The following is a 115,343-nucleotide window of genomic DNA, read 5'->3' on the forward strand; positions in this document are numbered from 1 at the left end:
GTCCGGGCGAAGGGGGCGCCACACGAAGAAAGGGGGCCGGGTACGAGACCCGGCCCCCTTCGCCGGCCGAAGCCGACGTCGTGGATCCGCTCAGCTGGCGCTGCAGAGGATGAGGGTGGCGCTGACGCCACCGCTCTGCTTGGCGCCGCCGCCGGCGACGAAGCCGGCGGGCAGCGTGGTGGCGGCCGACAGGGTGAACGCGACGGAGATCGACAGCGTGGTGCGGAAGGCGATCGTGGCGCCCGCGGCGAGCGGCGCGGTCAGGGTGATCTGACGCGACGTGCCGGACAGGACGTTGACGTTCGCGGTGCCGCCGGTCACGGAGAAGACGCCGATGTTCGCGACTCCCGAGCCCGTGACGTTGATGATGGTGCCCACGGGGAGCGGGGCAGCGCCGGCGGTGAGGGTGAAGCCGGGGCCGAGGACGCCGAGCACGCCACAGGTGCCGTTGAGGGCGAAGTCGCCCACGTTGGTCGCGGTCGAGGCCGCGGCGAGCGGGGTGGCGGCGGCGACGGCGATCACGGGAACCGACCAGGCAGCGCCCTTCACGAGGGTGCGGCGGCTGAGGCTGCGGGACGAGGTCGAGGTGGTGTCTTCCATGCATATCTCCGGTGTCTTGATGCGGAACTTCTCCGGGGAGAGGGCCCCTCCCCAGGGAGCAGACCGAACGTGCTGGGGATGGCGCGTCGGGTCGGTCGTTGCTAGCGTCAGATTGGCCGCGTGCAGGTGTGCGGATGACGCCGGAGTCGCCAAATGATCTACGACGGTCGCGATCCGATCACTAGTCGGTCCTGGCTCGAGAATCAGAGGCGTCGCGGACCGTCGGCCGGGACGCCGATACGATGGAGCGCGTGAGCCCCGACACTCTCGCGCCGCTGTCGCCGTACCGTCGCATCGACCGTGCGGACTGGGCGCGCCTCGCCGCCGACCTCGACCAGCCGCTCAGCGAGACCGAGGTCGTCGAGATCCGCGGCATCGGCGACCGGCTGGATCCGACCGAGGTCAAGGAGGTCTACCTTCCGCTGAGCCGGCTGCTGAGCCTGTACGCGACCTCGACCAAGCGCCTCGGCGAGGCCACCAACCAGTTCCTCCGCGAAGCCGATGACACGACGCCTTTCGTGGTGGGCGTGGCCGGATCCGTCGCAGTCGGCAAGTCGACCATCGCCCGTCTGCTGCGTGAGCTCATGAGCCGGTGGCCGGGCACCCCGCGTGTCGAACTGGTCACCACCGACGGTTTCCTCCTTCCCAACGCCGAGCTCGAGCGACGCGGGATCATGGACCGCAAGGGCTTCCCCGAGTCCTACGACCGCCGCGCGCTGATCGAGTTCCTCACGAAGGTGAAGAGCGGCGCCGACGAGGTGCGCGCCCCGTTCTATTCGCACATCCGCTACGACATCGTTCCCGACGCGCACGTCGTGGTGCGCCGCCCGGACGTCGTGATCGTCGAGGGCCTGAACGTGCTGCAGCCGCCGCCCGCCCCGAACGACGTCGCCGTGAGCGACCTGTTCGACTTCTCGATCTTCGTCGACGCCGAACTCGACCACATCGCACAGTGGTACGTGGACCGCTTCCTCGCCCTGAGGCAGGGTGCGTTCACGAACCCTTCGTCCTACTTCAACGTCTTCGCGCACCTCACTGACGAGGAGGCGGTCACCACCGCGATGGGGTACTGGAACGAGATCAACCTGCCGAACCTCATCGAGAACGTGATGCCGACGAAGCACCGCGCGACGCTCGTGCTGAACAAGGGCGCCTCGCACGCCGTGGAGTCCGTGCTGCTCCGCAAGCTCTGACCGACCGCGCCCGACATCGCGGCCGGCTGGGATACTGACACCATGGGGACTGCTCCTTTCGCCTTTCTGCTTCCGGCTGCGGCCGAGACGTCGACCCTCATCCTGGTCGGCGTGCTCGTCGTCAGCGGTGCGGCCAAGCTCCGCACGCCCGATGACGCCGCCGGCTGGGAGGCGATGGGCGTTCCCGCCGCGCTGCGCCGGGGCTGGCTGATCCGTCTTCACCCGATCGGGGAGCTCGCGCTGGCTGCCGCGCTGCTGCTGCTCGGCGGAGCGCTCGGAATCGCGGCCGCCGTCGTGGCGGTGCTCCTCTTCGCCGCCTACTTCGCGATGGTGTGGCGCGCCCGGCGGCTGACCCCCGACGCCTCGTGCGCGTGCTTCGGGGAGCGACGCCCGATCACCGGCCGCACGCTGCTCCGCAACGCCTGGCTCGTGCTGCTGGCCGTGGTCTCGGCGGTCACGATCGGAGCCCAGCCGCTGTGGGGCGGCATCGCGGTGATCACCACCGTGCTGTGGCCGTGGACGCTCGCACTCGCCGCGGTAGCCCTGACCTTCGTGCTCGTCCAGGAGAAGGGTTCCGGATCCGGCGACGCGGAGGACGGTCCCGGTGTCTCGGTGCCGGCCATCGGATCCGACGGCGAACCCGAGGACTACGTCCGCTCGCGCACCCCCGCCGTCCCGGTGCAGCTCGGGGATGGCACGACCGTGACGCTCAGAGATCTCTCCGCGCGGGAGCCGGTCCTGCTCCTCGCCGTCTCGGAGGGCTGCGGATCCTGCACGCCCGTGATCGAGAGCGTCGAACGGTACCGCGCGCTGCTGCCGGAGGTGTCCGTGCGATTCCTGCTGCGCAGTGACCCCGAGGGCAGCACGCTGACCTCGACGGAGGAACCTCAGACGCTGCACGATGCGAGCAGATACGTGAGTGCGACCTTCGCCGATGCCTGGACCACGCCGAGCGCGATCCTGCTGGGCGCCGACGGTCTGCTGGCGGGCGGCCCCGTGGCGGGCGCACCGCAGGTCGCCGAGTTCGTGAACGACATCTACGAGAGCTTGCACGGGGAGCGCCCGCCCGCAGCGTGAGCGGGGACGAGGGCTGCGCGGGGGCTTGACGAAAATCTCTCCTCTGTTCGGAAGGTGACCTTCCCGCGCGGTGCCGCAGGCGTAGAGTGACGGACACGCGGGTTCCTGCGGCTGGGGAGCCGCACCCGCGGGACCTTGTGGGGAGGTCTCCGATGGGGATCGTGGTGGACACCCGCGCGACGATGCTGCCGCGGGGGATGAGGCAGGAGCAGCTGGACGTCGCTCGACGCTTCCACGGCGTGCTGGCGACAGGGCACACCCTGCAGGCGGGGGCCGAATGGTCGTGGCCGGCGCGGCCGGCCGGCGATGAGGAGAGCGCCGTGATGCTCATCGCCGAGATCCCGCTCGCGATCTCGTGCGATGACGGCGCGCTGCAGCAGGTCCCGCCCGGATCCTTCTGCTTCCTCCGCCCGCACCACGACACGAAGCTGATCGCGGTCGGCTCGGGCGTCGTGATGTGCCTGTGGGTGCCGTGGTCCGCGCTCTCCGAACTCGAGCCGGCGCTGCCGGGCACGGGTGAGGTGATCGCGCCGAGTCCGCTGGGGTTGGGCCTGCAGGCTTTCCTGTCGTCGCTGCTCACGCACCAGACCGAGCCGACGGCGATCACGGATCGCCTCGTGGAGCGTCTGCTCGCCGAGATGGTGTTCGGAGTGCTGGTCGAAGCGGCACCTCATGTGCTCCATGACGGCGAGGCGGCACGCATCGACCGCGCGCGCTCGATCGTGCGGGCGCGGCGGGCGGAGCGCGACTTCGGCGTCGCGGCGCTCGCGCGCGACATGCACATGTCGGTGCGGCAGCTGCAGCGGCTGTTCGCGGCCGAGGGCAGCGCGCCCGCAGAGGAGCTGCGCCGGATCCGCGTGGAGCTCGCCCGTGAGCTCATGAGCGACGCCGACTGCGCGCCGCTCGGCATCGCCGAGATCGCGGCGCACTCGGGCTTCCCGGATTCCGCAGGACTGCGCCGCGCCTTCGCCCGCTCCGGGCTGCCTTCGCCGCGCATCGTGCGCAGGGCCGGCCGCGCCTGATAGCGGGCGGAAGGATCCCGGATCCGACGCTGTGACGCCGGCGCCTCGATCGGGCCGATCGCCGGCGTTTTTCGATTCGTACGGAACCCGCGCAAAATCACGGCCTTACCCTGGAATCCATGTGTGGAATCGTCGGATACGTGGGGCCGCGCCCCAGCCAGGACATCCTGCTCGCGGGCCTCGCCCGCCTCGAGTACCGCGGATACGATTCCGCCGGCATCGCTGTCATCGATGAGACCGGATCCCTCGGCATGCGCAAGAAGGCCGGCAAGCTGCAGATGCTGCGCGACTCGCTCGCCGACGCCGCGCTCGCCGACGGAAGCACCGGCATCGGGCACACTCGCTGGGCGACGCACGGCGGCCCGACCGACGCGAACGCGCACCCGCATCTCGCCGACGACGACAAGCTGGCGCTCATCCACAACGGCATCATCGAGAACTTCGCCGCCCTGCGCGCCGAGCTCGAGGCCGAGGGCGTGACGTTCCGCAGCGAGACCGACACCGAGGTCGCCGCGGCCCTCGTCGGGCGCGAGTACCGCCGCACTGGCGACCTTCAGGAGGCGTTCCGTGCCGTCGTGAACCGCCTCGAGGGCGCCTTCACCCTGCTCGCGGTGCACCAGGACGAGCCGGGTCTCGTGGTCGCCGCCCGCCGCAACTCGCCGCTCGTGATCGGCCTCGGCGACGGGGAGAACTTCCTCGGATCCGACGTCGCCGCGTTCGTCGAGCACACCCGCCGTGCGCTCGCGATCGGCCAGGACGAGATCGTCGCGATCACGCCGTCCGAGGTCACCGTCACCGACTTCTCCGGCACGGCCGTCACCCCGGAGCCGTTCGAGGTCTCCTGGGACGCCTCGTCCGCCGAGAAGGGCGGATGGTCGAGCTTCATGGCGAAGGAGGTCGCCGAGGAGCCCGACGCCGTCGCGAACACCATCCGCGGCCGGGTGCGGGACGGCGCCGTCGTCATTCCCGAGCTGGAGGGATCCGACGAGCTTTTCCGCGGCGTGGATCGCATCATCATCACCGCCTGCGGCACCGCGTCGTACGCGGGCATGGTCGGCAAGTACGCGCTCGAGCAGTGGGCGCGCGTGCCGGTGGACGTCGAGCTCGCGCACGAGTTCCGCTACCGCGACCCGGTGATCGGCGAGAACACGCTTGTCGTATCGATCAGCCAGTCCGGCGAGACCATGGACACGCTGATGGCGGTCAAGTACGCCCGCGAGCGCGGTGCGCGCACCCTGTCGATCTGCAACACGCAGGGCGCGACGATCCCCCGCGAGTCCGACGCGGTGGTCTACACGCACGCCGGCCCCGAGGTCGCGGTCGCGTCGACCAAGGCCTTCGTCGCGCAGATCACGGCGCTGCTGCTGCTCGGCCTGCACGCGGGCCGGGTGCGCGAGACGCTCTCCGCCGCCGACGGCGCGTTCGCCGTGGCCGAGCTCGACGCGCTGCCTGCGAAGATCGCCGAGGTGCTCGCGGAGGAGCAGGCGCACGTCACGCAGCTCGCGGGCTGGATGGCCGACACCCGATCCGTGCTTTTCCTCGGACGCCACGTGGGCTACCCGATCGCGCTCGAGGGCGCGCTCAAGCTCAAGGAGATCTCCTACATCCACGCCGAGGGCTTCGCCGCAGGCGAGCTCAAGCACGGCCCGATCGCCCTGATCGAGCCCGGCCAGCCGGTGTTCGTGCTCGTGCCGTCGCCGCGGCACTCCGCCCTGCTGCACGCCAAGGTCGTCTCCAACATCCAGGAGATCCGTGCTCGCGGCGCCCGCGTGATCGTGATCGCCGAGGAGGGCGACGCGGCCGTCCTGCCGTTCGCCGACGAGGTCATCCGCATCCCGCTCGCCGGCGCCCTGTTCGAGCCGCTGCTCGCGGTCGTCCCGTTGCAGATCTTCGCTATGGCCCTCGCCACCGCGAAGGGCCTCGACGTGGACCAGCCCCGCAACCTGGCCAAGTCCGTCACGGTGGAGTAACGCCGGGCCTCCGGGTTTCGCTCGGCTGGCGTCCGTCCGCGCCGAGTGCACGGGTTGTTGCCGAGCGCACGGGTTGTTGGCGCGAAGAAGCCGTGCATTCGGCAGGATCCGGTGGGTTCGTGGTGAGTGTTTGGCGAGCGCACGGGGTGTTGGCGAGGGCACGGGGGCGTGCCGGGTGCACGGCGTGTTGGCGAGAGCACGGGTTGTTGGCGTGAATTAGCAGTGTGGTCGGCAGGATCCGGTGAGTTCGCGGGGTGCTGTCGCCGGGTACACGGACTGTTGGCGTGAAGAAGCCTTGCGTTCGGCAGGATCCGGTGGGCTCGCGTGCGTGTTGGCGAGTGCACGGCATGTTGGCGAGGGCACGGGGCGTTGCCGGGTGCACGGGTTGTTGGCGTGAGGGAGCGGTGCGTTCGGCAGGATCCGGTGGGTTCGCGGTGCGTGTTGGGGAGCGCACGGGGTGCGGCGCCGGGGCGAGGCAGGCCACGCGCGCGGGGGTGGACCGGTGGTGGATCCGGAGCGCGCGGATCCTGCCCGGTAGGCTGAATCGGTGATCATCGGCACCGGCATCGACCTCGTGGACATCCCGCGATTCGAGCGAACCGTCGCCCGCACGCCGCGGCTCATGCAGCGGCTGTTCGCGCCGTCGGAGCAGGCGCTGCGGCTGCCGTCGCTCGCCGCGCGGTACGCCGCGAAGGAGGCGCTGATCAAGGCGCTGGGCGGATCCGATGGAGTGCATTGGACCGAGATCGAGATCGCGTCCGAACCGTCGGGGCGGCCGTACTTCGTGCTGAGCGGCAGCACGGCCGTCGCTGTCGCCGCGCGGGGCATCACCACGCTGCACCTCTCCCTCACGCACGATGCGGGGCTCGCATCCGCGTACGTGGTGGCGGAGTCCCGCGGATCCGAGGCCGCGCCTGCGGGAGCGGCCGGATCCATCGGCGCCCCCTCTGAGCACCGGGACCCCCTCGCAAGTGCGGACACCAGCGGGGGCGCGGATGCTGCAGGGGGGCCTCGACAGGATCCGCCGGGCGCTCAAGCCCAGGATCCGCCGGGCGCTCAAGCCCAGGATCCGTCGGGCGTTGAAGCCCAGGAACGCGTCGCGGGGGAGGGGCGGGCATGAGCGCGCCGTTCCGGGAGGCGACGATCGACCTCGACGCGATCAGCGACAACACCCGGCACCTGCGCCGGCTGACCGGCGTCGACATCATCGGCGTCGTGAAGGCGAACGCGTACGGACACGGCGCCGCCGCGGCCGCCGTCGCCGCGCTCGCGGGCGGGGCGACCAGCCTCGGCGTCGCCACGGTCGAGGAGGGGCTCGAGCTGCGCCGCGAGGGCGTCAACGCGCGGATACTGGCTTGGCTGCACGCTCCCGGCCGGCGGTTCGACGACGCGGCCGAGGCCGGCATCGATCTCGGGATCTCGAGTTTCGATCAGCTGATCGCCGCGGCCGAGGCGAGCCGCGGGTCGGATCCGGTCCGGGTGCACCTCAAGTTCGAGACGGGCCTGAGCCGCAACGGCATCGCCCCGGGCGACCGTTCCCGGCTGCTGGCGGAGGCGGCGCGCCTCGAGCGGATCGGGCGCCTGCGGATCGTCGGCCTGTTCAGCCACGTGTCCAACACCTCGCCGGAGGACGACCTGGCGGCTCTCGCCGCCTTCGAGACCGCGTGCGCCGAAGCGGCCGCGCTCGGCATCAGGCCCGAGGTGCGTCACATCGCCGCGACGGCGGCAGCCATCGACCTGCCGCAGACCCGGCTCGACGCCGTTCGGATCGGGATCGGGCTGTACGGGCTCAGCCCGTTCGACGACCGCAGCTCGGCCGATCTCGGTCTGCGCCCCGCTATGACCCTGCGCGGCGCCGTCGCCGCGGTGCGCCGGGTGCCCGCCGGCACGGGCGTTTCCTACGGCTACGCGCACCGCACGGATGCCGAGACCACGCTCGCCCTCATCCCGCTCGGCTACGCCGACGGCGTGCCGCGCAGCGCGTCGAGCCGCGGTCCGGTGCAGATCGGCGGACGCCGCTACGCGGTCGCCGGACGCATCGCGATGGACCAGTTCCTCGTCGACGTCGGCGACGACCCGGTCGCCGTGGGCGACGAGGCCGTGCTGTTCGGCGATCCCACGCTCGGGCTGCCCTCGGCGGCGGACTGGGGCGACGCCGCCGGCACCATCAACTACGAGATCGTGACGCGGATCGGCCAGCGCGTGCCCCGCCGGACCGTGTCGTGACCGCGCTCGACGACCTGGCCGGGCGGCACGAGATCCGCACCTCCGAGGGCATGGAGGAGCTCGGCCGCCGGATCGGATCCGACCTGATCGCCGGGGATGTCCTGATCCTCACCGGCCCGCTCGGTGCGGGGAAGACCACGTTCACGCGCGGGCTCGCCGAGGGCCTCGGCGTGCGCGGACCCGTGCAGAGCCCGACGTTCGTGATCGCCCGCACGCACCCCTCGCTGGTCGGGGGAGCCCCGCTCGTGCACATGGACGCGTATCGGCTCGGATCCGCCGCGGAGCTGGACGACCTCGACGTCGACGTTCCGGGATCCGTCGTGGTGGTCGAGTGGGGCCGCGGCATGGCCGAGGAACTCGCCGACGCCTGGTGGGACATCGAGCTCGAGCGCCCGGTCGGCGCCGGCGCCGGCGACATCTCGCCCGAGGAGCTCGACGCCGACGCCCCGCGCATCGTCACGATCGCTCGCGCGACCGCGCGCTGATCGCCCCCAAGACTGTGAGCTGAGACGGGCCTCGGCCGTGGGGCGGCCCGCCGGCGGAGGGATCCGCGGGGCATCGCGCTACAGACATATCGGTATGATGCAGACGACCGAAGCGCAGGGAAGAGTATGAGCGAAGACGACACGAAGACCGCGGTCATCATCGAGGACGATCCGGACGTCCGCTCGCTGCTCGACGAGGTGTTCCGTGCCGCCGGCTTCCGCACGGTGCTCGCCGGAACGGGCCTCGAGGGCGTGGCCGCGGTCGCCGCGCACGAGCCGATCATCACGACCCTCGACATCAACCTGCCCGGAATCGACGGCTTCGAGGCCGCCCGGCGGATCCGCGCCGTGAGCGCGACGCTCATCATCATGCTGTCCGCCCTCGGCGAGGAGTCCGACGTCGTGCTGGGCCTCACCTCGGGTGCCGACGAGTACCTGGTCAAGCCGTTCCGTCCCCGAGAGCTCCGCGCCCGCATCGAGGCGTTGCTGCGCCGCCCGCGCAACGCCCACCCGGCCGGGACGCACCCGGCCGGGACGCACCCGGCCGGGACGAGGCCGGCCGGCATGGGGCAGGGCGCCACAGGCGTGGCCGGTGCGGGCGGGGCAGCGCTCCCGCGCGCCGCGACCGCCGCACCAGAGCCCGGCGCCCCCGTCGACCCACAGTCCGCGCCCGCCCGCAATCCCTCCGTCACGGCCGCGATCCCGGCGGTCGGTGCGGTGGCGCAGTGGCGTTCGCACCGCGACATCAGCCTGGATCCGGCCACGCACACCGTGCTCGTGGCGCAGCGGGAGGTCGAGCTGACCCCGACCGAGTTCGACCTGCTCGCAACCCTGCTCGAATCCAAGCGCCGCGTGCGCAGCAAGGCGGATCTGGCGCTGGTGCTGCGCGGGGAGGCGTTCGGATCCGCGTCCTACGTGGGCGAGCCGGACAAGCGCGCGATCGAGGCGCACATGGCGAACCTCCGTCGCAAGATCGGCGACAGCACCGCCGAGCCGCGGTACATCGAGACCGTGCGCGGCGTGGGCTACCGCCTCACCGCGCACACGGACGGCGCACCCGCCCGAAGCTGATCGCCCCTGCCGAGGAGCCGGGCAGACGGGCAGGGCGCCGAACCCCCGCTCGGCGCCCCGTCGGCGATCCGTTCATCGCCCCGTGCGGCGCGGGTCCGACCCGCACCTTCCGCGGAGTCCCGGGCGCCGATCCCGATCGGCACCCGGCCTCCTCGTTCGGGCACCGACTCCCCAATCGGTGTCCGGTCCCGCTCCCGGGCAGGGTCCCGGGAGCGGGGTGGCGCCTTGTCCCGAGGCGCCGCCCGCTCCGTCCCGGTTACGGGTCCCTAGTCGGAGCGGGGGTCGATGCCGGCGGCGGTGCCGGTGAGCCGGTGAAGCGCGCCGCGGCCTCGCCGGCGCCGGACGCAGCCGGGGAGGGAGCGGCGGCGAGTGTGGGCTGGACGGCGAACCCGCGGCCCAGCACGGCGGCGAAGGCGGCCTCGCTCTGCGCGATGCCACTGCAGGAGTCGGACGCGGTGCGCGGATCCGGGTGGTCCGCACCGCACGCGCGGTCGCGGTTGAGCGACCACATCGAGACGCGGGCGAGGCGCTGCTTCTGCGCGAAGGCGTTCAGCGTCGCCGCGTCGTCGAGGGCGAACACCTCGTCATGCACGTCGTTCTGCCCGATCATCGGCGTCGCGCCCATGATCGCCCACGCGCCGCCCGCGGGAAGCGCGAGGTGCAGGTCGTCGTAGAGCCGGCCGAGCTGATCGTGCACGGCGGTGAGCGCCGCGATCGCGGCTGCGGCCATCGAGCGGTCTGCGAGCGGTGCGCCGTAGTCCCTCGTCATCGCGTTGATCCCGGAGAGCTGCACCCCCGCCTGCAGCAGCTGCCGGATGGCCCGCAGCCCGTCGGTGCCTAGCCCGTCCTGGTCCGAGGGGAGCGTGAGCCAGACGGACAGCTCCGTGTCTTTCGCGCGCGCTCGCGCCTGGAGCCCTGCGATGGCCGCCGCCCGACGGTCCCCTGCGACGACGTCGCCGAGCGCCGCGTTCTCCAGATCGACGTCGACCGTCGTGATCGTATAGCGCTCGAGCACCTTCGCGTAGGCGCTGATCAGGTCGCCGACGGCTCCGCAGGCGCTGGCGAGCTCGGTGCCGCCGGCGCCGCCGAACGACACCGTCACGGCAGCGCCGGCCTCCCGCTTCTGRGCGATCCGCCGGTCCAGATCGAGAGCACGGCTCGCCTCGGTGAGCGAGTAGACACCGCCCCAGGTGGGGCTGCACGTCCCGCCGGGCCCGGCGGTGACGAACGCGAGCACGACCGCATCGGCGCCGGCGCCGGGCAGGGCGGCCGCGGCAGGGTGCGCCGCCGTGACGTCGTAGTAGCCGCCGAACCACCGCGGACCGGAGGCGGCGCCGGGCGCCGCCTCGTCGCGGAGCAGGAACCACGGGACCACGATGATGCCGGCCGCGACGGTGAGGGCGACGAGCAGGCCCACCAGCACACGCCAGACGGAGAGGTGCCCGCCGGACGGGGTTGCAGAGGGGCCGGTCATCGCAGCACTCTCGCTTTCTGCCCGTCGATGGCGTCGCGTGGATCCGCCGCAGGAGGCGGGATCCGGTCAAGGGGAGACCTTCTTTGCTGCGATGCTAAGCGGCGCGATATATCCGTTGAAGGGCCTTCGGCGGTTCTTTGGATAACCTTGCGGAAGCGTTGAGCGACCCGGCGCGGCCGGGTCGGAGCGACGCGTCCCGCATCCGGCTCCGCGCCGCGCAGGAGAGAGGATCGGCATGTCCCGCAGGGCGTCGATCTGGCGTTGGCAGCTCATCTTCGTCAGCACCACGGTCGCGATCGCGGTGCTCGTTGCGGCCCTCAAGCCGACCATCTTCGCCACCCCGCTGTTCACCGCCGGACTCGCGCTGTCGGTGCTGACCACGGCTGTGGTGCTGGTGCTGCCGTGGGACCGCATCCCGCCCGCGGGAATACTCGTGGTCCCGATGATCGACATCTGCGCGATCGGCCTCACGACCCAGGCCCCCGACATCCGCCTCGGGTTCCTCTGGGTGATCCCCATCACGTGGATCGCCACGTACTACTCGATGATCGCCGTGTTCGGCGGCATCGCCCTCATCACGGCCTTCCTGCTCACCGTCGCGAACCAGACCGGCCTGATCTCGGACGTGGTGCTGCGGGTGCTCATCACCGCGTTCGGACTCGGGTTCCTCGGCACCACGATCCGGATCGGGGTGCGCCGCTCGCGCGCCTCCCGACGTCTGCTGCGGCGCCGATCCGAGCAGATCGACCGCGTGGCGCGGAGGGCCGAGACGCACGAGCGCAGGGTCACCCAGATCATCGACGCGCTGGACACGGCGCTCGCCGCGGTCGGCGAGGACGGCGCGATCCTGAAGGCGAACGACGCGTACCGGCGCCTGTACGGCTTGGACGCCGACGGTCTCGCGCTGCCCGCGCTCGCCGTGGAGTACGACGACCGGGAGGGGGATCCGATCCCGGTCGAGCGGACCGTGCTGTCCAGAGCCGCGCGCGGCGAGCAGCTCTCCGCCGAGCGGGTGTGGCTCTACGGCGCGGACGGCGAGTGGCGGGCGCTCGAGGTCGACACGCAGCCGATCGCGAGCGACGCCGACCAGGGCGCCGTCGTCCTGGTGAAGATCGACGACGTCACGGCCCGGCTGGCGGCGGCCGAGGAGCGCCGGCTGATGTCCGCGATCCTCACGCACGAGCTGCGCAACCCGCTCACCGCGATTGTCGGGCATGTCGATCTGCTGCTCGAGCGCGACGATCTCCCCGCCCGCGCCGCCGACCAGCTGGGCGTGGTCGCGGGCGCCGCAGAACGCATGCAGGACCTGGTCACGACGGCGCTGGATGTGTCCAGGCCCCGCCCCCGCGTGCTGTCGGAGCCGGTCGACCTGCACGCCCTGGTGCAGGCCTCGGTGTCGTCGTTCCTGCCCACCGCGACCGCGAACCGGCTGCGGGTCGACGTGGCGGGGGAGACGACGCTGCTCATCTACGGAGACGCGTTCCGGCTGCGGCAGGTGATCGACAACCTGCTCAGCAACGCCGTCAAGTACACCGCGGCGGGCGGATCCATCGTCATCTCGCTCGGCGTCGCCGATGATGCGCGGGCGGAGGTGGTCGTGGAGGACACCGGATCCGGCATGGCGCCGGCCGACGTGGAACAGCTCTTCCAGCCGTACTTCCGCGGCGAGCGGGCCGAGCTCAGCGGCGTGCCGGGGACGGGGCTCGGACTCGTCGCCGTCCGGGACATCGTGACAGCCCATCACGGCGACATCGACGTCAGCAGCACCCTCGGCGAAGGCACGCGCATGCGCGTCCTCCTGCCGCGGCGCCCCGAGAGGAACGACGCATGACCCCGCTCACCGCCCCCGTGGGCATCACCGTGAACACCTCTGTGACGCTCGTCGCGCTGGTGACCCTGTCTGCCGCGCTGGTGTTCGGCCTCGCGCTCATGCCGCGCCCCAGCAGGGCCACCATCACGTGGTCGGTCGGGTTCGGCGTCGCGATGCTCGCGACCTACGTGTGGGTGGCCGCGAACCAGTTCGACAGCGCTCCGCTGCGCGCACTGTCCTCGGGACTGATCGTGAGCTTCGAACCGCTGCTGTGGCTCGGCATCCGCTACTACGCCGGGAAGCGTCCGCTCTGGCCGGCCGCGGTCGCGTTCGTCGCGATCGGCCCCGCACTGCTCACGGCGTCCAGCACCTCCGACGCGTATCCGACCGTGTTCCGCATCGTGTTCTCCGCCGCGGCCGTGTTCGCAGGGCTCTCGGCGTGGGAGCTGTTCCGGCTGCGGGTCAGCGCGCGAGACGTCGTGCTGCCGCTGGCGCTGATCTCGTCCGCGTTCGTCGTGGTCGCCGCGTTCGGCATCGTCGCCGGGATCACGGGCGTCGGATCCGCTCCCGGCGACGAGCTCCGCATGCTCCGTGACATCAATGGCGTCGGAATCCTGCTGACGAGCCAGTGCGCCGCCATCACGATCGTGCTGCTCGCCCGCGGCGAGGTGCTGCTGCGCGGCGGGGGCAGGGGCGGCCTTGCCGAGGGAGACGGCACGGCACTGCAGGCGCGCCTCGCTCGCGCGCAGCGGCTGCAGGATCCGTCGTGGTCGCTGCTCGACATCCGCCTGGACGACCCCGCCGACCTGCAGGAGGCCTCCGGCACTGCCGTGTTCGCCAGCATCGTGGATGCGTTCCACGCGCACGTGCTCGGCGCGCTGCCCGCGGCGGCGGACGTCGAGCGGGTCTCCGACGTGCAGGCCAGGGCGCTTCTGCCCGGCACCGAGGAAGCAGTGCGACGCGAGCTGCGGGTGCTGCTGCAGCAGGTCTCCACGATCGAGGACTCCGGACCCCGCGCATCGGTGCGGGTGTCGGCGAGCGTCGGCTGGGCCGGCGCCGCGGCCGCGGACTACGATCTCGACGCAATGTCGGCGGCCGCGGCCGACGCGGCGACCCTCGCGCAGGATCGCGGCGGCGACCGATGGGAGCGGGCAGGCGCGTTGGCGCGCTGACGAGCGAGATCCGCGGCGGGCCGCGCGCAGGGGCCGGTCGAGGACGGCGACGGCTAACCTGGAGGGGTGATTCTCGGCGTGGACACCTCACTCGGCTCGGCCGTCGGCTTGATCGGCCGGGACGGACGCACCCTCGCCGACGTGTCGCAGACGGGTCGCCTCGGACACGCGGAGGCGATCGGATCCCTGCTGGAGCAGGTGCTGGCCGCCGTGCCGGTCGCTGGATCGGCCGCCGGGCCGGCGGCGGCGTTCGACGCGCCGGATCCGGATCCGCTCACGCACGTCGCCGCAGGCATGGGGCCCGGCCCGTTCACGGGACTTCGGATCGGGATCGCCGCCGCTCGCGCGTTCGCCCTCGGTCGCGGGGTCCCCGTCATCGCAGTGCCCAGCCATCACGCCGCCGCCCTCGAGGTCATCGAGGCCGACGCCCCCGCCGAGCCGTTCGCGATCCTCACCGACGCCCGTCGCCGCGAGACCGCCGTGACCGTGTACGAGGGGATCGACGTCGACGGGATCCCGCATGCGGTCGTCGACACCGTGCTCGTGCCGCAGGCCGACGTCGACCGCAAGCTCGGTGCCCTGCGCCGCATCGAGGTCACCGCGATCTCGGGCGCCGCTGTCGCGCGCATCGCCCGGCGCGCCGTCGCCGCAGGCCGCACTCTCACCGGATCCGAGCCGCTGTACCTCCGCCCTCCGGACGCGCGCGTCCCGGCGGCCGTGAAGCCCCGGTTCCTGAGCCCGTCGAAGGACGGACAGTGATCCGCCCGGCGACGGCCGCCGACCTCGACGCGATCATGCTCATCGAACGGCGCTCGTTCCCGACCGACGCGTGGAGCGCGGAGCTGATGGCGGCCGAGCTCGCGAGTCCGCACGGACGCTACCTCGTCGACGTGGAGCCGGTCGCCGGCTCCCGCGCGCAGGATGCAGGCGGCGAGGTCGTCGTCGGGTACGGGGGCGTGCGGGCGCTGCGCGGATCCGCCGACAGCGACATCCAGACCATCGCGCTCGACGCCGCGCACCGCGGATCCGGCCGGGGCAGGGCGCTGCTGCGCGCACTGCTCGCGGAGGCGGCGGAGCGCGGCGCTCACGAGGTGTTCCTCGAGGTGCGCGCCGACAACCCGGTGGCCCAGGGGCTGTACCTCTCCGAGGGGTTCGCCGAGATCGGCCGCCGCGCCGGTTACTACCAGCCCGACGACGTGGACGCGGTGATCATGAGGCTCGACCTCAGCGCCCGCGCCGCGACCGTTCTCAGGACGGATTCGCGAAAACCGCACGAATCGGACGGATCCCCGGGGGATCCGCGAAATGATCCTGAGAACGGAGGCGCCGATGTCTGAACCCCTCGTGCTCGGGATCGAGACGAGCTGCGACGAGACCGGGATCGGGATCGTCCGCGGGCGCACCCTGCTGTCCAACACGATCGCGTCGAGCATGGATGAGCACGCGCGCTACGGCGGTGTCGTGCCGGAGGTCGCCGCCCGGGCGCACCTCGAGGAGATGCAGCCGGCCATCGAGCGGGCGCTCGCCGAGGCGCAGGTGCGGCTCGAGGATCTCGACGCCATCGCGGTGACGAGCGGACCGGGCCTCGCCGGAGCGCTCATGGTCGGAATCGGCGCCGCGAAGGGGCTTGCGGTGTCGCTCGGCAAGCCCTTGTACGCCGTGAACCACCTCGTCGGGCACATCGCTGCCGATATCCTCACGCCCGACTCCGTGCCTCTCGAGTACCCCACGATCGCACTGCTCGTCTCGGGCGGGCACACCTCGCTCCTGCATGTGCGCGACCTCACGACCGATGTCGAGCTGCTCGGCGAGACGGTCGACGACGCGGCCGGCGAGGCCTTCGACAAGGTCGCCCGGATCCTCGGCCTGCCCTATCCCGGCGGACCGGAGATCGACCGGGCCGCGGTGGGCGGAGATCCGGCGGCGATCCGGTTCCCGCGCGGCCTGTCGCGTGCGTCGGATCTGGAGAAGCACCGTTACGACTTCTCCTTCTCCGGGCTGAAGACCGCGGTCGCCCGCTGGATCGAGCGGGAGCAGGCCGCAGGTTCCGAGATCCCGGTCGCCGACGTCGCGGCGGGCTTCCGCGAGGCCGTGGTCGACGTGCTCGTGACCAAGGCGCTCGCCGCCTGCGCCGATCGGGGAGTGCCGCGCCTGCTGCTCGGCGGCGGGGTGATCGCGAACCGCCGGCTGCGCGAGGTCGCGCTCGCTCGCGCCGCCGAGGCGGGGGTCACGGTCCGGATCCCGCCGTTGTCGCTGTGCACCGACAACGGCGCGATGATCGCAGGGCTCGCGGCCGAACTCATCGCCTCCGGCCGGCGGCCCTCCACGCTCGCGTTCGGCGCCGACTCGACGTTGCCGGTGACCGAGATCCAGGTCGCCGAGGATTCCGTCGACTCCGCACCCGCGGACTCCGCCTCCGCGGGCTCCGAACCCGCGGAGGACGCCCCCGTCCACGGCATCGAGGTCGGATGATGTCGACCACGGACGGGAAGGACCCGAAGCGCTATACGCGGCTGCCCACGGCTCCCGTGCCCGTGGGCATGGAGATCGGCCCGCAGCTGGACGGCGGACTGGAGCCCGAGGAGCTGGAACTCGACCGCGACGGCGCGGCCGTGGCGCATGAGGATTGGCACCCGTCGGACGGCACCGAGGCGACGACGCGCTCCTCCGCCGAGCCGCGGCTCGCGCCGTGGGCGCTGCTGTCGGCGATCGTCGCCCTGTTCGCCTCGCTGTTCGTCGGCTGGGGGATCCCGGTCGCGATCGTGTCGGTGATCGCCGCGATCATGTCGCTCCGCCGATCAGGAGAGAGCCGCGCCGTCGGCGTCTGGGCGCTCGTGCTCGGGATCGTGGCGACGCTCTACAGCGCGGGATGGCTCGTCTGGGCCGGATACCGATTCGGCTGGTTCGGATAGCGGCATGATGGATCCGGTATTGGAGGAAGAGCGGCGCGAGCTGGAGCGTCGTGCCTTCGGAAAGGACGGATCCGGCCTGAGCGAGGCTGAGGCCGCGCGCCTGTCGGAGCTGCGCCGTGAAGACGCCGCGCGACGCGATCCGATCCCCGCGACGACCTCGGTCCCTGACGCGTCCACCCGCGTCCCGCCGTCGGCCGCCCCGGTCTCCGAGTCGCCCGGTGCTGTTCCCGACGCGGTGCTCGCTCCGGTCCCTGAGGGGTCCGGCCGTGTCCCCGAGGCGCTCCCCGCTCCGGTCCCTGAGGCTCTCGAAGGGTCCCCGCCCGCGGCGCCGCGGGCGGGGATCGGCCGCCTCCGTGCCGACATCTCGGCCTGGCTCGCGACCGGTCGCTGGAAGCGGCCGCGCTACCTCCTCGGCGGCTTGATCGCCCTGCTCCTGATCGGCGTCGTGATCGGCGTCGCGATCCCGCGACCGCCGGATGTCGGACTGGCGCTGAGGGCGGGCGAGGGGGAGCGGCGGGACAAGGTCGCCGAGCGCGCCGATTTCGACCCCGGATCCCTCTCGCTGCTGGCGCGCTCGGACCACGCGCTGCTCTGGTATGGGACGCGGTCCCGGGGCGACCTGCTGTGCGCGATCATCGACGTCAAGGGCTCCCCTCCGCAGCTGGACTGCCGGCCGCCGGAGGCGATCCGCGAGCAGCCGCTCGACGTGTCGAGCCAGAGCAAGCCCGGGGCGGACGACGTGGTGACGGGCGATCAGGGCACCATCTCCCTGAGCGGGACGGGGACGCCCATGGGGTATCTCCAGCACTGGTCCTCGTCGGTGAACATTGACCCCGGGCTGAACCCCGAAGAGACCGAGGCCTGGAAGCGCATCACATCCGAGAACGGATTCAGGGCGACGATGATCGCCGGGCGCGTGAGTGGGATCCCCGTCTGGATCGGATACCGGGACCAGGGCGATCTCTGTCTGATCGTGGAGGACGGTGAGACGTACAAGGTCTGCGGGCAGCAGCCGGGCGCACCGTTGCCGTCCCGCTTCGGCACGGACGAGGCTCCGCCCGCCCTCGCCCTGGATCTGCCGGCGACCGATGCGCACGTCCTCTACCGCATCGAGTACTGGACCGGTTTCTCGTCGTACCTCGTGGTCACCGCGAACCCGGATCCGCAGCCGACCCCGCCGTTCGGGCTCAAGCCCGCCACCTGACTGCTCTCAGACCCTGTCCGCGAGGATCGCGTGCCGCCGGTCTCCGACGCGCACGAGGAGCAGAGTCGCCTCCGCGGATCCGCGGAGCGTCAGCTTCTTGCGGAACGCCGCCGGATCCACATCCACGCCGCGCTTCTTGATCTCCAGACGGCCGATCCCGGCCCTCTTCAGGGCCGTCGAGATCGCCTTCGGGTTCATCGGCAGCACTTCGCGCACGCGGAACGACGCCGCGAAGGGGCTGTCGGCAGGGGCGTCAGAGGTCAGGTAGGCGATGTGCGGATCCAGCATGCCGGCGTCGAGCCGGCGGGCCAGGTCGCCGATCAGTCTGGCGCGGATCACGGCGCCGTCGGGCTCGTGCACATATGCGCCGAGCTCGCGCACCTCGGCGTCCTCGGTGTCGGCGGGGGCGGTCAGCTCATGCGCCCGGTCGCCGCGGATCACGAGGGCCGCGCGCCGCACGCCCGCCCGCGCCAGAACGCCCGACCACAGCACCAGCTCGACCACGTCGCCGTCGGCGCTCACCCACTGCGCCTCGACGTCGGCGGGGATCGCATCGCGATCGTGTGCGGGTCCGAGCTTGATGCCGGTGGGGATCCGCTCCGCGAGCGCGAACGCCCAGTCCAGCGAGGGGGAGTAGTCGTCGGCCGCGACGCGACGGGTCTCGGAATGCCCCGCCGTGCGGCGGGCCGGATCCAGCCACACGGCCGCAGGACCGGGTTCGGAGTCGGTGGAATCGGGGGGCGTGGGCTCCGCATTCGAGGGTGCGTGGTCCTCCGCGAACCCCTGCCGCACCTCGGCGTCGGATCCGAACGGGGCGAGGTTGTAGGCGGCCAGTGCCGCGGTCACCTCGTCGGCGTCGACCGCCGTCACCCTGAGGCCTGCGCCGGCGAAAGCGAGCGCATCGCCGCCGATCCCGCAGCCGAGGTCCGACACGTGTGCGATCCCGGCGGCGCGCATCCGGCCGGCATGCCGCGCGGCGACGCCGAGCCTCGTGGCCTGTTCCAGGCCGGCGCGGGTGAAGAGCATCCGGTCCGCGAACTCGCCGAACTTCGCCGTCGCCCTGGTGCGCAGCCGCGCCTGGCCGACCACGGCGGAGACGAACTCGGGCGATTGCCCCTCGGCGCGCAGCCGCATGACCGCGTGGGCGGCGGCATCCGTGGACGCGATGGGCCCGAGGGCGTCGAGCATCCGCAGCGCCTCGGGCGTCAGCAGGATCCGCAGTTCGCTCATATCCACGCGGTCCAGGCTATCGACGTCGTGGCACCCTCCGTCGCGGAGCCGCCGTGCCGAGCGCACGGGATCCTGCCGAGCACACGGGATCCTGCCGAGCACACGGGATACCCGCGACAACAACCCGTGCCCCCGGCAATAGGCCGTGCGTTCGGCGTCGGAACGTACGATCGGTGACGACCGGGCTGGCACTCGCATTGCATGAGTGCCAGCGATGTGCCTAGACTGTTGTTAGCACTCTCGGGCTGAGGGTGCTAATCAGTCTTGAACCGTCAAGAAAGAGGTAGACCGTGTCGGTTTCCATCAAGCCGCTCGAGGACCGCATCGTCATCAAACAGGTCGAGGCCGAGCAGACCACCGCGAGTGGCCTGGTCATCCCCGACACCGCCAAGGAGAAGCCCCAGGAGGGCGAGGTCGTGGCTGTGGGCCCCGGCCSCATCGACGACAACGGCAACCGCGTCCCGCTCGACGTCAACGTCGGCGACCGCGTGCTCTACAGCAAGTACGGCGGCACCGAGGTGAAGTTCGGCGCCGAGGAGTTCCTCGTGCTGTCGGCGCGCGACGTGCTCGCCGTCGTGGTGCGCTGAGCACTCTTCGAGTTCTCCAGGGAGCGCCCCGCCGCGTGCGGGTCTGCCCCTGACACAAGGCCCGGATGCAACGCATCCGGGCCTTCGTCGTCCCTTTCCATCCGAGTCGTCCCCGTGAGCGGAGGCCCAAGGCTCCCCTCACGGGGACGACTCGAAAGTGGAGACGGGGGACGACTCGAAAGTGGAAACGGGGTCGCCCCGGAAGCGGGGACGACGGGGACGCCCCGGGGCGCCGTGTCGCTGGGCGGCAATAGGGTTGACCGGTGACCACCACCCCGCGCAGCTCCCAGACCGTGGGCGTCGCCTCCGCGATCGGCGCGTACCTGCTGTGGGGTGTGCTGCCGCTGTACTTCCTGCTGCTGCGGCCCACCGAGGGGTGGGAGCTGGTGGCGTGGCGGGTCGCGCTCTCGTTCGTGTTCTGCCTCATCCTGCTGGCGATCACCCGCGGCTGGAAGCCGCTTTTCGCGATCATCCGGCAGCCGCGGCTGCTCGCTCTCACCGCGCTCGCCGGCGTGCTGATCTACATCAACTGGCAGGTCTTCGTCCTCGCGACGCTGAACGGCGAGATCGTCGAGACCAGCCTCGGCTACTTCATCAACCCGATCGGCACGATGCTGCTCGGGGTGTTCGTGCTGAAGGAGAAGCTGCGCCGGCTGCAGTGGGTCGCGATCGGGATCGCGACGATCGCGGTGCTGGTGATCGTCTTCGCCCATGGCACGTTCCCCTGGATCGCGCTGTCGCTGACGGCGTCCTTCGGGATCTACGGCCTCGTGAAGAAGAAGATCGGTCCCTCGGTCGACGCCCTGAGCGGCCTCACCCTGGAGTCGTTCTGGCTGCTGCCGGTCGCGGTCGTGCAGCTGATCGCCGTCGGGCTCACCACCGGCATCACGATGGGCGCGAACGGCCCGCTGCACGCGGGCCTGCTCGCCTTCGCCGGCGTGGCGACGGCCGTGCCGCTGCTGCTGTTCGCCGCCGGCACCCGCCGGATCGGGCTGACCGTGATCGGCATGATCCAGTTCATCACTCCGATCATGCAGTTCCTCGTGGGCGTGTTCGTGATGCACGAGCCGATGCCGCTCGAGCGCTGGATCGGCTTCGGGATCGTCTGGGTCGCGATCGCCGTGTTCCTGATCGACCTCGCGTTCGCCACCCGCCGGATGCGCGCGAACCGCGGCGCGATCCCGGAGCCCGGCTCCGGCACCGATACGATCCCCGTGCCCTGACGGATCCGCTCCACGGCCGTCCGCTCGGCGAGAGCCGGCCCACGAGGCCCGTTCCTGGGAATACCGCTGCTCCCGCGGCGCTTAGAATCGATACACGCGCGCGAGAAGAGGAGCCCCGCAACCCATGGAGCAGCACGACCCGTTCGGTTTTGTCGGATTGACCTACGATGACGTTCTGCTTCTGCCGGGGCACACGGATGTGATCCCGAGCGAGGCGGACACCTCGTCGCGCGTGACGCGCCGCATCTCCGTCGCGACGCCGCTGCTCTCCAGTGCGATGGACACCGTGACCGAGGCGCGCATGGCGATCGCCATGGCGCGCGAGGGCGGCCTGGGCATCCTGCACCGCAACCTGTCGATCGCCGATCAGGCCACGCAGGTCGACCGCGTCAAGCGCAGCGAGTCCGGGATGATCACGGATCCGATCACCACCACCCCCGACGCGACGATCGCCGAGGTCGACGCGATGTGCGCGAAGTACCGCATCTCCGGCCTTCCCGTGGTGGATCCCGATGGACGCCTGGTCGGCATCGTGACGAACCGCGACATGCGCTTCGTCTCAGGATCCGCCAAGCAGACCACGCTCGCCCGCGATGTGATGACGAGCGAGGATCTCGTGACCGCGCACGTCGGCGTCGCCGCTGAGCAGGTCATCGCGCTCTTCGCGAAGCACCGCGTGGAGAAGCTCCCGCTCATCGATGACGACGGCAAGCTCGCCGGCCTCATCACCATCAAGGACTTCGACAAGAGCGAGAAGTACCCGCTCGCCACGAAGGACGACCAGGGCCGCCTCAGGGTCGGCGCCGCGATCGGTTTCTTCGGCGACGCCTGGGAGCGCGCCGAAGCGCTGCGCGACAAGGGCGTGGACGTGCTCGTCGTCGACACCGCCAACGGCCAGTCCCAGGGCGTGATCGACCTCGTCAAGCGGCTGAAGGCGGATCCGTCCTTCGCGCACATCGATATCATCGGCGGCAACGTCGCGACCCGCGAGGGCGCGCAGGCGCTCGTCGACGCGGGCGTGGACGCGGTCAAGGTCGGCGTCGGTCCCGGCTCCATCTGCACCACGCGCATCGTCGCCGGTGTCGGAGTCCCGCAGGTGACGGCTGTGTACGAGGCGTCCCTCGCCGCGCGTCCGGCCGGCATCCCGGTCATCGCGGACGGCGGCCTGCAGTACTCCGGCGACATCGCCAAGGCGCTCGTCGCCGGCGCCGACGCCGTGATGCTCGGCTCCCTCCTCGCCGGCACCGAGGAGTCCCCGGGCGAGATCGTCTTCCAGGGCGGCAAGCAGTTCAAGCTGTACCGCGGGATGGGCTCGCTCGGCGCGATGCAGACCCGCGGCAAGCAGACCTCCTACTCGAAGGACCGCTACTTCCAGGCCGACGTGCCCAGCGACGACAAGCTCATCCCCGAGGGCATCGAGGGCCAGGTGCCCTACCGCGGTCCGCTGTCCGCCGTCGCCTACCAGCTCGTCGGCGGCCTGCGCCAGTCGATGTTCTACGTCGGTGCGCGCACGATCGAGGAGCTCAAGACCCGGGGCAAGTTCGTCCGCATCACCGCGGCAGGGCTCAAGGAGTCGCACCCGCACGACGTGCAGATCGTGGTCGAGGCGCCCAACTACAAGCGCTGAGCCGACCTTCGACACGCCGAAGGGCCGGGGATCCGCCGATCCTCGGCCCTTCGTCGTGTGTGGTCGACCGCCTCAGCCGGCCCGCCCTCGTGCGGTGCGACGGATGCACGATCCGGAGACGTTCGCAGGATCCGCCGCGCTGATCGGTCGTGCATCCGTATCCCGGTCGTGCATCCGTCGCATCACCGTCACGTCACCGTCACGGTCAGCGGATCGCGACGGGATCCGCGGCTGCGGCGCTCGCCGGTGCGGCCGACGCCGCGTCGATCTCGGGCTGTGCAGCAGCGTCGACGGCGGCCTCGCCGTCCGTGTGCCCGCCCTTCCCGGCCGGCAGCCAGAGCGCGATGACGGTGGCGACCAGCAGCACCGCGGCTCCCGTGAACACGGCGGGGCGGGCAGCGTCGACGTAGTGATCGGGCAGCAGCTGTCCGCCGGCGCCGACGAAGATCGCCGTCATCACGGCGGTGCCGAGGGCGACGCCCAGCTCGCGGAGCGTGGAGTTCACGCCCGAGGCCTTGGCGTGGTCCACGAGGCCGAGCGTGGCGAGCAGCGCCGTCGCGGAGGGGGCGAACACGAGGCCCATACCGATGCCGGCGAGGATGAAGGGGGCGACGAGGTCGGCGTAGGGCACGTCCGTGGCGAGTATCGCGGCCAGCCAGCCCAGGGCTGCGCCCTGCAGCAGCAGGCCCGTGACGAGCAACACTCGCGTGCCGATGCGCGGGGCGATCAGGCCTGCGAGCGGCGCGACGAACATCGGTGCCAGCGTCCAGGGCGTGGTCTGCACGGCGGCCTCGAGCGGGGTCGCCCCCTGCACCACTTGCAGGAACTGGATCAGGATGAAGACGGATCCGAACGTGCCGAAACTGAACGCGAAGCCGACGACGTTCGTGATCGAGAACGACTGGTCCCGGAACAGCCGCAGCGGCACCAGCGGCGCGGCAGAGCGCAGCTGCCAGACGATGAAGGCGACCGCGAGTGCGCCGCCCAGCGCGAGTTCGGCGATCACGCCGAACGTGTCCCAGCCGTCGTCGTTGCCGCGGACGATCGCATGCACCAGCGCGAGCACGCCACCGGCGGCGAGCACCGCGCCCGGCACATCGATGCGCACCCGTGCGCCGAAGTCGTTGCGGAGCACGATCAGGGCGAGCGGGATCGCGATCACGGCGATGGGCACGTTGATCCAGAAGATCGCCTGCCAGTTCCAGCCCTCCATGATCGCGCCGCCGATGAGCGGCCCGACCGCGACGCCGAGCCCGGAGACCCCGCCCCAGATGCCGATCGCGAGCGGGCGCCGTGCCGCAGGCACCGCTCCGGTGAGCAGGGCGAGGGACAGCGGCATGACGGCGGCCGCACCCAGCCCCTGCACGGCGCGGGCGGCGATGAGCTGGCCCGGATCCGAGCTGAGCGCGGCGAACAGCGAACCTGCGCCGAAGAGCGCGATGCCGAGCGCGAACACCGTGCGGCGGCCGAACCGGTCACCGAGTGCGGAGGCGACCAGGATCGCCCCGGCGAACGCCAGCGTGTAGGCGTTCACGAACCACTGCAGCTGCTCGATCGTGGCGCCCATCTCGCGGTGCAGCACGGGGAGGGCATTGGTCATGACGAGGTTGTCGAGGGTTGCCATGAACATCGGCAGAGAGGCCGCCGCAATCACGAGCGCAACCGGACGCGCAGGCCGGGATGTCAAGGCGGACCGGCTCCGGCGGTCGGTCGGGGCGGGCGAGGGAACGGTCATGGGAAACTCCAGTTGTAATTGGATGATTACTAGCGCTGACGTCAATGTAGTAATCGAATGATTACAAAGTCAAGTCATTCGCTGATAACCTTTCGCCATGACTTCCGCACCCCGCACGGATCCCGGCGTCGGCGAGGAGACCGGTCGCCGGCTCTCCTCCCAGGAGCGACGTGCGCAGATCATCCTGGCCGCGCTCACGATCTTCGGCTCGCGCGGCTACGAGGGTGCTACGACCGACCAGGTGGCCAAGGCCGCCGGCGTCAGTCAGCCGTACGTGGTGCGCCTGTTCGGATCCAAGGAGAACCTCTTCCTCGCGACGATCGAGTTCGCTCTCGACCGCCTGCTGTCGGTCTTCCGCGAGGCGCTCGCGGCCCCCGACGAGGAGGGCGAGCGACCCGTCGGCAAGCGCATCGGAGAGGCCTACGTCGACCTCATCGAGGTGCGGGGGCTCCATCAGACGCTCGCGCACGCCTACCTCCTCGGCAGCAACCCGGCCATCGGCGCCGCCGCGCGCCAGGGGTTCGCGCGGGTCTGGCGCTTCTTCCGCGACGACGTGGGCCTCGACGCCGACGAGGCGCGCACCTTCCTCGCCGAGGGCATGCTGATCAGCACCATGATCGGCCTGCGGATCGTCGACGACTACGGATCCGATCCGCAGATCACCGAGCTGTTCCGGGCGTGCTTCCCGAACAAGCTGCCGCACGTGCTCGAGGTGCTGCCGCGCAACGAGCACCGGTTGTAGACGCGGGCACCGTTCCTGATAGCCTGGTCGGCTCGCTATCGCGCAAAAGCGCGCGGGCGGAAGGACCACCACCGTGGGATACATCGACGTCGCCGGCGTCTCGCTCACCCTGCCCGACGGCCGCCCCCTCCTCGACGAGGCCTCGTTCCGCGTCGGCGCCGGATCCACGAGCGCCCTGATCGGGCCGAACGGCGCCGGAAAGTCCACGATCCTGCGGATCATCCGCGGCGAGCAGCCGCCCGATGCCGGTGTCGTGACGATCGATGGATCCCTCGGGGTGATGGATCAGTTCGTCGGCCACGGCCGCGAAGGCCAGACCGTGCACGAGCTGCTCATCGCGGTCTCGCCCACGCGCATCAGGGCGACGGCCGAGGCGCTCGAGGCCGCCGAGAACGCCCTCATCGAGGACGACACCGAGCCGACGCAGATGCGGTACGCGACGGCGATCGCCGAATACGCGGACGCCGGCGGATACGAGCACGAGACGGTCTGGGACCAGTGCACGGTCGCCGCACTCGGGGTCCCGTTCGAGCGGGCGCGGTTCCGCGATCTCGCGACGCTCTCGGGCGGCGAGCAGAAGCGGCTCGCGCTCGAGGCGCTGCTACGCGGACCCGATGAGGTGCTGCTGCTCGACGAGCCGGACAACTACCTCGACGTGCCGGGCAAGCGCTGGCTCGAGGAACGGCTGCGCGAGACGCCGAAGACGGTGCTGCTGGTGTCGCACGACCGCGAGCTGCTCGCCAGGGCGGCCGACCGCATCATCACGCTCGAACCGGGAGGCGCGGGGGCGACCGCGTGGGTGCACGGCGGGGGATTCGCCACCTACCACCAGGCGCGGATCGACCGGATGGACCGGCTCGATGAGCTGCGCCGGCGCTGGGACGAGCAGCACGAGAAGCTGAAGACCCTGGTCGCGAACCTCAAGGTCAAGGCGTCCGCGAACGACGGCTTCGCCTCGCGCTACCAGGCGGCGCAGACGAGGCTGCGGAAGTTCGAGGAGGCGGGGCCGCCCGAGGAGCGCCCGCCCGCGCAGGACTTCGACATGCGGCTGCGGGGCGCACGCACGGGCAAGCGCGCGATCGTCTGCACCGACCTCGAGCTGACCGGCCTCATGCGGCCGTTCGACGCCGAGCTCTGGTTCGGCGATCGTGTCGCGGTCCTGGGCTCGAACGGATCCGGCAAGTCGCACTTCCTGCGGCTGCTGGCCCGCGGCGGCAGCGACCCCGATCCGACTCTCGGGCATCTCACCGGCGCAGGGGAGCGGCTCGACGAGGTCACCCACACCGGCACGGCGGTGCTGGGCGCGCGCGTCGTGCCGGGACTGTTCGCGCAGACCCACGCGCATCCGGAGTTCGCCGGACGCACGCTGCTGGAGATCCTGCACCGCGGCGACGACCGCAGGGCGGGGATGCCCAGGGAAGCCGCCAGCTCGGCGCTGGACCGCTACGGGCTGGTGCGTCAGGCGCAGCAGGAGTTCTCGCAGCTCTCCGGCGGGCAGCAGGCGCGGTTCCAGGTGCTGCTTCTCGAGCTGTCCGGCGCGACGCTGCTCCTGCTCGACGAGCCGACCGACAACCTCGACCTCGAGTCGGCCGAGGCGCTCGAGGATGCGATCGCGAGGTTCGAGGGAACGGTCGTCGCGGTCACGCACGATCGATGGTTCGCGCGCTCGTTCGACCGCTTCCTGGTGTTCGGCGAGGACGGCGGGGTCTACGAGTCCGACGCCCCGGTGTGGGACGAGCGCCGCGTCGCCCGAGCCCGCTGAGCGCTCCGCGCGCGCTCGCGCGCCGGGCCCGCTCCCGAACGCTGCGACGGATGCGCGACGTTGCGACGGATGCACGACGGATCTGCCGATCCGGTCGTGCATCCGTCACGCGATCGTGCGTCCGTCGCACCGAACGGGGCATCCGTCGCGCCGGCGCAGGCGCGAGCCGGACCCGCACCGGCGGGAGCCCCGCCCCGCTGAGCCGCAGAGGCAACCCGGGTAGGCTGGGTCCGTGACCCAGGAGATCGAGCTCGGCCGAGGCAAGCGCGCGCGCCGCGCATACACGTTCGACGACATCGCGGTGGTGCCCTCGCGGCGCACCCGCAACCCGGAGGACGTGTCGACCGCGTGGACGATCGATGCGTTCCCGTTCGAGATCCCCGTGCTCGGCGCCCCGATGGACTCGGTGATCAGCCCCCGCACGGCGATCATGCTGGGTCAGCTCGGCGGCCTTGGCGTGCTCGACCTCGAGGGCCTGTGGACCCGTTACGAGGATCCGGAGCCGCTGCTCGCCGAGATCGCGGGCCTCGACGAGGCCACCGCCACGTCGCGCATGCAGGAGCTCTACGCCGAGCCGATCAAGCCCGAGCTGATCAAGGCGCGCCTGGCCGAGATCCGCGACGCCGGTGTCACGGTCGCCGGATCCCTCACGCCGCAGCGCACCCAGGAGCTGTACCAGACCGTCGTCGAGGCGGGTGTCGACCTGTTCGTCATCCGCGGCACGACCGTCTCGGCCGAGCACGTGTCGAGCGTCGCCGAGCCGCTCAACCTGAAGAAGTTCATCTACGACCTCGACGTCCCTGTGATCGTCGGCGGCGCCGCCACCTACACCGCAGCCCTGCACCTCATGCGCACGGGCGCAGCCGGCGTGCTCGTCGGCTTCGGCGGGGGAGCGGCATCCACCACACGCGCCACCCTGGGCATCCACGCCCCGATGGCCACCGCGGTCTCCGACGTCGCGGCCGCGCGTCGCGACTACCTCGACGAGTCGGGCGGCCGCTACGTGCACGTGATCGCCGACGGCGGCGTCGGCACCTCGGGCGACATCGTGAAGGCGCTCGCCGTCGGCGCCGACGCGGTCATGCTCGGCGTCGCCCTCGCACGAGCGACGGATGCGCCAGGCCACGGTTTCCACTGGGGCCCCGAGGCGCACCACCCGAAGCTGCCGCGCGGCCGGCGCGTGGTGGTCGACGGCGTCGCGACGCTCGAGGAGATCCTGTACGGCCCGGCCCCCGTGGCCGACGGCACCGCCAACCTCATCGGGGCGCTGCGCAAGTCGATGGCGACCACGGGCTACTCGGACCTCAAGGAGTTCCAGCGCGTCGAGGTCGTGCTGTCTCCGTACGAGTCCTGAACGCCCTCCTTCCTTGAACGGTCCCGTGTCGTCTCCCGAGCGCCCTGCCGCCCCCGCCGCCCTGTTCCCGCCGACCCTGCGCGAGGTGATGCTGCGAGGTCGCTGGATCGGCATGCTGCTGCTGTGCCTGGTGGTCGCCGGGGTGTTCGCCTGGCTCGGCCAATGGCAGCTGGGCCGTGCGATCGACACGAACCCGCCCGCGCCAGGGGCCACCGAGAAGGTGCTGCCGATCGACCAGGTCGTGAAGCCCGGCGCCTACCTCGACGGACCCCTGGTCGGGCAGCGCGCCGAGACCAGCGGATCCTGGATCCCCGGTGACTTCCTCATCGTCTCGTCGCGCTTCAACAACGGTGCCGAGGGATACTGGGTCACCGGTCAGCTGCGGATCGCCGGCACGGCGAAGCCCACCTCGCTCGCCGTCGCGATCGGATGGGCCCCCGACGAGAAGGCCGCCGAGGCCGCGGTGCAGCGGCTGGAGAAGACGGCAGACGGATCCGTCCTCACCGTCACCGGGCGCCTCATCTCGGACGAGGGCCCCGTCGCCCCTCCGCAGGACCAGCCCGCGCGCATGGACCGGATGTCACCCGCGGCGCTGCTCGGCTTCTGGCACGACACGGCCGAACTGAACGTCTACCGGCCGTACCTGGCCTCCGGCACCCCCCTCGGCGGTCTCGACACGATCTCCTCGCCGGCGCCGGAGGAGCACTCCTCTGTTAACTGGCTCAACATCTTCTACGCCGTGGAGTGGGCGATCTTCGCCGGCTTCGCGTTCTACCTCTGGTACCGCCTGGCGAAGGACGCCTGGGAGCGCGAGGTCGAGGAGTTCGAAGAGCGGGACAGCGCCGCGGACTGACCCCGGCATGCGCTCCTCTGCGCATCCCGGAGGTGCACTTCTGAGCGCCGGAACCAGTGCGGGTGCGCGTTCGCGCGGGCGCCTCGCCGCGACCCCAGTCCTCCGTTGGTGACGAGCCGGTGAACAGCTTTCAGCCAGTGCATATCTTCCTTGAAGATGGCCCATAGCCTCGCCTATCGTCGGTGAGGTGTGCGGCTGCCCGAATGCGCCGCATGCCGACGATCCCGACCGGGAGCCGTCGCATCCGTTCCATGGAGGCAGCGCTGATGAAGTCCGTCCCCGATGGAGGAGACCGAGTGGTTCCCTCGTCGTTCCGCAGAAGAGGGGCGCGACTCGGCGCCCTTGCCGCGACCACCGTCGCCGCGCTGAGCTTCGGCTGCCTCGCGGCCGTTCCGGCGTTCGCCGATACGACCGGCACCGGCGTCGTGATCAACGAGGTCTACCTCTCCGGCGGCAGCGCCGGGGCGGCCTACGCGAACAAGTTCGTGGAGCTCTACAACCCCACCGACGCGGCGATCGCTCTCGACAACGCGTCGATCCAGTACCGCTCCGCAGCGGGAACAGGCGCCTCGACCGGCGTCGTGCCGCTCGCCGGATCCATCCCCGCGCACGGCTACTACCTCGTGCAGGGCGGCAGCAACGGCTCCAACGGCGCCGCACTGCCCACGCCGGACGCGACCGGCGGCTTGAACCCCAGCGGCACCACGGGCACGATCGCCCTCGTCAAGGGCGCCGCGGCGATCACGCTGCCGACGGGATCCGTCACCGGCGACGCGAACGTGATCGACCTGCTCGGCTACGGCACCTCGAACACGTACGAGGGAGCGGCCGCGACGGCGCCCGCAGGTAACACCGATGTGAAGTCGCTGAACCGCGCGGGCGGCGCCGACAGCGATGCCAACAACGCGGACTTCGCGCTCTCGGCGGCCATCACCCCCACCAACTCCTCGGACAACGGCTCGGGCCCCGGCCCCGAGCCGACGCCGACTCCCACCCCGACGCCGACCGACACCCAGGCTCCCGGTGAGACGAAGACCATCGCCGAGGTCCAGGGCACCACCGATACGTCGCCGTACGTCGACCAGACCGTCACGGTGCAGGGCATCGTGACCGGCGACTACCGCACCGGCGGGTACAAGGGCATCAGCATCCAGACCGAGGGCACCGGCGGCGACACCAAGACCGACGGCGCCTCGGACGGCATCTTCGTCTACCTGAACGCGCTCGCCCCCTCCGCCGCGCGTGGCGACCTCGTGTCGGTGACCGGCAAGGTCTCGGAGTACTTCGGTCAGACCCAGATCAACCCGGCCGCGGTCGGGGACGTGTCGGTCGTGAAGGCCGGCGCCGGCGTGCCGCAGCCGGTCGCGCTGCCCGACACCGTGCGTGGCGCCGACCGCGAGGCGTACGAGAACATGCTCGTCGCGCCCTCCGGCACCTACAAGCTCGCCTCCAGCCACCAGCTCTACAACTACGGCGCGCTGTGGCTCAACGCGGGCGACAAGCTCAATGTGAAGGCCACCGAGCTTGCGCGCCCCGGTGCCGATGCCGACGCGATCACGGCTGCGAACCGCGCGAACCGGATCCTGCTCGACGACGGCTGGTCCTCGCAGATCGGCAAGGGCGGCCACACCGGCGGCCAGCCGTACTTCACGAAGGACACGGTCGTCCGCAACGGCGACACCGTGAACTTCCCCACGGAGGGCGAGGTCCTGCAGTACGGCTTCGACGACTGGCGGCTGCAGCCGGTGGTGCCGATCTCGGGCACCAGCGACGCGTCGCACAAGCCGACGTTCGCCAGCGAGAACCCGCGTCCGGCCACCCCGCCGACCGTCGGGGGAGACGTGAAGGTGGCGTCGTTCAACGTCTACAACTTCTTCACCACGCTCTCGAGCCAGGACGCGAACGCGCGCGGCGCCAAGACAGACGCGCAGTTCCAGATCCAGCGTTCGAAGATCGTCTCGGCGATCAGCGGCCTGGGCGCCGACGTCGTCGGTCTCATGGAGGTCGAGAACGGACCGAAGTTCGGCCTCGCCCTCGACGCCCCGCTGAAGAACCTCGTGCAGGGGCTCAACGACGCGGCCGGATCCGAGGTGTGGGACTACGTCCGCACGCCCGCGGCGCTGAACGACCCGTCGATCACCGACGCGATCACGACCGCGATCATCTACAAGAAGGCATCCGTCACCCTCAAGGGCGACGCGTCGACCATCATCGACGAGACCGTCTTCGGCAATGCCCGCGAGCCGATCGCCCAGACGTTCCAGACCGCCCAGGGGCGCGTCCTCTCGGTCGTCACGACGCACCTGAAGTCGAAGTCCCCGCCGCAGAACGCGGGACCGGAGCCGGCCGACGGCCAGGGCTTCTTCAACGCCGACCGCGTCGCGCAGGCCGAGGCCGAGCTCGCGTTCGCGCAGAAGGTGCAGAAGGACTCCGGCAGTGACGACGTCTTCCTCGTCGGAGACTTCAACGCCTACGGCAAGGAGGACCCGATCGACGTCTTCACCCAGGCCGGGTGGACCGACGTCGAGCCGACCCACGCCGCCGGGCAGTACACCTACTCCTTCGACGGCGAGCTCGGATCCCTCGACCACGTGATCGCGTCGCCGTCCGCGGCGAAGGCCATCACCGGCGCCGGAGTGTGGAACATCAACTCGCCCGAGTGGAGTGACCGCGGTTACGCGTTCGCGGCCACAGAGGCGGGCACCCCGTACCGCTCCAGCGACCACGACCCGATCCTGGTCGGAGTCAAGGGCGCGGCGGATCCGATCGACATCAACGTCGCGACGATCAACGACTTCCACGGACGCATCGAGGCCGACGGCGCCGCCGCCGGAGCCGCGGTGGTGGCCGGGGCGGTCGAGCAGTTCCGGGCGCAGAACCCGAACACGATCTTCGCGGCCGCGGGCGACCTCATCGGCGCCTCGACGTTCACGTCGTTCATCCAGCAGGACAACCCGACCATCGATGCGCTCAACGCGGCCGGGCTCGACGTGAGCGCCGCGGGCAACCACGAGTTCGACCAGGGGTACGCCGACCTCCGCGACCGGGTGATCCCGCGCGCGGACTGGACCTACCTCAGCTCGAACGTATTCCTCACGGCCGACGGCAAGCCGGCCCTCACCCCGTCGTGGGTGAAGGAGGTGCAGGGCATCAAGGTGGGCTTCATCGGAGCGGTGACCGAGGATCTTCCGACCCTCGTCTCGCCGGACGGCATGAAGGGCCTCGAGGTGCGCGACATCGCGACCTCGGTGAACCAGGTCGCGCACGCGCTCAAGGACGGCGATCCGTCCAACGGCGAGGCCGACGTGATCATCCTGCTCGTGCACGAAGGCGCGACCACGACCGACGTGGCCAGCATCACCCCGGAGTCGCGCCTCGGCGAGATCGTGAACGGCGTCGACAAGGACGTGAACGCGATCGTCTCGGCGCACACCCATCTCGCCTACAACCACGTGATCGACGGGCGCCCGGTGGTGTCCGCCGGACAGTACGGCGAGAACATGGGCCTCATGGACATCAAGGTCGACCCGGCCACGAAGAAGCTGCTCTCGATCACCAACGAGATCAAGCCCCTCACCGTGAACAAGGTCCCGCAGTACCCGGCCGACCCCGCGGTGCAGGCGATCGTGGATGCGGCGAAGAAGAAGGCCGACGAGCTCGGCTCGGTCAAGCTCGGTGACATCACCGCCGACTTCAACCGGGCTCGGCAGAGCGACGGCAAGACGGAGAACCGTGGTGGCGAGTCCACCCTGGGCAACTTCGTGGCCGACGTGCAGAAGTGGTCCACCGGTGCGGACTTCGCCATCATGAACCCGGGTGGTCTGCGCGCCAACCTCACCTACGCGTCGAACGGCGCAGGGGATGCGGACGGCAGCGTGAGCTACCGGGAGGCCGCGACCGTGCAGCCCTTCGCGAACACCCTCATGACGGTGAAGCTCACCGGCGCGCAGGTGAAGCAGGTGCTCGAGCAGCAGTGGCAGCCCGTGGGTTCGGCGCGTCCGTTCCTCAAGCTCGGCGTCTCCAAGGAGCTGACCTACACGTACGACCCGGCCGCTGCGGCGGGTTCGCACATCACGGGCGTCTTCGTGCACGGCGCTCCGATCGATGACGCCGCGACGTACACCGTGGGCGCGAACGCCTTCCTCGCGGCGGGCGGCGACGCGTTCACCGCGTTCCAGCAGGGCACCGACAAGAAGGACACCGGCAAGGTGGACCTGCAGTCGATGGTCGACTGGTTCGCGGCGAACAAGACGGCATCCCCGGACCTCGCCCAGCGCGCGGTCGGCACGGTGCTCTCCGCTCCCGCAGATGCGGCCGGCTACAAGGCAGGGGAGAGCGTCACGCTGACCCTCAGCTCGCTCGCGTTCACCGCGGGGGAGAAGGCCCCCGGTGACGTCACCGTCTCGCTCGACGGCAAGGATCTGGCCACGTCGCCGGTGAACCCGGCCATGACGGTGGACGCCTACGACGAGGCCGGCACGGCCACGCTGACGTTCACGATCCCCGAGGGCGTGACCGGCGCGCAGGCTCTGCACGTCGCGGTCGCCGGCACCGGAACCGCGGTCGACCTGCCGATCACGGTCGCCGGATCCGACACCGGATCCTTCAACGGGACCGTGTCGGTCGGAACCGCCAAGGTCCTCGCGGGCGAGAAGCTGACGCTGACCGGCCAGGCCTTCGAGCCCGGTGAGACGCTGACGCTGCAGCTGCGCGAGCAGGGCAAGAAGGGCACGGTCATCGACCTCGGCACCGTCAAGGTCGGCGAGGACGGCTCGTTCTCGGTCTCGCCCGTGGTGCCGCGCTCGACCAAGGGCGGGGACTACCTCGTCGCCGCGACCCAGGCCGACGGGGACGAGGCGACCGCCGCCGTCACCGTGGTCCGTGGCAAGGGACAGCTCAAGCTCGGCGCCTCCTCGGTCGCCGCGGGCGGCACGGTCACGATCGCGGGATCGGGTCTCGATGAGAACCAGGCCATCGCGCTCGAGCTGCACTCCACCCCGGTCTCGCTGGGCTCGGTGACGACCAACGGGGACGGCGCGTTCTCGGCGACCGTCACGATCCCGGCCGACACCACTCCCGGGGAGCACCACGTGGTGGCGATCCTGGCGGACGGCTCCCAGATCACGGCGGCGATCACCGTCGCCGCGGCGGGATCCGGGACCGGCAGCGGTCTTGCACTGACCGGTGCGGATTCGGGCTCCTTCATCCTCCTCGCCGTGGTGCTGCTCGCGCTCGGCCTGGGCTTGATCGTCGCCCGGCGTCGCCTGCGCACGGAGTGATTCTGCGCTGACCTGCGAAGGCCGTCGGATCCTCGGATCCGGCGGCCTTCGTCGTTCCCGCACGCAGCGTGTTCTTCACATCACCTCCCTATTCGATCAATGTTTCTTTATCTAAAAGCAGCTTAGATAAAGAGATAGTTAAGTAGAATGAAGACATGTCGATGACTCCCACTCCCGTCCGCCGGGCGCTCCGCGACATCGGGCGGAATCTCGCGACGCAGCGCAAGCTGCTGGGGCTGACGGCGAAGATGGTCGCCGAGCGCGCCGGGACCACTCCGCCGACGATCAGCCGACTCGAGAACGGCGGAGGGGCGAGCCTGGAGATCACGCTGCGGGTCCTGCGCGTCCTGGGGCTCATGGACGGAGTCGTCGTGGCGAGCGACCCGTATGAGACGGAGCGCGGTCGTCTGATGGTCGACGACAAGCTCCCCGAGCGTGTGCGTGTGCGTCGCGATGGCTGACACCTTCGAGGTGACGACGGTTGTCGGCAGGGATGAGGTGCTGGCGGGCACCATTCATCGTGCCCGGCGAAGCGGTTCGTTCGTCTACACAGCCAGCTATCTGAGCAATCGCAGGGCGTTCGCCCTCGCTCCCTCTCTTCCGCTCTTCCCCGGGCCGCAGGCGCTGGCGCCGACGAACCCCTTCAGCGATTCGGCGCCGGACACCTGGGGGAGGAAGGTGCTGAATCGTGCGGCCGGACGTTCCCTCGACGAGCTTTCTTTGATGTTTCGCGTGAACGACAGGAGTCGGCAAGGAGCTACGAGATTCTGGCTCGACGGCACAGCAGTGGCAGATGGCGATGGGACTCCCGTGGAGGAGGACCTTGCGGAGGTTCTGCGCGTGGCGGACCAGGTTCAGCGCGGTGACGAGAAGATCACCGATGTCGACGTTCGTCGGCTGTTCCAGGCGACGGGCTCACTGGGCGGGGCGCGCCCCAAGGCCAACGTCCTGATCGGAGATGAGCTGTGGCTGGCGAAGTTTCCAAAGCCGGACGGCGACGACTGGAACGTCATGGCATGGGAAGCGGCGATGCTCGATGCGATGGGAACCGTGGGTATCGACGTTCCGGCGCATTCGACCAGGACTCTCGTCGTCGACGGTGAGAAGCGCACGATTCTGCTTCTGCGCAGATTCGACCGCACCGCGGAGCAGATCCGGATCCCGTACATCTCGGGAATGACYGCACTCGAGTCCGCCGATGGCGAAGGCGGGGACTGGATGGATCTTGTCGACTTCGCGCGCACGAACGGGGCGGATGTCACGGAGCTCTGGCGTCGCGCCGTGTTTGGCGTCCTCGTCGGCAATCTCGACGATCATCTGCGCAACCATGGTTTCCTTCGTCGACACGGAGTGGACTGGGCGCTTTCGCCGGCCTTCGACGTCAATCCGCGACCGCTGGGTGACGGCCGGGGTCATGAGCTCGCACTTTTCGGCACTCGAGAGCTGACGCTCGACTCCTTCCTCGCCGATGATGCGCTCGAACTCTTCGACATGAGGATGTCTTCCGCGCGGCGCCAGCTCCGACGATTCGCAGAAGTCTTCCCGACGCTGTCTCGTCGGGCGGAGGTCCATGGCGCCGACGCGCGATCGATCGACATCATGCGTACGCGCATCGAGGACGCCGCGGCATCCCTCGGCGGCGATCGCTGACTTTCGGGAGGTCTCCACGATCGGTCACCGTCGGGCGGCCGCTCGCGCGGGAAGCGCGCACAGGTCCGGCGTTTAGACTGGAGGCATGCCCGAACCGAAAGCCGCGAGCTTCCCGGCCATCCGCGGGGCGCTGAAGTTCTACCAGATCGCTTCTGTGATCACCGGCGTCATGCTCCTGCTCCTGGTCACGGAGATGGTCCTCAAGTACACCCCGATCCACCTCGAGCTCTTCGCGGGCGGATCCGGCGGCTTCCTCTGGTTCGCTCCGGTCGTCGAGGGCGTGCACGGCGGCCTCGAGTCCACCGGCAACGGCCTGAACCTCTCGATGGGGATCCTGGTCGCGCACGGCTGGTTCTACGTCGTGTACCTCTTCGCCTGCTTCCGGGTGTGGAGCCTGATGCGCTGGCCGTTCCTGCGTTTCATCATGCTCGCCCTCGGCGGTGTCGTGCCGTTCCTCTCCTTCATCATGGAGACCCGCGTCGCCCGTGAGGTGAAGGCGTATCTCTCCTCGCGGGAAGCCTCGACAGGCTCAGGGACCGATCCCGACCAGACCTCCTCGACCACTCCCGCCACGGAAGGTGCCCGTTGACCGACAACACTCCCGACACCGAGCAGCGTCCCGCCCTCGTCGTCGACTTCGGTGCGCAGTACGCACAGCTGATCGCTCGCCGCGTCCGTGAGGCCGGCGTCTACAGCGAGATCGTGCCGCACACCGCGACCGCCGCCGACATCGCGGCGAAGAACCCGGTCGCCCTGATCCTCTCCGGCGGTCCGTCCTCGGTCTACGAGGAGGGCGCGCCGCAGCTCGACCCTGCCGTGTTCGAGCTCGGGGTCCCGACCCTGGGGATCTGCTACGGCTTCCAGTACATGGCTCGCACGCTCGGCGGCGAGGTCGCGAACACGGGCCTGCGCGAGTACGGCGCCACCGACGCGATGATCCCGGTCAACGACTCCACCCTGCTGGGCGGCCAGCCCGCCGAGCAGAACGTGTGGATGAGCCACGGCGACCAGGTCGCCCGCGCCCCCGAGGGCTTCGAGGTGCTCGCCTCGACCGGCTCCACGAAGGTCGCCGCGTTCGCGGACGAGGAGCGCAAGCTCTACGGCGTGCAGTGGCACCCCGAGGTGAAGCACTCCGACCACGGCCAGGAGATCATCGAGAACTTCCTGCACAAGGGCGCAGGGCTTCCGGCCGACTGGAACAGCGACAACGTCATCGCCGAGCAGGTCGAGCGCATCCGCGCCCAGGTCGGCGACGCCCGCGTGATCTCCGCGATGTCCGGCGGCGTCGACTCCGCCGTGTCCACGGCGCTCGTGCACAAGGCGATCGGCGACCAGCTCACCGCGGTCTTCGTCGACCACGGTCTGCTCCGCAAGGGCGAGCGCGAGCAGGTCGAGCGCGACTACGTCGCCTCGACCGGCGTGCGCCTGATCACCGTCGACGCGGCGGACACGTTCCTCGGACACCTCGCCGGTGTGACGGATCCGGAGACCAAGCGCAAGATCATCGGCCGCGAGTTCATCCGCGCGTTCGAGCAGGTGCAGCGCGACCTCGTCGAGGAGGCCAAGGCCTCGGGTGAGAAGGTCAAGTTCCTCGTGCAGGGCACGCTGTACCCCGATGTCGTCGAGTCCGGCGGCGGCGCGGGCACCGCGAACATCAAGTCGCACCACAACGTCGGCGGCCTTCCCGACGACCTCGACTTCGATCTCATCGAGCCGTTGCGCACCCTGTTCAAGGACGAGGTGCGCGCGATCGGCCGTGAGCTCGGGATCCCCGAGGCGATCGTCGGACGCCAGCCGTTCCCCGGACCCGGCCTCGGGATCCGCATCATCGGCGAGGTCACCGGCGAGCGTCTCGACATCCTTCGCGAGGCCGATGCGATCGCCCGCGAGGAGCTCACGCTCGCCGGTCTCGATCAGACGATCTGGCAGTGCCCGGTGGTGCTGCTCGCGGACGTGCGCTCGGTCGGCGTGCAGGGCGACGGCCGCACCTACGGTCACCCGGTCGTGCTGCGCCCCGTCTCGTCCGAGGACGCGATGACCGCCGACTGGACCCGCCTGCCGTACGACGTGCTCGCGAAGATCTCGAACCGCATCACGAACGAGGTGCGCGAGGTYAACCGCGTCGTCCTCGACGTGACCTCGAAGCCGCCGGCAACCATCGAGTGGGAGTGACGGTCTAGCTGGCCCTCGCTCTTCATCGAGGCCCCCTGTGGTTGTCGAAGCCCCCTCCCGCGTACGCGCGTGCGAGGGGGCCCCGACGGCCAGAGGGGGCCTCGGCGTTTCCGGGGGCGGCGCCTGACGTCCTGCGGATCCGGCAGGATGGGGGCATGGCGAACGGGCGCACCAAGCTGACGGTCATCGGAGCGGGCGGGGTCGGGGTGAGCGTCGCCTATGCGGCACTGATCCGGGGGAGCGCGGCGGAGGTCGCGCTGTACGACATCGCCACGGAGAAGGTGGATGCCGAGGTGCTCGACCTCGCACACGGCACCCAGTTCACCGCATCGTCGGTGAGCGGCGGATCCGACCTCTCCGTGGTCGAGGGCAGCGACGTGGTCGTCGTCACGGCCGGCGCCAAGCAGCAACCCGGCCAGACCCGCATGGAGCTGTCCGGCACGAACGTGCGGATCCTGCAGAGCCTCCTGCCCGCGCTGATCGAGCGCGCGCCGGATGCGGTGTACGTCATCGTGACGAACCCGGCGGACGTGATGACCGTCATCGCGCAGCGGATCACCGGTCTGCCCGCCGCGCGGGTTTTCGGATCCGGTACGGTGCTGGACACCTCCCGGCTGCGCTGGCGGCTCGCCGAGCGTGCCGGGGTGAGCACCGCGAGCGTGCACGCCGACATCGTGGGCGAACACGGCGACACCCAGTTCCCGCTCTGGTCCAACGCGACCATCGGGCCCGTGCCGATCCTGGACTGGCCGGCGGACGAGCCGTTCACGCCCGAGGAACTCGACCGCATCGCGATCGAGGTGCGCGACGCCGCCTACGCGGTCATCCGCGGCAAGGGCGCCACGAACCTGGCGATCGGGGTGAGCGCGGCGCGGATCGTGGAGGCGGTGCTGAACGACGAGCACGCGGTGCTTCCCGTCGCGCCCGTGCTCGACGGAGTGCACGGCATCGAAGGGGTCGCGCTGTCGATTCCCTGCGTGGTGAGCGCCGAGGGCGCCGTTCCCGTGTCGGGGACGCCGATGACGGCCTCGGAGGAGGCCAAGCTCGCCGCCTCGGCCGCGGCGATCCGGGCCGCGCTGGACGAGCTGGGCTGACCGGCGCCCTGGCCCGCGCTGCCGGCCTCAGCCGAGGTGCTTGAGCGCCTCGCGGCGGCTCAGCGGCGAGAGGGCGGGATGGGCGTCGACGAAACCGCGCACCCACTCGGGATCGGTGCGTGCGAGATCCCGCAGCGCCCATCCGATCGCCTTGCGGATGAAGAACTCCGGATCCGCGATGTTCGGCTCTATCGTGTCGGCGAGCAGCGCGCGGTCGGTGGCGCCTTTGCGCTGAAGCTGCGAGATGATCGCGACCCGGCGGATCCAGAAGTCCGCGTCATCGGCCCAGACCCGCAGCTCCACGGCCAGCTCGGCGGGATGCGCGTCGAGGAGGTCAGCGAGGCGGTGCGCGACCTCGTCGACGTGGTCCCACCACGCGCCGGTGCGGACCATCTCCTCGTGCACGTCCAGCATGTCGAGCCGCCCGCGCAGCGGTCGCAGCGCCATCAGGGCCTGCGCGGCATAGCGCTCCTCGCGATACTCCGCGCCCCGCCACAGCTCGAGCGCCGCGTCGCGCAGTTCGTCCGCATCCGTGAGGCCGCGCGCGGTCTCTCGGGTGAGGCGCCTGACTTCGGGCACCCTCACTCCGAGGAACGGCATGGCCGACTTCATGTACGCCTGCTGACCGGGGGCGAGGGTCGGATCCGCGGCGTCGCGCAGGACCGCTCGGACGGCGGCGGCGAGGGGCGAGGAGGAGGTCACCTCAGCAGTGTAGAAATCTTTTGAAGAATCTTCGACGGACTGTCGATCCGGCGTCTTCTCGTTCGACGTCTTCAATGAGAGGGTCGAGACACGACCTGAGACGAGGAGACAGAGACCATGAAGTTCATGCTGATCATGCGTGCGGACGACCAGGGCGTCGAGGCGTTCAAGAACATCCCCTTCGAGCAGGTCATCGAGGCGATGGGGAAGTACAACGAGTCGATGATCAAGGCGGGCGTGCTGCTCGCCGGTGAGGGACTCACCGACGCGGCCGAGGGCTTCGTCGTCGACTTCTCCGCCGAGGCGCCCCTGGTCACGGATGGCCCCTACGGCGAGACCAAGGAGCTGTTCAACGGCTTCTGGATCATCGAGGTGTCCACTCGCGAAGAGGCCGCGGAGTGGGCCAAGCGCGCCCCTCTCAGCGCGGGTTCGTACCTCGAGGTGCGCCGCGTCACCGAGATGGAGGACTTCCCGGCCGACAACGAGTGGATCCAGAAGGAGGCCGGCTGGCGCGAGGAGGCGGCCGCCCGCGCGGCCGAGTGAGGACCATGCCGGGATCCGATTCCACGGCGACGGCGGGCTCCCCGGTGGAGCGCGCCGTCGCCGCGGTGTGGCGCATCGAGTCGGCGCGCATCGTCGCGACCCTGACCCGCTACACCGGCGACTTCGGGCTGGCGGAGGACCTCGCCCAGGACGCGCTCCTGGAGGCGCTCGCGCAGTGGCCGCAAGATGGCATCCCCGCGAACCCCGCCGCGTGGCTGACGGCGGTCGCCAAGCGCCGCGCGATCGACGGCTGGCGGCGCAGGGAGCGCTACGACGACCGACTCGCGGTGATAGCCCACGATCTTGCGCGGGAGCAGGACGACGCCCTCGACGCGCCGCCGTGGGATCCCGACGCGATCGACGACGACGTGCTGAGGCTCGTCTTCATCGCCTGCCACCCTGTGCTGTCGCGTGAGGCCCGCGTGGCGCTTACGCTGCGCGTGGTCGGCGGCCTCACCACGGAGCAGATCGCTCGCGCGTTCCTCGTGCCGACCGCGACCGTGCAGCAGCGGGTCGTGCGCGCCAAGAAGACCCTCGCCGCGGCGAAGGCTCCGTTCGAGGTGCCGTCGAGGGAGGATCTCCCGGCGCGGCTCGGCGCCGTGCTCGGTGTGCTGTACCTGGTGTTCAACGAGGCGCACGCGGCGACCGCAGGGGAGGACCTGCTGCGTCCGGACCTGGGTCGTGAGGCGATCCGGCTCGCCAGGGTGCTCGCCGCGCTCCTGCCCGGCGAGCCCGACGTGCACGCGCTGCTGGCCCTCATGGAGCTCACCGCCGCCCGCTTCCCGGCACGGGTCGATGCGCACGGGGATCCGGTGCTCCTCGCCGATCAGGACCGCGGGCTGTGGGACCGCGGCAGGATCGCGCGCGGACGTGCCGCCCTGGCTCGTGCGGACGCGTTCGGCCGGGGGCGCGGCGCGTACGCGCTGCAGGCCGCCATCGCGGAGTRCCATGCCGTGGCGCCCTCCGTCGAGGAGACCGACTGGGCCATGATCGTGCTGATGTACGAGGCGCTCGGCCGGATCGCTCCGTCGCCGGTCGTCGAGCTCAACCGCGCCGCCGCCGTCGCGATGGCTACGGGACCCGCTTCGGCGCTGCGCATCATCGACGCCCTCGCCGAGGGCGGTGCACTGCGGGGATACCATCTGCTGCCGGCGACCCGTGGTGAGCTGCTACTGCGCCTCGGGCGGGCGGAGGAGGCGCGGTCGGAGTTCGCGGTCGCGGCCGGCCTCGCGGGCAACGACCGCGAACGCGCGCTGCTCGAACAGAAGGCGCGGGGCTGAGCGCGAGGACGCCTCGGCGACGTCGAATCCGCACCGCACCGACGACTCCGTGCCGACGACGAAGGCCGCCCTCCGAGGAGAGCGGCCTTCGTGCGATTCCGAACCGAGGCTAGTTGCTTCGGGCGATCGCGATCATGCGCAGGATCTCGACGTACAGCCAGACGACGGTGACCATGATGCCGAAGCCGCCGAGCCAGCCGTAGACGCGCGGGGCGCCGTTGCGGACACCCTGCTGGATCTGGTCGAAGTCCATCACGAGCGAGTACGCGGCGAGGAACACGACGAGCACGCCGATGATGAGGCCGAGGGGGAATGGGCCGATCTTGGCGCTGTACAGGCCGAACATCATGTTCTGCGGCAGCACGTTGAACAGCATGAGGCCGACGTTCAGCAGCGAGAAGACGAGGTAGCCGAGCATCGCGATCATCACGATCTTGGTCATCTTCGCGGAGGCGCGCACCTTGCCGCTGGCGAACAGGGCCAGGGTGACCGCGACGACGGCGACGGTCGCGAGGCTGGCCTGCAGCACGATGCCGGGCCACATCACCTCGAAGAAGGCCGAGATGCCGCCGACGAACAGACCCTCGAACGCCGCGTAGGCGAAGATCAGCCCGGGGCGCACCTTCTTGCGCGAGGTGAAGCTCACGATCATCGCGAGCACGAAGCCGCCGAGCGCGCCGACGAGCCACGGCCACAGCGCGATCTTGCTCATCGCAGCCGCGCGCACGTAGGGGTCGGTGGTGTCGGGCACTGCCGCGCCGCCGAGCGTGAAGAACCAGCCGATCACGGCGAAGACGAGCAGGATGCCGAACAGGCCCGCGGTCTTCCACACGGTGTCCTCGACCGTCATGCGGTCGGTCTCGATGGCACCTGCGGGCGGAGCCGCGTACATGCCCTCGAGGTTGGCGTTCACGGCGGCCTGCTGGGCCGCGGCGAACTGGCCGGCGGGCGGCGGCGGCGCGTACTGCCCGTTCTGGGCGCCCGCCTGCGGGCCTCCGGGATAGGTCGCGACAGCGCGCGGATCCTTCTCCTTGAACGCCGGGTTGTTGAACGCGAAGTTGCTCATGGTCGGCCTCACTCCTCAGAAGTGGTGGTCATCTTCCCTCTACGATAGCGGCGGATCCTCTGTACGGCACTGCCGTACGCTGAGAGCGTGACCCGACGGATCCCGCTCGACGTCCCCCTGATCATCGGCCATCGCGGCGCTCCCGGTTATCGTCCGGAGCACACCGCCTCCTCCTACCGCCTCGCGTTCGCGATGGGCGCGGACGCGGTCGAACCCGATGTGGTGGCGACGAGTGACGGCGTGCTGGTGATTCGGCACGAGAACGAGATCTCCGGGACGACCGATGTCGCCGACCATCCCGAGTTCGCCGATCGGCGCACCACGAAGCCCATCGACGGAGTGCCGCTCACGGGTTGGTTCACCGAGGACTTCACCTGGTCCGAGCTGGCCACGCTGCGCTGCCGGGAGCGCGTGCCCGCGCTGAGGCCCGGATCCGCGGGGTTCGACGACACCGAACCGATCCTGCGGCTGTCCGATCTGCTCGCGCTCGTCACGGAGGCCTCGGCCGAGCACGGCCGCGAACTCGGCGTCGTCCTGGAGATCAAGCACGCCACCTACTTCGCCGGGATCGGGCACGACCTCGCTGCGCTGGTCGAGCGCGCCCTGCGGGCCGCGGGCTGGGGCTCGGGGGAGCATCCGCTGTGGCTCGAGTCCTTCGAGCTGACCGTGCTCGGCGCCCTGCGCACGCGCGGTGTGCGGGGGACCTATGTCTATCTGCTCGAGGCGGAGGGGGCTCCGGCGGATCTCGTCGCGCGGGATGGAGCGGCGGCCGTGGCCTATGCGGAAACCCTCACTCCGGCGGGACTCGACGCCCTGAGCGGCATCGTCGACGGCATCAGCGTGGACAAGCAGATCCTGCTGCGCCCCACAGGGCACGGGCTGGTCGCGGAGGCGCACGCGCGCGGCCTCGTCGTGTTCACCTGGACCTGCCGCCCTGAGAACGCCTTCCTCGACCGCCGGTTCCGCCACGGCGCCCAGGCCGCGTTCGGGGACTACCGGGCGGAATGGGCGGCGATCGGGGACACCGGCGTGGACGGCGTCTTCGTGGATCATCCCGATCTCGGGCAGGTCGCGTTCCGGGGTTGAGCGGGTTCGCCGGGCATCATTCCTACGCGTCTCCTATGCTGACCGCATGGACGGAATCGTCGTGGAGGGGATCGGCCGGTCGTTCGGACGCGTGCGAGCGGTGCGCGATGCGACGTTCCGGGCGGAGACGGGTCGGGTCACCGGGCTCGTAGGGCCCAATGGTGCGGGGAAGACGACTTTGCTGCTCATGCTCGCGTCGCTGCTCGCGCCCGACCGCGGCAGCATCCGCGTCGGCGGCATCGACCCTGTCGCGGATCCCACAGGGGCTCGACGGGTGCTGGGGTGGATGCCCGATGCGCTGGGAGCCTGGCCCTCGCTCACCGTGCACGAGAGCATCCTGACCACGGCCAGGCTGCACGGTCTCGCGCGTGAGGACGCTCAGCGACGTTCGGCCGAGCTGCTGAACCTGGTGGGTCTCGAGAAACTAGCCTCGTCCCCGGCGAAGGTGCTCTCCCGGGGCCAGAAGCAGAAGCTCGGCCTCGCCAGGGCACTCGTGCACGACCCTCAGGTGCTGTTGCTGGATGAGCCGGCCTCGGGGCTCGACCCCGAAGCCCGCGTGCAACTGCGGGTGCTGCTGCGCCGGCTCGCCGCGGAGGGGCGTACCGTCCTCATCTCCAGCCACGTGCTGTCGGAGCTCGAAGAAGTGGTGGACGACACCGTCTTCCTCGTCGCGGGCACGGTCGTGGACGCACCTGCCGTACAGGCGCGCGCGTGGCGGATCCGGATCCTCCACGACCCGCGCTCCGATGACGCAGGGGCGGAGAGTCCCGCAGCGGCGGGATCCGATCCCCGCGCGGGCGTCGCGGCCGCGCTCGGCGTGGCGACGGATGCGCTCGGCATCGACCGGGGCGACGTGCTCGCGGTGTTCGGCGACGACCGCGATGCGGCGGCGGGGCTCGCCCGGCTCATCGGCAGCGGAGTCGCCGTGAGTGCGTTCGCGCCCGCGCAGAGCGAACTGGAGCAGGCCTTCCTCTCTCTCGGGGATTCGCCGCACGACGGAGGGGGCGTCCGATGAGCGTCGCGCGGATCTGGACCATCGCCCGTCTCGAACTCACGCAGCGGCTGCGCAGCGCCGGATGGTACGTGCTGCTCGGGGTGTTCGCGCTCGTGCTGCTCATCGTCACGGTGCTGTCGCTGATGGCGTTCTCGTACAATCCGACGGCGGGAGCCGGGGCGTACTCGGTGATCGTCATGCTGGTGCTGCTGCTCGTGGTGCTGATCTCGCCGACGCTGAGCGGATCCTCGATCAACGGCGACCGCGATGCCGCGACGCTCGCGAGTCTTCAGATCACTCTGGCGAGTACCGGGGACATCATACTGGGCAAACTCCTGGCGGCGATCATCACGGGCTCCGCCTTCCTCGTGGTGGCCGTGCCGTTCCTCGTGGTCGCCATGCTCACGGGGGCGGTGCGCCTCGACGTTCTGCTGGTCTCGCTGCTCGTGCTCGCTGCCGAGATCGTCATCGTCGCGGCGATCGGCGTCGGCTGGAGCGGGCTCGTCGCGCGCCCGCTGTTCTCCGTCGCGAACACGTATCTCGTGGTGGCCGCGCTGTGCGTAGGCACGCTGCTGATCTTCGGGCTCGCCGGATCCGTGATCCGCACCGACGTCGAGGTGCGCGACCGTTCCTGGGATGCGCAGGGCGCACCGATCTGCGACAGCTGGGAGACGAGGACGGCGCCGCAGCAGCGCTTCGATTACGTATGGGGCTTCCTCGCGGCGAATCCGTTCGTGGTCCTCGCCGACGCCACTCCGACGACGTACTCCGAGTACGGCTCCCCGAACGACATGTTCGGGGGGATCAAGCTCGCCGTGCGCTCTGCGCAGCTTCCGCCGCAGACGCTCAACACCTACGACCCGTGCCTGCAGAGTTCCGATGCCGGGCGGCCGACGCCCGAGGAGATCATCGAATCCACCACGCCCAGCTGGTTCGTGGGGCTGGGGATCCAGGTCGTGATCGCGGGCGGACTCTTCGCGGGGGCATGGGCGCGCACGCGCACCCCGGCACGGCGGCTGCCGCCGGGTACCCGGATCGCCTGACGCGCAGGCTCCGCGCGGGTGTCGGGTGCGGCGTCGGCCCGCTTCGATGTCGGCGGTCGGACCTAGACTTGGGAGGTCATGAGCGAAGCCCCTTCCCCCGTCATCCTCCCGCCCGGATCCTCCGTTCGAGGGCCGGCCGGGCCGACCTCCGGCGCCTCCGCCGACGACCTGCTCGCGGGGCTCAACCCGCAGCAGCTCGACGCGGTCACTTATCGGGGCCAGGCGCTGCTGATCGTCGCCGGCGCGGGGTCGGGCAAGACCAGCGTGCTCACTCGCCGCATCGCCCTGCTGCTGCGTCAGCGGGAGGCCTGGCCCAGCCAGATCCTGGCGATCACGTTCACCAACAAGGCCGCAGGGGAGATGCGCGAGCGCGTGGAGCAGCTCGTGGGCGATTCCGCGCGCGGCATGTGGATCTCGACGTTCCACTCCGCGTGCGTGCGGATCCTGCGCCGCGAGGCCGAGCAGTTCGGCTTCACGAAGTCGTTCACGATCTACGACTCGGGCGACTCGCGCGCGCTCATCAAGCGCCTCGTGAAGGAGCATGAGGCCGACGCGTTCGGCTTCACCCCTGCGGCGATGCAGTCGCGGATCTCGAAGCTCAAGAACGAGCTGCAGGACGCGGAGTCCTACGCCCGGCAGGCCAACATGTCGGATCCGGCCGAGCGCGTCTTCATCGAGGTCTTCGCCGACTACCAGCGCCAGCTGCAGAAGGCCAACGCCTTCGACTTCGATGACCTCATCGGGCAGACCGTGTACCTCTTCCGCGCGTTCCCGCAGGTCGCCGACGTCTACCGTCGTCGCTTCCGGCACATCCTCGTCGATGAGTACCAGGACACCAATGCCGCTCAGTACGCCCTGATCCACGAGCTCACCCGTCCGGTGCAGGGCGATGTGCCAGAGCCGTATGCCGCCAACGGAATGATGATCTTCGAGCCCGACCCCTCTGCGGCATCGGGAGCCGACCAGACGGGCGCGTCGCTCACCGTCGTCGGAGACTCCGATCAGTCGATCTACGCGTTCCGTGGCGCCGACATCCGCAACATCAGTGAGTTCGAGCGCGACTTCCCCGGCGCGAAGGTGGTGCTGCTCGAGCAGAACTACCGTTCGACGCAGAACATCCTGTCGGCGGCCAACGCGGTGATCGGCAACAACTTCGACCGCAAGGACAAGAAGCTCTGGAGCGACAAGGGCGCGGGGGAGTCGATCGTCGGCTTCACCGGCTATTCGCAGCACGACGAGGCGCAGTTCGTCGCGGACGAGGTCGAGGCTCTGCGCCGTTCGGGCATGCCCTACGGCGAGATGGCGGTCTTCTATCGCACCAACTCGCAGTCCCGTGCGCTGGAGGAGATCTTCATCCGCTCCGCCGTGCCGTACAAGATCATGGGCGGCACGAAGTTCTACGAGCGTGCTGAGATCAAGGACGCGATGGCGTATCTCGTCGCGGTCGCGAACCCGGCCGACGAGATGGCCGTGCGCCGGATCCTGAACAAGCCTCGCCGCGGCATCGGCGACGTCACAGAGACGTCGATCGCGCGCTTCGCGGAGGAGCACGGGCTGAGCTTCCGCGACGCGCTCGCGCACCCGACCCAACTCGGCGTGGGACCCAAGATCCAGGCGGCGATCGCGCTGCTGGACGCCGTGCTGCGCGAGGCGACCGAGATCATGCTGCCGGCCTCCGGCGAGGTGGCACCGCCCACCGCGGTCGCCGAGGGGCTCACGCTGCTGCTGCAGAAGAGCGGTTACATGGATGCGCTGCGCGCGAGCCGCGACCCGCAGGACGAGGCACGGTTGGAGAACCTCGACGAGCTCATCGCGGTGACCCGCGACTTCGCGCGGAACAATCCAGAGGGCACGATCGCCGACTTCCTCACCGAGGTCGCGCTCGTCTCCGACGCCGACGACCTCGATGACGAGTCGGGGGTGGTCTCGCTCATGACGATGCACACGGCAAAGGGCCTCGAATTCGACGCCGTGTTCGTGACCGGTGTGGAGGAGGACCTCATCCCGCACCGGATCTCGGCGAACGAGCCCGGCGGTCCGCAGGAGGAGCGACGGCTCTTCTACGTGGGCATCACGCGCGCGCGCAAGCGTCTGCACATCTCGCTCGCGATGACCCGCGCGCAGTTCGGCGAGGTCTCGGTCGCGATGCCGAGTCGGTTCCTGCAGGAGATCCCGGCCGAGCTCATCGACTGGCGCCAGTCCCCGGGAGACGTGAACTCGCGCGGCGGGATGCAGTCCCGAGCGCTCAACGCCCGCCGCCCCGGCGGATCCGGAGGGTACGGATCGAGCGGATCCGGCGGCGGATCCGGCGACAGGTTCGCTCCGCGGGCGCTGCCGAAGCGGGACGGGCTCAAGCCGCTTTCGACGGCGATGGACAAGTTCCCGAACCGGGTCACGGGGAAGGTGCGCGACAACGGCGACCTCGATCTCGCCGCGGGCGATCGGATTCGTCACGACGACTTCGGAGAGGGCAAGGTCGAGGCCATCACCGGCGAGGGCGCGAAGCGGATCGCGCACGTCCGGTTCGACACGGCAGGCCAGAAGAAGCTGCTCGTCAAGATCGCGCCCATCGAGAAGCTCTGATCTCCGTCGGGCGGCGGTCGTGCGCGCACGGGACGTGACGAAGGGCGGTCCCGGTTTAGGCTGGGGCAATGGGCCTTTTCTCGCGCCGTAAGAAGCAGGACGACGACGTCACGCCGGAGTCGGTTCCCGCCGCCGCGGAAGCCACTCCGGAAGCCGTGGCGAGCGCGTCCGGCGTCACGTCGTCCGCGGAGCCTGTCGGCGACGCCGCCGCTCCGGTGGTCAACGTCTCGGTGCAGGCCTTCCGTGGCCTGGGCTCTCCCTCCGGCCCTGCCGTCGCCCCTCCCGCCGAGACCCCAGAGGCCGGACACGACCTGATCGATCCCGTCGGGGACGAGACGCCGATCGTGCCCGCACAGGTGCAGACGCCGTCTGGTCGTCCTCCGCTTCCGCTCGCCCCGGTGGATCCGCCGGAGCAGACCGAGTCGATCCCCGGCATGCCCGACAACGCGCTGCTGCGCGACGCCCTTGCGCAGCTCAGCGACGACGCGAGCCAGGCCGAGCTGCTGGGCGTGCTGCGTCAGTCGCTGCAGGGGAACCTCTTCCTGCGCGTGAGCGGCGATGCCGGTGAGCAGATCAAGGAGGGCAAGCCGCTGGCCATCGCGGTCGTCAACGATGGCGAGAACTCCTTCATGCTGGCGTTCAGCTCGGCCGCCGCGGTGCGCGATTCCGTGCAGCAGGGCGACGAGGACCCGGCGGAGACCTCGGCCGTGGTGCAGCCCGTGCAGGCGGTGTACCAGAACGTCGTCGACGGACCGTTCGCGGGCCTCATCATCGACAACGCCTCTGAGCCGCACCGCGTGGTGTTCCCCTCGGAGATCCTGCAGAAGGCGCTGGAGGAGGCGGATCCGACGTTCGCCGTCAAGGCCCTGCTCGCAGCGCCCCGTGAGGCGGACTCCGAGGCGCGCGTCGTCGAGGCGCTCACCACCGCCCGGCTCTGGGTCGCGGTCAGCGACGTCGACGGCGACGGTCAGTACGGCGTGGCGGAGGCGCACACCGCCGATGGCTCGCGCTACCTGCAGCTGTTCAGCCACCCGCTCGAGGTCATCGCGCTCGGCCGCGGCGACCAGCCCCTGCCGTTCACCGCCGAGCAGATCGGCGGCGTGCTGGTGCAGCAGCCCGGGATGAGCGGTGTGCTGATCGACGCCGCGGGTCCCGCGATCGCCGTGGGTCGCGAGGCTCTCGCGCCTGTGATCGCGCTCGCTCCGGCCGAGTGAGAGCGCGTCCAAGGCCGCGCTCCTGCGCTCCTCAAGGTTCCCTGAAGGAAGCCTGAAGAACGCGACCGGTTCCTTGCATACCGGTATTCCGGCTTCCAGGATGGGGTGCATCAGCCCCTTACTGCAAGGAACACCATGAACACCGAGGCATCCTCCACACGCAACCGTCGCAAGATCCTCGCTGTGCTCGCCGGAGGCCTCGTCCTCGGCGTGGGCGCGGCCATCACGCTCGCCGCATGGAACGACTCCGAATTCGCGACCGGCACCTTCACCGCCGGCTCTTTCAACCTCGAGGGATCCACGACCTCCGCGGCGACCGGGTTCAGCAACCACAACGTGACGAAGGGCGACACGGCCGCTGCGTTGAGCTTCAGTGCGCCGTTCAGCAACCTCACGCCGGGCGACGTCGTCTACGCGCCGTTCTGGGTGCGCCTGGACAGCACGACGACGAACAACGCGACGCTGGTGGCATCGACCGGAACCGGCACAGGCGCCAACTCGACCAACATCTCCTACTCCGTGTACTCGATCGCGCCCGCCGCGACGTGCGACGCGACCGCCACCACCGGCACCCTCGTCGCCTCTGGCACCGACCTCACGACCTTCACGACCGGATCCAGCGTCGCCCTCACCAAGGGTGCGACGGCGGGCACGGCGGGCACCGCCACGCAGCTGTGCTTCGTCGCCAMCGCGAAGTCGTCCCTCGCCCAGGGAGGGGCTGCGACCGGGACCTGGTCGTTCACGGCCACCTCGAGCTGACCCATGCCTGACGAGGAGACCACGACCGTCGTGCCGACGCGTCGCCGCCTCCGCACGCGCCGGCGAGGGCTCGCCCTGAGACGGATCAGGGCGGTGCTCGCCGGCGGGCTGGTGCTCGGCGTCGGCGCCACCGTGACGCTCGCGAGCTGGAACGACGGCGAGTACGCCACGGGCACGTTCACCGCCGGGAGGTTCGATGTCGTCGGCAGCATCAACGGCACGAGCTTCGCGAGTCATGCGACCGCGGGCACGGCGATCGCGATGACCTTCGCTGCGGCAGCGGACGCGGCGGCGCTCTCGCCGGGCAAGACGGTCTACGCGCTGTTCAGCGTGAAGACCGCCAACCCCTCGGTCGCCGGCACGGTCAAGCTCACCGCCAGCACCTACGCCGGCGGCACGCTTGCCGACTACCTCACCTACGGGGTGAAGACCGTGACCGCCGCCCAGTGCGCCTCGGCCTCCGACTACGCCGCGGCAGGATCCGCGGTCGTCATCGCAGACGGGGCGACGCTGAACACCTCGGCGGCCGGATCCCAGGTTGTCGCCGCGAACGGCGGGAATCAGGTGAACTACTGCTTCGCGATCACCATGCCCTCGACGGTCGGCAATGGCGCGCAGGGTCTGGCGCTGACCCAGACCTGGCAGTTCGTCGCGACGTCGAGCTGACATCGCACACAGGACGAGAAGGAGAAGGATCGTGACCCAGGCGACGACCCCGGCACCGCTGACCCGCCGTGCTCAGCGCAAGTCGGGCACGACCGCCCCGCGGCGCAGGCCGACGGCGCGCGGCGTGCTGAGCGAGGTGCTGCTCTGGGTCGCCGCGCTGGCCGGTCTGATCTGCATCGTGCTGGTGGTGCTGGCCTTCACGGCGCACATCACCCTCATCATGTTCCGCACCGGATCCATGTCGCCGACGATCCCCGCGGGATCCGTGGCGATCGTCCAGCAGATCCCCGCCGGCCAGGTGCACGTCGGCGACGTGGTCACGGTGGACCGTCCGGGTCAGCTGCCCGTCACGCACCGGGTGCGCGCGGTCGAAGCCGGCTCTTCGTCGAACGAGCGGCTCATCACGCTGCGCGGAGACGCCAACGCGCAGGACGACCCCGCGCCCTATCCGGTCAGCACGGTGCGTATCGTGCGCTTCGCGATCCCCGGTCTCGCGCCCGTCATCGTCGCGTTCGGGAATCCCTTCGTGCTCGGCGGGCTCACCCTCGGTGCGACGGCACTGGTGATCTGGGCGTTCTGGCCCCGGACGAGCGGCCGCGCGCGGCGTGCTGACGAAGCGACCGAGGGCGATCCGGGTTCATGACGACATGGATCCGGTTCGCCGCGACGGTCCTGGTGACGGGGCTGCTGGGGGCGCTGAGCGCGACACCGGCACAGGCCGCGGTCGTGACCGAGACCGTGCAAGGCAGGTATGTGCGGATCGTGTCGAGCGCGGACTGGTCCGCCGCGACGGCGATGACGGACGGCATGAGCGTGCGATGGGACCTGACGGTCAGCGCGCACGCCCCGGATCCGGGTTCCGTGCGGGTGAGCGTCAGCGCGAGCGGCGCCGTGCCGCTCGCGATCGATGTCCGCACGTGCGCGGATCCGTGGCAGGAATCGGGCTGCTCATCGGGAGAGCGCACGCTCCGAGCGGACTGGACGATGCCGCTCGGCGGTCAGCCGGTCGAGCTCGAGGCGATGTCCGCGGACGCCGTCGCGCACCTGCGCCTGGACGTGCGGATCGGTGACGAGGCACGGTACGGCGCGTCCACGCAGATCAGGGTGCAGGCGGACGGATTCGGGGACACCGTACAGATCGGGCCGGGTTCGGAGCATCCTCTTCCCGCGACCGGCGGCGCCATACCGGTGCCCGTCATCGTCGCCGGTGGCGTGCTCGTCTCCGCCGCCGCCGTGTTGCTCGTCGTCGCGGCACGGCGTCGGCGCGACGGGGGCGAGCGATGAACCGCCGTACCGGAGCACGGAGGACGGCCACAGGCGTCCTCGCGGTTCTCGGCGTCGTGCTCCTCGGATTGACCCTGTTCGCCCCGCCGCTGCAGAGGACCGACGCGTCCTACACCGATCCCGAGTTCGCCGGAGGCAGCGGGATCCACGCGGTCCGACTCGTGCCGCCGCAGATCACCGGAGTGTCGACGTGCCGGAGTGCGCTGCTCGGCGGCAACATCATGGTGGTCACCTGGAAGTGGACGGCGCAGACTGCGCCCTACTCCGGTTTCACCGCCGCGGCTGACACGGAGTGGCAGATCGCGGGAACGGCATGGCAGGCGGTGCCCACGACGGGGCCGGATGTGAACGGGGTCTATACGACGACCTTCACCAGCAGCCTGTTGTCGGGGCTGCTGGGCGGCCTGCTCGGCGAGACGTTCAGCTCCAACGTGCGCACCAAGGCATGGACGGGTTGGGTGTCGCCGACCGTGTCGACGCTCACCTACACCAAGCCGATCCTGAGCACTCCGACCTGCACGTTCGTGAACGGGAGCTGATCGAGCTCGCATCCTCGTGCTTGACGCGGTGCGGGTCACTCCGCGAGGCCGCGGGTCACTCCGCGAGGGCCAGTGCGCGGAACATGTCGCGCTCGCGGAGCGCATCTCGGGTGCTGGGCGCGGCAGAAGCGAGCCGGGGAGGCGTCTGGCCCGTCGTGCGGTGATAGAGCTCGTCGATCAGACGAGTGGCGAGGCCGACCAACTGGCCGATCTCGCGATCGTCGCGGTCGATCCAGACCGACTTGGGCTCATCGTGGATGGGCTTGAAGTCGTCGTGCTCCTCCCACACGAACAGCGTGCGCTCGGCGCCGAGAACGTGCTGCTGCCACCACACCTGTCGCAGGTAGGTGCGGGGGATGGACCGCCACGATTTGTTGGTGGTCTTGATCTCCGCCAGCAGGACGCGTCCGTCGGACTCCTGCACGATGCCGTCCGGGGTGGCCAGATGGCGCTTCTCGAGCTCGGCGCAGAACAGCGCCGACGAGGGCATGATGCCGTGCGTGGCCGCAACCCAGGCGGCGATCTCGGGCTCGCGACGCCGGCCGTGGTCGGTGTAGGCGTTGCCGCCGAAGCGAGGTCCCGCGCCGAGTTTCGCGTCCGCCGCGCGGGCGATCGAGCCGTCGCTGGTGAGCCCGGCGACGTCGGTCGCGGTGATGCCGCGCGCCCTCGCGCGCAGCCACGCCACCCGATCGCGGGAATCCGCGATGATGCGCGCTTCGAGCTCCGGGGTCACCCATCGAGGCTACCTCCGCCCACCGACGCCCACGACCTGGCGCGCCGCGTCGCGAGCCACGTCGTGTGCACGGGGTGTTGCCGAGTGCATGGCTTGTTGGCGTCGTGTTTCCATGTGTTCGGCGAGATCCGGTGTTCTCGCGCTTTGCGATGCCGAGTGCACGGGGTGCTGTCGAGTGCACGGGTCGCTGCCGAGTGCACGGGCTGTGTGCGTCGAGTTCCCGTGTGTTCGGTGGGATCCGGTGGTTTCGGTGGGATCCGATGTCCGCGCGGGGTCCGGTGTCTCGGCCGGGTCCTTGTCGTGTCGCGCGGCGTGCGATCGCCCTGCACGGAAGACCACGCGAGGGAGTTTCGCACTGGTTGGGTGATCGCTGCTCAGGCGTGCTCCGCGGGCATTCAAGATGAGGCATGGCACTGATTTCCGAGGCGGGCGTCCCGCGCCGCGAGCCGATCCTGGCGCAGCTCGTGCGTTCGCGGGAGGATCTGATCCTGAACGGCTGGACGGACCGGCGGATCGCGGCCGCCGTGCGCGGAGGCATGCTGTTCCATATCCGCCGTGGCTGGTACATCGACGCGGACGAGCGCTCCGGGCTGTGGCCGGAGGAACAACACAGGGCGCATGTGATCGCCGTGGCGCGGGACGGCCGGGGCGGTGCCGTCGCGTCGCACACGTCGGCGGCGGTGCTCTGGCGGCTTCCGCTGTACCGGATCCGGTGCGCGCGGGTGCATCTGACGACGGGTCCTGTGCGGCGGATCTCGAGCGCACCAGATGTGGCGAGGCACGCGAACCCCATCGATGCCGAGGACGTGGTCGACATCGACGGGATCCGGTGCACATCGCTCGCTCGTACGGTCTTCGATCTCATCGGCACGCTGCCGCTCGAGGCCGCGGTAGCGCTCGCCGACGCCGCAGAACGTCAGATGGCGCTGCGCCTGAGGGAGTGGGACGTCGAGGCTGTGGCCTCCTGGCGATGTGGTCTCTCCCGGCGGTTCGGTGAGGCCCGCGGGATGCGCGGGATCCGGCAGGCGCGATGGGTATTCGCGTTCACCGACGGGCGGGCGGAGTCGCCGGGAGAGAGCGTCAGCCGGCTGCAGCTGCGACGGCTGGGATACGCGCCCCCTGCCCTGCAAGTCCCGATCGTCGGTCCGGACGGCAGCACGTACTACGTCGATTTCGGGATGACCGACGTCGGTTCGTTCGGGGAATTCGATGGGAAGGGCAAGTACCTCGATGAGGCGATGCGCTCCGGCCGCTCGATCGAACAGGTGATCTACGACGAGAAGCGGCGCGAGGATTGGATCCGCGGCAGGACTCAGCAGCGATTCGCCCGGTGGGAGACGGAGCACATCGGCACGCCGCACGCGCTAAGCAGACGACTCGAGTCCTTCGGGATCAGTCCACCGTGACGTCCTTCTTGCGGGCGGATGGTCGCTGCGCGCTCCGACCCTGATCTTGCTGAGTGCACCGGATCTTGCCGAGTGTACGGGTCGTTGCAAGACGATGAAGCGCTCAGGGCGTGGCGGTGCCGGTGAGTGCACGAGTAATTGCCGAGGGCACGGCTTGTTGACGCGAAGGTCCCGTGCGCTCGGCATGATCCCGTGTGCTCGGCGAGTTCCCGTGTGCTCGGCGGGTTTCCGTGTGCTCGGCACCCCCGATGGTCACACGGGCCTCGCTGCGCCTCGATTTGGGGGAGCAGTCGGGATGCCGTAGTCTTGTCATAACCGAAGACCGCTGGTCATCGTCGTGTGCGCGAGCATGAGGCGATCGAAGCACTGCCGGATCATGGATCCGCATGGCAGAGGCCCGCGCAGGTGTCACGAACGATCTCCAGGATTCTGGATCACGCTCCGTGCGCTTGCGCCGGAGCGTTTTTGTTTGCCTGCAGAGCGCGGCGGTCCAGGTCGGTGTTCCACTGCCGTGGAGCATCCCGTACCCATCAAGGAGTGACCATGGCGCAGAAGGATGCATCGGTCGCCGAGCTCACGAAGAATTTCGAGGACTCGAACGCCGTCCTGCTGACCGAGTACCGCGGTCTGACGGTTGCCCAGCTCAAGCAGCTGCGCAACAGCATCCGTCAGGACGCGAGCTACGCCGTGGTGAAGAACACGCTGACCAAGATCGCCGCGAACAACGCGGGGATCACGGCGCTGGACGACGACCTCAAGGGTCCGTCGGCCGTCGCGTTCGTGCACGGTGACTTCGTCGCCACCGCCAAGGCTCTGCGTGACTTCGCCAAGGCGAACCCGCTTCTCGTGATCAAGGGCGGCATCTTCGAGGGCAACGCCCTGAGTGCCGACGAGGTCAACAAGTACGCCTCGCTGGAGAGCCGTGAGGTTCTGCTGGCCAAGGCCGCGGGCATGATGAAGGCGACGATGGGCAAGGCTGCGGCCACCATCGACGCTCTTCGCGAGAAGCTGGAGACCGCTGAGGCTGCCTGAGCCTCCCCGGTCTTTTCCCACAAACCCCATCTATTAGGAGAAACATCATGGCGAAGCTCAACACCGAAGAGCTGCTCGAGCAGTTCGCTGGTCTGACCCTTGTCGAGCTCAGCGAGTTCGTGAAGGCGTTCGAGGAGAAGTTCGACGTCACCGCTGCTGCTCCCGTCGCCGTCGCCGGCGCTGCGGGTGGCGCTGGTGCCGCTGAGGCCGAGGAGGAGAAGGACTCGTTCGACGTCATCCTCGAGGCTGCCGGCGACAAGAAGATCCAGGTCATCAAGGTCGTCCGCGAGCTCACCTCGCTCGGCCTCGGCGAGGCCAAGGCTGTCGTCGACGGCGCTCCGAAGGCCGTCCTCGAGGGCGCCAACAAGGAGGCCGCCGAGAAGGCCAAGGCTTCCCTGGAGGAGGCCGGCGCTACGGTCACCCTCAAGTAATCTCGCGTTTCGACGCTGCGAAGGCCCCGGGTTCTCCCGGGGCCTTCGTGCGTCTCCGGCGGATCCGGCCCGGAAGGAGCCCGGGGGATCCCGTCAGCGTCCGGCGTCGGAGCGGGGCACGGCCGTCGACTGGCGGGCCACGAGCGTCGCCGGGGAGATCACGTGCTCGAGCGGCGCCTCGGCGTTCTGCATCCGGGCCTGCAGTAGACGGACCGCCTCGATGCCCTGCTCCCGCGGATTCTGCCGGATCGTGGTGAGGCTGAACATCTCGGCGTAACGGTGGTCGTCGATCCCGATCACGCTCAGTTCGCTGGGCACGCCGATGCCGAGGCGCTGCGCGGCGATGATCGCGCCCACGGCCGCTTCATCGCAGACGGCGGCGATCGCGGTGGGACGCTTGCGCCGGTCCGCGAGCAGCGCTGCCGCGGTCGCGAACGCCTCGGGGATCGTGGACTGCGTGGGGACGGCACGGATGCGATCCTCCAGCCCCGCGGCCGTCATCGCCTGCCGGTAGCCGTCCAGTCGTTTGCGCTCGCCGAAGCTGAACCGGTCGGCGTCCGCCGCATCGCCAAGGAATGCGATGTCCTCGTGGCCGAGGTCGATCAGATGCTCTGTGGCGACGCGTGCGGCAGCGACGTCGTCGATCGTGACGGTGTCGGCGTGCTCGGCGAACGGACCCACGGAGACGAGCGGCAGCCCGGTGCCTGCCAGGCGCTCGAGCTCGTGCGCCCCCGGTTGCAAGCAGACGGCGATGATCCCGTCGAAGCGCCGCCCGGCCAAAGCGTGGTCCAGCATGCGGGCGCGCTCGTCGCTGCCCTCCGCGGCGCCGTAGAGCGCGAGGTCGAGGCCGTCGTCGATGAGGGCCTGCTGGAGCCCCGCGAGCAGTTCGGCGAAGTACCAGCGGTCCGCCATCGGCATGATGACGCCGATCGTGGAGGTGCGGCCCGTCGCGAGGCTGGACGCACTCGAGTGCGCCGAGTACGCGAGCTCCCGCGCGGCGCGTTCGACGCGCTCTCTCGTCTCCGCCGAGACGTAGCCGTTCCCGCTGAGGGCGCGACTGGCCGTCGACTTCGCCACGCCGGCACGCAGCGCCACATCGATGATCCCGGTCACGGCGACCTCTCCTTGAAAACGGATTCCCTCACCATAGCGATATCTCAGAAAGGATGGAACCGGTTCCTTGAGAGCGGTCCCATACATTCCGCCGCTCCGCCTCGCCCGGTTATGCAGTTGTGATCCAACGCCCGTTGCGCAAAGGGTGGAAGGGTCACTAGTGTCGCCTGGAAGCGGTTCCTGAAGGAACCCCCAGCGCTGGGGAAATCGCCCCCGCGAATTCGAAGGAGAAAACGTATGGGAATGTCTCAGCGACGTCGCCTGATCGCGCCTCTCGCGCTGCTCGCGGTGTCCGGCCTCGCTCTCGCGGGCTGCGCCGAGGGCGGCAGCTCGAGCGGCGGCGACTCGTCCGGCAAGGGGGAGACCGTCAAGATCTCCGGCGGCATCACGGGGTCCGAGGCGGATCTGCTGAACAAGTCCTTCGACCAGTTCACCAAGGACACCGGGATCAAGGTCGTCTACACGGGTGACAAGGGCTTCGAGGGCAACATCGTCACCAAGGTGTCCGGCGGCAGCGCCCCCGACATCGCGATCGTCCCGCAGCCGGGTCTGCTGAAGAGCCTCGTCGGCACCGGTCAGGTCAAGGAGGCGCCTTCCGAGGTCTCTGCCAACGTCGACAAGAACTGGTCGAAGGATTGGAAGACCTACGGCACCATCGACGGCAAGTTCTACGCCGCCCCGATGCTCGCCAACGTCAAGGGCTATGTCTGGTACTCGCCGGCGAAGTTCAAGGAGCTCGGCGTCGAGGTGCCGAAGACCTGGGACGACCTGCTGACGCTCACCAAGACGCTCCAGGGTAAGACCAGCGCCGCACCGTGGTGCGCGGGCTTCGCCTCCGGCGACGCCTCGGGCTGGCCGGGCACCGACTGGATCGAGGACCTCGTCCTGCGCCAGAGCGGCACCGACGTCTACGACAAGTGGGTCGCGGGCGACGTGAAGTTCACCGACCCGCAGATCAAGCAGGCCTTCGACGCGGTGGGCTCCATCCTCCTCGATCCGAAGTACGTCAACGCGGGCTTCGGCGACGTGAAGAGCATCAACTCGACCGCCTTCGCGGACGTCGCGGCCAAGGTCGCCGATGGCACCTGCCTGATGACGCACCAGGCCTCCTTCCTCTCGTCGAACTTCCTCGACGTGAAGACCAAGGCGGGCGCAGCTCCCAAGGTCGCCCCTGACGGCGACGTGTACGCGTTCGTGCTCCCCGGTCTCAAGGAGGGTGAGAACACCATCGAGGGCGGCGGCGAGTTCGTCGCAGGGTTCACCGACAGCGCCGCGACCAAGAAGGTCCTGGAGTTCATGTCTTCGCCGGAGTTCGCGAACGCCCGCGTCAAGCTCGGCGGAGTCATCTCGGCCAACAAGAACGCGGATGCCTCGCTCGCGTCCAGCGAGTTCCTGCAGGACGCGATGAAGACGCTGCAGGATCCGAAGACCACGCTGCGCTTCGACGCGAGCGACCTGATGCCGGCCACGGTCGGTTCGGGCTCGTTCTGGAAGGGCATGGTCAGCTGGGTCGACGGCAAGCCGACGGATCAGGTGCTGAGCGACATTCAGGCGGGCTACAAGAACTAGTCTGAGTACCACCTGGGAGGCTGCGGGGTTCGTCCGCTGACGCGGGCGGCCCCGCAGTCGTCTCCAGGTAGGTCCTGAAAGTGTTCATCGTCGAACCGTCAAAGGGGTCCACATGTCGCAAACCACAGCGACCAAGACCACGCGATCCGATCGCAAGACCGAGTCCGTGAGCTCTGGCCGCACGACCGCATCCCGATCCGTCACGATCGGCGCCTACATCGTGGGCGCCGTCGTGATCCTCGGGGTCTTCATCGCTCTCATCGCCGGTGGCCCGGCGGAGAGCCCGAGGCCGACGTCGCTCGGCTTCTCTCTGAACAGCTTCTTCACCTGGCTCGGCGGGTTGAACCCGCTGCTGCAGATCCCGCTCGTGCTGCTCGTCTTCGGCATCGTCGCGGGGGTCCTGCTGCTGCTCATCGAGTTCGCGCCACGGCACGGCAAGGGCTACTTCTGGCTACGCCTGGTGGCCTGCTTCGTCATTCCCGTGCTCGCGTTCATGATGCTGCGCCCATACCAGAACGCCGTGGTGTACGTCATGGTGATCGCCTTGGTCGCCGGCGGGCTGCTGTTCTTCGCCGACTACCGGGCGCGCGAGGGCTCCGGCTACCTGTTCCAGCTCACGCTGTTCATGGCGCCGGCCACTCTGCTGCTGATCGTCGGCCTCATCTATCCGGCCGTGAGCACGATCATCCAGTCGTTCTTCGACAAGACCGGCAAGGATTTCGTCGCGCTGCAGAACTACCAGTGGGTGTTCACGAACCCTGAGGGCTTCTGGTCCGTCATCAACACGCTGATCTGGGCGCTCATCGCACCGATCGTGTCGACCGTCTTCGGGCTCGCCTACGCGGTCTTCATCGACCGCGCCCGCGGCGAGAAGATCCTCAAGGTCTTCGTGTTCATGCCCGTCGCGATCTCGTTCGTCGGCGCGGGCATCATCTGGAAGTTCATCTACGACTTCCGCCAGGGCGATCAGATCGGTCTGCTGAACGCGATCGTGACGCTGTTCGGCGGCAAGCCGATCTCGTGGCTGGACACCACTCCGCTGGTCAACACGATCTGCCTGCTCATCGTCTTCATCTGGACGCAGACCGGTTTCGCCATGGTGATCCTGTCCGCCGCGATCAAGGCGGTTCCGACGGAGCAGATCGAGGCGGCGTCGCTCGATGGCGCGAACGCCTGGGAGAGGTTCCGCAACGTGACGGTGCCGGGGATCCGCTCCTCGCTCATCGTCGTGCTGACGACCATCACGATCGCGTCGCTGAAGGTCTACGACATCGTCGCCGTGATGACCGGCGGCCGTGCCAACAGCACCGTGCTGGGCTTCGAGATGGTCAATCAGCAGCAGCGGTTCCAGAGCTACGGGCATTCCTCGGCGCTCGCCGTCGTGCTGTTCCTGTTCGTGCTGCCGCTCATCATCTACAACGCCCGGCAGATGGCCAAGCAGAGGGAGATCCGCTGATGAGTGCGACACAGGCCGTGGTCACCGACAACCGCACCAAGCGCCAGGTCGAACGCGACACCCGCCGCAACGAGGCCACCGCACAGAAGCGGCTCACCTCGAGAGGCGCCACGATCGCCGCGGTGATCATCGCGATCTTCTGGACGATCCCGACCCTCGGACTGTTCGTCACGTCGTTCCGCCCCGGCGCCGACTCGAACAGCACCGGATGGTGGACGGTGTTCGTGAACCCGTCGTTCACGCTCAGCAACTACGCCGATGCGCTGACCTCGGGCGGCACGGCGCTGACGCTCGGCGCCTCGTTCGTGAACTCCCTCGCGATCACGATCCCGGCCACGGTGATCCCGATCTTCATCGCATCGCTCGCGGCCTACGGCTTCGCGTGGATGAACTTCAAGGGCAAGAACCTCGTGTTCGTGTTCGTGTTCGCGCTGCAGATCGTGCCGATCCAGATGGCCCTCGTACCGCTGCTGTCGCTGTTCTCGCGCGGGCTCACGCTGTTCGGCACGCAGATCTTCCCCGGCTTCACCCTGCGCGATGTGGACCACAGCTTCGCGACGGTGTGGATCGCGCACGCGATCTTCGCCATGCCGCTGGCGATCTTCATGCTGCACAACTTCATCGCCGAGATCCCGAGCGAGGTCGTCGAGGCCGCGCGCGTGGACGGGGCAGGACACGGGCAGATCTTCTTCCGCATCATCCTGCCGCTCGCGATGCCGGCCATCGCGTCCTTCGGGATCTTCCAGTTCCTGTGGGTATGGAACGACCTCCTGGTGGCGACGATCTTCGCGCCGGAGTCCTCGTTGCCGCTGACCCAGACGCTGAACTCGCTGTCCGGAACCTGGGGCAACCAGTGGTATCTGCAGTCTGCGGGAACGTTCATCTCGATCATCGTTCCGCTGATCGTGTTCTTCGCCCTGCAGCGGTTCTTCGTGCGCGGCCTGCTGGCCGGCGCGACGAAGGGCTGACGCCGGTCAGAGCGTGCAGATGGCCGCATCCCGCTCTGGGATGCGGCCATTTGCGCACTTTGAAACGCGAGCGCCGGGGGAGAATGGCCGGATGACACGTCGCCTCGCTCTCGTCCTCGGGATCGTCGGGGTGGCCATCGCGCTGGTCACGGCGGTGGTGCTGGCGACCTCGCCCGCCGTGATCGTGTCGCTCGACGACGCGTGGAACCTGGAGATGGTCGAGTGGCGAGGCTCGGTGCTCGTCGGCGGGGCGCTGATCATGAACGTGCTCGGCGGGGGATGGGTCGCGACGATCCTCACCCCGCTCCTGATCGCGGCCCTCGCCTGGCTCGTGCGCGGCTGGCGGGGTGCCCTGTTCGCGCTGATCGCCTTCGCGGTGAGTGCGGGCATCGTGCAGCTCGTGAAGAAGGCGCTGGGCCGAGCACGCCCGCAGGATCTGCTGATCGCCTCGGATTTCGGATCCTTCCCGTCCGGGCACACGGCGAATGCCGCGACCCTCGCGGTGGTGCTGTGGTTCCTGTTCCCGATGCTGTGGGTCGCGATCGGGGGAGCGGTATGGACGGTGGCGATGGGGTTCTCGCGCACTGTGCTCAGCGTGCACTGGTTCAGCGACACGGTCGGCGGCGCGCTGATCGGCGCCGGCGCCGCCTTCCTGGTGGCCGCCGTGCTGTGGCGCTGGGTGCGGCTGCCGCCCGTGCTCGACGGCGCCGAGGCGCGGGATCCCGGGGCCGATCCGCCTCGCTAGGCTGAGGGGATCCGCAGGGCCCTGAGCGAGCGTAGCGAGACGAAGGGCGCCGATCGAAAGGCACTCCGTGGCACGCATCCGACCGTTCCGCTCCGAAGACGTCGAGGCGCTCTCCGACGTGTGCGTGAAGACCGCCGACGTCGGCAAGGACGCGTCCGGGATGCTCGAGGACGATGCGCTGTGGGGCGACCTGTTCGCGGTGCCCTACGCGCTGCGCGACCCGGAGCTCTGCTGGGTCGTCGAGGCGGAGGACGCGAGGGTGATCGGCTACATCGTCGCCACCGATGACACGAACGCGTTCGCCACCTGGTTCCGGGACGAGTGGTGGCCCTCGCGCCGCGATCGTTACCGTGCGTCCGGCGCGGCCGTGCCGACGCCGCAGGACCGCTTCCTCGCCTACGGCGACCGTCAGGCGCCGGGGGATGACCCGATCGTGCGGGAGTACCCGGCGCACCTGCACATCGACCTGCTGCCCGAGACCCAGGGCCAGGGCCTCGGACGCCGCCTCATCGACACGCTGCTGGCCGAGCTCGGCCGGCGCGGCGTGCCGGCGCTGCACCTCGGGATGAACGCCGACAACCTCTCCGCGGGCGCGTTCTACGAGCGGCTCGGCTTCACCGAACTCGCCTCGGGCGAGGGCAGCACCACCTACGGGATCCGGATCCCTGCGGCCTGACACGCGCCTGGACCGCGGCGTCGCCGTTTTAGCGCCCGCGCTCTGGAGGACTTTTGCAACTCTGCAGGACGATCCCGGCGGATCCGTCCTGCAGAGTTGCAAAGATCCTGAATCCGGCGGGCAAACCAGAGCCAGGAGAGACCCTGGGCCGTGAAACGAGTGAAGCGCCGACCCGTGGATCTCGGGGCGGCGCTTCAATCTGGCGGTGACGGCGGGATTCGAACCCGCGGTTGCTTGCACAACACACGCTTTCCAAGCGTGCTCCTTCGGCCGCTCGGACACGTCACCAGGAATACAACCTGATCATCCTATCCGATGCGATGGGATGATCCTGACCGGGCGGCGGATCCACCACGTCTGCCCGGAAGGCGACGACGCACAGAGCCGCCGGGCGGGCGGCGGGTCTGCGTGCCAGGATGAGAACGACCGTGAAGGAGAGGGCAGCCGTGAGCGACGCACAGCATCCGTCGAGGCGCCGCTGGGCGCTGCAGATGCAGCAGCCGCTGCCGTCGTCCACGGTGTTCGACCGGATCGCGTTCCTCATCGGCACGGCCGCGGCAGTGTGGCTGGCGGTCATCATCTCGATCGAAGGCGTCCGCTCGCCGTGGGCGCTGCTGCTCTTCGTTCCGGTATGGGCGATCATGGCGTACCTCGTGCTGCCGCGGATGCACCGACTGCTGAGCGACCTCTACGTGCCCGACTACTTCTTCGGGCGGACCCGCACGGGGGACGGGCTGCTGGGGGATCCGGTCAATCTCGGGGTCGACGGCACGGCGGCCCAACTCGATGACGTCATGACGGGCGCGGGCTGGCATCGGGCCGACGAGATCACGGCTGCGTCGACCTGGGGGATCATCGTCTCCACGCTCACCCGGCGCAGTTATCCGACCGCGCCGGTGTCGCCGCTCATGCTGTTCGGGCGCCGCCACGACGTGGCCTATCAGCAGGAGGTGGCGGGCAATCCCAAGCAGCGCCACCACGTGCGCTTCTGGCACTGCCCTCCCGGCTGGCTGCTGCCCGGCGGCGCCAAGACCGACTGGCTCGGAGCCGGCACCTACGACACCGACGTGGGCCTCAGCCTGTTCACGCTGCAGGTCACCCACCGGATCGACGAGAACACCGATGTCGAGCGCGACTTCGTGGTGCAGAGCGCGCGCGAGGCCGACCCCGCGGTGCGCGTGCGGGACCTCCGCGACTTCACCACCGGTTACCACTCCCGCAACGGCGGCGGTGATCGGTTCATCACCGACGGGCATCTGCCGATCATCGATGTGACCCGGGTGCGGGCGGCCGCGCGTGAGCATGAGGAGGACGGGGCCGACGAACAGTTCGGCACGGACCCCGCAGCGGACCGCCCGGGCGAGGGGCGTGGTGAATCACTGCGCACGACGGCCGAACGGTCGATGCGGCGGGCACCGCTGTCGACCTTCTTCGCGGTAGGGATCGTCGTCCTCGGCGCCGCCATCGACGTGCTCGGTCTGACCGTCGGCGCCGCCGCCGATCCCGGCGTGCGGTCGGTCTTCGCGTCGTCACCGCCGGAGGTGGTTGCCGTCATGGTCGGCGTCCTCGGCTTCGGGGTGCTCATCTCGCTCGCCCAGCTGCTCATGGCCTGGTTCGTGCTGCGTCGTGGGCGCCGGTCCCGCGCGATCCTGATGGTGCTCCTCGCGATCGGCGTGATCTCCACCGCGATCGACTACCTCGACGGCACCGCGACCCTCGGCCTCAACGGCACCCTGCTCTCCGCGTCGCTGCAGTGCCTCGCGCTGCTCGCCCTGTCGAGCGAGTCGGCGGGCGCCTGGGCGCGTCGGCGCTCGCAGAACGCGCACACCGACTGAGGCGGCGTCTCGCACGCCCACGCCGCTGCCCGCCGGCGGGGCAGGCCGCTCCCGCCGACCGAACTAGGATCGCTGGGTGCCCACCCCGAAGATCGTGCTGTTCTACGCGTTCGCGCCCCTGCCGGATCCCGAGGCCATCCGCCTCTGGCAGCGGGACCTGTGCGAAGCCCTGCAGCTGCGAGGACGGATCCTGATCTCGCCGCACGGCATCAACGGAACCCTCGGCGGCGACCTGCCCGCCGTGAAGAAGTGGCTGCGCTCGTTCCGCGCCTACGCGCCGTTCCGCGAGGCGGACGTGAAATGGAGCGAGGGCACCGCGGTCGACGCGAATGGATACAGTGCTGACTTCCCCAAGCTCAGCGTGAAGGTGCGCGACGAGATCGTCTCGTTCGGCGCTCCGGGGGAGCTGCAGGTCGACGAGCACGGTGTGGTCGGCGGCGGCACCAGGCTGAGCCCCGATGCGCTGCACGAGCTCGTCGCGGAACGCGGGGACGACGTCGTGTTCTTCGACGGGCGCAATGCACTGGAGGCCGGGATCGGCCGGTTCCGCGGCGCGGTCGTGCCGGACGTGGAGACCACGCGCGACTTCGTGGGACTGCTCGACTCCGGCGCGTACGACGACCTCAAGGGCCGGCCCGTCGTGACGTACTGCACGGGCGGGATCCGCTGCGAGGTGCTGTCGAGCCTGATGGCGGCGCGTGGGTTCGGCGAGGTCTACCAGCTGGAGGGCGGGATCGTCCGCTACGGCGAGCGGTTCGGCGATGACGGGCTGTGGGACGGATCCCTGTACGTGTTCGACGCGCGCGGATCCGTCGACTTCTCGGATCATGCGGCCGTCATCGGCGTGTGCGCAGGGTGCGGCGCGGCGACGAACCGCACCGCGAACTGCCCCGACCCKTCGTGCCGGCACCAGGCGGTGGTCTGCCCGACGTGCGCGGCCGTGCCGTGCGAGGAGCACACGACCACGGTCTGAGCGCAGGATGGGAGCGCGCGAGGGGCGAGGGGCCCCGGCGCTCGGTGAACAGTGCGGAACATCACTCTCCGGTATGACGACGGCCGTTCCCGCGCGCCGTAGCGTGGACGGCATGGACCTCCTGAACGCCTGGCTGCTGCACGCCGCAGGTCAGCTCTGGCTGTTCCCCGTGCTGCTGGTGTTCTTCTTCATCGACGGCTTCGCGACGATCCTGCCCAGCGAGACGGCGCTGGTCGCCCTCGCCGCGCTGTCGCTGCACAACGGAGAGCCGAACCTCGTGGTGCTCGGACTGATCGCACTGGTCGGCGCGGTCGCGGGCGACAACATGGCGTACCTGCTCGGTCGCACGATCGGCACCGAGCGCTGGGCGTGGATGCGCCGGCCGCGGGTGCGCAAGATGTTCGAGTGGGCGCGCTACGAGCTCGACAAGCGCGGGGCAGCGCTGATCTTCACCGCGCGATACATCCCGTGGGGTCGGGTCGCCGTGAACTACATGGCGGGCCAGACCGGATTCCCGCACCGCAAGTTCTTCCTCTACGACTTCTTCGCGTGCGTCACCTGGGTCGCCTACGCGCTCGGCATCGGACTGCTCGCCGGCCAGTGGGTGCACCAGAACCCGCTGCTGGGCGTCGGGATCGCCGTGGTGTTCGCCGTCATCCTCGGGTTCGGCATCGACCATGTGCTGCGCTGGTGGCACGGGCGCCGCGGGGACGCACAGCCGGCGCGTCCGGGTTCTTCCCCCGCGGTCGCGTCGTCGGCCGAGGCGGGGCAGGAGCCTGCGCCGGTGGCCGGGCGGCGGGCGCCCGGGTCGTCCGAAGGATCCTGAGCCGCCCGGTCCACGCCCGGGCTGCGCCGGGGCAGATTCAGCCCCAGAGCGTCGTGCGCGGTTCCGCGGCGTCGAGCACCCTCGGGGTGCGGCGGGCGAGTGCGAGCAGCGCGAGGCCCTCTTCGCCTCTCAGCTCGATGAGCTCGGCCGCGCCGACGTTCTCCCGCCAATGCCGCAGGAACGCTTCGGCGTCGGCACGACGTCGGGCGATCACGCGAGGGATCGCGAGGAAGGCCGCCCCCTGCAGATCCGCATGCCGCATCGCAGCGACCATCCCGATGAGCGAGGCCCGGCCGCCGACGTCGTCGCGATCGGTGCGCAGCAAGAAGCGCGGGGCGGAGGGCGGCGCGAAGAGCTCCTCGAGCGCATCCGCGACGACGCGCTGATCGGGGCCCGAGACCTCGATCCGCATCCGATCGCCCTCGTCGCGGACGACGATCGCAGCCTCGTCGCGTGGACGGATCCGTCCCATCTCGGTCAGGGCACGGGTGAGCGCCACGGCCGCGCCGCGGAAGGACGCCGCGGGGTCGCGTCGTCGGCGGCGCTCACGCACCAGCGGTCCGACCCCGCCGCCCAGCGAAAGAGCCGCCCCCATCGTCACAGCGATGCCGACGCCCGCGGCCGGGGTGATCGGGATGGTGTTCGCGACGAGGGCGGTGATGCCTGCGCTCCCCGCCATGCCGAGCAGCACGGCCCACGGCATTGCAGAGCGGAGCGCGCGCGTGGTGGGGACGAGTGTGGAGACCGAGGCCTTCCGCACCGCGAGCGCCTCGCGTTCCTCCGCGACGTAGGTCTCCCCGATCCGCCAGGCGGTGCGGGTCGCGGAGCGCGGCCGCACCTCGGTGCGCACCAGATCGCCGAGCGCGCTCACGGACGTCTCCGGATCCTTGCCGAGCACACGGTTCAGCGTCTGGCGCGCGCCGTGCGACAGAGCGTTGCCGAGGCCGCGGACGATCCGGCCGTCCTCATCCGCGCTGAGTCCGAGCAGGTGGCCGTGCCGCCGGGTGAGCCGGCGCTGCTCCGTGGCATCGTCCAGGGCAACGTCGGCGGGGATCAGGCAGCTCACCGACCAGTTGTGCGCGACCTTCTCCGGCCACGTCGGATCCAGCCTCAGGGTGCGGCCGCGCAGCTGCGGGGCGCCCGTCGAGGTGGTCACGGTCGTGAGGTCGATCAGGGTGTTCACGGCGGGGCAGTCCCAGCCCTCGCCGAGCAGGCCTCGGGTGCCGACGAGGAGGCGCACCGATCCTGCCGACATCAGGGCCGACACGGCGGCGACGATGCGCCCGGCGCCGACCCCGGGGGCGTCGAGGTCGCGCCACGGGCCGACGCCGCCGGGGCGCACCTGGACGGCCGATCCCACGTGCGCCGTGAGCGCGGCGGCCAACTCCTCGGCGCGGGCCGCCGGCACGCGGATGCGGTCCGCGGTGAGCAGCACGGGGTTCAGGGTCGCGGTCAGCGGATCGTTCACGACGAAGTCGTAGGCGCGCAGCGCGCCGGCCGCGGTCTCGCCGACGAGGCCGCGGCTGTTGCCGTGCTCCACGAAGTCGGTCACGATGACGGCCTTGACCCGTGCGCCTTCCGCCCCGCTCAGCTCGAGCCGGAGGATGTCCACCGCGGCGCGGTCCTTCGCCTCCGAGAAGGCGAGGGTGGTCTCGACCGGATCCCTGCCGCGGCGGAGTCCCCGATCGGTGAGCAGCAGGCCGAAGTCGGCGAGGGCCTTCTTGACGTAGCGCCACTGCTGCTTCGCGTCCGGATCCGGCAGCAGGCGGGTGAGCGCGAAGCGCGCCAGTACGGTCAGCAGATCGTCGGTCGTGCAGCGCTCGAACAGCACGGGCGGCAGGATCGCGCAGAGCGGATGCTGCGGCGCGAGCGCGCGCAGCACCACGCCGCAGGAGCGCGTGAGCGGGAGGTCGTCGGCCAGGGCGCGCTCGAGCGCCGCGGGGGAGGGCGGCGGCGCAGCGGTTGTGGCTGCGAAGGCCTCCGGGCCCGGGACGGGCTCGGTCACCGCGGGCTCCGGCGGATCCGGATCCACGGGCCGCAGGCGCTCTTCGAGGTAGCGGATCCCGTCCGGGGTGGACAGCACCTGGGCGAGCAGGACGTCCAGCTGCTCGCCGTGCCGGCGGATGAAGGCGGCCTCGGCGGGTACCGGCTCGGTGAACCACACGTGGTCGCGGTAGGGCGCGAGATGGCCCTCCTTCACGACCGCCGGGGTGGGCACTTCGAAGTCGACCTCGCCCAGCAGCTGGGTGTAGTTGTCGTACTCCGTGCCGTCGGCCGCATCCGGCAGCGTGGCTGTGAGCCCGATCACCAGGCCGCGCCCGCCGCGCTCGCGGATCGCGCCGACGAGATAGGCGACGACGAGCGCCCAGTGATCCAGCAAGTGATGGCACTCGTCCAGGACGATGGTGTCGACGCCGGCGTCCACGATCCGCTCCAGGAGCGCCACCGCGTTCGGATGCAGCACGCGCGCGATCGCCTGAGGCCGCTCCCGCGTGAATTGCCGGCGGATCCGCTTCACCCGCCCGCGCAGGCCCGTGCGGTACTGCGCCGGGTTGTCGACCGCGAGCTCCGCGAGCCAGGTCTCCGCCGCGGCCTGCGTGCGGCCGCTGTCGACGAGTTCGTCCGCCCACCTCGCGCGGGCGAGCGCCTCGAACGGGGAGCCGTCGCCCGTGACGCTGAGCGCCTGGTAGGTGAGCGCGGTGAGGTCGCCGATGCGCAGCGGATCCGTCGACACCGCCGCGGCGTCGGGAGCGAGCGCGGCCGCGGTGCGCGCCCACTGCTCGCGGATCGTCGTGTTCGGAGCGAGCACGAGTGCGCGTCCGCCCTCGCGAGCGGCGAGCAGCAGCCCGAGCAGCGTCTTGCCGGATCCGGGCGGCGCGACGATGTGCAGTTCGGATTCGGATCCGGGGGCCAGCCGGGCCAGCACCTGCGCCTGGTACGTGCGCAGGGTGCCCGTGAAGCGCCAGTCCCCGAGGGGCGCGGTCGTCTCGGCCATGCGTCCCCCTCCGTGCCGGCGCCGACGACGCCCGCGGCACCGCCGGATCGGCACCGGATTCCGAGCGTAGCCGTCGCCGGAGCGGTGTCACGCGTCGAACGCCTCCGGCGTCGAACCGCAGCGTCCCCGGCGCCGCACCCGGACTCAGGACGTCGAGGTCGCGAGCAGCCGGGAACCGAGCAGCGAGCGCGGGGTCAGCGCCGCGGCGATCCTGTCGCGACGGGAGACGTGCGCATGCAGCCGAGTTCGGATCGCGTCGAGCGGCGGGCGCAGATCTTCGCCGTCAGGCGGGGAGCCGGATCCCTGGCGTGCATAGCTGGCACGCTCGATCGCGTGCACGAGCGCGTCCATCGCGGCGGGGTCCACGCCGCGCTCGCGTACCAGGCGCTCGCCGCGTGCGCGCGGCGACTCCGCGGACGAGGCGGGCAGGCCCAGATCCTGCAGCGTCGCGCGCAGCTCGGTCCACGCGGCCACGGCGTCCCCGCGGCCCGCGGCGGCACGGCGCCGCATCGTCTGCAGCCGCCGGATCAGGGCGGGGATCAGCAGCACCGCGAGCACGCCCAGGATCGTCCAGACCACCGGCAGCGCCTGCAGCGCGCTCGGCGTCGACGCCCCGGCGGCGCCTGCGTTCGGCACATCGAGATTCTTCGGATCCTTGGCGGCGCCGGTCGACGTGGGCGCGGGCGTCGCGCCGGCGGAAGGCGCTGCGCTGCCACCGGCGCCGGTGCTGTCCTCGGTGAAGGCGGTCGGGATGCCGCGGGTCGCGGTCGGCTCGAACGGCACCCAGCCGATGCCGGCGAAGTACACCTCCGGCCAGGAGTGCAGCTGGTCCGTGGAGACCTCGTACACGACCTTGCCGTCGTCGGAGCGGCGGTCGGTGGCCGTGCCGGGCAGGTAGCCGACGACGATCCGCGTCGGCATGCCCAGCGAGCGGGCCATGAGCGCGAACGCCCCCGCGAAGTGCACGCAGTACCCCTCGCGCACGGTAAGGAACCTCGCCACCGCGTCGACGTTGGTGCCGTCGAAGCCGTCGTCGACCGGCGTCTGCAGCGAGTAGCGGAATCCGGCGCGGAACCACGTCTGCAGGGCGATCAGCTTGTCGTAGTCGGTGGTGGCGCCGCCGATCACCTCGCGCGCGTTGGCGGCGATGATCGCGGGCATCTTCGCGGGCAGGGCGCGCAGTTCGGCGGGGACCTCGGCCCCGGAGGAGGTGGAGGCGCGGATCTGATCGAGTGTCGGCTGGAGCGCGGAGGTGTCGATCGAGTAGTTCTGGTCGGCGGCGTCTGCGTTCGCCGCGATCACGGTGCGGTTGTCGGCGGCGGCGTTCCAGCTGCCGTTCTCTCCGCGCACGGCCGTGGCCTGATACGGCACGGGCAACCAGGATCCGGAGATCCCGGCGGTGCGGATCGTGGTCTTGGTCTTGTGCACCGCGACGCCCTCCGGAGCGGCGACATCCCCGAACCCCTGCGACAGCGGCACGGTGGTGGGCCGGTCCGGCTGCCAGGTGGATCCGTCGAATCGGGTGAGGGTCGCGATGCGCAGATATGGCGGCGTGCCGTCCTGGGTGATGAGCGTGAGCGCGGTCGCAGGGGCGGGGCGGCGCAGATCCTGGCCCAGGTCGAGGGTCGCGCTCAGGGTGGTGCTGCCGCCGCCGACGTTGAGCCCGGACGCGGAGAGGGGCAGCAGCGGCGACACGATCAGGGCCGCGAGCACGGCGAGGAAGCCCAGCACGACGGCGGGCAGGCGCCGCGTGCGCAGGGGCGTGCCGGGATCTTCACGGCGGGCCGCGCTCGCCTCGTCCCGCGTCGCTGTCGCGGCACGCTCGGCTCCGGGCGGCGCGAACCGGACATGCAGGAAGAACAGGATCGTGAGGGCGAGTCCGATGAACCACACCGGGTTCGCGCCCTGGTGCACGACGATCCCTGGAACGGCGCCGAGCGCGGTGACCAGCACGGCGGCCACGAGCGGCGCGCGCAGCGTCACGAGCACGAGGTCCAGCACGACGGCGATGAGGCCCGCCAGGGTGGCGACGCTCACGGCGATCGCGGGGGACGCCACCAGGGGAGCGACGCCGCCGCGGATCTCACCGAGCGCGGTGGTGAAGAAGGCGTCGATCGCGCGCCACACCTCGGGCGTCGGCAGCAGCCATCCGTGACCCGCCTGCCGCCCGGTGAACATCGTGAGCGCGATCGCGCCCGCTCCGAGCTGCACGACGGGTACGGCGGGGATCGCGAGCCAGACCCGGACACGCCGCGTGAGAAGGCGCACGACGGCGCCCGCGACGACCACCGTCGCCGCGGTCACTGCGGCGCCCTCGCTCCAGGAGCCCGGCTGGACCACGGCGCTGAGCGGCCACACCGCCACGAACAGTCCCAATGCGGTGAGCAGCGCGGCGACCACGGGCCCGCCGTCCGTCCGGCGCTGCGGCAGGGGCCCTCCGTAAGCGCTTACGTCAGCGGACATGCGCCGACTCCTGCGAACCGTGTCCGGCGGGAGCCCCGGCCGCGCCGCCGGGCAGCGGCGAGCGGCGGCGCGCGGAACCGGCGTCCACCGTCGCGGATCCGGGCTCGGCCGCGCCGGTGTCGGCCCAGGCATCGGCCGGATCGTCGCCCAGCGCCGCCGCGCGCCAGCCCTGCGTCTCCGCGGCGGACAGCGCGTCCGACCCGGGGGCGGTGGTGATCAGGATCGGGGTTCCGGCTCCGCCGTGCGGCAGTGTGCCGGCGTCGGCCGCATCGATCGCGCCGGTGATCACGACGAGCGGACCGACCGTATGCCCCTCGCTCGCCGCGGGCAGCCCGTGGTCGCGCTCGCCGGAGCGGGGCGCGGTGCCCGCGAGGGTCACCAGCAGGCCCTCGCGCTCGTCCTCGGCGCCGCGCAGCCGGCCGATCAGCACGCCGGTCGCGTCGACCACGTCGACCGCGAAGCCGTTGTCCACGAGGTGCACGGCGATCGAGGCGCACGCCGTGACAGCACGGTCGAAGCCCTCGAGATCGGTCTCCCCGCCCGCGGCGACCCAGCGCGCACCGGCGCGGTCGAGGACGACCAGGGCGTCCGGGCTCGACTCCTGCTCCTCCTGTCGCACCATCAGGTCGCCGCGGTGGGCGGTCGCGCGCCAGTGGATGCGCCGCATCGAGTCCCCGGGGACGTACCGGCGAGGGGAGAGATTGTCCGCGCCCTGGCCGAGCCGGTGCGACGACGTCTGTGCGGTGCCTCCGGCGCGCCCGGCGCGGTCCGTCAGCCGGGGCAGCGGCACGACCTGCGGCACGATCGTGATCGGGGTCACATCGCCGAGCTCATCGGTGCGCACGAACAACCCGAACGGATCCGCGGTGCTGAGCCGCAGCGGGCCGAGCGAGGCGAGCCCGCGGCGCACCCCCGCGATCGGGTAGGTCATCGTCATGGTCGCCCCGCCGGGGATCCGCTCGGCGTCCTCCGGCGGGAAGGCACCGATCGCGGAGCCCTGCACCGCCGCAGGCAGCCCGTCGTGCCAGCGTCCGAACGGCGGTCGCACGAGCGTGCGGAGATCCACCCGCACCCGCACAGACGTGTCGTCGCCGACCGTGAGCAGGTCGGCGGCGACTGCGCGGCTGATCCGCGCGCGGCGGCGCGGAACGAACACGAACAATGCCGCCAGCACGAGCAGCGCGAACAGCAGCGCGGCCACATACAGCAGCACCGGCACAGCGAGCACGTTCGCGCCGATCACCAGGAGTATCCCGGTCAGGAGCGCGCTCACGCCGCGCCCGGTCATCCTCCGGCCGGGCGGATCCGCTGCGCGGCGTGCGCTCTCCCGCTGATTCACCGCGGAAGGCCCACCGGCACCGGGATCCGCCGGACGATGCCCTCGAGCGCCGCYTCGATCGGGCGCGCTCCGGCGCGGTGCAGCCCGCGGGCGGGGATGAGGCGGTGCGCGAACACGGCAGGGAGCAGCGAGGTGACGTCGTCGGGCACGACGTAGTCGCGCCCGTCCAGCGCGGCCTGCACCTTCGCCGCGCGCACGAGCTGCAGCGTCGCCCTGGGGCTCGCCCCGAGGTGCAGGTTCGGGTCGCTCCGGGTGGCCTGCGACAGAGCCACGGCGTACTCCTCGAGCGCCGGCGCGACGTGCACGGCCCGCGCCCACGTGATCAGCGCGCGCACGTCGCTCGCGGTCAGCACGGGGCGGATGCCGTCGAGAGGGTTGGCCGTGTCCCGCTGGCGCAGCATGAGGGTCTCGGCCTCCGCGTCCGGGTAGCCCATCGAGATCCGCATCATGAACCGGTCGCGCTGCGCCTCCGGCAGGGCGTAGGTGCCCTCCATCTCGAGGGGGTTCTGCGTGGCGACCACGAGGAACGGATCCGGGAGCGGCCGGGAGTTCCCGTCCACCGTGACCTGGTGCTCCTCCATCGCCTCCAGCAGTGCGGACTGGGTCTTGGGGGAGGAGCGGTTGATCTCGTCTGCGATCACGATGTGCGCGAACACGGCGCCGGGCTTGAACTCGAACTCCTGCGCGACCGGGTTGTAGACGCTCACCCCCGTCACGTCGCCTGGCAGCAGATCCGGGGTGAACTGGATGCGCCGCACGGTGGCGTCGATGCTCGCCGCGAGGGCGCGCGCGAGCATGGTCTTCCCGACGCCCGGCACATCCTCCACGAGCAGGTGACCCTCCGCGAGCAGGCAGGTCAGCGCACTGCGGACGGCGTCGTCCTTGCCGTCGATCACCTGGGTGATGGAGGACAGGATCGCGGCGGTCTGCCGGGCGAAGCCGGTCGCGTCGATTCCGGAGGCGTCGCGGGAGGCGGCGTCCAGGGCGGCGCTCGTGGCGACGTCGGCGGTGTTCGTGGCGTGCATGCGTCCCTCTCACCGGGCGCCGCGGTGCGCCCGCGTCTTGATCGTAACCCGGGGTGGGGACGGGATGGTCGGCTGCATCCTGTCGATTCGACGTGGCCCGGTCATCGTCAGGTCAAAGCAGCCATTGGGCCTACTTGGGCTTAAGGATCCATTGGTATCATTGAGACATGTCCGATGTGATGCTGTCCGACGCCAAGCGTCAACTGGGTGCCCTGGTGGAGCGTGCGCACGTGGCCCATGAGCCCGTGTTTCTGTCTCGTCGGGGGCGTCGTGTCGTGGCGATCGTCGACGCAGCCGACTTCGAGCGGATGCGGGAGCTTGCGGAGGACGCGGAGGATGCCGCCGCCGCCATCGCCGCGCGACGCGAGGTGGCGGAGACCGCCGAGTTGCCGGTGCCATGGGATGAGGTCAAGGCCGAGCTCGGGCTGGCATGACCTTCGCGATCGAGTTCGCGCCCGGCGCCTTCCGGCAGTTGAGGAAGCTGGATCCGGTCGCGCGGCGCCGGATCCAGGCGGCGGTGGAGCTGCTGGCGGACGAGCCGCGCCCGCCGGCAGCGAAGCCGCTCGTGAACAGCGACGGAGCCTGGCGCGTGCGCGTCGGCGACTACCGGGTGATCTACGACATCCAGGACGGCCGGCTGATCGTGCTGGTCCTCGCCGTCGGGCACCGCAGGGAGATCTACCGCGAGAAGTGATCGGCGGAGAATCTGGCCGCGGCGGTGCTCGGAACGAGGCAGGGGGACCGCGTTCGGCCCCGCCCGTGACCTCGGGTAGACTTGTCCTCGGCTCTCCGCGTGGCGGCACCCAGGCCAATTCCCCCAGGGCGGAAACGCAGCAAGGGTAACCAGGCTCTGCCGGGTGCGCGGAGGGTCTTTTCTTTTGCCCTGATCCGGTTCCGATGCGCGATCCGGATGAGCGAGGCGGATCGGCCTGCCGACGCGCTAGTGTCCGAACATGGGACACGACGAGCACAGGCCGGCCGTGTACTCCGCGGTGCCGAAGAACCTCACGGCTCCGTACGTGATCCCGCCGCTCGAGCACGACCGGGACGGCCGTCCGCGTCCTGCCGGTGCTCCCGCGCCCGAGCCGCCTCGGCAGCGGCGGTCGTGGACGCCCCTCATCTTCATCTTCATCGGCATCGCGGCGCTCATCCTGATCCCCGCCGCGCTCGGGCTCTTCGCCGGGCTATCGGAGCGGTCCTCTTCCGAGGGCACCACGCCGGACGGGGTCCAGCCGGTCGTCGAGACAGGCTCGCCCGCGTCACCTGCCCCACCCGTCTCGGCCGCCGACCCGGCGTATCCCGCCCTGGATCCTGCGCAGCTGGAGGCCCTGCTCCACGACCCGGCCGGTCACGAGGGGGAGCAGCACACGGCCTACGTCGAGATCCAGGTCGGCACGGAGACCATTCCGCAGAGCATGCGCGACAGCACGGGGCTCATCGGCTTCGTCGGCGCCATGCAGCCGGAGAGCACGCTGCAGGCAGCGGCGAATCCGGTCGCCCTGACGGCGGATCCTGGCGTCCTCGATGCGGCCGTGCGCGGCGACGTGCTCCGGATCGGATTCGTGGTTCCCTCCGCGGCGGGGCGCTCCACGGTGTACAACGGCGCCGGGATCCCCGAGCTGCGGGTCGTGACCGCGGAGAAGATCGCGTCGCTGCCCTGAACATCCGACGTTCGCACGCCTTCCCGCGGCACCCCGTGCGCACTACCCTGGACAGGGTGGCACGCAGACGTGCCGATCCGACAGATCCCGCTCTCAGCCACCCGGAGGCTCCGCCGTGCCCGACACCCCCGCAGCGCTTCCCGATCTGCATCGCTCGGCCGCCGTGCTCTTCGATCTCGACGGCGTGCTGACGCCGACCGCCGAGGTGCACATGCATGCCTGGCAAGCGGTGTTCGACGAGGTGTTCCTGCTCTGGGACATCGCGCCCGCGTACACCGACGAGGACTACTTCGCGTATGTCGACGGCAAGAAGCGCTACGACGGCGTCGCGAGCCTGCTGCGCAGCCGCAACGTCGAGATCGCGTGGGGGTCCGTCGACGACGACCCTGAGGCCGACACCGTCTGCGGGATCGGCAATCGCAAGAACGTGGCCTTCTCGGAGGCGCTGCGCCGTGACGGCATCGCACCGTATCCCGGATCCCTCGCTCTGCTGCAGGAGCTGAGAGCCGCGGAGGTGCCGATGGCGGTCGTATCCAGTTCCAAGAACGCGGAGGAGGTGCTGGCGACGGCCGGCATCCGCGACTTCTTCGCCGTGGTCGTCGACGGCGTCGTCGCCGAGCGCGAGCACCTCGCATCCAAGCCCGCGCCGGACGTGTTCCGCGTCGGCGCCGAGCGCATCGGCGTCGACCCTGCATCCGCGGTCGCCGTCGAGGACGCGACCAGCGGCGTCGCCTCGGCCGCCGCGGCCGGCTACGGCGCTGTCGTCGGCGTGGACCGCGGCGCCGGATCCGATTCCCTCCTCGCCCATGGCGCGACCGTCGTCGTCGATGACCTCGCCCGCTTCCTGTCCTGAACCGATCCCCTCACGGAGAGCACTGCATGATCGATCGCGACCTCTTCCCCGTCGACCCGTGGCGTCTGGTCGAGACGTCCTACCCGCATGTGAACCCTGGCGTCTCGGAGACGCTCCTGGGTCTCGGCAACGGGTACCTCGGCCTGCGCGGCAATCACATCGAGGGCCGCAACGCGCTCGAGCACGGCACCTTCATCAATGGTCTGCATGAGACCTGGAAGATCCGCCATGCCGAGCAGGCCTTCGGGTTCGCCGAGGTCGGCCAGACGATCGTGAACGCCCCGGATGCCAAGGTCATGCGGGTGTACGTCGATGACGAGCCGCTGAGCTTCGACGAGGCGGACGTGCGCGAGTACCGCCGCGAGCTCGACTTCCGCACGGGCGTGCTCAGCCGTGAGGTGCTGTGGGAGACGCCCTCCGGTAAACGGGTGCGCATCCGCGACGAGCGCATCGTGTCCTTCGTCGAGCGCCACCTCGCGGTGCTGCGCCTCGAGGTCACGGTCGAGAACTCCGACGCCCCTGTCACGATCTCGTGCCAGCTGCTGAACCGGCAGGACGGCGAGGACGTGTACGGCGGAGTGCCGTCGATGGCGGCGGGATCCCCTGGCGAGAAGGCCGGCTTCGATCCGCGCAAGGCAGAGCGGATCGGCGATCGCGTGCTGCAGCCCGCCGAGTACTGGCAGGACGGCGGGCGCTCCGCCCTCGCCTACCGCGTCGCGAACTCCGGCATGACCCTCGCCGTGGTCGCCGACCACCTGGTCGAGACCGACAACGAGTACACCGCACGACAGCTCGTGGAGCCCGACATCGCGAAGAACGTGTTCCGGGTGCAGGCGAAGGCCGGCGTCCCCACGCGCGTGACGAAGCTCGTCAGCTACCACACGTCCCGCGGCGTGCCGGCGCGCGAGCTCATCGACCGCTGCCGGCGCACCCTCGACCGTGCCGCGGTGGAGGGCGCGGAGGCGCAGTTCGCCAAGCAGGCCGAGTGGCTGACCGCGTTCTGGGAGCGCAGCGACGTGCGCATCGCCGGACACGACGACCTGCAGCAGGCGACCCGCTGGTGCCTGTTCCAGATCGCGCAGGCCTCCGCGCGCGCCGACGGCGCCGGCGTCTCGGCCAAGGGCGTGAGCGGATCCGGCTACGGCGGGCACTACTTCTGGGACACCGAGGTGTACGTGCTGCCGTTCCTCACTTATACGTCGCCGCAGTTCGCGCGCAACGCGCTGCGCTGCCGCGTGCACATGCTGCCCGCCGCGCGCCGCCGCGCCGGCCAGCTGAACGAGGGCGGAGCGCTGTTCCCCTGGCGCACGATCAACGGCGAGGAGGCCAGCGCCTACTACGCCGCCGGCACCGCGCAGTACCACATCAACGCCGACGTCAGCTATGCGCTCGGGAAGTACGTGCGCGCCACCGGCGACGACGACTTCCTCTATCGCCAGGGCGTGGACATCGCCGTCGAGACGGCGCGGATGTGGGCGACGCTCGGCTTCTGGCGCTCCGCCGCGGGAGTGGACACGTTCCATATCCACGGCGTCACGGGCCCCGACGAATACACCACGGTCGTCAATGACAACCTCTTCACGAACGTCATGGCCCGGTACAACCTGCGCTTCGCGGCGCGCGTGGTGCGGGAGATGGCCGCGGATGCGCCAGAGGCCTACGACGCGGCGGTGGAGAGGCTCGACATCGACCCCGCAGAGGTCGAGCGCTGGGAGCGCGCCGCCGACGCGATGCACATCCCGTTCAGCCCGGCCCTGGGGATCCACCCGCAGGATTCGCTGTTCCTCGAGCGGGAGGTGTGGGACCTCCCGGCCACCCCGGCCGAGCAGCGTCCTCTGCTGCTGCACTTCCACCCGCTGGTGATCTACCGGTTCCAGGTGCTGAAGCAGGCGGATGTGGTGCTGGCGCTGTTCCTGCAGGGCAACCACTTCAGCGAGGCGGAGAAACTCGCCGACTTCGAGTACTACGACCCGCTCACCACGGGCGACTCGACGCTGTCGGCGGTCGTGCAGTCGATCCTTGCCGCGGAGGTCGGATACCAGGACCTCGCGCACGAGTACTTCGAACACGCGATCTACGTCGACCTGGGCGACCTGCACCGCAACGCCTCGGACGGCGTGCACGTGGCATCCGCGGGCGGCGTGTGGACCGCGCTCGTCTGCGGATTCGGCGGGATGCGCGACCACGACGACGAGCTCAGCTTCGATCCCCGCCTGCCGACCGACTGGCCCGAGCTCTCGTATCCGCTGCAGTGGCACGGCTCACAGTTGCAGATCACGTTGACCGCGGATCAGCTGATGGTCGAGGTGCGCGCGGGGGATCCGGTCACGTTCTCGGTGCGCGGGGCCGCGCACACGGCCTCGATCGACGCCCCGGCGGCAGTGCATCTGGCAGACCAGGGTCCGGTTCTCCGCGGGCGCCCGGAATTCGGCTCGCAGGCCCGCCGCGAGGACGGCACGATCCTGTCGCCGACCGTTCCGACGACCTCGGCGATCCCGATCATCGGCTTCGCCGGAGAATCGGGGGAGTAGCCCAGGGCGTGGCGCTGGTCCCCGAGCCTCTCGAGGGACCGGCGCCCGTCGCGGGGTCGGCGCTTCCTCGCTCCGGCCTACTCGCCGTGCCTGATCTCGCAGTCGCTGCCTGGCGCGAGAACCGCCTCGTGTCCGTCGTCGTAGCGCACGACGAGGAGCTCGCCTCGCACCTCGAGGACCACGCCGGATCGCTCCGCGCCGCCCACCACTCGGCCGTGGATGCGGATCCGGTCGCCTGCTGCCACCTGCGTCATCGTCCACACCTCCTTCTTCAGGGTACGTCCGTTCGCGGGGCTGCGGCAGGGTTCTCCTGGCCTTCTCCTGCGCCGTCCGGCGCGGCGTCGGCTCCGACGCCGCGGACGTCCCGGCGCCGATGCCGGATCGCCCGCGCCGATGTCCGACGCACACCGTAGTCTTTACGGGTGAGCACAGCCCTGTACCGCCGTTACCGGCCCGAGAACTTCGGGGAGATGATCGGGCAGTCGCAGGTGACCGATCCGCTCATGACCGCGCTGCGCGGCGACCGGGTGGGCCACGCCTATCTGTTCTCCGGTCCGCGAGGCTGCGGGAAGACCACGTCCGCGCGCATCCTGGCTCGCTGCCTGAACTGCGCCGAGGGCCCCACCGACACCCCGTGCGGCGTGTGCCCGAGCTGTGTCGAGCTGTCGCGCAACGGCAGCGGATCCCTCGATGTCGTCGAGATCGACGCGGCCAGTCACAACGGCGTCGACGATGCCAGAGACCTGCGCGAGCGCGCGACGTTCGCGCCCAGCCGGGACCGGTTCAAGATCTTCATCCTCGACGAGGCGCACATGGTGACGCCGCAGGGGTTCAATGCGCTGCTGAAGCTCGTCGAAGAGCCGCCGCCGCACATCAAGTTCATCTTCGCGACCACCGAGCCCGAGAAGGTGCTCGGCACGATCCGCTCCCGGACGCACCATTACCCGTTCCGGTTGGTGCCGCCGGCAGCGATGCTCGAGTACGTCGAGAAGCTCTGCACCGAGGAAGGCGTGACCGTCGCCCAGGGCGTGCTGCCGCTCGTCGTGCGCGCCGGCGGCGGATCCCCGAGAGACACGCTCTCGCTGCTCGATCAGCTCATCGCGGGCTCGGAGAACGGCGATGTCGGCTACGAGCGCGCGGTCGCGCTGCTCGGCTACACGCATTCCGCTCTGCTCGACGAGATCGTCGACGCGCTCGCCGCGGGCGACGCGGCCGGAGCCTTCCCCGCGATCGACCGGGTGGTGCAGACCGGACAGGATCCGCGCCGCTTCGTCGACGACCTGTTGGAGCGGCTGCGCGACCTCATCGTGATCGCGGCGGTAGGGGATGCGGCCTCCGCGGTGCTGCGCGGGGTCCCGGAGGACGAGCTGACCCGCATGCGCGGTCAGGCCGTGGCGTTCGGCGGTCCGCGCCTGTCGCGCGCGGCGGACCTCGTGAGCTCGGCGCTCGACGACATGTCGGGGGCGACGTCACCACGCCTGCACCTCGAGCTGCTCGTCGCGCGCGTGCTGACCGCGCTCGCCGGAGGCGGGGAGGCCGCGCCCGCGGCGACTCCCGCTGCCGCTCCTGTTGCGACTGCTGCCGCTGCGCCCGCTTCCCCGGTCGCCACGCCGGATGCCACCGCGGCGCCGGCCAGAACCCCCGTTTCGGCGCTCCCGGTCGTTGAGCGAGGACGCGATGCGACCGAGACGAAACGCGGCGATTCCGTTGCCGACGCCGGCGCCCCGGCCGCGTCACCGACTCCGGCGGCTGCGCCCAGCCCGGTCCCTGAGCGAGCGCAGCGAGACGAAGGGCGCCAGCCCGCCGCATCTCCTGTCGGCGAGCCGGATCCCGTCGCCGAACCCGCTGCTTCCGCGCCTGCCGGTCCCGTCGACATCGACCAGGTCCGTGCCGCCTGGACCGCAGTGCTCGGGCGTCTGGAGAAGATCAGCCGCGGATCCTGGCTCGTCGTCACCGCGGTGCAGCCGCTCGCCTACGACGCAGAGACCGAGGTGCTCACGCTCGGGTTCCCCGGACCGAACGACGTCGCCCGGTTCAAGGGAACGAAGCCCGGCGACGGCCCGTCCGATCACCTGCGCGCCGCGATCGAGGGCGAGCTCGCCGTCAAGGTCAAGTATCTGCCGGCTCCGCTTCCCGAGGCGGCTCCCGAGCGGAACTTAGCCGAGAGCGGGAAGGCCCCGCGCCCCTCCGACCAGACCTCATCCGAGCCCGAGGACCGCGGGCCGGACTCGGCGCCGTCCTCGGCGTCGCCGCAGCGCACGGCTCCTGCACCGCAGCGCCCGGCTCCGACGGCTGCCGCCCCCGTCACGGAGTGGGCGGTTGCCGCCATTCCGCAGGGGGAGTCGGAGCCTGCTCCGCCGGCGGATGCGCCCCTTTCCGTGCCCGTGGCTCCCGAGCCCTCGGCGCCTGCAGTCGTGGCGCAGTTCCCGGTCGACGAGGAGCCCGCCGACGTCGAGGCGATGCCGGCGTCCGGCTGGTACGAGCCCGGGCATGACGGCGACGTCCTCGACGACGAACCGCCGTTCCCCGACGACGCCGACGACCCGGGCCCGGACGCCGGTCCTGGTTCATATGGYGGGGCTCACGAGCCCGCGATGGCTCCGGACGGATCGGCCGTGTCCGAGGTCGGCGGAGCGGATCCGGGTCCCGCACCCGCCGCACGACCGGGTCCGGGTCCCGCACTCGCGGCCGCCGTGCGGCCGGATCCTGCGCCGCGTCCCGCACCCACGATCACCGACCGGGCTCCGCGCTCCGGCGCTCCCGGCGTGCAGCGCTACGGCGAGGCGGTGGTGCGCCAGGTGCTCGGCGCGAGGTTCCTCCGCGAGGAGCCGTACGAGCCGCAGACGCGATTCCAGTGACAAGCCGCGACAGCGGCGACCAGCAGCAGTGAACGAGCGATCATGAGGATCACCAGATGTACGACGGCATCGTCCAGGAGCTGATCGACGAGTTCGGCCGCCTGCCGGGCATCGGCCCGAAATCCGCCCAGCGCATCACGTTCCACATCCTGCAGACGCCCTCCTTCGACGTGAAGCGGCTCTCCGAGCTGCTCGTCGAGGTGCGCGAGCGGGTGCGGTTCTGCGAGATCTGCGGCAACGTCGCGGAGCAGGAGCGCTGCGCGATCTGCCGCGACCCGCGCCGCAATGCCGAGATCATCTGCGTGGTCGAGGACGCCAAGGATGTCGCGGCGATCGAGCGCACGCGCGAGTTCCGCGGGCTCTACCAGGTGCTCGGCGGCGCGATCAGCCCGATCGCCGGCGTCGGGCCGGACGACCTCCGCATCGCCCAGCTGATGACCCGGCTCGCCGACGGCACCGTGCAGGAGGTCATCCTCGCCACGAACCCGAACCTCGAGGGCGAGGCGACGGCGAGCTACCTCAGCCGCCTGCTCACCACCATGCAGATCACCGTCTCGCGACTCGCTTCCGGCCTGCCGGTGGGCGGCGACCTGGAGTACGCGGACGAGGTCACGCTCGGACGCGCCTTCGAGGGGCGGCGCGTGCTGTGAGCAGCATCGGCTTCAGCCGACGAGGCTGGCTGCTCTTCGGAGCGATGTGCCTGCTCTGGGGCGTGCCCTACCTGCTCATCAGCGTGGTCGTGGAGTCGTTCTCGCCACCGGCGATGGTGGCGGGGAGGACCCTCATCGCGGCGCTGCTGCTGCTTCCGTTCGCGATCCGCAGCGGTGCGATCAAAGCCGCGTGGAAGCACTGGCCCTGGGTGCTCGCGTTCGGTCTCGTCGAGATGGCGGGTCCGTTCTTCCTCCTCGGCCATGCCGAGCAATCCCTGCCGTCGGGGCTGACGGGCCTGCTCGTCGCCACGGTTCCCCTGTTCGCGGCGATCATCGCGCTCGGCGGGGGAGACCGGGGCGTGCTGAGCCCTGCGCGACTGATCGGGTTGCTCATCGGGTTCGTCGGCGTCGGCGTCGTGGTCGCGGGACCAGGGCTCACCGGCGGCAAGGTCGACTTCCTCGCGGCGGGGGAGGTGCTGCTCGTGGCGGTGCTCTATGCGACGGCCCCGTTCATCGTCGCCCGCAAGCTCGGTCATGTGCCGTCGATCGGCACGATCACGCTCGCGCTGCTTTTCATCGGGATCCTCTACCTGCCGCTCGCGCTGCTCACTCAGCACACCGTGCCGACCCTGCCGTCGATCGCCGCCCTGATCGCCCTGGGCGTGATCTGCACCGCGATCGCGTTCCTCGCCTTCTTCGCCCTCATCAAAGAGGTCGGCCCCGTCCGCGCACCGCTCTTCACCTACGTCAATCCGGTGATCGCGATCATCCTGGGCGCAATCGTCCTCGCCGAACCGCTCACCCCGGGGCTCATCATCGGATTCCCGCTGGTGATCATCGGGTGCTGGTTCGCGGGAACCGGCGGTCGGCTGCGGCCCAGGGCCACGGTCGACGAGACCGCGGTGGAGCTGACGGCCGAGCCGGTGCCGCCGGCCCCGCGCGACCCTGCCGTCCCGTCGCAGGTCAGAACGACCGACGGATCCCCTTCCACAGAGTGATCAGCAGCAGCACGAAGGCCGCCCCGATCAGGATGTGACCGGCTCCGGCGATCCCCGAGATCGCCTTGGACGCGTCGATCTTCAGCACGTCGAGGATCCCGTGCCAGGCCATCATCGCCCCCGTCACCAGCACGCCGGCGTTGTAGATCCAGAAGAACCAGCGGAACAGACGGCTCGCGGACAGCGTGAACGTCTTCTCGAGGGCGAGCACGATGAGCGTGACGAGCGCGCCGAGCGCGAGCAGGTGCGTGTGCACCAGCGCGAGCTGGCCGCTCACGCCATTCGGGAATCCCTGCGCCTTCGTGAACTCCCGGTAGAACAGGCCCGCCACGAGCCCCAGTGCGATCCAGACGACGGCGGCGACGAACAGCTGGGTGAGAGCGCGTCGCTGTGCGGGCGCGGAGGAAGAGGGGGCGGTGAGGTCGACAGAAGCGGTCATGATCCCAGCATCCGCGTGTCCGCCTCGTTGCGCATCCATCGAACGAACGAGGCCCGACGCTGGGCAGATGCCCCGTCCGCACGGGAGAATCGGAGCATGAGCAGCGCATCCGCATCCGCCCGGTGGCGGATGCTGCGCGGCGCGCGGTTCGCGCTTCACCTCATCACGGTGGTGCTGGTCGTCGTCACCACGGCGCGCGCGGGGATCGAAGGGGCGCTGCTGCCCGTTCTGCTCGCCGCCGCCGTGTATCTCGCCTGGTACGGAGCCGGCGCGGGGTTCGCGCACAAACGCGCCGCGGTCTGGTGGATGCTGGGGCTGCTCGCGATCTGGGCCGGGATGCTCGCGCTGTCCGCGGAGTTCGTCTGGCTCGCGTTCCCGCTGCTGCTGCTCGCCGGGCACGTGCTGCGGCTGCCATGGTCCTTCGCGTTCATGGTCGTGGTGCTCGCCGCCTCGATCGTCGCTCCGATGCTGCATCCGGGCGGGGTGCCCTCGGGGACGCTGCTCGCGCACCTGATCGGACCCCTCGTCGGCGGTGGCTTCGCCTTCGCGGTGTCGCTGGGATATGACGCGATGCTGCGCGATGCGGCCGAGCGGGAGCGCCTCATCGACTCGATGCTGCGTGCCCAGCACGAAGCCGAGCGGCTGCACGACGAGCTCGCCGCGAGCCAGCGCGAAGCCGGTGCCACGCGCGAGCGCACCCGACTCGCCCGCGATCTGCACGACACCATCGCGCAGGAGCTCAGCACGATCGTCATGCTGGCGCGCCTGGATCCGGCGGACTCTGCCTCCGAGGCGCGACCGGATCGCACCGCGCAGATCGAGCAGCTCGCCCAACACTCCCTCACCGAGCTGCGCCGCATCGTCGCGGCGCTCGCGCCCGCGGATCTCGACGAGTCCGCCCTCGCGGCCGCGCTCGCCCGCATGCTCGACGCCCTGCGCGACGAGACCGGCATCACCGGCACGCTGCAGGTGGATCCGGAACTCCCCGCCCTGTCGACGCCGGTCGAGGTCGCCCTGCTGCGGGTCGCCCAGTCGGCGCTCGCCAATGTGCGCCAGCACGCGCAGGCGCAGACGGTCCAGGTCGCGCTGACGTGCGGCGGCGGATCCGTGCGTCTGCGACTCGAGGACGACGGGGTCGGGTTCGATCAGGCGGTGCGCCCCTCCGACGCGTCCTATGGCCTCGCCGCGATGCGTTCGCGGATGCGGGAGGGCGGCGGAGAGTTCACGATCCGATCCGGGCCCGGCTCCGGCACCACGATCGAGGCGACGTTGCCGCTCGGCGCAGGTGCGGGCGTCGGTGACGGCGCGGGTGCGGGTGACGGCACAGGCTCTGGCACAGACCTTGGCGCTGGCCCGGGCACCGACGTGAACGGGGGAGCGGAATGAGCGTCCGGCTGATCATCGTCGACGACCACCCGATCGTGCGCGCAGGGATCCGCGCGGTCGTCGAGGCGCGTGGCTTCGACGTGCTCGCCGAGGTCGGCACGGGAGAAGAGGCGGTCGAGGCCGCCCGTGCGCTGCACCCCGACGTGGTGCTGTGCGATCTGCGTCTCGGCGAGGGCATGGACGGCGTCGCCACGACCGCGGCGCTGCGGGCGCTCCCGGTGCCGCCCGCGGTGCTGATCCTCACCACCTTCGACCACGACGCCCAGATCGTCCGTGCGGTGGAGGCGGGCGCTGCCGGCTACCTGCTCAAGGAGGTCGGCGTCGAAGTCATCTCCCGGGCGATCGTGGACGCGGCAGCCGGATCGACCGTTCCCACCCCGGGCGGGGACGAACGTCTCGTGGCCGCCCTGCGTGCACCGCGCGTCGACCTCACCGCTCGCGAGCAGGAGGTGCTGGCGCTCGTAGCGGAGGGGCTCAGCAACCGCGAGATCGCGGTGCGCCTGTTCGTCACGGAGGCCACCGTCAAGACGCACATCGTGCACCTGCTCGACAAGCTCGGGGCCGAGAGCCGCACGGGCGCCGTCTCCGAGGCCCGCCGCCGCGGCCTGCTCTGACCGCCGAGCCGGCCTTCCCCTCCCACACCTCCCACCCCTCCTATCCCTCCCATCCCTCCCATCCCGGCATCCACTCACGTTTTGGGGCGCACCGTACCGTTTTGGGGCGCGCTATCCCCAGCGAACGCGTCGTCGGGCGCCCCAAACGGCAGGACTGCGCCCCAAACCGCGCCTGAACCTCTGCAGCGTGGATCCGGCCCCTCCGAATAGGATCCGACACCCCGCACCGGATCCGACGCCCCACACCGGATCCGACCTCCGCTGTGGGGGGGCCTGCCCCGCTCGACTCCCGGTTTGGGGCGTGCTGCGACGGTTCGGGGCGCACCGCGCCTGGTCGAGGTGTCGTGGCGCGCCCCAAAACGCCGAGACGCGCCCCAAAAGGGCCGGGTCGTGCCCATACCCGGTGATCACTGCGAACGGCGTCAGCACCCTGCCACCGCCGTCACATACCGGATCCGGCATGGAGTGCGCTCGTAGAATGTGCGGTGGTGCGCCGCCTCCGGCGCCCGGCATCCCCCAGGAGTGATCCGTGGCCCTCATCGTGCAGAAGTACGGCGGCTCGTCCGTCGCGAACGCAGAGAGCATCAAGCGCGTCGCGAAGCGTATCGTCGACACGCGTCGCGCCGGGCACGACGTCGTCGTGGCCGTGAGTGCCATGGGCGACACCACGGACGAACTGCTCGACCTTGCGGCCCAGGTCGCGCCGATCCCCGCACCGCGCGAACTCGACATGCTGCTGTCGAGCGGAGAGCGCATCTCGATGGCACTCCTCGCGATGGCGATCCACTCCATGGGCTTCGACGCGCGCTCCTTCACCGGCCCGCAGGCCGGGATGCGCACCGACAGCCGGCACGGATCCGCACGCATCGTCGAGGTCACCCCGACGCGCCTGCGCGAGGCGCTCGACGAGGGCGCGATCGTCATCGTCGCCGGCTTCCAGGGCATCAACGACGACACGCAGGACATCACGACCCTCGGTCGCGGCGGATCCGACACCACCGCGGTGGCGCTCGCCGCAGCCCTCGACGCCGACGTCTGCGAGATCTACAGTGACGTCGACGGCATCTACACGGCGGATCCGCGCGTGGTCCCGCTCGCGCACAAGCTCTCGCACGTATCCAGCGAGGAGATGCTCGAGCTCGCCGCGAACGGCGCCAAGGTGCTTTACATCCGCGCCGTCGAGTACGCGCGCCGGCACGGCGTCCTGATCCACGCCCGCTCGACCTTCACGTCGAACGAGGGCACATACGTTCTGGGCGAGGGCATGAAGAACCCCCGCGAATCCGAGGGAGAAGCCATGGAAGAGCCGATCGTCGCCGGTGTCGCCACCGACCTCAGCCAGGCCAAGGTCACCGTCGCCGGCGTGCCCGACGTGCCGGGGAAGGCCGCGGAGATCTTCAAGATCGTCGCCAAGTCCGGCGCGAACGTCGACATGATCGTGCAGAACGTCTCGGCCGCGTCCACAGGACGCACCGACATCTCCTTCACGCTGCCGAAGTCCGACGCGTCCGCCGCGCTCAAGGCGCTCGCTGCCGAGCAGGCCGATGTGGGCTTCGAGGGACTCGTGCATGACGACCAGATCGGCAAGCTCTCGGTCGTGGGCGCCGGTATGCGCACGCACTCGGGCGTTTCCGCGATTCTCTTCGAGGCGCTGTCGACCGCGGGCGTGAACCTGGAGATGATCTCGACCTCCGAGATCCGGATCTCCGTCGTCGTCCGCGGCGACGAGCTCGCCGAAGCCGCCCGCGTCGTGCATGCGGCGTACGGCCTGGACGGCGAGGTCGAAGCCGTCGTCGCCGCCGGCACCGGCCGCTGATCCGCCTGCTCCGTTCGGAACGCCCGGCGCCGTTGAGGTCGCACTGTCGCCGTTCGGGTCGCATTATCGGTTCCACCCGTCTCCAGGAAGAGCAGATATTGCGACCTGCAGGCGAGGGGGCCCGTCACTGCGGCGCCCCGGGGTCAGTGAACCCGGTAGAATCGCCCAAACCCTGACATCGGCGCCAGGCGCGGACTGATCCGCCACACCCGGCGACCGCGCCTCCGCCTCGTCCGCCGTCCGGCACCCGCCACGGCACGAAGCCAAGGAAGCATCCCCATGACCCGCATCTCCGACTCAGGAATCTCCGTCGCGATCGTCGGCGCCACCGGCCAGGTCGGCACCGTCATGCGCGACATCCTCGCGGAGCGCTCCTTCCCGATCCGCGAGCTGCGCCTGTTCGCCTCCGCACGCTCGGCCGGCACGGCGATCGACTTCGGCGGCACGCCGGTGATCGTGGAGGACGTGGAGACTGCGGATCCCGCCGGTGTCGAGATCGCGCTGTTCTCCGCGGGCGCCACCGCGAGCCGCGCCTACGCCCCCCGCTTCGCCGCGGCCGGCGCGGTCGTGGTCGACAACTCGAGCGCCTGGCGGATGGACCCCGAGGTGCCCCTCGTGGTGAGCGAGGTCAACCCCGAGGCGATCGCGGACGCCCCCAAGGGCATCATCGCGAACCCCAACTGCACCACGATGGCCGCGATGCCCGTGCTCAAGGCGCTGCACGCCGAAGCCGGCCTCGAGCGCCTGATCGTGAGCACTTACCAGGCCGTGAGCGGATCCGGTCTCGCGGGCGCGCAAGAGCTGCTCGGCCAGGTCGAGGGTGTGCTCGCCCAGGGCGACACCCTGCAGCTCGTGCACGACGGATCAGCGCTCGACTTCCCGCAGCCGGAGAAGTACGTCGCCCCGATCGCCTTCGACGTCATCCCGTTCGCCGGATCCCTGGTCGACGACGGCCTCAACGAGACCGACGAGGAGAAGAAGCTCCGCAACGAGAGCCGCAAGATCCTCGGGCTGCCGGACCTCCGCGTCGCGGGAACCTGCGTGCGCGTGCCGGTCTTCACCGGGCACTCGCTGTCGATCAACGTCGAGTTCGCGAACGACATCAGCCCCGCACGCGCGTACGACGTGCTTGCCGCGGCACCGGGCGTCGTGGTCGAGGAGGTGCCGACGCCGCTGTACGCCGCCGGCAAGGACCCGAGCTACGTCGGGCGGATCCGTGCCGACCAGTCCGCGCCGGAGGGCAAAGGCCTCGTGCTGTTCATCAGCAACGACAACCTGCGCAAGGGCGCCGCGCTGAACGCGGTCCAGGTCGCGGAGCTCGTGGCCGCTCGTCTCGGTGACTGACCTCCGTCACGGCGAATTCCGGTCGCCGGATGGCCGCCACGGCGAATATCGGCGGCCTCGAGGCGAACTAGACTGACCGGGTGACTGAATCCGTCGACGTCGTCCTCATCGGCGGTGGCATCATGAGCGCCACCCTCGGAACCCTGCTCCGCGAACTCCAGCCCGACTGGAACGTCGTCGCCTTCGAGCGACTCGGCGACGTCGCTGAGGAGAGCTCGAACGCGTGGAACAACGCAGGCACGGGCCACGCCGCCCTGTGCGAGCTGAACTACATGCCCGAGGGCAAGGACGGCGCGCTCGATCCGGGGAAGGCGATCGGCATCAACGAGCAGTTCCAGCTCAGCCGTCAGCTGTGGTCGACGCTCGTCGACCGCGGCGTGCTCGACGCCCCCACGACGTTCATCAACTCCACCCCGCACATGACGTTCGTGCGCGGGCAGAAGGACGTGGACTACCTGCGCCATCGCTACGAGGTGCTCAAGAAGCAGCCGCTGTTCGCGGGGATCGAGTTCAGCGAGGACTCCCGCGTCATCAACACCTGGGCCCCGCTGCTCATGGAGCAGCGCCGCAAGGGCGAGCCGTTCGCCGCGACCCGGGTGCCGAGCGGCACGGACGTGGACTTCGGATCCCTCACCCGTCAGCTGTTCGACCACCTCACCGAGGACGACCGCTTCACCCTGCGGCGCAATCACGAGGTCCGCAAGCTCTCGCAGCGCAAGGACGGCACCTGGGACGTCCGGTACCGCAACGTGATCGGGCGCACGCCCGGCACGATCAACGCGCGCTTCGTGTTCGTCGGCGCGGGCGGCTGGGCGCTCAAGCTGCTGCAGGGTTCCGGCATCTCCGAGATCAAGGGCTACGGCTGCTTCCCGATCGGCGGGCAGTGGCTAAAGACATCGAACCCGGCGATCGTCGCCAAGCACCAGGCCAAGGTCTACTCGCAGGCCCCTGTCGGTGCCCCGCCGATGTCGGTTCCGCACCTGGACACCCGTGTCGTGGACGGCGAGACCAGCCTGCTGTTCGGCCCCTTCGCCACCTTCAGTCCGAAGTTCCTCAAGCAGGGCGGGATGCTCGACATCGTGAGCCAGGTGCGCCCGCACAACCTGGGCAGCATGCTCAAGGTCGCGTTCACGAACTTCGACCTGATCAAGTACCTGGTCAGCGAGCTGCTGAAGACGCATCACAAGAAGGTCTCGACGCTGCGCGAGTTCATGCCCACCGCCGCGGACGACGACTGGGAGCTGCTGCAGGCCGGTCAGCGCGCGCAGGTCATGAAGGGCGGCAAGCTGCAGTTCGGCACCGAGGTGGTCGCGGCCGCGGACGGCACGATCGCGGGCCTGCTGGGTGCCTCTCCCKGCGCGTCCACGGCGGTTCCGGTGATGCTCGACGTGCTGCAGCGCTGCTTCCCCGAGCAGTACGGGGAGTGGGAGCCGAAGCTGCAGAAGCTCATCCCGACGCTCGGCGAGAAGCTCAACGACTCCGCCGCCGATGCGCGCGCGTCGATGGGCGCCACGGCGAAGACACTCGATCTGACGGCCTGATCCCGCGCCGTGGCCAAGCTGTACTTCCGCTACGGAGCGATGAACTCGGGCAAGTCCACCGCGCTGCTGCAGGCCGCCTACAACTACGAGGAGCGCGGCCAGCAGGTGCTGCTCGCGAAGCCCGCGATCGACACCAAGGGCGCCACGCAGATCGAGAGCCGCCTCGGCATGACCCGCGAGGTCGACTTCCTCATCGGTGCGGGGGAGGGCGCGAGGGCGTTGTTCCATCTCGATCGCGACCGCGTCCGGCGTGGCGGATCCGACGTCGCCTGCCTCCTCGTGGACGAGGCGCAGTTCCTGGAGCCGGACCAGGTCGACGACCTGTTCCGGGTCGCGGTGGAGGACGACATCCCGGTGCTGGCATACGGGATCCGCAACGACTTCCTCACGCACGCTTTCCCGGGATCCGGCCGGCTGCTCGCGATCGCGCACACGCTCGAGGAGCTCAAGACGATCTGCCGCTGCGGGCGCAAGGCGGTCTTCAACGGCCGGCGGATCGGCGACCGCTTCGTTTTCGACGGCGACCAGGTCGCGATCGACGGCGCCTCGGTCGCCTACGAGTCCCTCTGCGGACACTGCTACCTCGAGGAGTCCGGCGGCCGCCTGGGCTGACCCCCATCTTCCGAGTCGTCCCCATCAGCGCGCCCCAWAGCGTGCGCTGATGGGGACGACTCGGTTGTGGGGAGCTCGTTGCGTGGTCTGACCACAGAGGGTATCGTGTGGTCAGACCACAGGAGGAGCGATGAGCGAACGCAGTGAGGCGACCGCACGCGGGGAGGCGCCCGCACGCGGGGAGGCGCCCGCACGCGGGGAGGCGCCCGCACGCACCTGGCGCACGGTGCTGCAGCACGTCGAACAGCGCCTGCTCGACGGTGAGCTCGGCCCGGGGGACCGGTTGCCGAGCGAGCGCGATCTCGCGGCAGAGCTGGGCGTGGGGCGCTCCAGCGTGCGCGAGGCGATCCGCGTGCTCGAGGTGATGGGGCTCATCCGCACCTCGACCGGATCCGGCCCGCAGGCGGGCGCGATCGTCATCGCCGCGCCCGGAGGCGGCCTGTCCGCACTCCTGCGGCTCCAGGTCGCCGCGCAGGGCTTCCCGATCGCCGATGTCGTGGGCACCCGCCTCATCCTGGAGCAGGCCGTCGTCGCGGCTCTCGCCGGGGGAGCGGGCGACACTGCCGAGGTCCGCCGCCTGCTCGACGCGATGGACGCCGAGCTCGACGCCGCCGACTTCCTCGCGCTCGACGCGCAGCTGCACCTGGCGCTGGCCGAGGCCAGCGGCAACGCGGTCGTCGCCGCGATGATGACGGGGCTGCGCGACAGCATCGAATCGTATGTGCGGACCGGATCCGCGGGGATCGAGGACTGGGCGGGCATGGCGGCGCGGCTCCGCGCCGAGCACCGCGACATCGTCCGCGCGATCGACGAGGGTCGTGCCGACGCAGCGGCTGCGCTCGTCCACGACCACATCACCGGCTACTACGCCGCGACCGGCCTGGCTGGCGCGGGCGACACGACTGTCTGATCGGAAGGACCCACCCATGGTGCAGCGACAGCTTCCCAACCCCGCCGAGATCTTCGATCTGATGAAGTTCAAGGCCCCAGAGCTGGACGGCACGAAGCGCCGCCTCGAGGGCGCCCTGACGATCTCGGACCTGCGCACGATCGCGAAGCGACGCACGCCCAAGGCGGCCTTCGACTACACGGACGGCGCTGCCGAAGGCGAGCTGTCGCTGGCGCGTGCCCGCCAGGCGTTCGAGGACGTCGAGTTCCACCCGGCGATCCTCGCCCCGGCTCCCGAGCTCGACACCTCCACCACGATCCTGGGCGGCCGGAGCGCGCTGCCGTTCGGGATCGCGCCGACGGGATTCACGCGTCTCATGCAGACCGAGGGCGAGTTCGCCGGCGCCGGCGCCGCCGCGGCAGCCGGGATCCCGTTCACGCTGTCCACGCTCGGCACGACCTCGATCGAGGACGTGAAGAAGACCAACCCCGCCGGACGGAACTGGTTCCAGCTGTATGTCATGCGCGACCGGGAGATCTCCTACGGCCTCACCCGCCGCGCCGCCGAGGCCGGCTTCGACACGCTCATGTTCACGGTCGACACCCCGGTCGCCGGCGCCCGCCTGCGCGACAAGCGCAACGGCTTCTCGATCCCGCCGCAGCTCACTCTCGGCACGATCATCAACGCGATCCCGCGGCCGTGGTGGTGGATCGACTTCCTGACCACCCCGAAGCTCGAGTTCGCGTCTCTGTCGACCACCGGCGGTACGGTCGGGGAGCTCCTGGATGCGGCGATGGATCCCACCATCAGCTACGACGACCTCGAGGTGATCCGGGGCATCTGGCCGGGCAAGCTCCTCGTCAAGGGCGTGCAGACCGTCGAGGACGCGCTGCGGCTGAAGGACACGCACGGCGTGGACGGCGTGGTGCTCTCCAACCACGGCGGCCGCCAGCTCGACCGCGCGCCGATCCCGTTCCACCTGCTGCCGCAGGTGCGCAAGGCCGTGGGTGACGACTTCACCGTCATGGTCGACACCGGCATCATGAACGGCGCCGACATCGTCGCCGCCGTCGCGCTGGGCGCTGACTTCACGCTCATCGGCCGCGCCTACCTCTACGGCCTCATGGCGGGTGGGCGCCGCGGCGTCGACCGTACGATCGCGATCCTGCGCAGCGAGATCGAGCGCACCATGCGTCTGCTCGGCGTCTCGTCGCTCGCAGAGCTGGAGCCCCGCCACGTCACCCAGCTCACCCGCATGGTGCCCGTAGCGCCCGCGGCTGCGGCGGTCACGGCGCGCTGACCTCGGGAGCCCCGGAACCCGATCCTGTCGCCGTCCTGGGGCGTCAGGGGACGTCCGGGGCGGCGATGCGCCGTGGGGGTCCCGCTGCCCGGTAGAGCGGGGGCGTCAGAGCGCCTGGGGGGTCGCGGGAGCGGTCCCCAGCCCGGGCAGCAGGGCGTCCAGATGGTCCGCCGTGTCCTCCCAGCCCTCCACGGCGACGCAGGGCACGCCGAGAGCCTTCACGGGGTAGTCGTTGCCGCCCTCGTCGAGGCGGTCGCCGTAGAAGAGCATCTCCGCGAAGGGGATGCCCGTGCGCTCGGCGAGCTCGGTCATGCCGTAGGCCTTGTCGATTCCGGCGCGCGTGATGTCGATCGAGGTGGATCCACCGGAGCGGACTTCGAGATCGGGCACGCGGGGCGCCACGGCATCCCGCAGGGCGGCGCGGCGGGATCCGTCGGGGTCCCAGGCCTTCTTCGCGTCGTGGGGCGCCTTCTGGCCGAGGGCGGAGAAGGTGATCTGCGAGCCGCGGTCCTCGAGGATCGGCCCCCAGGTCTCGCTCTCCCAGAGGCCGAGGCGGCGCGCCTCCTCTTCGAGGGCGCCGAGGGCTGCGGCCTTCTGCTGATCGCTGAGGTCGCGGGCGTAGACGAGAGAGAAGCCGGATCCGTCGTGGCGGAGGTAGCGTGTGCCGCAGGTGGGCAGCAGGTGGATGCGCTGCAGGAGCTCCGTGTCGGCGTCGCCGAGTCGGGCGATGACCTGGGTGCGGAACTGCTCCTCGTTGCCGCCGGAGATGATCGCGACCTCGACGCGRCTCGCGAGAGCGAGGAGGAGATCGGCGATGCGGGCATCGATCGCGGCCTTGGAGGGGGCGAGGGTGTCGTCGAGGTCGAAGGCGACCAGGCGGGGCGTCGTCATAGCGATTCCAGCGTAGAGGATTGGGCTGAGAGCATCGCGGGGGCCGCGGCCGGGGAAGAGGAGAGGGACCGATCCTCTGGATCGGTCCCTCTGTGCTGTCGGGGTGACAGGATTTGAACCTGCGGCCTCTTCGTCCCGAACGAAGCGCGCTACCAAGCTGCGCCACACCCCGCGACAACCGTTCAAGTCTATACGGTGGCGGCCCGAGGGTCGAATCGAGGGGGAACCCGCGCGTGGCGCCGAGGGGCCGAGTCCGTCACGACCGCGGCAGCAGCGTCAGCAGGGTCGCCTCGGGGCGGCACGCGAAGCGGACAGGCGCGTAGATCGAGTGGCCGCAGCCGGCGCTCACATTGAGGGCGACCGTGCGGCCGGCGTGGGACCAGGTGCTGAGGCCCTTCGCCTGCTTCAGGGGGATGTCGCAGTTCGCGACGATCGCGCCGAAGCCCGGGATGCACACCTGGCCGCCGTGCGTGTGGCCGCCCAGGATCGCGTCCGCGCCCAGATCGGTGAACGAGTTCAGTACGCGCTGGTACGGGGCGTGCGTGACGCCCAGCATGGGCACGTCGGCGGGGCGGGGGCCTAGCGCATCGATCGCGGCGGGCAGGGTATTGAGGTCGTCCCAGGCGCGGTGCGCATCATCCACTCCGAACAGGTCGATGCGCTCCCCCGCGACAGTCAGCGAGGCCGCGGTGTTGTCCAGATCCGTCCAGCCCAGGTCGTCCGTGAAGAACGCGTCCATCGCCGCGGTGTCGAGTTTCGGCGTCGTCGCGATACGCGCGGACGGGCCCATGAAGTAGCGGAACGGGTTGCGCGGCGACGGCGCGTACACATCATTCGACCCGTGCACGAAGACTCCCGGCGTTCCCGCGAACGGGGCGAATGCCGCACGGATGCCTTCGAGGCCGCGCTCATGGCCCAGGTTGTCTCCGGTGTTTACGACGAGATCGGGGCGCAGCTCCGCCAGGGAGGCGAGCCAGCGCTGCTTGCGGTGCTGCCAGGGCGCCATGTGCGCGTCGGAGACGTGCAGGATGCGCAGGGGACGGGATCCTGCGGGCAGTGACCGCGCCGTGGCGTGCCGCAGTGTGAAGAGGTAGCGCTCGATGCCGATGCCCCAGGTGGCGGCTGCGACACCGGCGGCCCCCACCGCACCGAGTGCGATGAGGGCCGAACGGTTGGTGCGAGAGGACGTCATCCCTGGCAGTTCTTCTTCACGTAGTTGAGCGTGACGGAGGAGCCCTTAGCGGCGGCCGTTCCTGCCGCCGGAGACGTCGCGGACACGGTGCCGGAGTCGTCGCCATTGCCGGGGGTGCAGGTGCCCTTGGCCGAGTGGAAGCCCGCCGCCTTGAGCGCATTCGCGGCGTCGCCCATGGTCATCCCGACCACGTTCGGCACCGAGGCCCCCTGCCCATTGCTCGGCGAGATCGTGATCGTGCTGCCGGTGACGGCCTGACCGGGACCCGGATCCTGCTGCGCGACCTGGTCAGTCGGCAGATTGCTCTGCACGGCGGCGCCGACCTGCACGGCGAACCCGGCGTTGTCGAGGGTCTGCTTCGCCTGGTCGACGGTCATGCCGACCACGCTGGGCAGGTTCGTGTAGGACTGCTTGAGCAGGCTCTGCACGGGGTCCGGGAAATCCCCGCCCGGGAACAGGCTGTCGGCTGCACCCAAGATGTCGCTACCGAGGTAGTACCGGATGCTCGGCACGTCGATGCCCTGCGTCTCGAAATTGGAGATGTCGACGTCGCCGCTCGCCTGGCCCACCCAGATACCCGTGGTGGACGCGGTGGACGAGGCCATCAGCATGGTCTGCGAGTTGTTGTGCGAACCCGTCTTGCCGATCAGCGCCGTGCCGTCACCGGGGTTCGCCCGGGCGCCGGTGCCGCCATCCATTACGCCCCGCAGCGCATAGGCCGCTGTCGCTGCGATGTCGGGTTCGAGGACCTGGGTGCACTTGGCGGCGGGCAGTGGGAGCGGCACCCCGTCGGGCCCCGTGATCTTGTCGATCGCGTGCGGCTCGCAGCGTGTGCCGTTGTTGGCGATCGTGGCGTAGACCGACGCCATGTCCAGCGGGGCGATGTTCTTGGAGCCGAGCACGTCGAACGGCGCCGGTGCGGAGGCCAGGATGTCGCCCTTGTCGTTGACGATGTTGGCCTTGTTGTTCACGGGGAGCATCTGCCCCTTGTACTCCGTACCCAGGTGGAGCCCCATCCGCGCGGCGACATCATTGATCTCGCAGAGATCGAGTTTCGCCGCCATCGCCAGGAATCCACTGTTCAGAGACTGAGCGGTGAACCGTAGCGGCGTGCCGACGTAGCCACCTGCATTCTGGAAGTTGCCGATCTCGCCGCTGTCGGCGGTCATCGTGTCGTCGCCGCACTTGAACGTCAGCCGCTGGAGGTTGCCGTTCACGGATTCGCGGAGCGAATGCCCCTTCTCCAGCCAGTCGATGAGCGTGAAGACCTTGTACGTCGATCCGACCGAGAACCCGATGCCGCCGCCATGCGCCTGATCCGCGGCGTAGACGATGCCTGTCTGGCCGGTGGTGCCGGTGTCCGTCGTCTCCTCGGTGTACGTGGTGTTCTGCGCGAGGGCCAGGATCCTGCCCGTCTTGGGGTCGACATTGACGGCAGCGGCACCGAAGTCCATGCCGGGGATGGTCGGCGTGGTGCGATCTGCCATGGCGCGCAGCGCGGCGTCCTGCATCGGATAGGAGAGCGTCGTGTAGACGTTCAGCCCGCCGCGCAGCAGCTTGTCGGCGCGATCCTTCGAGGGGCCGAGCACGGGGTCGAGCGAAGAGTCGTTCTGCAGCGTCGAGTACACGTACTTGCAGAAGTAGGCGTTGCCAGCGGCGTCACCGCAGCCTGAGGAGGGGGTCTTGATCGCAGGGGTGATCGGCTGCGCCTTGTCTGCGTCGAACTGCTCCTTGGTGATCTTGCCGAGAGTCTCCATGCGGCTGAGCACGTAATTGCGACGTACCAGGGTGTCGTGGTAGCCGTCGGCCTGCGAGTTCTTGCAGTTCTTGCCGTCCTTGTCGCAGTCGTACGTGCCGCCGGGCAGGTCGATGCGGAAGGCGTTCGGGTTCTGCACCATGCCGACCAGGGTCGCTGCCTGTACGGCATTGAGCTGCGAGGCGGACACGCTGAAGTAGCGCTGTGCCGCCGCCTCGATGCCGTAGGTGGTGCCGCCGAAGTTCACCAGGTTCAGGTACCCGATGAGGATGTCGTTCTTCGAGTACTGCTTCTCGATCGCCGTGGCGTAGCGGATTTCCTGCAGCTTGCGCGCGATGCCCGCGGAGCCGACGGCGGACGCGGCATCCAACCAGCACTGGTTCAGCTTGTCGTCGCGCTTGTCGTCGCTGAGGGGGACACCCTTCTCGCACTCCTGTAGCAGCACGTTCTTGACGTACTGCTGGCTGATCGACGATCCGCCATTCGTCGCGGATCCGCTCACGTTGCCGATGACGGCCTTCAGGGTCCCGGTGATGTCGATGCCGCCGTGCGAATAGAAGTTCTTGTCCTCGCTCGCCAGTAGGGCGTCGTACAGCACGGGGGCCACCTGGTTGTATGTCACCGGGACGCGGTTCTGATCGTAGAAGCGCGCGATCTGCTGCGGCTTGCCGTTCGTATCGATGCCGTAGATCGTGGTCGGCTGCATCGGGCGGTCGACCTTCAGGTTGGAGGGCAGACCCTCGAACAGGTCGATCGACTGTGCGGCGGCAGCACCGGTGACGGCGAACACCGGAGTGACAGTGGCCGTGACGAGCACACCGGCGACGACGCTGAGACCGACAAGGCCGGCCAGGCCGCTGAGCACACCGGTGAGCGTGCGTTTGGTCTGAGGCATACGCTTGATCGTAGGGGAGTTCCCTGAACGCAAACTTTGACGCGCCCGAGCGTGTCCGTCCCTCCGGGAGAGCCATGACCACGTGGGAATACCTCACCACACCGCTGCTGATCCACAACACCGCCGCCATCCTGAACAACTGGGGCAAGCAGGGCTGGGAGCTCGTGCAGGTCGTGACAGGGCCCGAGGGCGGGCTCGTCGCGTACCTCAAGCGTCCGGTCGGCGGCGACGCGGCCGCCAACACCGGTCTTTCCGCGGCGGCAGACGCCGCGCGTCAGTTCGAAGGAGAATCCGCATGACCATCAGCGCCCGTCTCGCCGAGCTCGGCATCGAGCTCCCGTCCGTCGCCGCTCCGGTGGCCGCCTACGTGCCCGCCCGTGTGCATGCGGGTCTCGTCTACACCTCCGGTCAGCTGCCGTTCGTGGCCGGATCCCTGCCGGCGACCGGCAAGGTCGGCGCAGAGGTTCCGGCTGAGGACGCCAAGGGGCTCGCCCGCCTGTGCGCGCTCAACGCGATCGCCGCGGCGGCCGACGCTGCCGGCGGCGTGGACCGGCTCGGCGGAGTGCTCCGGGTTGCCGGCTTCGTCGCCTCCGACCCGTCGTTCTCCGGCCAGCCCGGCGTGATCAACGGGGCGAGCGAGGTGCTCGGGGAGATCTTCGCCGAGGCCGGCAAGCACGTCCGCGCCGCGGTCGGCGTGTCCGTGCTGCCGCTGGACAGCCCGGTCGAGGTCGAGGTCGTCTTCACCCTCGCCTGAGTCGTTCAGGAGCGTCCTTCGTCTCGCTTCACGGTTCCTGAGCGAGGTTCGTCTCGCTTCACGGTTCCTGAGCGAGGAGCGCAGCGACGAGACGAAGGACGCTCAGGAACCGCGTAGGGATCCGGATCCCTACTTCACCTGCGCCGAGATGGTCGACATCACCATCGTGTCCGCGAGCGTCGTGGTGTCGCCGACCTCACGGCCCTCGGCGACATCGCGCAGCAGGCGGCGCATGATCTTGCCGGAGCGGGTCTTGGGCAGCTCGCCGACGATGTAGACGTCGCGCGGGCGGGCGATCGGGCCGATCTGCTCGCCGACCCAGCCGCGCAGCAGCTGCGCGAGGCCCTCGGGGGCGTGCGCCTTGAGGTAGCTCTCCTTGATGATCACGAAGGCGACGACGGCCTGACCGGTGGTCTCGTCGGAGGCGCCGACCACGGCGGCCTCGGCGGTGGCCTCGTGAGCGACGAGCGCCGACTCGATCTCGGCGGTGGAGAGGCGGTGGCCGGAGACGTTCATCACGTCGTCGACGCGGCCGAGCAGCCACAGGTCGCCGTCCTCGTCGAAGCGCGCGCCGTCGCCGGCGAAGTAGTAGCCCTGCTTCTCGAACTTCTCCCAGTAGGTCTCCTTGAAGCGCTCAGGGTCGCCCCAGATGCCGCGGAGCATGCTCGGCCACGGCTCGGTGATCGCCAGGAGGCCGCCGCCGCCCGCGCCCACGGGCTGCCCGTCGTCATCGACCACGTCGATCGACACGCCCGGCAGTGCCACCTGCGCCGAGCCCGGCTTGGTCGCGGTGATGCCGGGGAGCGGAGAGACCATGATCGCCCCGGTCTCGGTCTGCCACCAGGTGTCCACGATCGGCGCGCGACTGCCGCCGATGACGTCGCGGTACCAGATCCACGCCTCGGGGTTGATCGGCTCGCCGACCGAGCCGAGCAGACGCAGGGAGCTCAGGTCGTACCGGTTCGGGATCTCGCGGCCGAGCTTCATGAAGGAGCGGATCGCGGTGGGCGCGGTGTAGAGGGTGGTGACGCCGTACTTCTGGATGATGTCCCACCAGCGTCCCTGCTGCGGGGTCTCCGGCGTGCCCTCGTACATCACCTGGGTCGCGCCGTTCGCGAGCGGTCCGTACGTCACGTACGAGTGCCCCGTGACCCAGCCGATGTCGGCGGTGCACCAATAGACATCCGTCTCCGGCTTCAGGTCGAAGACGACGCGGTGCGTGTACGACGCCTGGGTGAGGTAGCCGCCGGACGTGTGCAGGATGCCCTTGGGCTTTCCGGTGGTGCCCGAGGTGTAGAGGATGAACAGCGGGTTCTCGGCGGGGAACGCCCGCGCCTCGTGCGCGTTCGAGGCCGCGCCCACGGCGTCGTGGTACCAGAGGTCGCGCTCGTCGACCCAGTCGATCTCGTTCTCGCAGCGCTTGACCACGATCACGTGCTCGACCGTGTTCTGCTCGCCCTCGCCGCGATCGGTGAGCGCCTGGTCGACCGTGGGCTTCAGCGCGGACGCCTTGCCCTTGCGGTAGCCGCCGTCGGCGGTGATGACGACCTTCGCGCCGGCGTCGTCGATCCTCGAGCGCAGGCTGTCGGCGCTGAATCCGCCGAACACGACGGAGTGGATCGCTCCGACGCGGGCGACCGCGAGCATGGAGGCCACCGCTTCGGGAATCATCGGCAGGTAGATGGCGACGCGGTCGCCGTGTCCGACGCCGAGGCCGTCGAGCACGTTCGCGAGGCGCTTGACCTCGTCGGTGAGCTCGGCGTACGTGATGCGCCGTTCGTCGCCGGGCTCGCCCTCCCAGAGCAGGGCGACGCGGTCGCCGTTGCCGGCCTCCACGTGGCGGTCGAGGCAGTTGTAGGCGACATTGAGCTCGCCGTCGGCGAACCACTTCGCGAACGGCGGTGTCGACCAGTCCAGCACCTCGGTGAACGGCTTGTGCCAGTGCAGCTCGCGCGCCTGCTTCGCCCAGAACGCGTTGCGATCGGTGGCTGCCTCGGTGTAGATCTCCGGCTGGGCGACGGCCGCCGCGGCGAATTCGGGGGAGGGCGGGAACACCCGGGTCTCGTCGAAGACGTGATCGATCTGGCTGCTCATGGTGAGAGGGCGCTCCTTTGCGGCGGGGGGATCGCGGCGTGAGCCGTGACATCGGCGAATCTAGCCGTGCCCATCGTCTCTCACTACCGACGGAAGTCGGTAGTGGGATCCGTTTTGTACGGTGCCTTTTCGGACGTACACTGTCCGACGGCCGATCAATCGAATCCGGCTTTTCCTGCGGCTCCGACGGTCCCCCTCCGTCGGCCGCAGACGGGCGGCATCCCATTCCCCCCGTGGGATGCCGCCCACTCCTCTTCCTTGCCCCTCGCGTGCCGTCCGCACTTTCGCAGGACGTTCGCATGTCTGCAGGAGGATCCGGCCGGATCCGTCCTTCGGAATGGCAGTCTTCCTTCGGAGTTGTGGCCGGTCGTCGCCGCCCTCCGCACACGCTGGTTCATTCCGCACAGGCCGCTCGAGCAGCGGGTTGTGCACGGATTGCGCGGATCCCGTCCCGAGCCGGAACGCGGGTGCCTAGCGTCGGGACATGGCCTCGCCCTTCGTGATCGTCCCGCGTGGATCCACAGCCGCCGCAGAGCGGCTTGATCTGGATCCGGCATTCGGCGAGCTTGCTGTGCATGCCTCCGATCCGCAGGTCACCGATCTGTTCCTGAACGGCGCCGCCGGGCTCTTCGTCGATCGCGGTGCCGGCGCCGAGGCGGTTCCCGGATGGACGGCTTCCGAGCGCGAAGTGCGGGAGCTCGCCGTGCGTCTGGTCGCCCTCGGGGGCAGGYATCTCGACGACCAGGCTCCCTGCGTGGACGTGCGGCTCGCGTCCGGAGTGCGTGTGCATGCGGTGCTCGCCCCGGTCTCGACGGGTGGCACCGCCGTCTCGGTGCGGATCCCGCGGGTGCACGCGGCGGATCTGGATGACCTCGGTCGGCTCGGGGCCATCGACCGGGCGCAGCGGGCGTGGCTCGAACAGACGGTGCGAGACAGGAAGAATCTTCTGATCACGGGCGGCACGGGCACGGGCAAGACCACGATGCTGGCAGCCCTGCTCGCCCACGTCCCGCCGCACGAGCGGATCGTCACCATCGAGGACGTCGCCGAACTGCGGCCCCGACATCCGCACCACGTCTCGCTCGAGGCGCGGCAGCCGAACCTGGAAGGCGTCGGTGCGATCAGCGTGGCGCGGCTCGTGCGCGAGTCTCTGCGGATGCGGCCCGACCGGCTGATCGTGGGGGAGTGCCGCGGCGAGGAGATCCGCGATCTGCTGACCGCGCTGAACACGGGCCATGACGGCGGCGCGGGCACCCTGCACGCGAGCGGGCTCGCCGACGTGCCGGCGCGGCTGGAGGCACTCGGCGCCTTGGCGGGGATGGATCCGCCGGCGCTCGCGCGTCAGGCAGTGAGTGCCTTCGCGTACGTGCTTCAGCTCGTCCGCGAAGGCGGCGGCGTGCGCCGGCTCACGCAGGTGGGCGCGCTGCGGCTGGACGGCGAACATCTCGGCATCGAGGAGGTCCGGCCTTGGTGAAGGAAAGGCATGGGGATCCCGACCGCCGAAGCCGTCGCCGTGTGCAGCATGCGGGTCGGCGCGGCGGTGCAGAGCCCTCCGAGACCGAGATCGCGGAGGTCGTGCGGACGCTGGCCGTTCTCCTGCAGGCGGGAGCCGCCCCGCTGACGGCTTGGCGACACCTCGCGGAGAGCGGTTCGACCGAAGCCGTCGAGGTGCTCGCCGATGTGGAGCAGGGGCGTGCTCTGGTCGACGCGATCCGCACCAGAGGCGGGACGTGGCGGATGGTCGGCGCGGCGTGGGGGATCGCCGCGACCGTGGGAGCGCCCCTGGGCGAGGTGCTGCGAGCGATCGCGGCGGCGCTCGAGCAGGCCGGTGAGATCAGAGCCGAGATCTCGATCGCGCTCGCCGAACCCGCGGGTACCGCGCGTCTCATGCTGTGGCTGCCGCTCGTGGGCCTGCTGCTCGGAACGGCGCTCGGCTTCGACACCCCGGCGATGCTGCTCACGCAGCCCGCGGGGTGGATCTGCCTGGCCATGGGGCTCGGGCTGCTGCTGATCGCGCGGGCGTGGACGACGTCGCTGGTGCGCCGCGCCGCGCCGGCCGCGGGCATTCCGGGGATCCGCGCGGAGCTGCTCGTCGTCGCGCTCACCGGCGGGACGGCGATTCCGCGCGCCCGCACCCTCGTCGACCAGGAGACGGTGGCCGACGACGGTCCTGCGACCGCGGAGGAGGCGATCGAGCGCGTGCTGCGCCTCTCCGCCGCCGCCGGAGTGCCGGCCGGGGAGCTCCTTCGGGCCGAGGCCGATCGCGCGCGACGCGATGCACGCACGGCAGGCCGCACCAGGGCCGCGCGGCTGAGCTCGCGTCTGCTGCTCCCGCTCGGGGCGTGCACCCTGCCGGCCTTCATGCTGCTCGGCGTCGCCCCCTTGATCCTCAGCGTGCTGTCCACCACCCGGTTGCCGTTCGCCTGAGTCCGATGGTGCCCGATCGGGCGCTGTCATCCCGGAAGAGAAGAAAGAAGGAACACCATGAATCAGATCCCTCCCGCCGCGACCCCGGCACGGTCGTCGACGCCGCAGAGGGCCGCTGCCCTGTCGGCGCCGGTCGCGCGAGCACTGCCGCCGCTCACGCGAGGGCGCGCAGCACAGCTGTTCGGAGACGACACCGGCGCCGCCACGGCGGAGTACGCCATCGCGACGATGGCGGCGGTCGCCTTCGCGGGCCTGCTCGTCGTCATCATGCGCTCGGACGAGGTGCGCGGGATCCTGACGGACCTCGTGCGCCGGGCGCTGACGGTGGCATGACGTGTCCGACGCATCCGACGGTGCGGATCCGCGCCGGTCGGGATCGGGCGGTCCAGGAACGCGCCGGCCGAGATCTGGCGCCCTCCGAGAGCGCCCTCCGCGACCGGGTGTCCCGGAGGGCGCTCGCCACGGCCGGGAGCGCGGCTCCGCCACGGCGGAGCTCGCCATGGCGCTCCCGGTCGTCGTGCTGACGCTGCTCCTCGGCGTCGGCGCGCTCGGCGCGGGCATGCGCATGGTGGCTCTGCAGGACGCCGTGGCCGATGCGTCGCGCATCCTCGGGCGCGGCGACGACGCGGGAGGTGCAGGGGCCGCGGTGGCGCGCGCGGATCCTGCCGCGGGGATCGCGGTGAGCAGGTCCGACGCGCTCGTGTGCGTGACCGCCTCGACCGAGACCCGCATCCTCGGCGGCATCGTCGTGCCGATCCGGGCGACCGGCTGCGCGCTGGATGGAGGCCGGTGATGGCGGGCTCCGTACTCGCGCTCGGCGGGATCGCCATGGTCGCGGTGCTCGGCCTCGGCGCGGCCATGGTCGGCGGAGCCGGAGCGACATCGCAGCGGTTGGCGGCCGCGGCCGACGCCGCCGCGCTTGCGGGCGCCGATGCGCTCTCGGGCGCGATCCCTGTGCGGGAGGAGCCGTGCGCCCTCGCCGCCCGCGTCGCCCTGGCGCATGCCGTGGACCTGCAGGACTGCCGCATCGACGGCGCCGTGGTCATCGTGCACGTCTCGGCGGCGTACGCTGGATTCCCGGCCGTCGCCGGATCCCGTGCAGGACCACCCGAACTTCCTGGCGGCGACGGATGACCGCGCTGAGTCCCCGACTCCGGTGTGGTGTGTATGGTGTGCTTCGACGAAAGGACGCACCCGTGGCGCAAGGCAAGAAGCTTGTCATCGTCGAGTCTCCGACCAAGATGAGGTCCATTCAGGGCTATCTCGGCGACGGCTTCGAGGTGCTCAGCTCGGTGGGGCACATCCGTGACCTCGCTGACAAGAAGGACATCCCCGCCGCTGACAAGCAGGCGTACGGCAAGTACTCGATCGACGTCGAAAACGACTTCGATCCCTACTACGTCGTCTCGGATCGCAAGACCAAGACCGTCGCAGAGCTCAAGCGCGCCCTCAAGACGGCCGACGAACTCCTGCTCGCCACCGATGAGGACCGTGAGGGCGAGGCCATCGCGTGGCACCTGCTGGAGACGCTGAAGCCGAAGGTCCCGGTCAAGCGGATGGTGTTCCACGAGATCACCAAGGACGCGATCCAGGCCGCGGTCGGCAACACCCGCGAGCTCGACCTCGCGCTCGTCGACGCGCAGGAGACCAGGCGGATCCTGGACCGGCTGTACGGCTGGGACGTCTCGCCGGTGCTCTGGTACAAGGTGAAGTCCGGGCTTTCCGCCGGAAGGGTGCAGTCCGCCGCGACTCGCATGATCGTGGACCGGGAGCGCGAGCGCATGGCGTTCGTGTCGGCCGAGTACTGGGACGTGGACGCGACGGCTGCGGCGAACGGATCCGGTTTCAAGGTCCGCCTCGTCCGCTTGGACGGCGGGGCGATCGCCCGAGGCACCGACTTCGACGACAACGGTGCGCTGAAGAAGGCCGTCGTCATCCTCGATGAGAAGGCCGCGGCGTCGCTCGCCGCCGCCGTGGACGCGGTCGGATCCGGCGCGGTCACGAAGGTCGAGGCCAAGCCCGGCACCCGGAGCCCGTACGCCCCGTTCACCACCTCCACACTGCAGCAGGAGGCGGGACGCAAGCTCTCGATGAGCGCGAAGCAGGCGATGAGCGTCGCCCAGCGCCTCTACGAGAAGGGGTTCATCACTTATATGCGCACCGACTCGACCGCGCTCAGCACCCAGGCGGTGCAGGCAGCCCGGTCTCAGGCGGTCTCTCTCTACGGCGACGCGGCCGTGCCGCTCAAGCCGCGCGTGTACAAGAGCAAGAGCAAGAACGCGCAGGAGGCGCACGAGGCCATCAGGCCGTCGGGCGAGCAGTTCCGGACGCCTGCCTCGGTGTCCTCGCAGCTGGATCGCGAGGAGGCGCGTCTCTACGACCTGATCTGGAAGCGCACGGTCGCCAGCCAGATGTCCGACGCGAAGTACGAGACCACCACGGTCACCCTCGCGGTCGACGCGGATGGGCGCAACGCCGAGTTCACCGCCTCCGGCACCGTCTACACCTTCAAAGGCTTCCTCGAGGCCTACGAGGAGGGACGCGACGAGAAGCGCAACGACGCCGACGCCGCGGAGAACCAGTCGTTGCCGGCGGTCGCCGTGGGCGACGTGCTCGGCGTCTCGGACGCCGACGCGAAGCCGCACCGCACCACTCCGAAGCCGCGCTACACCGAGGCTTCCCTGGTCAAGGCGCTGGAAGAGCACGGGATCGGGCGCCCGTCCACGTTCGCGAGCATCATCGGCACCGTGATCGACCGCGGCTACGCGACCAAGCGCGGCCAGGCGCTCGTGCCCACCTGGATGGCGTTCAGCGTCGTCCGGCTGCTCGAGCAGCACTTCGCCGACCTCATCGACTACGACTTCACGGCGGCGCTCGAGGACGACCTCGACGCGATCGCCCGTGGCGAGCAGAAGCGGATCGAGTGGCTGCACTCCTTCTACTACGGCTCCGACACCCGGGCGGGCCTCCGCCAGGTCGTCGACAACCTCGGGGAGATCGACGCCCGCGCCCTGAACGCGACGAGGATCACAGACACGGCCACGCTTCGGTTCGGCAAGTACGGTCCCTACCTCGAGGTCGCGGACCCCGCGAACCCCGAGGCGAAGCCGCGCATCGTGAACGTCCCTGAGGAGCTCGCGCCCGACGAGCTCACCGCCGCCAAGGCGCAGGAACTCATCGACGCCCCCGTCGCCGGTGACCGCGTGCTCGGCGAGAACCCCGACAACGGCAAGGTCATCGTCGTCAAGGACGGCCGCTTCGGTCCGTACATCCAGGAGAACGATCCGGTCTCCGACGACGACCAGGTCGATGAGACCACCGGTGAGGTCGTGGAGACCCCCAAGCCGAAGCGAGGCGCCAAGAAGGAGACGGCGCCCAAGCCGCGGACTGCGTCGCTGTTCCGCTCGATGTCGGTCGACACGATCGACCTCGACACGGCGCTCAAGCTCCTCGAACTCCCGCGTGTCGTGGGCGTCGACCCGGCGACCGACGAGGAGATCACCGCGCAGAACGGCCGCTTCGGGCCCTACCTGAAGAAGGGTGCGGACTCGCGCTCGCTCGAGAGCGAGCAGCAGATCTTCGACATCGACCTCGCGCAGGCGCTGGCGGTCTACGCCGAGCCCAAGTACGGCGCGCGGCGTGCCTCCAGTGCGCTCGCCGAATTCGAGGCGGATCCGGTGAGCGGCAAGCCGATCCGGATCCGCGACGGCCGGTTCGGTGCGTACGTCACCGACGGGGTGACCAACGTGACGATTCCGCGCGGCCAGCAGGTGCAGGACATCACGTTCGAGATCGCCGTGCAGATGCTCGCGGACAAGCGCGCGAAGGGGCCGGCGCCCAAGGGCGGATCCCGCACCGCGAAGAAGGCCCCCGCCAAGACGGCCGCGAAGAAGGCCCCCGCCAAGACCGCGGCGAAGAAGACGCCGGCCAAGAAGGCTGCGGCGACGACCGATGCCGAGAAGGCCGCCGCCCGCTCCGCCGCGGCGAAGAAGGCCGCAGCCACGAGGGCCGCCAACGCGGCGAAGAAGCAGGCCGGCGCGTGAGCGAGGGCCGCGGCCTCTGGATCACGCTCGAGGGCGGCGACGGTACGGGCAAGACCACTCAGGCCGCGCTGCTCGAGGAGTGGCTGCGCGGCCAGGGGTGGAAGACCCTGCGCACGCGCGAGCCCGGCGGATCCGAGGTCGGCGTGCTCATCCGCGACATCGTGCTGCATCACCGCGGCGACATCGCCCCCCGAGCCGAGGCGCTGCTGTACGCCGCCGACCGCGCGCACCACGTCGCGACGGTCGTGCGTCCCGCCCTGGATCGCGACGAGGTCGTGATCCAGGACCGCTACCTCGACTCGTCGGTCGCCTACCAGGGCGCGGGCCGGGTGCTGGATGCGGACGAGGTACGCGGGTTGTCGCTGTGGGGCGCCGAAGGCGCGCTTCCCGACCTCACCGTGCTGCTCGACCTGGATCCCGTCATCGCCCGCCGCCGCCTGGATTCGGCGGAGAAGCCGTTCGACCGGTTGGAGGCCGAACGCGAGGAGTTCCACCAGCGCGTGCGCGAGTCCTTCCTCGCGCTGGCGGCGGCCGAGCCGGAGCGCTTCCTGGTCGTCGACGCCGCGCAGGATCCGGACGACATCGCGAGTGCGGTGCGTGCCCGGGTGGCGGCGCTCCTGGCCTAAGCCCCGGCTCTGGCCGTTCGCCCGAGGACAGAGCGTGCGATGTCGCTCTCCCCGGTTAGGCTTGACCGCATGTCGGCCACCGTTCTCGCTCCCTTTCCGTGGACGGACGTGTGGGGGCAGGACGCGGCCGTCGAGACGCTGCGCACCGCCGTAGCCGATCCTGCCGCGATGTCGCACGCGTGGCTCATCACCGGCCCGCCCGGATCCGGCCGGTCGACGCTCGCCACGGCGTTCGCGGCGTCGCTGATCGCCGAGCGCCCGGATGACGAGCAGACCATGCACCAGGTGCTCGCCGGCACCCACCCCGACGTCACGGTGCTGCGCACGGAGAAGGTCATCATCTCGATCGCCGAGGCGCGTGCACTCGTCGAGCGGTCGTACTTCGGCCCGTCCAGCGGGCGGTACCGCGTCATCGTCGTCGAGGACGCGGATCGCATGACCGAGCGCACCTCGAACGTCCTGCTGAAGGCGCTCGAGGAGYCGCCGGAGCAGACGGTCTGGATCCTGTGCGCACCGAGCGAGGCGGATCTTCTGCCCACGATCCGGTCCCGCGTGCGATCGCTGCGGCTGCGCGAGCCCGACGTGTCCGCGGTCGCCGAGCTCATCGTGCGCCGGACCGGCGCCGATCCCGTCGTCGCCGAGCAGGCCGCGCGGCATGCGCAGCGGCACATCGGCATGGCGCAGCGGCTCGCGACCGACCCCGCCGCCCGCGCTCGCCGCGAGCAGACGTTGCGCGCCGTGCTGGGTGCGCGAGGAGTCAACGACGCCGTCGAGGTCGCCGGACAGATCGTGCAGGCGGCGACGGACGACGCGAAGGCGCTCACCACTGAGCGGGACGAGGCCGAGCGGCGCGCCCTGCTGCACACGGTGGGGATCGCCGAAGGGCAGGCGGTTCCGCCTGCGGTGCGCTCGCAGGTCAAAGCGCTCGAGGACGAGCAGAATCAGCGCGCCAAGCGCAGCGTGCGCGACGGTCTCGACCGTGTGCTCACCGATCTGCAGTCGCTGTTCCGGGATGTCGTGATGCTGCAGTTCGGCCGCGACGACGTGCTGATCAACGCCGAGCTCGCGCCGGAACTCGGCGCCGTCGCGGCAGCCTGGCCGCCCGAGCGCACGCTCGTCGTGCTCGACCATCTCGCCGAGACCAGGGAATCGCTGGAGCGCAACGTCGCCCCCGCGCTCGCCCTCGAGAGCTTGCTCGTGACCGTCACGAGTGGGAGGAGACCATGAACACGCGTTCCCCCTCGCGCCTGCGCCGCACCTCGGTGGTGGTGGCGGGTCTCGTCGTCGCCGCGATCGCGCTGTCGGGCTGCCTGTATTCGATGATCCCTGCGCAGTCCACGTCGGCCGGGCCGGCAGCGAGCCCTGACACGTCGGGCATCGCCGAAGACCTCAAGCCCTTCTACGGGCAGAAGCTCAGCTGGTCGGCGTGCGGCAGCGGCATGGACTGCACCACCGTGAAGACGCCGCTGGACTGGGAGGACCCCGGGAAGGGATCCCTCGACCTCGCCGTCGTGCGCCACCGCGCCACCGGAACCTCCAAGGGTTCGCTCCTGACGAATCCGGGCGGTCCCGGCGCGAGCGGCCTCGACCTGATCAAGTCGAGCCTCGACTACGCAGTCAGCCCCACGCTGGTCAAGAACTACGACGTGATCGGCTTCGACCCGCGCGGCGTCGGATCCTCCACCGCCGTGAAATGTCTCGACGCGTCGCAGATGGACGACTACCTGTACGGGATCCGGCCCGGCGCCCGCGGAGGCGACGAGTGGACGGCGGCGCAGAAGACCGCCAACAAGGACTTCGCCGATGCCTGCGAGCAGAACAGCAAGGGGATCCTGCCGTACATCACGACGGTGAACTCCGCTCGCGACATGGACCTGCTGCGCGGCGTCCTCGGCGACAAGAAGCTGAACTACCTCGGCTACTCCTACGGCACCTTCCTCGGCGCGACCTACGCCGAGCTGTACCCGGAGCGGGTCGGGCACCTGGTGCTCGACGGCGCTCTGGACCCGGCGGTCTCCAACCTCGACGTCAGCACGACCCAGGCGATCGGATTCGAGTCGGCACTGCGCGCATACATGGCTGCGTGTCTGAAAGACAAGAAGTGCCCGTTCCAGGGCACGGTCGACGACGCGATGAAAGACCTCGGCGCGCTCCTGGCGAGCGTCGACCGCTCGCCGCAGAAGAACACGGACGGCCGCATGCTGGGCGCGGACAATCTGATGACGTCGATCGTCGCGGCGCTGTACTCGCAGGACAGCTGGTCGTACCTCACCCAGTCGCTCACCGCGGTGCTGAAGGGCGATCCCTCCGTGGCCTTCCAGCTCGCCGATTTCTACAACAACCGCGAGAACGGGAAATACACCGACAACTCGACCGAGGCATTCCGGGCATACAACTGCATGGACTACCCGCTGGAGGACGACGCGGCGGCCAAGGCGGCCTCGGACGCCAAGATCAAGGCCGATGCACCGACCATCGCCCCGTACTGGGACGGTCCCGATCCCTGTGAGCAGTGGCCGTACCCGCCCACGGGTAAGCGCGGCGAGATCACCGCGGCGGGATCCGGTCCGATCCTCGTCGTCGGCACGACCAACGACCCCGCGACCCCGTACACCTGGGCCGAGTCGCTCGCGAAGCAGCTCGAGGGCGGGGTCCTCATCACCCGCGTGGGTGAGGGGCACACCGGCTACAACAAGGGCAACGCGTGCGTGGATGATGCCGTTGACGCCTACTTCGTGAACGGCACCGTGCCGGATAAGGCAGGGATCCGCTGCGAGTAGTCCGCCCTTGCGGCCCGGTGGCGGTGTTCGCCGTGACCGGGCCGCGCCCGGGCTGCGCGTGGTTCGCAGCACGCCCGCGGACAGGGTAAGATCGTTGATCGTGCGGTTCGCCCGCATGCGCACCTCTCGAGGTGTGCGCCGCCCTAGCTCAGTCGGCAGAGCATTTCACTCGTAATGAAAAGGTCAAGGGTTCGATTCCCTTGGGCGGCTCCACCGGAAACCCCCTCCTCGGAGGGGGTTTCGTCGTTCCGGCGTACGCTCGGAGCATGTCCCGTGCGCTGCTGATCGTCGACGTCCAGAACGACTTCACCGAGGGAGGCGCCCTCGCCGTGACAGGCGGCGACGACGTCGCCCGCGGCATCACCGCGCTGCTGCGCGATCACGCGGCCGACTACGACGTCATCGTGGCCTCGCGGGACTGGCACGACGCGACGGGGGACAACGGCGGGCACTTCTCCGGTGCCCCGGACTACGTCGACAGCTGGCCCGCGCACTGCGTCGCCGGCACGCCGGGCGCCGACTACGACCCGCTGCTGGACACGGCCGCCGTCACGCATCACGTGCGCAAGGGGCAGGGGCGCCCTGCCTACTCGATGTTCGAGGGCGTGACGGAAGACGGCGAGACGGTCGCCGGGATCCTGTCCGCACACAGCGTGTTGACCGCCGACGTCGTCGGCATCGCGACCGATCACTGCGTGCGCGCCTCGGCGTCAGACGCGATCGCGCATGGCCTGCACGTGCGGATCCTGACGGACCTCGTCGCCGGGGTCGGCGCCGAATCGAGCGCAGCGGCGCTGGCCGAACTTGCGCACGCCGGCGCCGAGCTCGTGCCGAGCGGTTCGGCCGACGTCGCGGCACCCGCCGAGTCCAACAACGGCCCCGCCGGGCAGACCGACGGCGCAGCCGAATGACCGTCGAACGCTGCGCCCTGCTCCTCCGCGCCGTGAACGTTAGCGGCGCGAACAGAGTGCCGATGGCCGAGCTGCGCGCACTCATGAATGAGCGAGGGGGCTTCGGCACCGTGACGACCTACATCGCGAGCGGCAACGTCATCTGCGATGCACCCGCGGATCCCGCCGCGGTCTGCGCGGAGGTACGGACGCTGATCCACGACGCATTCGGTGTGAACACGCCGGTGATCCTGCGCACGCATGACGATCTGCTCCGTGCCATCGAGGAGAACCCCTTCCCCGACGCGGCTGCCGACAAGATGCTGCACGCGATGTTCCTGGAGGGGGAGCCGCGAGCCGATGCTGTCGAGACGTTGACGGCACGATTGCAGCCCGGCGAGCGGATCGCCCTGCGCGGAAGCGATCTGTGGATCGATTTCGGCGCCGGGGGAGTGCACTCCAGCAAGCTCACACGCCCCGTTCTGGATCGCGCGCTCGGCGTCGCGGGCACGGCCCGCAACCTGCGCACAGTGCGCAAGCTCGCCGAACTCACGGCCGGCTGAAGGCCTCGGACGACCCGGCAGGCTCGCCGGCGCCGAACGCGCTGCTGAGAGCGGTCGGTGCTGCGGCGCCCGCAGCATGCAGATCCACGCGTTGTGCCCCGCAGGTCACGCAGCGCACATACAGCAGGATGCCGTCGGAGGTTCTGTGCCGGGAGCGCGTCGTCCAGGCGTGCTCATGCGCCGGGATCGGACCGAACGGATCCCGGGGTGGGAGAGGGATGGACGCGGTGTCGGCAGAGGATGCGGCGTTCATGCCTCCACGATGATGTAATGCTCTTATGCATCTCAACCCTTACGGAGAGTATGCGGTGTTGATGGCGGCATCGCTCGCCGACGACTGGCCGTCCGATCGCGCCGGCATCGAGCAGCGCACTCGAGACTTCGGGATGACGATGGTGTTCCCGGAGAATCCCGAGGATCACGCCGACACTCGCCGCGTGATCGATGACTGGCTGCGCGTCGTCGATGCGGCGACGCCGGAAGAGCGTGCGTCGTTGCTGAACGCGCAGATGGCGACCGCGGCGGCGTATCCGCGGCTCACGGACCACGACGGCGAAGGCTGGCACCTGCACTACCGGGACGAGGAGGATTCGCTGCCTCACGTGCTGCGCGCCGTGATCGCGGTCGGCACGTCGTTGCACCTGGTCACGCGGGGAATGGGACGCCTGGGGCGCTGCGCGGCGGCGCCGTGCACGAACGTCGTGGTCGACGTGACCCGCAACGGGCGGCAGCGCTACTGCTCGGTGCGCTGCGCCAACCGCGACGCCGTGCGCCGGCACCGCGCCCGACGCGGATAGCGCTCCCCGGCTTGCGCGGGGCCGATCGTCAGTCGTACATGCCGACGTTGATCGGGCCCGTCAGGTCGGGCGGAGCGGCCCTGAACCCGCGTGTCTTGATCAGCAGGTAGACCACGCCGATCGCGGTCCAGGCGCCGCCGATGATCATCGAGATCCCGTCGAGGCTGAGCCACAGCGCCACGTTGATCACGATGCCGATCGCGGGGATGACGACGAAGCCGATCCAGGATCCGACCGTGCGTTTCGTGATGAACCGGAAGAACACGAAGATCACCGAGAGGTTCACGAAGGTGAAGGCGATGAACGCGCCGAAGTTGATCATCGACGACGCCTGCTCGAGGTTCACGAACAGCGCGGTGAGGGCGATCGCGGCGACGATGAGGACGTTCGCGACCGGGACGCCGGTGCGTGGGTTCACTCGGCCGAACAGGCGCTTCGGCAGGGCGCCGTCGCGGCCCATCGCGTACAGCAGGCGGGCCGCACTCATCTGCTGCGTGATGCCGCAGCCCAGCACCGCCATCATGTACCCGCCTACGAAGATCGCCTGGAACGCGGCACCCCCGATGTACTTCGCGATCTCGGGCGAGGCGCCGACGATGTTCTCCAGCTTCGTGACGTCGGGGAACAGCGTCTGCATCACGTAGGTCACGGTGAGGAAGAACGCTCCGGCCGCCGCGACGATGATGAAGATCGCGCGGGGGATGTCGCGAGTGGGACGCTTCGCCTCCTCCGCGAGCGTGGAGACGGCGTCGAAGCCGAGGAACGACAGCGCGAGGATGGCGGCGCCACCGGCGAGGGCCGCGGCCTGGACGTCGTCGGAGAAGAACGGCCGCACGGTGAAGGCAGCGCCGTTGGCGCCGTTCGAGATGTTCACGACCGCGAGAACGACGAAGAGCACGGCGACGACGAGCTGGATCCCGACCAGGATCACGTTCATGCTCGCCGCGAGACGCACGCCGACGAGATTGAGCGCCGTGCAGATGACGACGGTGAGCAGCACCCACACCCAGAACGGCACCCCCGGGTAGATCGCGCCCATGTAGATCCCGGAGAGGATCGCATTGATCATGGGCAGCAGCAGGTAGTCGAGGGTCGCCGCCCAGCCCACGAGGAAGCCGACGGACGGGTGGATGCTCTCCTTCGCGTAGGTGTACGCGGATCCGGCGATCGGGAAGAAGCGCACCATGCGCGAGTAGCTGAATGCCGTGAAGAGCACCGCGACCAGCACCACGAGGTAGGCGAGCGGCACATGGCCGCTGGTCTGGTCGGCCACGA

General features: G+C 70.2%; 99 protein-coding genes, 3 tRNA genes, 1 other RNA gene and 1 pseudogene (1 of these 104 running past the window's edge). 83 read left to right on the forward strand and 21 right to left on the reverse strand.

The features are described from left to right. Positions 1–90 precede the first annotated feature (90 nt). On the reverse strand, positions 91–600 hold the full coding sequence (locus AC1DG4_RS03805) for a hypothetical protein (RefSeq protein WP_477376267.1): 510 nt from the start codon (positions 598–600) through the stop codon (positions 91–93). Positions 601–842: 242 nt separating this feature from the next. Here AC1DG4_RS03805 and coaA point away from each other — a divergent pair, with 242 nt between their 5' ends. From coaA to AC1DG4_RS03845, 8 genes and pseudogenes are all read left to right on the forward strand, one after another. After that, positions 843–1,793, forward strand: coding sequence for a type I pantothenate kinase (coaA, locus tag AC1DG4_RS03810; RefSeq protein WP_477376269.1), 951 nt, complete (start codon positions 843–845; stop codon positions 1,791–1,793). 42 nt (positions 1,794–1,835) lie between these two features. Further along, positions 1,836–2,870, forward strand: a complete 1,035-nt coding sequence (locus AC1DG4_RS03815) for a MauE/DoxX family redox-associated membrane protein (protein ID WP_477376271.1) — start codon at positions 1,836–1,838, stop codon at positions 2,868–2,870. A gap of 152 nt (positions 2,871–3,022) precedes the next feature. After that, positions 3,023–3,892, forward strand: a complete 870-nt coding sequence (locus AC1DG4_RS03820) for a helix-turn-helix domain-containing protein (protein ID WP_477376273.1) — start codon at positions 3,023–3,025, stop codon at positions 3,890–3,892. A 119-nt stretch (positions 3,893–4,011) separates the two neighbouring features. Beyond that, positions 4,012–5,862, forward strand: coding sequence for a glutamine--fructose-6-phosphate transaminase (isomerizing) (gene glmS, locus AC1DG4_RS03825; RefSeq protein ID WP_477376275.1), 1,851 nt, complete (start codon positions 4,012–4,014; stop codon positions 5,860–5,862). A gap of 547 nt (positions 5,863–6,409) precedes the next feature. Next, positions 6,410–6,757 (forward strand): annotated as a pseudogene (locus tag AC1DG4_RS03830) (holo-ACP synthase); the annotation flags it as partial. Between the two features lie 221 nt (positions 6,758–6,978). Then, positions 6,979–8,088, forward strand: a complete 1,110-nt coding sequence (gene alr, locus AC1DG4_RS03835; RefSeq protein WP_477376276.1) for an alanine racemase — start codon at positions 6,979–6,981, stop codon at positions 8,086–8,088. Beyond that, the gene (gene tsaE, locus AC1DG4_RS03840; protein ID WP_477376278.1) at positions 8,085–8,573 is read left to right on the forward strand and encodes a tRNA (adenosine(37)-N6)-threonylcarbamoyltransferase complex ATPase subunit type 1 TsaE; all 489 of its coding nucleotides are present in this window, start codon (positions 8,085–8,087) and stop codon (positions 8,571–8,573) included. Before alr ends, tsaE begins: the two co-directional genes overlap by 4 nt. A 126-nt stretch (positions 8,574–8,699) precedes the next feature. Then, positions 8,700–9,644: a response regulator transcription factor gene (locus AC1DG4_RS03845; protein ID WP_477376280.1), complete on the forward strand. Its 945-nt coding sequence runs from the start codon at positions 8,700–8,702 to the stop codon at positions 9,642–9,644. A 256-nt stretch (positions 9,645–9,900) separates the two neighbouring features. Here the strand turns inward: AC1DG4_RS03845 and AC1DG4_RS03850 are convergent, their stop codons facing one another. Then, complete coding sequence (locus AC1DG4_RS03850) at positions 9,901–11,118, reverse strand: chitinase (RefSeq protein WP_477376282.1); 1,218 nt, start codon at positions 11,116–11,118, stop codon at positions 9,901–9,903. A gap of 235 nt (positions 11,119–11,353) precedes the next feature. On the opposite strand from AC1DG4_RS03850, the gene AC1DG4_RS03855 reads away from it, so the two are divergent. The 7 genes from AC1DG4_RS03855 to AC1DG4_RS03885 all read left to right on the forward strand — a co-directional run bounded on the left by AC1DG4_RS03855 (position 11,354) and on the right by AC1DG4_RS03885 (position 18,216). Further along, positions 11,354–12,949 carry a sensor histidine kinase gene (locus AC1DG4_RS03855; RefSeq protein ID WP_477376283.1) on the forward strand — a complete coding sequence of 532 codons (1,596 nt, stop codon included), beginning with the start codon at positions 11,354–11,356 and terminating at the stop codon, positions 12,947–12,949. Further along, positions 12,946–14,100 (forward strand): hypothetical protein, encoded by a 1,155-nt coding sequence (locus AC1DG4_RS03860; RefSeq protein WP_477376285.1) that lies wholly within the window; start codon positions 12,946–12,948, stop codon positions 14,098–14,100. Before AC1DG4_RS03855 ends, AC1DG4_RS03860 begins: the two co-directional genes overlap by 4 nt. Before the next feature lie 66 nt (positions 14,101–14,166). Continuing rightward, on the forward strand, positions 14,167–14,859 hold the full coding sequence (gene tsaB, locus AC1DG4_RS03865) for a tRNA (adenosine(37)-N6)-threonylcarbamoyltransferase complex dimerization subunit type 1 TsaB (RefSeq protein WP_477376286.1): 693 nt from the start codon (positions 14,167–14,169) through the stop codon (positions 14,857–14,859). Then, positions 14,856–15,437 (forward strand): ribosomal protein S18-alanine N-acetyltransferase, encoded by a 582-nt coding sequence (rimI, locus tag AC1DG4_RS03870; RefSeq protein WP_477376288.1) that lies wholly within the window; start codon positions 14,856–14,858, stop codon positions 15,435–15,437. Before tsaB ends, rimI begins: the two co-directional genes overlap by 4 nt. Beyond that, positions 15,430–16,572 carry a tRNA (adenosine(37)-N6)-threonylcarbamoyltransferase complex transferase subunit TsaD gene (tsaD, locus tag AC1DG4_RS03875; RefSeq protein WP_477376290.1) on the forward strand — a complete coding sequence of 381 codons (1,143 nt, stop codon included), beginning with the start codon at positions 15,430–15,432 and terminating at the stop codon, positions 16,570–16,572. The genes rimI and tsaD overlap by 8 nt, the downstream gene beginning before the upstream one ends. Further along, positions 16,572–17,012 (forward strand): hypothetical protein, encoded by a 441-nt coding sequence (locus AC1DG4_RS03880; RefSeq protein ID WP_477376292.1) that lies wholly within the window; start codon positions 16,572–16,574, stop codon positions 17,010–17,012. The genes tsaD and AC1DG4_RS03880 overlap by 1 nt, the downstream gene beginning before the upstream one ends. A 4-nt stretch (positions 17,013–17,016) precedes the next feature. After that, positions 17,017–18,216 carry a hypothetical protein gene (locus tag AC1DG4_RS03885; RefSeq protein ID WP_477376294.1) on the forward strand — a complete coding sequence of 400 codons (1,200 nt, stop codon included), beginning with the start codon at positions 17,017–17,019 and terminating at the stop codon, positions 18,214–18,216. 6 nt (positions 18,217–18,222) lie between these two features. Here AC1DG4_RS03885 and AC1DG4_RS03890 read toward each other — a convergent pair whose 3' ends face one another. Next, positions 18,223–19,452: a class I SAM-dependent methyltransferase gene (locus AC1DG4_RS03890; protein ID WP_477376296.1), complete on the reverse strand. Its 1,230-nt coding sequence runs from the start codon at positions 19,450–19,452 to the stop codon at positions 18,223–18,225. Between the two features lie 284 nt (positions 19,453–19,736). On the opposite strand from AC1DG4_RS03890, the gene groES reads away from it, so the two are divergent. The 3 genes from groES to guaB all read left to right on the forward strand — a co-directional run bounded on the left by groES (position 19,737) and on the right by guaB (position 22,883). Then, positions 19,737–20,033, forward strand: coding sequence for a co-chaperone GroES (gene groES, locus AC1DG4_RS03895; protein WP_477421086.1), 297 nt, complete (start codon positions 19,737–19,739; stop codon positions 20,031–20,033). A gap of 263 nt (positions 20,034–20,296) precedes the next feature. Then, positions 20,297–21,256, forward strand: a complete 960-nt coding sequence (gene rarD, locus AC1DG4_RS03900; RefSeq protein WP_477376300.1) for an EamA family transporter RarD — start codon at positions 20,297–20,299, stop codon at positions 21,254–21,256. A 124-nt stretch (positions 21,257–21,380) separates the two neighbouring features. Beyond that, positions 21,381–22,883 (forward strand): IMP dehydrogenase, encoded by a 1,503-nt coding sequence (guaB, locus tag AC1DG4_RS03905; protein ID WP_477376302.1) that lies wholly within the window; start codon positions 21,381–21,383, stop codon positions 22,881–22,883. Between the two features lie 205 nt (positions 22,884–23,088). Here the strand turns inward: guaB and AC1DG4_RS03910 are convergent, their stop codons facing one another. Further along, complete coding sequence (locus AC1DG4_RS03910) at positions 23,089–24,618, reverse strand: DHA2 family efflux MFS transporter permease subunit (protein ID WP_477376304.1); 1,530 nt, start codon at positions 24,616–24,618, stop codon at positions 23,089–23,091. 97 nt (positions 24,619–24,715) lie between these two features. Here AC1DG4_RS03910 and AC1DG4_RS03915 point away from each other — a divergent pair, with 97 nt between their 5' ends. The 10 genes from AC1DG4_RS03915 to AC1DG4_RS03960 all read left to right on the forward strand — a co-directional run bounded on the left by AC1DG4_RS03915 (position 24,716) and on the right by AC1DG4_RS03960 (position 39,524). Further along, the gene (locus AC1DG4_RS03915; protein WP_477376306.1) at positions 24,716–25,360 is read left to right on the forward strand and encodes a TetR/AcrR family transcriptional regulator; all 645 of its coding nucleotides are present in this window, start codon (positions 24,716–24,718) and stop codon (positions 25,358–25,360) included. Positions 25,361–25,433: 73 nt separating this feature from the next. Further along, positions 25,434–27,122, forward strand: a complete 1,689-nt coding sequence (locus AC1DG4_RS03920) for an ABC-F family ATP-binding cassette domain-containing protein (protein WP_477376308.1) — start codon at positions 25,434–25,436, stop codon at positions 27,120–27,122. A gap of 232 nt (positions 27,123–27,354) precedes the next feature. Further along, positions 27,355–28,476, forward strand: a complete 1,122-nt coding sequence (locus AC1DG4_RS03925; RefSeq protein ID WP_477376310.1) for a GuaB3 family IMP dehydrogenase-related protein — start codon at positions 27,355–27,357, stop codon at positions 28,474–28,476. Positions 28,477–28,564: 88 nt separating this feature from the next. After that, positions 28,565–29,329 carry an SURF1 family protein gene (locus AC1DG4_RS03930; RefSeq protein ID WP_477377334.1) on the forward strand — a complete coding sequence of 255 codons (765 nt, stop codon included), beginning with the start codon at positions 28,565–28,567 and terminating at the stop codon, positions 29,327–29,329. A 296-nt stretch (positions 29,330–29,625) separates the two neighbouring features. Then, entirely contained in the window at positions 29,626–34,608 is a 4,983-nt protein-coding gene (locus AC1DG4_RS03935; RefSeq protein ID WP_477376312.1) for an ExeM/NucH family extracellular endonuclease, read from the forward strand. A gap of 155 nt (positions 34,609–34,763) precedes the next feature. After that, complete coding sequence (locus tag AC1DG4_RS03940; protein ID WP_477376314.1) at positions 34,764–35,069, forward strand: helix-turn-helix domain-containing protein; 306 nt, start codon at positions 34,764–34,766, stop codon at positions 35,067–35,069. After that, complete coding sequence (locus tag AC1DG4_RS03945; protein ID WP_477376316.1) at positions 35,062–36,258, forward strand: type II toxin-antitoxin system HipA family toxin; 1,197 nt, start codon at positions 35,062–35,064, stop codon at positions 36,256–36,258. Before AC1DG4_RS03940 ends, AC1DG4_RS03945 begins: the two co-directional genes overlap by 8 nt. 85 nt (positions 36,259–36,343) lie before the next feature. Then, on the forward strand, positions 36,344–36,847 hold the full coding sequence (locus AC1DG4_RS03950; RefSeq protein ID WP_477376318.1) for a DUF3817 domain-containing protein: 504 nt from the start codon (positions 36,344–36,346) through the stop codon (positions 36,845–36,847). After that, on the forward strand, positions 36,844–38,430 hold the full coding sequence (guaA, locus tag AC1DG4_RS03955; protein ID WP_477376320.1) for a glutamine-hydrolyzing GMP synthase: 1,587 nt from the start codon (positions 36,844–36,846) through the stop codon (positions 38,428–38,430). The genes AC1DG4_RS03950 and guaA overlap by 4 nt, the downstream gene beginning before the upstream one ends. Before the next feature lie 155 nt (positions 38,431–38,585). Further along, positions 38,586–39,524, forward strand: a complete 939-nt coding sequence (locus AC1DG4_RS03960) for an L-lactate dehydrogenase (RefSeq protein WP_477376322.1) — start codon at positions 38,586–38,588, stop codon at positions 39,522–39,524. A 27-nt stretch (positions 39,525–39,551) separates the two neighbouring features. Here AC1DG4_RS03960 and AC1DG4_RS03965 read toward each other — a convergent pair whose 3' ends face one another. Further along, positions 39,552–40,226, reverse strand: a complete 675-nt coding sequence (locus AC1DG4_RS03965) for a DNA alkylation repair protein (protein WP_477376324.1) — start codon at positions 40,224–40,226, stop codon at positions 39,552–39,554. 117 nt (positions 40,227–40,343) lie between these two features. Between AC1DG4_RS03965 and AC1DG4_RS03970 the strand changes: the two genes are divergently transcribed. Further along, positions 40,344–40,769, forward strand: coding sequence for a YciI family protein (locus AC1DG4_RS03970; protein WP_477376326.1), 426 nt, complete (start codon positions 40,344–40,346; stop codon positions 40,767–40,769). A 5-nt stretch (positions 40,770–40,774) separates the two neighbouring features. Further along, positions 40,775–42,049, forward strand: a complete 1,275-nt coding sequence (locus AC1DG4_RS03975; protein ID WP_477421087.1) for an RNA polymerase sigma factor — start codon at positions 40,775–40,777, stop codon at positions 42,047–42,049. Positions 42,050–42,158: 109 nt separating this feature from the next. Here the strand turns inward: AC1DG4_RS03975 and AC1DG4_RS03980 are convergent, their stop codons facing one another. Beyond that, the gene (locus tag AC1DG4_RS03980) at positions 42,159–43,115 is read right to left on the reverse strand and encodes a Bax inhibitor-1/YccA family protein (RefSeq protein WP_477376330.1); all 957 of its coding nucleotides are present in this window, start codon (positions 43,113–43,115) and stop codon (positions 42,159–42,161) included. Between the two features lie 99 nt (positions 43,116–43,214). Here AC1DG4_RS03980 and AC1DG4_RS03985 point away from each other — a divergent pair, with 99 nt between their 5' ends. The 10 genes from AC1DG4_RS03985 (at position 43,215) to AC1DG4_RS04030 (ending at position 53,283) form a co-directional block, all read left to right on the forward strand. Then, positions 43,215–44,201 carry a glycerophosphodiester phosphodiesterase family protein gene (locus AC1DG4_RS03985; RefSeq protein ID WP_477377336.1) on the forward strand — a complete coding sequence of 329 codons (987 nt, stop codon included), beginning with the start codon at positions 43,215–43,217 and terminating at the stop codon, positions 44,199–44,201. A gap of 46 nt (positions 44,202–44,247) precedes the next feature. Next, positions 44,248–45,216 carry an ABC transporter ATP-binding protein gene (locus tag AC1DG4_RS03990; protein WP_477376332.1) on the forward strand — a complete coding sequence of 323 codons (969 nt, stop codon included), beginning with the start codon at positions 44,248–44,250 and terminating at the stop codon, positions 45,214–45,216. Further along, positions 45,213–46,238, forward strand: a complete 1,026-nt coding sequence (locus AC1DG4_RS03995; RefSeq protein WP_477376334.1) for an ABC transporter permease — start codon at positions 45,213–45,215, stop codon at positions 46,236–46,238. Before AC1DG4_RS03990 ends, AC1DG4_RS03995 begins: the two co-directional genes overlap by 4 nt. Positions 46,239–46,316: 78 nt before the next feature. Then, complete coding sequence (locus AC1DG4_RS04000) at positions 46,317–48,821, forward strand: ATP-dependent helicase (RefSeq protein WP_477376336.1); 2,505 nt, start codon at positions 46,317–46,319, stop codon at positions 48,819–48,821. A 68-nt stretch (positions 48,822–48,889) separates the two neighbouring features. Next, on the forward strand, positions 48,890–50,035 hold the full coding sequence (locus AC1DG4_RS04005) for an SseB family protein (RefSeq protein WP_477376338.1): 1,146 nt from the start codon (positions 48,890–48,892) through the stop codon (positions 50,033–50,035). Between the two features lie 135 nt (positions 50,036–50,170). Continuing rightward, complete coding sequence (locus tag AC1DG4_RS04010) at positions 50,171–50,794, forward strand: SipW-dependent-type signal peptide-containing protein (RefSeq protein ID WP_477421088.1); 624 nt, start codon at positions 50,171–50,173, stop codon at positions 50,792–50,794. 3 nt (positions 50,795–50,797) lie between these two features. Continuing rightward, a complete protein-coding gene (locus AC1DG4_RS04015) occupies positions 50,798–51,460 on the forward strand; it encodes a SipW-dependent-type signal peptide-containing protein (RefSeq protein ID WP_477376342.1) in 663 nt (220 codons plus the stop codon). A 31-nt stretch (positions 51,461–51,491) separates the two neighbouring features. Continuing rightward, the gene (locus AC1DG4_RS04020; protein ID WP_477376343.1) at positions 51,492–52,103 is read left to right on the forward strand and encodes a signal peptidase I; all 612 of its coding nucleotides are present in this window, start codon (positions 51,492–51,494) and stop codon (positions 52,101–52,103) included. Further along, positions 52,100–52,744: an LPXTG cell wall anchor domain-containing protein gene (locus AC1DG4_RS04025; protein ID WP_477376345.1), complete on the forward strand. Its 645-nt coding sequence runs from the start codon at positions 52,100–52,102 to the stop codon at positions 52,742–52,744. The genes AC1DG4_RS04020 and AC1DG4_RS04025 overlap by 4 nt, the downstream gene beginning before the upstream one ends. Next, positions 52,741–53,283 (forward strand): hypothetical protein, encoded by a 543-nt coding sequence (locus tag AC1DG4_RS04030; RefSeq protein ID WP_477420187.1) that lies wholly within the window; start codon positions 52,741–52,743, stop codon positions 53,281–53,283. The genes AC1DG4_RS04025 and AC1DG4_RS04030 overlap by 4 nt, the downstream gene beginning before the upstream one ends. A gap of 55 nt (positions 53,284–53,338) precedes the next feature. On the opposite strand, the gene AC1DG4_RS04035 is transcribed toward AC1DG4_RS04030, so the two are convergent. Next, a complete protein-coding gene (locus AC1DG4_RS04035) occupies positions 53,339–54,016 on the reverse strand; it encodes a YqaJ viral recombinase family protein (RefSeq protein WP_477376349.1) in 678 nt (225 codons plus the stop codon). A gap of 407 nt (positions 54,017–54,423) precedes the next feature. On the opposite strand from AC1DG4_RS04035, the gene AC1DG4_RS04040 reads away from it, so the two are divergent. The 3 genes from AC1DG4_RS04040 to rplL all read left to right on the forward strand — a co-directional run bounded on the left by AC1DG4_RS04040 (position 54,424) and on the right by rplL (position 56,885). Beyond that, positions 54,424–55,422, forward strand: coding sequence for a hypothetical protein (locus tag AC1DG4_RS04040; RefSeq protein WP_477376351.1), 999 nt, complete (start codon positions 54,424–54,426; stop codon positions 55,420–55,422). A gap of 543 nt (positions 55,423–55,965) precedes the next feature. Further along, entirely contained in the window at positions 55,966–56,454 is a 489-nt protein-coding gene (gene rplJ, locus AC1DG4_RS04045) for a 50S ribosomal protein L10 (protein WP_105686198.1), read from the forward strand. A 47-nt stretch (positions 56,455–56,501) separates the two neighbouring features. Next, positions 56,502–56,885, forward strand: coding sequence for a 50S ribosomal protein L7/L12 (rplL, locus tag AC1DG4_RS04050; protein ID WP_477376354.1), 384 nt, complete (start codon positions 56,502–56,504; stop codon positions 56,883–56,885). A gap of 93 nt (positions 56,886–56,978) precedes the next feature. Here the strand turns inward: rplL and AC1DG4_RS04055 are convergent, their stop codons facing one another. Then, entirely contained in the window at positions 56,979–57,998 is a 1,020-nt protein-coding gene (locus AC1DG4_RS04055; protein ID WP_477376356.1) for a LacI family DNA-binding transcriptional regulator, read from the reverse strand. A gap of 237 nt (positions 57,999–58,235) precedes the next feature. Here AC1DG4_RS04055 and AC1DG4_RS04060 point away from each other — a divergent pair, with 237 nt between their 5' ends. From AC1DG4_RS04060 to AC1DG4_RS04080, 5 genes are all read left to right on the forward strand, one after another. Continuing rightward, positions 58,236–59,567 (forward strand): ABC transporter substrate-binding protein, encoded by a 1,332-nt coding sequence (locus tag AC1DG4_RS04060; RefSeq protein WP_477376358.1) that lies wholly within the window; start codon positions 58,236–58,238, stop codon positions 59,565–59,567. Between the two features lie 112 nt (positions 59,568–59,679). Beyond that, positions 59,680–61,023 (forward strand): carbohydrate ABC transporter permease, encoded by a 1,344-nt coding sequence (locus tag AC1DG4_RS04065; RefSeq protein WP_477376360.1) that lies wholly within the window; start codon positions 59,680–59,682, stop codon positions 61,021–61,023. Next, positions 61,023–61,991, forward strand: coding sequence for a carbohydrate ABC transporter permease (locus AC1DG4_RS04070; RefSeq protein ID WP_477376362.1), 969 nt, complete (start codon positions 61,023–61,025; stop codon positions 61,989–61,991). The genes AC1DG4_RS04065 and AC1DG4_RS04070 overlap by 1 nt, the downstream gene beginning before the upstream one ends. Before the next feature lie 91 nt (positions 61,992–62,082). Beyond that, positions 62,083–62,736 (forward strand): phosphatase PAP2 family protein, encoded by a 654-nt coding sequence (locus tag AC1DG4_RS04075; protein ID WP_477376364.1) that lies wholly within the window; start codon positions 62,083–62,085, stop codon positions 62,734–62,736. A gap of 67 nt (positions 62,737–62,803) precedes the next feature. After that, on the forward strand, positions 62,804–63,412 hold the full coding sequence (locus tag AC1DG4_RS04080) for a GNAT family N-acetyltransferase (RefSeq protein WP_477376366.1): 609 nt from the start codon (positions 62,804–62,806) through the stop codon (positions 63,410–63,412). Between the two features lie 200 nt (positions 63,413–63,612). Here AC1DG4_RS04080 and AC1DG4_RS04085 read toward each other — a convergent pair. Then, a tRNA-Ser gene (locus tag AC1DG4_RS04085) sits at positions 63,613–63,700 on the reverse strand. A 158-nt stretch (positions 63,701–63,858) separates the two neighbouring features. Between AC1DG4_RS04085 and AC1DG4_RS04090 the strand changes: the two genes are divergently transcribed. The 3 genes from AC1DG4_RS04090 to AC1DG4_RS04100 all read left to right on the forward strand — a co-directional run bounded on the left by AC1DG4_RS04090 (position 63,859) and on the right by AC1DG4_RS04100 (position 67,046). After that, positions 63,859–65,247, forward strand: a complete 1,389-nt coding sequence (locus tag AC1DG4_RS04090) for an LssY C-terminal domain-containing protein (RefSeq protein ID WP_477376368.1) — start codon at positions 63,859–63,861, stop codon at positions 65,245–65,247. Between the two features lie 76 nt (positions 65,248–65,323). Next, a complete protein-coding gene (gene trhO / locus AC1DG4_RS04095; RefSeq protein ID WP_477376370.1) occupies positions 65,324–66,220 on the forward strand; it encodes an oxygen-dependent tRNA uridine(34) hydroxylase TrhO in 897 nt (298 codons plus the stop codon). Positions 66,221–66,332: 112 nt separating this feature from the next. Further along, positions 66,333–67,046 (forward strand): DedA family protein, encoded by a 714-nt coding sequence (locus tag AC1DG4_RS04100; RefSeq protein ID WP_477376372.1) that lies wholly within the window; start codon positions 66,333–66,335, stop codon positions 67,044–67,046. Positions 67,047–67,083: 37 nt separating this feature from the next. Here the strand turns inward: AC1DG4_RS04100 and AC1DG4_RS04105 are convergent, their stop codons facing one another. The 4 genes from AC1DG4_RS04105 to AC1DG4_RS04120 form a co-directional block, all read right to left on the reverse strand. Continuing rightward, entirely contained in the window at positions 67,084–70,041 is a 2,958-nt protein-coding gene (locus AC1DG4_RS04105; protein ID WP_477376374.1) for a DEAD/DEAH box helicase family protein, read from the reverse strand. Between the two features lie 144 nt (positions 70,042–70,185). Further along, positions 70,186–72,504 (reverse strand): transglutaminase TgpA family protein, encoded by a 2,319-nt coding sequence (locus AC1DG4_RS04110; protein ID WP_477376376.1) that lies wholly within the window; start codon positions 72,502–72,504, stop codon positions 70,186–70,188. Then, complete coding sequence (locus AC1DG4_RS04115; RefSeq protein WP_477376377.1) at positions 72,494–73,777, reverse strand: DUF58 domain-containing protein; 1,284 nt, start codon at positions 73,775–73,777, stop codon at positions 72,494–72,496. Before AC1DG4_RS04115 ends, AC1DG4_RS04110 begins: the two co-directional genes overlap by 11 nt. A gap of 62 nt (positions 73,778–73,839) precedes the next feature. Then, complete coding sequence (locus AC1DG4_RS04120) at positions 73,840–74,868, reverse strand: AAA family ATPase (protein WP_477376379.1); 1,029 nt, start codon at positions 74,866–74,868, stop codon at positions 73,840–73,842. 167 nt (positions 74,869–75,035) lie between these two features. On the opposite strand from AC1DG4_RS04120, the gene AC1DG4_RS04125 reads away from it, so the two are divergent. The 6 genes from AC1DG4_RS04125 (at position 75,036) to AC1DG4_RS04150 (ending at position 79,913) form a co-directional block, all read left to right on the forward strand. Then, positions 75,036–75,302 (forward strand): type II toxin-antitoxin system Phd/YefM family antitoxin, encoded by a 267-nt coding sequence (locus AC1DG4_RS04125; RefSeq protein WP_477376381.1) that lies wholly within the window; start codon positions 75,036–75,038, stop codon positions 75,300–75,302. Beyond that, positions 75,299–75,562, forward strand: coding sequence for a type II toxin-antitoxin system RelE family toxin (locus tag AC1DG4_RS04130; protein ID WP_477376383.1), 264 nt, complete (start codon positions 75,299–75,301; stop codon positions 75,560–75,562). The genes AC1DG4_RS04125 and AC1DG4_RS04130 overlap by 4 nt, the downstream gene beginning before the upstream one ends. A gap of 86 nt (positions 75,563–75,648) precedes the next feature. Then, positions 75,649–75,745, forward strand: an RNA gene (gene ffs / locus AC1DG4_RS04135) — signal recognition particle sRNA small type. 76 nt (positions 75,746–75,821) lie between these two features. Continuing rightward, complete coding sequence (locus tag AC1DG4_RS04140; RefSeq protein WP_477420189.1) at positions 75,822–76,529, forward strand: hypothetical protein; 708 nt, start codon at positions 75,822–75,824, stop codon at positions 76,527–76,529. 115 nt (positions 76,530–76,644) lie between these two features. Beyond that, positions 76,645–77,382 (forward strand): beta-phosphoglucomutase family hydrolase, encoded by a 738-nt coding sequence (locus AC1DG4_RS04145; protein WP_477376387.1) that lies wholly within the window; start codon positions 76,645–76,647, stop codon positions 77,380–77,382. 26 nt (positions 77,383–77,408) lie between these two features. Next, complete coding sequence (locus tag AC1DG4_RS04150) at positions 77,409–79,913, forward strand: glycoside hydrolase family 65 protein (RefSeq protein WP_477376389.1); 2,505 nt, start codon at positions 77,409–77,411, stop codon at positions 79,911–79,913. Positions 79,914–79,990: 77 nt separating this feature from the next. Here AC1DG4_RS04150 and AC1DG4_RS04155 read toward each other — a convergent pair whose 3' ends face one another. Then, entirely contained in the window at positions 79,991–80,167 is a 177-nt protein-coding gene (locus tag AC1DG4_RS04155; protein WP_292722557.1) for a DUF1918 domain-containing protein, read from the reverse strand. Between the two features lie 168 nt (positions 80,168–80,335). On the opposite strand from AC1DG4_RS04155, the gene AC1DG4_RS04160 reads away from it, so the two are divergent. The 3 genes from AC1DG4_RS04160 to AC1DG4_RS04170 are packed head-to-tail and all read left to right on the forward strand — an operon-like array spanning position 80,336 to position 84,419. Then, on the forward strand, positions 80,336–82,771 hold the full coding sequence (locus tag AC1DG4_RS04160; RefSeq protein ID WP_477376391.1) for a DNA polymerase III subunit gamma and tau: 2,436 nt from the start codon (positions 80,336–80,338) through the stop codon (positions 82,769–82,771). A 56-nt stretch (positions 82,772–82,827) separates the two neighbouring features. Next, positions 82,828–83,421: a recombination mediator RecR gene (recR, locus tag AC1DG4_RS04165; RefSeq protein ID WP_477376393.1), complete on the forward strand. Its 594-nt coding sequence runs from the start codon at positions 82,828–82,830 to the stop codon at positions 83,419–83,421. Beyond that, the gene (locus AC1DG4_RS04170) at positions 83,418–84,419 is read left to right on the forward strand and encodes a DMT family transporter (protein WP_477376395.1); all 1,002 of its coding nucleotides are present in this window, start codon (positions 83,418–83,420) and stop codon (positions 84,417–84,419) included. The genes recR and AC1DG4_RS04170 overlap by 4 nt, the downstream gene beginning before the upstream one ends. Here AC1DG4_RS04170 and AC1DG4_RS04175 read toward each other — a convergent pair. After that, on the reverse strand, positions 84,385–84,858 hold the full coding sequence (locus tag AC1DG4_RS04175) for a DUF2871 domain-containing protein (protein WP_477376397.1): 474 nt from the start codon (positions 84,856–84,858) through the stop codon (positions 84,385–84,387). The two genes, AC1DG4_RS04170 and AC1DG4_RS04175, sit on opposite strands and share 35 nt — an antisense overlap. Before the next feature lie 96 nt (positions 84,859–84,954). Here AC1DG4_RS04175 and AC1DG4_RS04180 point away from each other — a divergent pair, with 96 nt between their 5' ends. The 8 genes from AC1DG4_RS04180 to AC1DG4_RS04215 all read left to right on the forward strand — a co-directional run bounded on the left by AC1DG4_RS04180 (position 84,955) and on the right by AC1DG4_RS04215 (position 94,360). Next, positions 84,955–86,244: a sensor histidine kinase gene (locus AC1DG4_RS04180; RefSeq protein ID WP_477376399.1), complete on the forward strand. Its 1,290-nt coding sequence runs from the start codon at positions 84,955–84,957 to the stop codon at positions 86,242–86,244. Further along, complete coding sequence (locus AC1DG4_RS04185) at positions 86,241–86,858, forward strand: response regulator (protein WP_477376401.1); 618 nt, start codon at positions 86,241–86,243, stop codon at positions 86,856–86,858. Before AC1DG4_RS04180 ends, AC1DG4_RS04185 begins: the two co-directional genes overlap by 4 nt. Positions 86,859–87,387: 529 nt before the next feature. Next, positions 87,388–88,674 (forward strand): aspartate kinase, encoded by a 1,287-nt coding sequence (locus tag AC1DG4_RS04190; protein ID WP_477376403.1) that lies wholly within the window; start codon positions 87,388–87,390, stop codon positions 88,672–88,674. Positions 88,675–88,953: 279 nt separating this feature from the next. Further along, a complete protein-coding gene (locus AC1DG4_RS04195; protein WP_477376404.1) occupies positions 88,954–90,018 on the forward strand; it encodes an aspartate-semialdehyde dehydrogenase in 1,065 nt (354 codons plus the stop codon). Positions 90,019–90,098: 80 nt separating this feature from the next. After that, positions 90,099–91,559, forward strand: a complete 1,461-nt coding sequence (mqo, locus tag AC1DG4_RS04200; RefSeq protein WP_477421089.1) for a malate dehydrogenase (quinone) — start codon at positions 90,099–90,101, stop codon at positions 91,557–91,559. 9 nt (positions 91,560–91,568) lie between these two features. Next, a complete protein-coding gene (locus AC1DG4_RS04205) occupies positions 91,569–92,171 on the forward strand; it encodes a thymidine kinase (RefSeq protein ID WP_477376408.1) in 603 nt (200 codons plus the stop codon). Between the two features lie 130 nt (positions 92,172–92,301). Continuing rightward, entirely contained in the window at positions 92,302–93,081 is a 780-nt protein-coding gene (locus AC1DG4_RS04210; protein WP_477376410.1) for a FadR/GntR family transcriptional regulator, read from the forward strand. Positions 93,082–93,097: 16 nt separating this feature from the next. Continuing rightward, positions 93,098–94,360, forward strand: a complete 1,263-nt coding sequence (locus AC1DG4_RS04215) for an alpha-hydroxy acid oxidase (protein ID WP_477376412.1) — start codon at positions 93,098–93,100, stop codon at positions 94,358–94,360. 105 nt (positions 94,361–94,465) lie between these two features. Here the strand turns inward: AC1DG4_RS04215 and AC1DG4_RS04220 are convergent, their stop codons facing one another. The 4 genes from AC1DG4_RS04220 to AC1DG4_RS04235 form a co-directional block, all read right to left on the reverse strand. Further along, positions 94,466–95,251: an HAD-IIB family hydrolase gene (locus AC1DG4_RS04220; RefSeq protein WP_477376414.1), complete on the reverse strand. Its 786-nt coding sequence runs from the start codon at positions 95,249–95,251 to the stop codon at positions 94,466–94,468. A 98-nt stretch (positions 95,252–95,349) separates the two neighbouring features. After that, positions 95,350–95,423, reverse strand: a tRNA-Pro gene (locus tag AC1DG4_RS04225). Between the two features lie 84 nt (positions 95,424–95,507). Next, positions 95,508–96,443, reverse strand: a complete 936-nt coding sequence (locus AC1DG4_RS04230; RefSeq protein WP_477376416.1) for a metallophosphoesterase — start codon at positions 96,441–96,443, stop codon at positions 95,508–95,510. Further along, on the reverse strand, positions 96,440–99,094 hold the full coding sequence (locus AC1DG4_RS04235) for a transglycosylase domain-containing protein (protein ID WP_477376418.1): 2,655 nt from the start codon (positions 99,092–99,094) through the stop codon (positions 96,440–96,442). The genes AC1DG4_RS04230 and AC1DG4_RS04235 overlap by 4 nt, the downstream gene beginning before the upstream one ends. A gap of 74 nt (positions 99,095–99,168) precedes the next feature. Between AC1DG4_RS04235 and AC1DG4_RS04240 the strand changes: the two genes are divergently transcribed. Together AC1DG4_RS04240 and AC1DG4_RS04245 are read left to right on the forward strand one after the other, a co-directional pair. Continuing rightward, complete coding sequence (locus AC1DG4_RS04240; protein ID WP_477376420.1) at positions 99,169–99,393, forward strand: DUF4177 domain-containing protein; 225 nt, start codon at positions 99,169–99,171, stop codon at positions 99,391–99,393. Then, on the forward strand, positions 99,390–99,848 hold the full coding sequence (locus AC1DG4_RS04245; RefSeq protein ID WP_477376422.1) for a RidA family protein: 459 nt from the start codon (positions 99,390–99,392) through the stop codon (positions 99,846–99,848). Before AC1DG4_RS04240 ends, AC1DG4_RS04245 begins: the two co-directional genes overlap by 4 nt. A gap of 129 nt (positions 99,849–99,977) precedes the next feature. On the opposite strand, the gene acs is transcribed toward AC1DG4_RS04245, so the two are convergent. Continuing rightward, positions 99,978–101,942, reverse strand: a complete 1,965-nt coding sequence (acs, locus tag AC1DG4_RS04250) for an acetate--CoA ligase (RefSeq protein ID WP_477376423.1) — start codon at positions 101,940–101,942, stop codon at positions 99,978–99,980. A 484-nt stretch (positions 101,943–102,426) separates the two neighbouring features. Here acs and AC1DG4_RS04255 point away from each other — a divergent pair, with 484 nt between their 5' ends. From AC1DG4_RS04255 to AC1DG4_RS04315, 13 genes are all read left to right on the forward strand, one after another. After that, positions 102,427–103,416: a TadA family conjugal transfer-associated ATPase gene (locus tag AC1DG4_RS04255; RefSeq protein WP_477421090.1), complete on the forward strand. Its 990-nt coding sequence runs from the start codon at positions 102,427–102,429 to the stop codon at positions 103,414–103,416. Further along, positions 103,413–104,369 (forward strand): type II secretion system F family protein, encoded by a 957-nt coding sequence (locus AC1DG4_RS04260; protein ID WP_477377338.1) that lies wholly within the window; start codon positions 103,413–103,415, stop codon positions 104,367–104,369. The genes AC1DG4_RS04255 and AC1DG4_RS04260 overlap by 4 nt, the downstream gene beginning before the upstream one ends. Before the next feature lie 120 nt (positions 104,370–104,489). Then, complete coding sequence (locus AC1DG4_RS04265; RefSeq protein ID WP_477377340.1) at positions 104,490–104,702, forward strand: DUF4244 domain-containing protein; 213 nt, start codon at positions 104,490–104,492, stop codon at positions 104,700–104,702. Positions 104,703–104,868: 166 nt separating this feature from the next. Further along, positions 104,869–105,162, forward strand: coding sequence for a TadE family type IV pilus minor pilin (locus AC1DG4_RS04270; RefSeq protein WP_477376427.1), 294 nt, complete (start codon positions 104,869–104,871; stop codon positions 105,160–105,162). After that, the gene (locus AC1DG4_RS04275) at positions 105,162–105,503 is read left to right on the forward strand and encodes an Rv3654c family TadE-like protein (protein ID WP_477376429.1); all 342 of its coding nucleotides are present in this window, start codon (positions 105,162–105,164) and stop codon (positions 105,501–105,503) included. Before AC1DG4_RS04270 ends, AC1DG4_RS04275 begins: the two co-directional genes overlap by 1 nt. A 62-nt stretch (positions 105,504–105,565) precedes the next feature. After that, a complete protein-coding gene (gene topA / locus AC1DG4_RS04280; protein ID WP_477376431.1) occupies positions 105,566–108,412 on the forward strand; it encodes a type I DNA topoisomerase in 2,847 nt (948 codons plus the stop codon). Next, entirely contained in the window at positions 108,409–109,038 is a 630-nt protein-coding gene (tmk, locus tag AC1DG4_RS04285) for a dTMP kinase (protein WP_477376433.1), read from the forward strand. The genes topA and tmk overlap by 4 nt, the downstream gene beginning before the upstream one ends. Before the next feature lie 69 nt (positions 109,039–109,107). Beyond that, the gene (locus AC1DG4_RS04290) at positions 109,108–110,265 is read left to right on the forward strand and encodes a DNA polymerase III subunit delta' (protein WP_477421091.1); all 1,158 of its coding nucleotides are present in this window, start codon (positions 109,108–109,110) and stop codon (positions 110,263–110,265) included. Beyond that, positions 110,262–111,818, forward strand: a complete 1,557-nt coding sequence (locus AC1DG4_RS04295) for an alpha/beta hydrolase (protein WP_477376437.1) — start codon at positions 110,262–110,264, stop codon at positions 111,816–111,818. The genes AC1DG4_RS04290 and AC1DG4_RS04295 overlap by 4 nt, the downstream gene beginning before the upstream one ends. A gap of 137 nt (positions 111,819–111,955) precedes the next feature. After that, positions 111,956–112,031, forward strand: a tRNA-Thr gene (locus tag AC1DG4_RS04300). A 53-nt stretch (positions 112,032–112,084) separates the two neighbouring features. Next, a complete protein-coding gene (locus AC1DG4_RS04305) occupies positions 112,085–112,729 on the forward strand; it encodes an isochorismatase family protein (protein WP_477376439.1) in 645 nt (214 codons plus the stop codon). Further along, complete coding sequence (locus tag AC1DG4_RS04310; RefSeq protein ID WP_477376441.1) at positions 112,726–113,271, forward strand: DUF1697 domain-containing protein; 546 nt, start codon at positions 112,726–112,728, stop codon at positions 113,269–113,271. Before AC1DG4_RS04305 ends, AC1DG4_RS04310 begins: the two co-directional genes overlap by 4 nt. A 278-nt stretch (positions 113,272–113,549) precedes the next feature. Then, positions 113,550–114,068, forward strand: a complete 519-nt coding sequence (locus AC1DG4_RS04315; RefSeq protein WP_477376443.1) for a CGNR zinc finger domain-containing protein — start codon at positions 113,550–113,552, stop codon at positions 114,066–114,068. 28 nt (positions 114,069–114,096) lie between these two features. Here AC1DG4_RS04315 and AC1DG4_RS04320 read toward each other — a convergent pair whose 3' ends face one another. Next, on the reverse strand, positions 114,097–115,343 hold the 3' portion of the coding sequence (locus tag AC1DG4_RS04320; protein ID WP_477376445.1) for an APC family permease. Its footprint extends 166 nt past the window's final position; the window shows 1,247 of its 1,413 coding nt (coding positions 167–1,413); the start codon falls outside the window, past its right edge; it ends in the stop codon at positions 114,097–114,099.

Source organism: Microbacterium sp. 05N427 (assembly GCF_056397105.1).

What these genes read in the sequence shown, in the direction of transcription:
- AC1DG4_RS03880 (WP_477376292.1), top strand. Translation starts at nt 16,572, where the DNA reads ATGTCGACCACGGACGGGAAGGACCCGAAGCGCTATACGCGGCTGCCC.
- AC1DG4_RS03805 (WP_477376267.1), bottom strand. Translation starts at nt 600, where the DNA reads ATGGAAGACACCACCTCGACCTCGTCCCGCAGCCTCAGCCGCCGCACC.
- alr (WP_477376276.1), top strand. Translation starts at nt 6,979, where the DNA reads ATGAGCGCGCCGTTCCGGGAGGCGACGATCGACCTCGACGCGATCAGC.
- AC1DG4_RS04015 (WP_477376342.1), top strand. Translation starts at nt 50,798, where the DNA reads ATGCCTGACGAGGAGACCACGACCGTCGTGCCGACGCGTCGCCGCCTC.
- AC1DG4_RS04130 (WP_477376383.1), top strand. Translation starts at nt 75,299, where the DNA reads ATGACCTTCGCGATCGAGTTCGCGCCCGGCGCCTTCCGGCAGTTGAGG.
- AC1DG4_RS04270 (WP_477376427.1), top strand. Translation starts at nt 104,869, where the DNA reads ATGGCGCTCCCGGTCGTCGTGCTGACGCTGCTCCTCGGCGTCGGCGCG.
- AC1DG4_RS04125 (WP_477376381.1), top strand. Translation starts at nt 75,036, where the DNA reads ATGTCCGATGTGATGCTGTCCGACGCCAAGCGTCAACTGGGTGCCCTG.
- AC1DG4_RS03940 (WP_477376314.1), top strand. Translation starts at nt 34,764, where the DNA reads ATGTCGATGACTCCCACTCCCGTCCGCCGGGCGCTCCGCGACATCGGG.
- AC1DG4_RS04195 (WP_477376404.1), top strand. Translation starts at nt 88,954, where the DNA reads ATGACCCGCATCTCCGACTCAGGAATCTCCGTCGCGATCGTCGGCGCC.
- AC1DG4_RS04240 (WP_477376420.1), top strand. Translation starts at nt 99,169, where the DNA reads ATGACCACGTGGGAATACCTCACCACACCGCTGCTGATCCACAACACC.
- AC1DG4_RS04215 (WP_477376412.1), top strand. Translation starts at nt 93,098, where the DNA reads ATGGTGCAGCGACAGCTTCCCAACCCCGCCGAGATCTTCGATCTGATG.
- AC1DG4_RS04025 (WP_477376345.1), top strand. Translation starts at nt 52,100, where the DNA reads ATGACGACATGGATCCGGTTCGCCGCGACGGTCCTGGTGACGGGGCTG.
- AC1DG4_RS04150 (WP_477376389.1), top strand. Translation starts at nt 77,409, where the DNA reads ATGATCGATCGCGACCTCTTCCCCGTCGACCCGTGGCGTCTGGTCGAG.
- AC1DG4_RS03990 (WP_477376332.1), top strand. Translation starts at nt 44,248, where the DNA reads ATGGACGGAATCGTCGTGGAGGGGATCGGCCGGTCGTTCGGACGCGTG.
- AC1DG4_RS04245 (WP_477376422.1), top strand. Translation starts at nt 99,390, where the DNA reads ATGACCATCAGCGCCCGTCTCGCCGAGCTCGGCATCGAGCTCCCGTCC.
- AC1DG4_RS03820 (WP_477376273.1), top strand. Translation starts at nt 3,023, where the DNA reads ATGGGGATCGTGGTGGACACCCGCGCGACGATGCTGCCGCGGGGGATG.
- AC1DG4_RS03910 (WP_477376304.1), bottom strand. Translation starts at nt 24,618, where the DNA reads ATGACCGTTCCCTCGCCCGCCCCGACCGACCGCCGGAGCCGGTCCGCC.
- tsaD (WP_477376290.1), top strand. Translation starts at nt 15,430, where the DNA reads ATGTCTGAACCCCTCGTGCTCGGGATCGAGACGAGCTGCGACGAGACC.
- AC1DG4_RS04040 (WP_477376351.1), top strand. Translation starts at nt 54,424, where the DNA reads ATGGCACTGATTTCCGAGGCGGGCGTCCCGCGCCGCGAGCCGATCCTG.
- AC1DG4_RS03930 (WP_477377334.1), top strand. Translation starts at nt 28,565, where the DNA reads ATGCTGCGAGGTCGCTGGATCGGCATGCTGCTGCTGTGCCTGGTGGTC.
- AC1DG4_RS04060 (WP_477376358.1), top strand. Translation starts at nt 58,236, where the DNA reads ATGGGAATGTCTCAGCGACGTCGCCTGATCGCGCCTCTCGCGCTGCTC.
- AC1DG4_RS04100 (WP_477376372.1), top strand. Translation starts at nt 66,333, where the DNA reads ATGGACCTCCTGAACGCCTGGCTGCTGCACGCCGCAGGTCAGCTCTGG.
- AC1DG4_RS04105 (WP_477376374.1), bottom strand. Translation starts at nt 70,041, where the DNA reads ATGGCCGAGACGACCGCGCCCCTCGGGGACTGGCGCTTCACGGGCACC.
- AC1DG4_RS03950 (WP_477376318.1), top strand. Translation starts at nt 36,344, where the DNA reads ATGCCCGAACCGAAAGCCGCGAGCTTCCCGGCCATCCGCGGGGCGCTG.
- AC1DG4_RS03815 (WP_477376271.1), top strand. Translation starts at nt 1,836, where the DNA reads ATGGGGACTGCTCCTTTCGCCTTTCTGCTTCCGGCTGCGGCCGAGACG.
- AC1DG4_RS04000 (WP_477376336.1), top strand. Translation starts at nt 46,317, where the DNA reads ATGAGCGAAGCCCCTTCCCCCGTCATCCTCCCGCCCGGATCCTCCGTT.
- AC1DG4_RS03960 (WP_477376322.1), top strand. Translation starts at nt 38,586, where the DNA reads ATGGCGAACGGGCGCACCAAGCTGACGGTCATCGGAGCGGGCGGGGTC.
- recR (WP_477376393.1), top strand. Translation starts at nt 82,828, where the DNA reads ATGTACGACGGCATCGTCCAGGAGCTGATCGACGAGTTCGGCCGCCTG.
- AC1DG4_RS04180 (WP_477376399.1), top strand. Translation starts at nt 84,955, where the DNA reads ATGAGCAGCGCATCCGCATCCGCCCGGTGGCGGATGCTGCGCGGCGCG.
- rplL (WP_477376354.1), top strand. Translation starts at nt 56,502, where the DNA reads ATGGCGAAGCTCAACACCGAAGAGCTGCTCGAGCAGTTCGCTGGTCTG.
- AC1DG4_RS04155 (WP_292722557.1), bottom strand. Translation starts at nt 80,167, where the DNA reads ATGACGCAGGTGGCAGCAGGCGACCGGATCCGCATCCACGGCCGAGTG.
- AC1DG4_RS04315 (WP_477376443.1), top strand. Translation starts at nt 113,550, where the DNA reads ATGCATCTCAACCCTTACGGAGAGTATGCGGTGTTGATGGCGGCATCG.
- AC1DG4_RS04140 (WP_477420189.1), top strand. Translation starts at nt 75,822, where the DNA reads ATGGGACACGACGAGCACAGGCCGGCCGTGTACTCCGCGGTGCCGAAG.
- AC1DG4_RS04310 (WP_477376441.1), top strand. Translation starts at nt 112,726, where the DNA reads ATGACCGTCGAACGCTGCGCCCTGCTCCTCCGCGCCGTGAACGTTAGC.
- AC1DG4_RS04175 (WP_477376397.1), bottom strand. Translation starts at nt 84,858, where the DNA reads ATGACCGCTTCTGTCGACCTCACCGCCCCCTCTTCCTCCGCGCCCGCA.
- AC1DG4_RS03855 (WP_477376283.1), top strand. Translation starts at nt 11,354, where the DNA reads ATGTCCCGCAGGGCGTCGATCTGGCGTTGGCAGCTCATCTTCGTCAGC.
- AC1DG4_RS04210 (WP_477376410.1), top strand. Translation starts at nt 92,302, where the DNA reads ATGAGCGAACGCAGTGAGGCGACCGCACGCGGGGAGGCGCCCGCACGC.
- AC1DG4_RS03970 (WP_477376326.1), top strand. Translation starts at nt 40,344, where the DNA reads ATGAAGTTCATGCTGATCATGCGTGCGGACGACCAGGGCGTCGAGGCG.
- AC1DG4_RS03845 (WP_477376280.1), top strand. Translation starts at nt 8,700, where the DNA reads ATGAGCGAAGACGACACGAAGACCGCGGTCATCATCGAGGACGATCCG.
- AC1DG4_RS04305 (WP_477376439.1), top strand. Translation starts at nt 112,085, where the DNA reads ATGTCCCGTGCGCTGCTGATCGTCGACGTCCAGAACGACTTCACCGAG.
- AC1DG4_RS03915 (WP_477376306.1), top strand. Translation starts at nt 24,716, where the DNA reads ATGACTTCCGCACCCCGCACGGATCCCGGCGTCGGCGAGGAGACCGGT.
- AC1DG4_RS03860 (WP_477376285.1), top strand. Translation starts at nt 12,946, where the DNA reads ATGACCCCGCTCACCGCCCCCGTGGGCATCACCGTGAACACCTCTGTG.
- AC1DG4_RS04065 (WP_477376360.1), top strand. Translation starts at nt 59,680, where the DNA reads ATGTCGCAAACCACAGCGACCAAGACCACGCGATCCGATCGCAAGACC.
- rplJ (WP_105686198.1), top strand. Translation starts at nt 55,966, where the DNA reads ATGGCGCAGAAGGATGCATCGGTCGCCGAGCTCACGAAGAATTTCGAG.
- coaA (WP_477376269.1), top strand. Translation starts at nt 843, where the DNA reads ATGGAGCGCGTGAGCCCCGACACTCTCGCGCCGCTGTCGCCGTACCGT.
- AC1DG4_RS03980 (WP_477376330.1), bottom strand. Translation starts at nt 43,115, where the DNA reads ATGAGCAACTTCGCGTTCAACAACCCGGCGTTCAAGGAGAAGGATCCG.
- AC1DG4_RS04235 (WP_477376418.1), bottom strand. Translation starts at nt 99,094, where the DNA reads ATGCCTCAGACCAAACGCACGCTCACCGGTGTGCTCAGCGGCCTGGCC.
- AC1DG4_RS04275 (WP_477376429.1), top strand. Translation starts at nt 105,162, where the DNA reads ATGGCGGGCTCCGTACTCGCGCTCGGCGGGATCGCCATGGTCGCGGTG.
- AC1DG4_RS04230 (WP_477376416.1), bottom strand. Translation starts at nt 96,443, where the DNA reads ATGACGTCCTCTCGCACCAACCGTTCGGCCCTCATCGCACTCGGTGCG.
- AC1DG4_RS04005 (WP_477376338.1), top strand. Translation starts at nt 48,890, where the DNA reads ATGGGCCTTTTCTCGCGCCGTAAGAAGCAGGACGACGACGTCACGCCG.
- AC1DG4_RS03885 (WP_477376294.1), top strand. Translation starts at nt 17,017, where the DNA reads ATGATGGATCCGGTATTGGAGGAAGAGCGGCGCGAGCTGGAGCGTCGT.
- AC1DG4_RS03995 (WP_477376334.1), top strand. Translation starts at nt 45,213, where the DNA reads ATGAGCGTCGCGCGGATCTGGACCATCGCCCGTCTCGAACTCACGCAG.
- glmS (WP_477376275.1), top strand. Translation starts at nt 4,012, where the DNA reads ATGTGTGGAATCGTCGGATACGTGGGGCCGCGCCCCAGCCAGGACATC.
- AC1DG4_RS04030 (WP_477420187.1), top strand. Translation starts at nt 52,741, where the DNA reads ATGAACCGCCGTACCGGAGCACGGAGGACGGCCACAGGCGTCCTCGCG.
- acs (WP_477376423.1), bottom strand. Translation starts at nt 101,942, where the DNA reads ATGAGCAGCCAGATCGATCACGTCTTCGACGAGACCCGGGTGTTCCCG.
- AC1DG4_RS04110 (WP_477376376.1), bottom strand. Translation starts at nt 72,504, where the DNA reads ATGTCCGCTGACGTAAGCGCTTACGGAGGGCCCCTGCCGCAGCGCCGG.
- guaB (WP_477376302.1), top strand. Translation starts at nt 21,381, where the DNA reads ATGGAGCAGCACGACCCGTTCGGTTTTGTCGGATTGACCTACGATGAC.
- AC1DG4_RS04295 (WP_477376437.1), top strand. Translation starts at nt 110,262, where the DNA reads ATGAACACGCGTTCCCCCTCGCGCCTGCGCCGCACCTCGGTGGTGGTG.
- AC1DG4_RS04070 (WP_477376362.1), top strand. Translation starts at nt 61,023, where the DNA reads ATGAGTGCGACACAGGCCGTGGTCACCGACAACCGCACCAAGCGCCAG.
- AC1DG4_RS04185 (WP_477376401.1), top strand. Translation starts at nt 86,241, where the DNA reads ATGAGCGTCCGGCTGATCATCGTCGACGACCACCCGATCGTGCGCGCA.
- AC1DG4_RS04075 (WP_477376364.1), top strand. Translation starts at nt 62,083, where the DNA reads ATGACACGTCGCCTCGCTCTCGTCCTCGGGATCGTCGGGGTGGCCATC.